The sequence below is a fragment of the Serratia proteamaculans genome, from assembly GCF_946227095.1.
GTDB classification, from domain to species: domain Bacteria; phylum Pseudomonadota; class Gammaproteobacteria; order Enterobacterales; family Enterobacteriaceae; genus Serratia; species Serratia proteamaculans_E.
Window position 1 is genome coordinate 56,585 of record NZ_CAMISV010000003.1, and the last position, 112,144, is coordinate 168,728.

120 protein-coding genes (2 of these 120 cut by a window edge) are annotated in these 112,144 nt (G+C 55.8%); 58 read left to right on the forward strand and 62 right to left on the reverse strand.

The window, feature by feature from the left end:
* The 5 genes in view from paaE to paaA are tightly spaced (at most 12 nt apart) and all read right to left on the reverse strand, a layout consistent with a single transcriptional unit that may run on beyond the window.
* A protein-coding gene (gene paaE, locus OC597_RS06825; protein WP_262208131.1) for a 1,2-phenylacetyl-CoA epoxidase subunit PaaE crosses the window boundary here: on the reverse strand, positions 1-124 show its start. Its footprint begins 935 nt before the window's first position; 124 of the gene's 1,059 nt are visible here — the first part of the coding sequence; its start codon is at positions 122-124; its stop codon lies beyond the left edge, outside the window.
* 8 nt (positions 125-132) lie between these two features.
* Entirely contained in the window at positions 133-630 is a 498-nt protein-coding gene (gene paaD / locus OC597_RS06830) for a 1,2-phenylacetyl-CoA epoxidase subunit PaaD (protein WP_261256173.1), read from the reverse strand.
* Between the two features lie 9 nt (positions 631-639).
* A complete protein-coding gene (paaC, locus tag OC597_RS06835; protein WP_261424303.1) occupies positions 640-1,398 on the reverse strand; it encodes a 1,2-phenylacetyl-CoA epoxidase subunit PaaC in 759 nt (252 codons plus the stop codon).
* A gap of 8 nt (positions 1,399-1,406) precedes the next feature.
* Positions 1,407-1,694, reverse strand: a complete 288-nt coding sequence (gene paaB / locus OC597_RS06840) for a 1,2-phenylacetyl-CoA epoxidase subunit PaaB (protein WP_017893307.1) — start codon at positions 1,692-1,694, stop codon at positions 1,407-1,409.
* A 12-nt stretch (positions 1,695-1,706) separates the two neighbouring features.
* The gene (gene paaA / locus OC597_RS06845) at positions 1,707-2,645 is read right to left on the reverse strand and encodes a 1,2-phenylacetyl-CoA epoxidase subunit PaaA (protein WP_314733045.1); all 939 of its coding nucleotides are present in this window, start codon (positions 2,643-2,645) and stop codon (positions 1,707-1,709) included.
* 317 nt (positions 2,646-2,962) lie between these two features.
* Here paaA and paaZ point away from each other — a divergent pair, with 317 nt between their 5' ends.
* The gene (gene paaZ / locus OC597_RS06850; protein WP_262208133.1) at positions 2,963-5,035 is read left to right on the forward strand and encodes a phenylacetic acid degradation bifunctional protein PaaZ; all 2,073 of its coding nucleotides are present in this window, start codon (positions 2,963-2,965) and stop codon (positions 5,033-5,035) included.
* A gap of 38 nt (positions 5,036-5,073) precedes the next feature.
* Here paaZ and kdoO read toward each other — a convergent pair whose 3' ends face one another.
* On the reverse strand, positions 5,074-5,976 hold the full coding sequence (kdoO, locus tag OC597_RS06855) for a Kdo hydroxylase KdoO (protein ID WP_261284897.1): 903 nt from the start codon (positions 5,974-5,976) through the stop codon (positions 5,074-5,076).
* A 335-nt stretch (positions 5,977-6,311) separates the two neighbouring features.
* A complete protein-coding gene (locus OC597_RS06860; protein WP_262208134.1) occupies positions 6,312-7,862 on the reverse strand; it encodes a sensor domain-containing diguanylate cyclase in 1,551 nt (516 codons plus the stop codon).
* A gap of 159 nt (positions 7,863-8,021) precedes the next feature.
* Here OC597_RS06860 and OC597_RS06865 point away from each other — a divergent pair, with 159 nt between their 5' ends.
* Positions 8,022-8,216, forward strand: a complete 195-nt coding sequence (locus OC597_RS06865; protein ID WP_261256178.1) for a hypothetical protein — start codon at positions 8,022-8,024, stop codon at positions 8,214-8,216.
* 53 nt (positions 8,217-8,269) lie between these two features.
* Here OC597_RS06865 and OC597_RS06870 read toward each other — a convergent pair whose 3' ends face one another.
* Complete coding sequence (locus tag OC597_RS06870; RefSeq protein WP_261462805.1) at positions 8,270-8,686, reverse strand: VOC family protein; 417 nt, start codon at positions 8,684-8,686, stop codon at positions 8,270-8,272.
* A gap of 269 nt (positions 8,687-8,955) precedes the next feature.
* Here OC597_RS06870 and OC597_RS06875 point away from each other — a divergent pair, with 269 nt between their 5' ends.
* From OC597_RS06875 to OC597_RS06890, 4 genes are all read left to right on the forward strand, one after another.
* Positions 8,956-9,729, forward strand: a complete 774-nt coding sequence (locus OC597_RS06875; protein ID WP_261284896.1) for an SDR family oxidoreductase — start codon at positions 8,956-8,958, stop codon at positions 9,727-9,729.
* Between the two features lie 53 nt (positions 9,730-9,782).
* The gene (locus tag OC597_RS06880) at positions 9,783-10,685 is read left to right on the forward strand and encodes a LysR family transcriptional regulator (RefSeq protein ID WP_261256180.1); all 903 of its coding nucleotides are present in this window, start codon (positions 9,783-9,785) and stop codon (positions 10,683-10,685) included.
* 519 nt (positions 10,686-11,204) lie between these two features.
* Positions 11,205-11,453 carry a GlsB/YeaQ/YmgE family stress response membrane protein gene (locus OC597_RS06885; RefSeq protein ID WP_017893301.1) on the forward strand — a complete coding sequence of 83 codons (249 nt, stop codon included), beginning with the start codon at positions 11,205-11,207 and terminating at the stop codon, positions 11,451-11,453.
* A gap of 94 nt (positions 11,454-11,547) precedes the next feature.
* Positions 11,548-11,934 carry a YidB family protein gene (locus OC597_RS06890; RefSeq protein ID WP_099064733.1) on the forward strand — a complete coding sequence of 129 codons (387 nt, stop codon included), beginning with the start codon at positions 11,548-11,550 and terminating at the stop codon, positions 11,932-11,934.
* Between the two features lie 3 nt (positions 11,935-11,937).
* On the opposite strand, the gene OC597_RS06895 is transcribed toward OC597_RS06890, so the two are convergent.
* Positions 11,938-12,870, reverse strand: coding sequence for a LysR family transcriptional regulator (locus tag OC597_RS06895; protein ID WP_262208137.1), 933 nt, complete (start codon positions 12,868-12,870; stop codon positions 11,938-11,940).
* Between the two features lie 115 nt (positions 12,871-12,985).
* On the opposite strand from OC597_RS06895, the gene OC597_RS06900 reads away from it, so the two are divergent.
* Both OC597_RS06900 and OC597_RS06905 read left to right on the forward strand, forming a co-directional pair.
* Positions 12,986-14,038: an SDR family oxidoreductase gene (locus tag OC597_RS06900; RefSeq protein ID WP_262208139.1), complete on the forward strand. Its 1,053-nt coding sequence runs from the start codon at positions 12,986-12,988 to the stop codon at positions 14,036-14,038.
* Positions 14,039-14,147: 109 nt separating this feature from the next.
* Positions 14,148-15,227 (forward strand): endonuclease/exonuclease/phosphatase family protein, encoded by a 1,080-nt coding sequence (locus tag OC597_RS06905; RefSeq protein WP_262208141.1) that lies wholly within the window; start codon positions 14,148-14,150, stop codon positions 15,225-15,227.
* Positions 15,228-15,265: 38 nt separating this feature from the next.
* Here OC597_RS06905 and OC597_RS06910 read toward each other — a convergent pair whose 3' ends face one another.
* The 3 genes from OC597_RS06910 to OC597_RS06920 form a co-directional block, all read right to left on the reverse strand.
* Positions 15,266-16,273, reverse strand: a complete 1,008-nt coding sequence (locus OC597_RS06910; RefSeq protein ID WP_262208143.1) for an NAD(P)H-quinone oxidoreductase — start codon at positions 16,271-16,273, stop codon at positions 15,266-15,268.
* Positions 16,274-16,434: 161 nt separating this feature from the next.
* Positions 16,435-16,644, reverse strand: coding sequence for a hypothetical protein (locus tag OC597_RS06915; protein WP_012145776.1), 210 nt, complete (start codon positions 16,642-16,644; stop codon positions 16,435-16,437).
* Positions 16,645-17,156: 512 nt separating this feature from the next.
* On the reverse strand, positions 17,157-17,540 hold the full coding sequence (locus OC597_RS06920; RefSeq protein WP_262208145.1) for a hypothetical protein: 384 nt from the start codon (positions 17,538-17,540) through the stop codon (positions 17,157-17,159).
* A 153-nt stretch (positions 17,541-17,693) separates the two neighbouring features.
* Here OC597_RS06920 and OC597_RS06925 point away from each other — a divergent pair, with 153 nt between their 5' ends.
* The 3 genes from OC597_RS06925 to dsrB all read left to right on the forward strand — a co-directional run bounded on the left by OC597_RS06925 (position 17,694) and on the right by dsrB (position 19,604).
* On the forward strand, positions 17,694-18,560 hold the full coding sequence (locus tag OC597_RS06925) for an ion transporter (protein ID WP_261462809.1): 867 nt from the start codon (positions 17,694-17,696) through the stop codon (positions 18,558-18,560).
* A 284-nt stretch (positions 18,561-18,844) separates the two neighbouring features.
* Positions 18,845-19,057 (forward strand): transcription antiterminator/RNA stability regulator CspE, encoded by a 213-nt coding sequence (cspE, locus tag OC597_RS06930; RefSeq protein ID WP_004946278.1) that lies wholly within the window; start codon positions 18,845-18,847, stop codon positions 19,055-19,057.
* A gap of 346 nt (positions 19,058-19,403) precedes the next feature.
* Complete coding sequence (gene dsrB, locus OC597_RS06935; protein ID WP_261256188.1) at positions 19,404-19,604, forward strand: protein DsrB; 201 nt, start codon at positions 19,404-19,406, stop codon at positions 19,602-19,604.
* Between the two features lie 237 nt (positions 19,605-19,841).
* Here dsrB and rcsA read toward each other — a convergent pair whose 3' ends face one another.
* Positions 19,842-20,471, reverse strand: a complete 630-nt coding sequence (rcsA, locus tag OC597_RS06940) for a transcriptional regulator RcsA (RefSeq protein ID WP_044552189.1) — start codon at positions 20,469-20,471, stop codon at positions 19,842-19,844.
* 753 nt (positions 20,472-21,224) lie between these two features.
* A complete protein-coding gene (locus OC597_RS06945) occupies positions 21,225-22,640 on the reverse strand; it encodes a pyridoxal phosphate-dependent decarboxylase family protein (protein WP_262208148.1) in 1,416 nt (471 codons plus the stop codon).
* A 101-nt stretch (positions 22,641-22,741) separates the two neighbouring features.
* On the opposite strand from OC597_RS06945, the gene OC597_RS06950 reads away from it, so the two are divergent.
* Positions 22,742-23,614 (forward strand): LysR substrate-binding domain-containing protein, encoded by an 873-nt coding sequence (locus tag OC597_RS06950; RefSeq protein ID WP_261424292.1) that lies wholly within the window; start codon positions 22,742-22,744, stop codon positions 23,612-23,614.
* 2 nt (positions 23,615-23,616) lie between these two features.
* On the opposite strand, the gene OC597_RS06955 is transcribed toward OC597_RS06950, so the two are convergent.
* Positions 23,617-25,002, reverse strand: a complete 1,386-nt coding sequence (locus tag OC597_RS06955; RefSeq protein ID WP_262208150.1) for a CoA transferase — start codon at positions 25,000-25,002, stop codon at positions 23,617-23,619.
* 62 nt (positions 25,003-25,064) lie between these two features.
* Entirely contained in the window at positions 25,065-27,248 is a 2,184-nt protein-coding gene (locus tag OC597_RS06960) for a glycoside hydrolase (RefSeq protein WP_262208152.1), read from the reverse strand.
* A gap of 515 nt (positions 27,249-27,763) precedes the next feature.
* Here OC597_RS06960 and OC597_RS06965 point away from each other — a divergent pair.
* Together OC597_RS06965 and mgtA are read left to right on the forward strand one after the other, a co-directional pair.
* A complete protein-coding gene (locus tag OC597_RS06965) occupies positions 27,764-28,462 on the forward strand; it encodes an MgtC family protein (protein WP_174353645.1) in 699 nt (232 codons plus the stop codon).
* Positions 28,463-28,660: 198 nt separating this feature from the next.
* The gene (mgtA, locus tag OC597_RS06970; protein WP_261256194.1) at positions 28,661-31,360 is read left to right on the forward strand and encodes a magnesium-translocating P-type ATPase; all 2,700 of its coding nucleotides are present in this window, start codon (positions 28,661-28,663) and stop codon (positions 31,358-31,360) included.
* A 44-nt stretch (positions 31,361-31,404) separates the two neighbouring features.
* Here mgtA and OC597_RS06975 read toward each other — a convergent pair whose 3' ends face one another.
* The 4 genes from OC597_RS06975 to OC597_RS06990 all read right to left on the reverse strand — a co-directional run bounded on the left by OC597_RS06975 (position 31,405) and on the right by OC597_RS06990 (position 33,817).
* Complete coding sequence (locus tag OC597_RS06975) at positions 31,405-32,178, reverse strand: DUF3307 domain-containing protein (protein WP_262208155.1); 774 nt, start codon at positions 32,176-32,178, stop codon at positions 31,405-31,407.
* Position 32,179: 1 nt separating this feature from the next.
* Positions 32,180-32,776, reverse strand: a complete 597-nt coding sequence (locus OC597_RS06980) for a SatD family protein (RefSeq protein ID WP_262208157.1) — start codon at positions 32,774-32,776, stop codon at positions 32,180-32,182.
* A 115-nt stretch (positions 32,777-32,891) separates the two neighbouring features.
* Entirely contained in the window at positions 32,892-33,356 is a 465-nt protein-coding gene (locus tag OC597_RS06985) for a DMT family transporter (RefSeq protein WP_262208159.1), read from the reverse strand.
* A gap of 5 nt (positions 33,357-33,361) precedes the next feature.
* The gene (locus OC597_RS06990; protein WP_261256200.1) at positions 33,362-33,817 is read right to left on the reverse strand and encodes a DMT family transporter; all 456 of its coding nucleotides are present in this window, start codon (positions 33,815-33,817) and stop codon (positions 33,362-33,364) included.
* 106 nt (positions 33,818-33,923) lie between these two features.
* On the opposite strand from OC597_RS06990, the gene OC597_RS06995 reads away from it, so the two are divergent.
* Complete coding sequence (locus OC597_RS06995) at positions 33,924-34,841, forward strand: LysR family transcriptional regulator (protein ID WP_262208161.1); 918 nt, start codon at positions 33,924-33,926, stop codon at positions 34,839-34,841.
* Positions 34,842-34,930: 89 nt separating this feature from the next.
* On the opposite strand, the gene OC597_RS07000 is transcribed toward OC597_RS06995, so the two are convergent.
* Positions 34,931-35,110 carry a hypothetical protein gene (locus OC597_RS07000; RefSeq protein ID WP_012145763.1) on the reverse strand — a complete coding sequence of 60 codons (180 nt, stop codon included), beginning with the start codon at positions 35,108-35,110 and terminating at the stop codon, positions 34,931-34,933.
* A 227-nt stretch (positions 35,111-35,337) separates the two neighbouring features.
* Between OC597_RS07000 and OC597_RS07005 the strand changes: the two genes are divergently transcribed.
* From OC597_RS07005 to arsC, 3 genes are all read left to right on the forward strand, one after another.
* Complete coding sequence (locus OC597_RS07005) at positions 35,338-35,673, forward strand: metalloregulator ArsR/SmtB family transcription factor (protein ID WP_261256202.1); 336 nt, start codon at positions 35,338-35,340, stop codon at positions 35,671-35,673.
* A 69-nt stretch (positions 35,674-35,742) separates the two neighbouring features.
* Positions 35,743-37,026, forward strand: coding sequence for an arsenic transporter (locus OC597_RS07010; RefSeq protein ID WP_262208163.1), 1,284 nt, complete (start codon positions 35,743-35,745; stop codon positions 37,024-37,026).
* Between the two features lie 23 nt (positions 37,027-37,049).
* Positions 37,050-37,481: a glutaredoxin-dependent arsenate reductase gene (gene arsC / locus OC597_RS07015; RefSeq protein WP_261256204.1), complete on the forward strand. Its 432-nt coding sequence runs from the start codon at positions 37,050-37,052 to the stop codon at positions 37,479-37,481.
* 22 nt (positions 37,482-37,503) lie between these two features.
* On the opposite strand, the gene benD is transcribed toward arsC, so the two are convergent.
* From benD to OC597_RS07070, 11 genes are all read right to left on the reverse strand, one after another.
* Positions 37,504-38,286, reverse strand: coding sequence for a benzoate diol dehydrogenase BenD (gene benD, locus OC597_RS07020; protein ID WP_262208166.1), 783 nt, complete (start codon positions 38,284-38,286; stop codon positions 37,504-37,506).
* Between the two features lie 11 nt (positions 38,287-38,297).
* The gene (benC, locus tag OC597_RS07025; protein ID WP_262208168.1) at positions 38,298-39,314 is read right to left on the reverse strand and encodes a benzoate 1,2-dioxygenase electron transfer component BenC; all 1,017 of its coding nucleotides are present in this window, start codon (positions 39,312-39,314) and stop codon (positions 38,298-38,300) included.
* Positions 39,315-39,332: 18 nt separating this feature from the next.
* Positions 39,333-39,821 carry a benzoate 1,2-dioxygenase small subunit gene (gene benB / locus OC597_RS07030; RefSeq protein WP_261256207.1) on the reverse strand — a complete coding sequence of 163 codons (489 nt, stop codon included), beginning with the start codon at positions 39,819-39,821 and terminating at the stop codon, positions 39,333-39,335.
* Positions 39,818-41,188: a Rieske 2Fe-2S domain-containing protein gene (locus OC597_RS07035; RefSeq protein ID WP_262208170.1), complete on the reverse strand. Its 1,371-nt coding sequence runs from the start codon at positions 41,186-41,188 to the stop codon at positions 39,818-39,820. The genes benB and OC597_RS07035 overlap by 4 nt, the downstream gene beginning before the upstream one ends.
* Positions 41,189-41,287: 99 nt before the next feature.
* Positions 41,288-42,217: a catechol 1,2-dioxygenase gene (catA, locus tag OC597_RS07040; RefSeq protein WP_262208172.1), complete on the reverse strand. Its 930-nt coding sequence runs from the start codon at positions 42,215-42,217 to the stop codon at positions 41,288-41,290.
* An 84-nt stretch (positions 42,218-42,301) separates the two neighbouring features.
* Positions 42,302-42,592: a muconolactone Delta-isomerase gene (gene catC, locus OC597_RS07045; RefSeq protein ID WP_262208174.1), complete on the reverse strand. Its 291-nt coding sequence runs from the start codon at positions 42,590-42,592 to the stop codon at positions 42,302-42,304.
* A gap of 15 nt (positions 42,593-42,607) precedes the next feature.
* Positions 42,608-43,723 (reverse strand): muconate cycloisomerase family protein, encoded by a 1,116-nt coding sequence (locus OC597_RS07050; RefSeq protein ID WP_262208176.1) that lies wholly within the window; start codon positions 43,721-43,723, stop codon positions 42,608-42,610.
* Positions 43,724-43,726: 3 nt separating this feature from the next.
* Positions 43,727-44,488 (reverse strand): 3-oxoadipate enol-lactonase, encoded by a 762-nt coding sequence (pcaD, locus tag OC597_RS07055; RefSeq protein WP_262208178.1) that lies wholly within the window; start codon positions 44,486-44,488, stop codon positions 43,727-43,729.
* 14 nt (positions 44,489-44,502) lie between these two features.
* Complete coding sequence (pcaF, locus tag OC597_RS07060) at positions 44,503-45,705, reverse strand: 3-oxoadipyl-CoA thiolase (protein WP_262208180.1); 1,203 nt, start codon at positions 45,703-45,705, stop codon at positions 44,503-44,505.
* Positions 45,683-46,363, reverse strand: a complete 681-nt coding sequence (locus OC597_RS07065; protein ID WP_085117387.1) for a 3-oxoacid CoA-transferase subunit B — start codon at positions 46,361-46,363, stop codon at positions 45,683-45,685. Before OC597_RS07065 ends, pcaF begins: the two co-directional genes overlap by 23 nt.
* A gap of 11 nt (positions 46,364-46,374) precedes the next feature.
* On the reverse strand, positions 46,375-47,061 hold the full coding sequence (locus OC597_RS07070; RefSeq protein ID WP_261256219.1) for a 3-oxoacid CoA-transferase subunit A: 687 nt from the start codon (positions 47,059-47,061) through the stop codon (positions 46,375-46,377).
* A 180-nt stretch (positions 47,062-47,241) separates the two neighbouring features.
* Between OC597_RS07070 and OC597_RS07075 the strand changes: the two genes are divergently transcribed.
* Positions 47,242-48,075, forward strand: a complete 834-nt coding sequence (locus OC597_RS07075) for an IclR family transcriptional regulator domain-containing protein (protein ID WP_085117385.1) — start codon at positions 47,242-47,244, stop codon at positions 48,073-48,075.
* A 28-nt stretch (positions 48,076-48,103) separates the two neighbouring features.
* Here the strand turns inward: OC597_RS07075 and OC597_RS07080 are convergent, their stop codons facing one another.
* The 3 genes from OC597_RS07080 to norV all read right to left on the reverse strand — a co-directional run bounded on the left by OC597_RS07080 (position 48,104) and on the right by norV (position 51,827).
* A complete protein-coding gene (locus tag OC597_RS07080) occupies positions 48,104-49,054 on the reverse strand; it encodes a Dyp-type peroxidase (RefSeq protein ID WP_262208183.1) in 951 nt (316 codons plus the stop codon).
* 122 nt (positions 49,055-49,176) lie between these two features.
* The gene (gene norW, locus OC597_RS07085) at positions 49,177-50,325 is read right to left on the reverse strand and encodes an NADH:flavorubredoxin reductase NorW (RefSeq protein ID WP_262208185.1); all 1,149 of its coding nucleotides are present in this window, start codon (positions 50,323-50,325) and stop codon (positions 49,177-49,179) included.
* Entirely contained in the window at positions 50,322-51,827 is a 1,506-nt protein-coding gene (norV, locus tag OC597_RS07090) for an anaerobic nitric oxide reductase flavorubredoxin (RefSeq protein ID WP_262208186.1), read from the reverse strand. The genes norW and norV overlap by 4 nt, the downstream gene beginning before the upstream one ends.
* A 162-nt stretch (positions 51,828-51,989) precedes the next feature.
* Here norV and norR point away from each other — a divergent pair, with 162 nt between their 5' ends.
* Positions 51,990-53,513: a nitric oxide reductase transcriptional regulator NorR gene (gene norR / locus OC597_RS07095; RefSeq protein WP_262208187.1), complete on the forward strand. Its 1,524-nt coding sequence runs from the start codon at positions 51,990-51,992 to the stop codon at positions 53,511-53,513.
* Positions 53,514-53,628: 115 nt separating this feature from the next.
* Here norR and OC597_RS07100 read toward each other — a convergent pair whose 3' ends face one another.
* From OC597_RS07100 to OC597_RS07110, 3 genes are all read right to left on the reverse strand, one after another.
* On the reverse strand, positions 53,629-53,835 hold the full coding sequence (locus OC597_RS07100) for a hypothetical protein (protein ID WP_261256228.1): 207 nt from the start codon (positions 53,833-53,835) through the stop codon (positions 53,629-53,631).
* Between the two features lie 62 nt (positions 53,836-53,897).
* The gene (locus OC597_RS07105; protein ID WP_261256229.1) at positions 53,898-54,260 is read right to left on the reverse strand and encodes a hypothetical protein; all 363 of its coding nucleotides are present in this window, start codon (positions 54,258-54,260) and stop codon (positions 53,898-53,900) included.
* Between the two features lie 226 nt (positions 54,261-54,486).
* Complete coding sequence (locus OC597_RS07110; protein ID WP_262208189.1) at positions 54,487-55,713, reverse strand: M24 family metallopeptidase; 1,227 nt, start codon at positions 55,711-55,713, stop codon at positions 54,487-54,489.
* A gap of 606 nt (positions 55,714-56,319) precedes the next feature.
* On the opposite strand from OC597_RS07110, the gene OC597_RS07115 reads away from it, so the two are divergent.
* The 9 genes from OC597_RS07115 (at position 56,320) to kynA (ending at position 64,901) form a co-directional block, all read left to right on the forward strand.
* On the forward strand, positions 56,320-57,546 hold the full coding sequence (locus OC597_RS07115; protein ID WP_262208191.1) for an MFS transporter: 1,227 nt from the start codon (positions 56,320-56,322) through the stop codon (positions 57,544-57,546).
* 44 nt (positions 57,547-57,590) lie between these two features.
* Positions 57,591-58,445 carry a cupin-like domain-containing protein gene (locus tag OC597_RS07120; RefSeq protein WP_262208192.1) on the forward strand — a complete coding sequence of 285 codons (855 nt, stop codon included), beginning with the start codon at positions 57,591-57,593 and terminating at the stop codon, positions 58,443-58,445.
* Complete coding sequence (locus tag OC597_RS07125; protein WP_261424261.1) at positions 58,445-59,668, forward strand: 8-amino-7-oxononanoate synthase family protein; 1,224 nt, start codon at positions 58,445-58,447, stop codon at positions 59,666-59,668. The genes OC597_RS07120 and OC597_RS07125 overlap by 1 nt, the downstream gene beginning before the upstream one ends.
* On the forward strand, positions 59,665-60,528 hold the full coding sequence (locus OC597_RS07130) for an HpcH/HpaI aldolase/citrate lyase family protein (protein ID WP_261256237.1): 864 nt from the start codon (positions 59,665-59,667) through the stop codon (positions 60,526-60,528). The genes OC597_RS07125 and OC597_RS07130 overlap by 4 nt, the downstream gene beginning before the upstream one ends.
* Complete coding sequence (locus OC597_RS07135; protein ID WP_261462832.1) at positions 60,525-61,412, forward strand: acetaldehyde dehydrogenase (acetylating); 888 nt, start codon at positions 60,525-60,527, stop codon at positions 61,410-61,412. Before OC597_RS07130 ends, OC597_RS07135 begins: the two co-directional genes overlap by 4 nt.
* Complete coding sequence (gene dmpG / locus OC597_RS07140; protein ID WP_261256240.1) at positions 61,396-62,397, forward strand: 4-hydroxy-2-oxovalerate aldolase; 1,002 nt, start codon at positions 61,396-61,398, stop codon at positions 62,395-62,397. The genes OC597_RS07135 and dmpG overlap by 17 nt, the downstream gene beginning before the upstream one ends.
* Complete coding sequence (locus tag OC597_RS07145; protein WP_262208194.1) at positions 62,394-63,350, forward strand: ornithine cyclodeaminase family protein; 957 nt, start codon at positions 62,394-62,396, stop codon at positions 63,348-63,350. Before dmpG ends, OC597_RS07145 begins: the two co-directional genes overlap by 4 nt.
* Complete coding sequence (locus OC597_RS07150; protein ID WP_261256243.1) at positions 63,344-63,859, forward strand: MaoC family dehydratase; 516 nt, start codon at positions 63,344-63,346, stop codon at positions 63,857-63,859. Before OC597_RS07145 ends, OC597_RS07150 begins: the two co-directional genes overlap by 7 nt.
* 199 nt (positions 63,860-64,058) lie before the next feature.
* Complete coding sequence (kynA, locus tag OC597_RS07155) at positions 64,059-64,901, forward strand: tryptophan 2,3-dioxygenase (protein ID WP_261256244.1); 843 nt, start codon at positions 64,059-64,061, stop codon at positions 64,899-64,901.
* A 23-nt stretch (positions 64,902-64,924) separates the two neighbouring features.
* Here kynA and OC597_RS07160 read toward each other — a convergent pair whose 3' ends face one another.
* Positions 64,925-65,857 carry a LysR family transcriptional regulator gene (locus tag OC597_RS07160; RefSeq protein WP_261284891.1) on the reverse strand — a complete coding sequence of 311 codons (933 nt, stop codon included), beginning with the start codon at positions 65,855-65,857 and terminating at the stop codon, positions 64,925-64,927.
* 98 nt (positions 65,858-65,955) lie between these two features.
* Between OC597_RS07160 and pcp the strand changes: the two genes are divergently transcribed.
* A complete protein-coding gene (pcp, locus tag OC597_RS07165) occupies positions 65,956-66,603 on the forward strand; it encodes a pyroglutamyl-peptidase I (protein ID WP_261256246.1) in 648 nt (215 codons plus the stop codon).
* A gap of 43 nt (positions 66,604-66,646) precedes the next feature.
* Here the strand turns inward: pcp and curA are convergent, their stop codons facing one another.
* From curA to ydgT, 3 genes are all read right to left on the reverse strand, one after another.
* Positions 66,647-67,681: an NADPH-dependent curcumin/dihydrocurcumin reductase gene (gene curA, locus OC597_RS07170; protein ID WP_261462834.1), complete on the reverse strand. Its 1,035-nt coding sequence runs from the start codon at positions 67,679-67,681 to the stop codon at positions 66,647-66,649.
* Positions 67,682-67,758: 77 nt separating this feature from the next.
* Positions 67,759-68,178, reverse strand: coding sequence for a universal stress protein UspC (uspC, locus tag OC597_RS07175; protein ID WP_099064662.1), 420 nt, complete (start codon positions 68,176-68,178; stop codon positions 67,759-67,761).
* Between the two features lie 148 nt (positions 68,179-68,326).
* The gene (ydgT, locus tag OC597_RS07180; RefSeq protein ID WP_012145712.1) at positions 68,327-68,542 is read right to left on the reverse strand and encodes a transcription modulator YdgT; all 216 of its coding nucleotides are present in this window, start codon (positions 68,540-68,542) and stop codon (positions 68,327-68,329) included.
* Positions 68,543-69,936: 1,394 nt separating this feature from the next.
* Between ydgT and flhD the strand changes: the two genes are divergently transcribed.
* The 15 genes from flhD to OC597_RS07255 all read left to right on the forward strand — a co-directional run bounded on the left by flhD (position 69,937) and on the right by OC597_RS07255 (position 85,920).
* Positions 69,937-70,287, forward strand: coding sequence for a flagellar transcriptional regulator FlhD (flhD, locus tag OC597_RS07185; RefSeq protein ID WP_017893242.1), 351 nt, complete (start codon positions 69,937-69,939; stop codon positions 70,285-70,287).
* Complete coding sequence (gene flhC, locus OC597_RS07190) at positions 70,287-70,871, forward strand: flagellar transcriptional regulator FlhC (protein WP_157765463.1); 585 nt, start codon at positions 70,287-70,289, stop codon at positions 70,869-70,871. The genes flhD and flhC overlap by 1 nt, the downstream gene beginning before the upstream one ends.
* A 158-nt stretch (positions 70,872-71,029) precedes the next feature.
* On the forward strand, positions 71,030-71,920 hold the full coding sequence (gene motA / locus OC597_RS07195; RefSeq protein WP_037418923.1) for a flagellar motor stator protein MotA: 891 nt from the start codon (positions 71,030-71,032) through the stop codon (positions 71,918-71,920).
* Positions 71,917-72,882, forward strand: a complete 966-nt coding sequence (gene motB, locus OC597_RS07200) for a flagellar motor protein MotB (protein WP_262208201.1) — start codon at positions 71,917-71,919, stop codon at positions 72,880-72,882. Before motA ends, motB begins: the two co-directional genes overlap by 4 nt.
* A gap of 4 nt (positions 72,883-72,886) precedes the next feature.
* Positions 72,887-74,860: a chemotaxis protein CheA gene (cheA, locus tag OC597_RS07205; protein WP_262208203.1), complete on the forward strand. Its 1,974-nt coding sequence runs from the start codon at positions 72,887-72,889 to the stop codon at positions 74,858-74,860.
* Positions 74,861-74,892: 32 nt separating this feature from the next.
* The gene (gene cheW, locus OC597_RS07210; RefSeq protein WP_262208205.1) at positions 74,893-75,393 is read left to right on the forward strand and encodes a chemotaxis protein CheW; all 501 of its coding nucleotides are present in this window, start codon (positions 74,893-74,895) and stop codon (positions 75,391-75,393) included.
* Between the two features lie 283 nt (positions 75,394-75,676).
* Positions 75,677-77,347 carry a methyl-accepting chemotaxis protein gene (locus tag OC597_RS07215; RefSeq protein ID WP_261256255.1) on the forward strand — a complete coding sequence of 557 codons (1,671 nt, stop codon included), beginning with the start codon at positions 75,677-75,679 and terminating at the stop codon, positions 77,345-77,347.
* A gap of 84 nt (positions 77,348-77,431) precedes the next feature.
* Positions 77,432-79,057, forward strand: a complete 1,626-nt coding sequence (locus tag OC597_RS07220; protein WP_262208206.1) for a methyl-accepting chemotaxis protein — start codon at positions 77,432-77,434, stop codon at positions 79,055-79,057.
* 28 nt (positions 79,058-79,085) lie between these two features.
* Positions 79,086-79,958, forward strand: a complete 873-nt coding sequence (cheR, locus tag OC597_RS07225; RefSeq protein WP_026142427.1) for a protein-glutamate O-methyltransferase CheR — start codon at positions 79,086-79,088, stop codon at positions 79,956-79,958.
* On the forward strand, positions 79,958-81,007 hold the full coding sequence (locus tag OC597_RS07230; protein ID WP_099064657.1) for a protein-glutamate methylesterase/protein-glutamine glutaminase: 1,050 nt from the start codon (positions 79,958-79,960) through the stop codon (positions 81,005-81,007). The genes cheR and OC597_RS07230 overlap by 1 nt, the downstream gene beginning before the upstream one ends.
* A gap of 65 nt (positions 81,008-81,072) precedes the next feature.
* Positions 81,073-81,462 (forward strand): chemotaxis response regulator CheY, encoded by a 390-nt coding sequence (gene cheY, locus OC597_RS07235; protein ID WP_012145701.1) that lies wholly within the window; start codon positions 81,073-81,075, stop codon positions 81,460-81,462.
* A gap of 10 nt (positions 81,463-81,472) precedes the next feature.
* Positions 81,473-82,117 carry a protein phosphatase CheZ gene (gene cheZ, locus OC597_RS07240; RefSeq protein WP_037418947.1) on the forward strand — a complete coding sequence of 215 codons (645 nt, stop codon included), beginning with the start codon at positions 81,473-81,475 and terminating at the stop codon, positions 82,115-82,117.
* 176 nt (positions 82,118-82,293) lie between these two features.
* Positions 82,294-83,445, forward strand: a complete 1,152-nt coding sequence (gene flhB, locus OC597_RS07245) for a flagellar biosynthesis protein FlhB (protein WP_261424253.1) — start codon at positions 82,294-82,296, stop codon at positions 83,443-83,445.
* Positions 83,438-85,516, forward strand: a complete 2,079-nt coding sequence (flhA, locus tag OC597_RS07250; RefSeq protein WP_261424252.1) for a flagellar biosynthesis protein FlhA — start codon at positions 83,438-83,440, stop codon at positions 85,514-85,516. The genes flhB and flhA overlap by 8 nt, the downstream gene beginning before the upstream one ends.
* Entirely contained in the window at positions 85,516-85,920 is a 405-nt protein-coding gene (locus OC597_RS07255) for a flagellar protein FlhE (protein WP_261256263.1), read from the forward strand. The genes flhA and OC597_RS07255 overlap by 1 nt, the downstream gene beginning before the upstream one ends.
* Positions 85,921-85,923: 3 nt before the next feature.
* On the opposite strand, the gene OC597_RS07260 is transcribed toward OC597_RS07255, so the two are convergent.
* The 5 genes from OC597_RS07260 to flgA all read right to left on the reverse strand — a co-directional run bounded on the left by OC597_RS07260 (position 85,924) and on the right by flgA (position 88,534).
* Entirely contained in the window at positions 85,924-86,226 is a 303-nt protein-coding gene (locus tag OC597_RS07260; protein WP_006321467.1) for a helix-turn-helix domain-containing protein, read from the reverse strand.
* The gene (locus OC597_RS07265) at positions 86,207-86,593 is read right to left on the reverse strand and encodes a type II toxin-antitoxin system RelE/ParE family toxin (RefSeq protein ID WP_261256266.1); all 387 of its coding nucleotides are present in this window, start codon (positions 86,591-86,593) and stop codon (positions 86,207-86,209) included. Before OC597_RS07265 ends, OC597_RS07260 begins: the two co-directional genes overlap by 20 nt.
* A 231-nt stretch (positions 86,594-86,824) precedes the next feature.
* Complete coding sequence (locus OC597_RS07270; protein WP_262208209.1) at positions 86,825-87,259, reverse strand: flagellar protein FlgN; 435 nt, start codon at positions 87,257-87,259, stop codon at positions 86,825-86,827.
* A 47-nt stretch (positions 87,260-87,306) separates the two neighbouring features.
* Positions 87,307-87,633 carry a flagellar biosynthesis anti-sigma factor FlgM gene (gene flgM, locus OC597_RS07275; protein ID WP_219016529.1) on the reverse strand — a complete coding sequence of 109 codons (327 nt, stop codon included), beginning with the start codon at positions 87,631-87,633 and terminating at the stop codon, positions 87,307-87,309.
* Positions 87,634-87,871: 238 nt separating this feature from the next.
* On the reverse strand, positions 87,872-88,534 hold the full coding sequence (gene flgA, locus OC597_RS07280) for a flagellar basal body P-ring formation chaperone FlgA (protein WP_261284889.1): 663 nt from the start codon (positions 88,532-88,534) through the stop codon (positions 87,872-87,874).
* A 160-nt stretch (positions 88,535-88,694) separates the two neighbouring features.
* On the opposite strand from flgA, the gene flgB reads away from it, so the two are divergent.
* The 11 genes from flgB to flgL all read left to right on the forward strand — a co-directional run bounded on the left by flgB (position 88,695) and on the right by flgL (position 98,726).
* Positions 88,695-89,108, forward strand: coding sequence for a flagellar basal body rod protein FlgB (gene flgB, locus OC597_RS07285; protein ID WP_012145692.1), 414 nt, complete (start codon positions 88,695-88,697; stop codon positions 89,106-89,108).
* A gap of 5 nt (positions 89,109-89,113) precedes the next feature.
* Positions 89,114-89,518: a flagellar basal body rod protein FlgC gene (gene flgC, locus OC597_RS07290; RefSeq protein WP_020827521.1), complete on the forward strand. Its 405-nt coding sequence runs from the start codon at positions 89,114-89,116 to the stop codon at positions 89,516-89,518.
* Positions 89,519-89,530: 12 nt separating this feature from the next.
* Positions 89,531-90,208, forward strand: coding sequence for a flagellar hook assembly protein FlgD (flgD, locus tag OC597_RS07295; protein ID WP_261256269.1), 678 nt, complete (start codon positions 89,531-89,533; stop codon positions 90,206-90,208).
* A 67-nt stretch (positions 90,209-90,275) separates the two neighbouring features.
* Positions 90,276-91,499 carry a flagellar hook protein FlgE gene (gene flgE / locus OC597_RS07300; protein WP_261256271.1) on the forward strand — a complete coding sequence of 408 codons (1,224 nt, stop codon included), beginning with the start codon at positions 90,276-90,278 and terminating at the stop codon, positions 91,497-91,499.
* 12 nt (positions 91,500-91,511) lie between these two features.
* Complete coding sequence (locus tag OC597_RS07305; protein ID WP_261256273.1) at positions 91,512-92,267, forward strand: flagellar basal-body rod protein FlgF; 756 nt, start codon at positions 91,512-91,514, stop codon at positions 92,265-92,267.
* A gap of 18 nt (positions 92,268-92,285) precedes the next feature.
* Complete coding sequence (gene flgG / locus OC597_RS07310) at positions 92,286-93,068, forward strand: flagellar basal-body rod protein FlgG (protein WP_020827517.1); 783 nt, start codon at positions 92,286-92,288, stop codon at positions 93,066-93,068.
* A gap of 72 nt (positions 93,069-93,140) precedes the next feature.
* A complete protein-coding gene (flgH, locus tag OC597_RS07315; protein ID WP_017893226.1) occupies positions 93,141-93,842 on the forward strand; it encodes a flagellar basal body L-ring protein FlgH in 702 nt (233 codons plus the stop codon).
* A gap of 10 nt (positions 93,843-93,852) precedes the next feature.
* On the forward strand, positions 93,853-94,953 hold the full coding sequence (locus tag OC597_RS07320; protein WP_262208213.1) for a flagellar basal body P-ring protein FlgI: 1,101 nt from the start codon (positions 93,853-93,855) through the stop codon (positions 94,951-94,953).
* Entirely contained in the window at positions 94,953-95,894 is a 942-nt protein-coding gene (gene flgJ / locus OC597_RS07325; RefSeq protein WP_261284888.1) for a flagellar assembly peptidoglycan hydrolase FlgJ, read from the forward strand. The genes OC597_RS07320 and flgJ overlap by 1 nt, the downstream gene beginning before the upstream one ends.
* A gap of 168 nt (positions 95,895-96,062) precedes the next feature.
* Positions 96,063-97,709 carry a flagellar hook-associated protein FlgK gene (flgK, locus tag OC597_RS07330; protein ID WP_261424245.1) on the forward strand — a complete coding sequence of 549 codons (1,647 nt, stop codon included), beginning with the start codon at positions 96,063-96,065 and terminating at the stop codon, positions 97,707-97,709.
* Positions 97,710-97,766: 57 nt separating this feature from the next.
* Positions 97,767-98,726 (forward strand): flagellar hook-associated protein FlgL, encoded by a 960-nt coding sequence (gene flgL / locus OC597_RS07335; protein WP_261256280.1) that lies wholly within the window; start codon positions 97,767-97,769, stop codon positions 98,724-98,726.
* A gap of 526 nt (positions 98,727-99,252) precedes the next feature.
* Here the strand turns inward: flgL and sra are convergent.
* The 14 genes from sra to fliF form a co-directional block, all read right to left on the reverse strand.
* On the reverse strand, positions 99,253-99,384 hold the full coding sequence (gene sra, locus OC597_RS07340; protein WP_099064638.1) for a stationary-phase-induced ribosome-associated protein: 132 nt from the start codon (positions 99,382-99,384) through the stop codon (positions 99,253-99,255).
* Between the two features lie 384 nt (positions 99,385-99,768).
* On the reverse strand, positions 99,769-100,551 hold the full coding sequence (gene fliR, locus OC597_RS07345) for a flagellar biosynthetic protein FliR (RefSeq protein ID WP_261256283.1): 783 nt from the start codon (positions 100,549-100,551) through the stop codon (positions 99,769-99,771).
* Positions 100,552-100,553: 2 nt separating this feature from the next.
* Positions 100,554-100,823, reverse strand: a complete 270-nt coding sequence (gene fliQ / locus OC597_RS07350) for a flagellar biosynthesis protein FliQ (RefSeq protein WP_037419012.1) — start codon at positions 100,821-100,823, stop codon at positions 100,554-100,556.
* Between the two features lie 48 nt (positions 100,824-100,871).
* Positions 100,872-101,708 (reverse strand): flagellar type III secretion system pore protein FliP, encoded by an 837-nt coding sequence (fliP, locus tag OC597_RS07355; RefSeq protein WP_261256284.1) that lies wholly within the window; start codon positions 101,706-101,708, stop codon positions 100,872-100,874.
* Positions 101,705-102,109: a flagellar biosynthetic protein FliO gene (gene fliO, locus OC597_RS07360; RefSeq protein ID WP_261284885.1), complete on the reverse strand. Its 405-nt coding sequence runs from the start codon at positions 102,107-102,109 to the stop codon at positions 101,705-101,707. The genes fliP and fliO overlap by 4 nt, the downstream gene beginning before the upstream one ends.
* Positions 102,109-102,522, reverse strand: a complete 414-nt coding sequence (gene fliN / locus OC597_RS07365; RefSeq protein ID WP_085117280.1) for a flagellar motor switch protein FliN — start codon at positions 102,520-102,522, stop codon at positions 102,109-102,111. Before fliN ends, fliO begins: the two co-directional genes overlap by 1 nt.
* The gene (gene fliM, locus OC597_RS07370; RefSeq protein ID WP_085117279.1) at positions 102,519-103,520 is read right to left on the reverse strand and encodes a flagellar motor switch protein FliM; all 1,002 of its coding nucleotides are present in this window, start codon (positions 103,518-103,520) and stop codon (positions 102,519-102,521) included. The genes fliN and fliM overlap by 4 nt, the downstream gene beginning before the upstream one ends.
* 5 nt (positions 103,521-103,525) lie before the next feature.
* Positions 103,526-104,008, reverse strand: coding sequence for a flagellar basal body-associated protein FliL (gene fliL / locus OC597_RS07375; RefSeq protein ID WP_261256288.1), 483 nt, complete (start codon positions 104,006-104,008; stop codon positions 103,526-103,528).
* Between the two features lie 180 nt (positions 104,009-104,188).
* Entirely contained in the window at positions 104,189-105,415 is a 1,227-nt protein-coding gene (locus tag OC597_RS07380; RefSeq protein WP_262208220.1) for a flagellar hook-length control protein FliK, read from the reverse strand.
* Positions 105,412-105,858 carry a flagellar export protein FliJ gene (gene fliJ, locus OC597_RS07385; RefSeq protein WP_261256293.1) on the reverse strand — a complete coding sequence of 149 codons (447 nt, stop codon included), beginning with the start codon at positions 105,856-105,858 and terminating at the stop codon, positions 105,412-105,414. Before fliJ ends, OC597_RS07380 begins: the two co-directional genes overlap by 4 nt.
* Before the next feature lie 22 nt (positions 105,859-105,880).
* A complete protein-coding gene (gene fliI, locus OC597_RS07390; protein ID WP_099064632.1) occupies positions 105,881-107,242 on the reverse strand; it encodes a flagellar protein export ATPase FliI in 1,362 nt (453 codons plus the stop codon).
* Positions 107,242-107,946, reverse strand: coding sequence for a flagellar assembly protein FliH (gene fliH / locus OC597_RS07395; protein WP_261284881.1), 705 nt, complete (start codon positions 107,944-107,946; stop codon positions 107,242-107,244). The genes fliI and fliH overlap by 1 nt, the downstream gene beginning before the upstream one ends.
* On the reverse strand, positions 107,939-108,931 hold the full coding sequence (gene fliG / locus OC597_RS07400; protein ID WP_262208223.1) for a flagellar motor switch protein FliG: 993 nt from the start codon (positions 108,929-108,931) through the stop codon (positions 107,939-107,941). Before fliG ends, fliH begins: the two co-directional genes overlap by 8 nt.
* On the reverse strand, positions 108,928-110,616 hold the full coding sequence (gene fliF / locus OC597_RS07405; RefSeq protein WP_261424240.1) for a flagellar basal-body MS-ring/collar protein FliF: 1,689 nt from the start codon (positions 110,614-110,616) through the stop codon (positions 108,928-108,930). Before fliF ends, fliG begins: the two co-directional genes overlap by 4 nt.
* 313 nt (positions 110,617-110,929) lie before the next feature.
* On the opposite strand from fliF, the gene fliE reads away from it, so the two are divergent.
* Entirely contained in the window at positions 110,930-111,244 is a 315-nt protein-coding gene (fliE, locus tag OC597_RS07410; RefSeq protein ID WP_099064628.1) for a flagellar hook-basal body complex protein FliE, read from the forward strand.
* Between the two features lie 35 nt (positions 111,245-111,279).
* Here the strand turns inward: fliE and OC597_RS07415 are convergent, their stop codons facing one another.
* Positions 111,280-111,879, reverse strand: a complete 600-nt coding sequence (locus OC597_RS07415; RefSeq protein ID WP_261256301.1) for an NAD(P)H-dependent oxidoreductase — start codon at positions 111,877-111,879, stop codon at positions 111,280-111,282.
* A 146-nt stretch (positions 111,880-112,025) separates the two neighbouring features.
* Between OC597_RS07415 and OC597_RS07420 the strand changes: the two genes are divergently transcribed.
* Positions 112,026-112,144, forward strand: the 5' end (the start) of a protein-coding gene (locus tag OC597_RS07420) for a LysR family transcriptional regulator (RefSeq protein ID WP_262208225.1). Its footprint extends 796 nt past the window's final position; the window shows 119 of its 915 coding nt (coding positions 1-119); it begins with the start codon at positions 112,026-112,028; its stop codon lies off the right edge, out of view.

Below are 112,144 nucleotides of genomic sequence, written 5' to 3' on the forward strand. Positions count from 1 at the left end.
GGTGCTGGCCGGGCGTATAGCAATAGTGACTTTTCAGTTCTTCGGGCACCTGCAGAGTGATGGCTACGGCGTCCGGCGTTTCGCGCTCGATGGCGGCGACGTTCAGGCGATGGAAGACCGTCATGGCGATTCCTAAATACATTTAAAGTAGTCGAAGGGTTCACGGCAATCGCAGCAGCGGTACAGTGCCTTGCAGGCGGTAGAGCCGAATTCGCTGATTTTCTCGCTGTGGGTGCTGCCGCAACGCGGGCAGGGTACCGGGCCGTGCGCCAGCGGTTTGTCACAGGTGTGGCCCTGTGGCGGCGCGACGCCGTATTCCCGCAGTCGCTCACGCGCAGCCGCGTTCATCCAGTCGGTGGTCCAGGCGGGGCTGAGTTGGATGGTCACTCTCACCGGACTGAAACCGGCTTCGGCCAGCCGCTGTTCGATCGCCTCCAGCAGAAACTCGGTGGCGGGGCAGCCGGAGTAGGTCGGCGTAAAGGTAATGCGCCAGCCGTGCCCCTCGGCTTCAACGTCGCGCACCATGCCCAGATCGGTAATCGACAGCACCGGCAGTTCCGGATCGCTGATCTGTTGCAGGCAGTGCCAGATTTGCGGGATTTCGGCGGCCTGCAGCCGGGTAATGTTCATCACGGCCTCCTACCAGTTAGCGTTGGGATAGGCGCGTTGCAGAAACTGCATCTCCGCCAGCAGTGGGCCGAGGTGCTCGCTGTGCTGCCCCTGTTTGCCACCGTGACGGAAGGCCTGTTCGGCCGGCAGTTGCAGGTTGGCCTGTTGCAAGGTGTCGCTCACCCGTGCCAGCCACGGCGCTTCAAGCTGGCGCGGATCGACGGCAATGCCCTGTTCTGCCAGTTGCAGCTCCAGCTCATCGGCGTGGAACAGCTCGGCGGTAAAGCGCCACAGGTTGTCCAGCGACTGCTGAATTTTTTGCTGGCTGAGCGGGCTGCCGTCACCCAGGCGGATCATCCAGCCACGGCTGAAGCGCAGGTGGTAATGGGCCTCTTTGAGGGACTTGGCGGCAATGGCGGCCAGTTGCGCATCGCGGCTGTGGCTCAGTGCCTGATGCAGTTGCACGTGGTAGGCATCCATCAGGAACTGGCGAACCAGCGTGTCGTTGAAACCACCGTTGGGCTGTTCAGCCAACAGCAGGTTGTGAAACTCACGCTCGTCACGGCCAAAGGCCAGGCGATCTTCGCTGTATTGCGGCCCGGCCAGTTCGGCGGCATAACCGAGAAAGTTGCGTGCCTGGCCGAGCAGATCCAGGCCAATATTCGCCAGCGCCAGGTCAATCTCCAGCTCCGGCGCGTGGCCGCACCAGGCACACAGCCGCTGAGCGAGGATCAGTGGCGTATCGCCCTGACGTAAAATATAAGTGATTCGCGGATCGGTAAGGGTCATGGCCGCCTCTACATGTTCTTGATGCCGTCGGGAATGGTGTAGAACGTCGGATGACGGTAGATCTTGTCATCGGACGGATCGAAGAAGGCTTCGCGATCTTCCGGCTGCGAGGCGATCAGATGGCTGGACTGCACCACCCAGATGGAGCAGCCTTCGTTGCGGCGGGTATAGGCGTCGCGGGCATTCTCCAGCGCCATCTGGTCATCGGCGGCGTGCAGGCTACCGACGTGACGGTGCGCCAGTCCTTGTTTGCTGCGGATAAACACTTCATACAGCGGCCATTCTACGTGTGTCATCATCGGTTCCTTTTAGGCGGCGGTTGAGGTGTTTTTCGACGCGTGAGCCAGGGCGCCTTCGCGTACCCAGGCACCTTCGTCCCAGGCACGACGTTTGGCCTGCAGCCGCTCGTGGTTGCATTGCCCGCGGCCTTTGATCACCTCGTGCAGTTCACTCCAGTCGATTTCGCCGAAGCGGTAGTGGCCGGCGGTTTCGTCCCATGCCAAATCGGCATCCGGGGCCGTCATGCCCAGGGCTTCCAGCTGTGGCACGGTGTTGTCGACAAACTTCTGCCGCAGCTCGTCGTTGCTGTGGCGTTTGATCTTCCACGCCATGCTTTGCGCGCTGTGCGGTGAATCGGTGTCGCTTGGGCCGAACATCATCAGCACCGGCCACCAGAAGCGGTTAATCGCGTCCTGCAGCATGGCTTGCTGTTGTTTACTGCCGTTGGCCATCGCCATCACGGCCTCGTAACCCTGACGCTGGTGGAAGCTCTCTTCCTTGCAAATTTTCACCATCGCCCGCGCATAGGGGCCGTAAGAAGCGCGGCACAGCGCGACCTGGTTGACGATCGCTGCGCCGTCTACCAGCCAGCCAATCACCCCGATATCCGCCCAGTTGAGCGTTGGGTAATTGAAGATCGAGGAGTATTTCATCTTGCCGTCGAGCATTTTCTGGTAGATGTCCTGGCGCGAGCAGCCCAGGGTTTCGGCGGCGCTGTACAGATACAGGCCGTGCCCGGCTTCGTCTTGCACCTTGGCCAGTAACACCGCTTTGCGGCGCAGGGTCGGCGCTCTCGTCAGCCAGTTGGCCTCCGGCAACATGCCAACCACTTCGGAATGGGCATGCTGGCCAATCTGGCGGATCAGGTTTTGGCGGTAGGCTTCCGGCATCCAGTCTTTGGCCTCGATGGAAGTATCCGCCGCAATCTTGTCGTCGAAGTGTTGCTGATATTGCGCGTCAGTTGTCATGCTTTCCTCTTGGTGATTCGTATTTTTCACATTAAACATAAAAATGTGAATCACGTTAACTAACCTTAAGGCTACAAACTGATAACAAAAAGATCAAACGACATTTATGTGGTTTTGCGATGACACTCACAGGATGTTTTGTTATTTGATTGTTATTTATGGTTATTTAAAATTGAGAGATAACGAGAAATGACCGGTTTAACCGGGTTTAATCGCTTGATGTTCTATTTTTGTTAAATTTGGACTGAGAGAAAACTGGACAATACCTGATACGTAATTAATCCTTGTGGTGTTAATTTATGAATTCCGGAGGAACCATGCAGCAGTTACACAGTTACCTTTCTGGCGGGTGGGTGTTCGGCCAGGGGCAGGCCCGTGAAATCCATCATGCCGTTACCGGCGAAGCGCTGTATCAGGTTTGTTCCGACGGGCTGCCGCTGGCTGCCAGTCTGGCGTATGCGCGCAGCAAGGGCGGCAGGGCGCTGGCACAGATGACCTTCCAGCAGCGCGCGCAAATGATGAAAGCGGTGGCCAAGCACCTGTTGGCGCATAAAGAAGCGCTGTATGAGATTTCGTACCAGACCGGAGCGACCCGCAGTGATGGCTGGGTGGATATTGAAGGCGGTATCGCCACGCTGTTTGCCTATGCCGGTCTGGCGGGACGTGAACTACCGGACGATACCCTGTGGCCGGAAGATGAACTGATCCCACTGTCCAAACAGGCACAGTTTGCTGCTCGTCATGTACTGACTTCACGCCCTGGCGTGGCGTTGCATATCAATGCCTTTAACTTCCCCTGCTGGGGGATGCTGGAAAAGTTGGCTCCGACCTGGCTGGCGGGCATGCCGGCGATCATCAAACCGGCAACCGCCACCGCGCAGTTAACGCAGGCGATGGTCAGGCTGATTATCGACAGTGGCCTGGTGCCGGAGGGTGCGTTGCAACTGGTGTGCGGTGGCATCGGTGATATGTTTGACCATCTCGACTATCAGGATGCGGTGACCTTTACCGGCTCGGCACAGACCGGTCAACGGCTGCGTGCCCATCCGCGCCTGCTGGAAAAGTCCATCGCCTTCACCATGGAAGCTGATTCGCTCAACTGCTGTGTGCTGGGGGAAGACGTCACACCGCAGATGCCGGAGTTTGCGCTGTTCATCAAAGAAGTGTGTCGCGAGATAACCGCCAAGGCCGGGCAAAAATGTACCGCTATCCGGCGGATTATCGTGCCGGCGAAGCGGGTAGCCGAAGTGCAGCAGGCGCTGTTGCAGCGGTTGGCCGGCGTCACGGTGGGTGACCCTAAATTGGAGCAGGTACGCATGGGGGCGCTGGTCAGCCACGAGCAGCGTGATGACGTACAGCAGAAGGTCGATTTCCTGCTGCATAACGGCTGTGAGCCGCTGTGTGGCGCAGGGGCGGATAAACTGACGTTGGTGGGTGCGGAGGCCGCCAAGGGGGCATTTTATCCGGTCACGCTGTTGTACTGCGCCGATCCCTTTACCCATCAGGCGGTGCATGGGACCGAGGCATTTGGACCGGTGGCGACACTGATGCCTTATCAGCATACCGAACAGGCGATTGAACTGGCGTTGCTGGGGCAGGGTAGCCTGGCAGGGTCTTTGGTGACCGCCGATGAAGCGCTGGCAACGCGGTTTATCCGCGCCACCGCTTGTGCCCATGGCCGCATACTGATCCTGGATCAACAGGCGGCGGCGGAATCTACCGGCCACGGTTCACCTCTGCCGATGCTGGTGCACGGTGGACCAGGGCGGGCCGGTGGCGGCGAGGAACTGGGTGGATTGCGGGCGGTAAAACACTATATGCAGCGTACGGCGATCCAGGGCAGTCCGGCGATGCTGGCGGCGATCGGCCGTGAGTGGGTGCGCGGAGCAACGGTGATTGAGGATCCGGTTCATCCGTTCCGCAAATACTTTGAACAACTGCGGCTGGGGGACAGCCTGCTCACCGCACGACGCACCGTGACCGAAGCCGACATTGTTAACTTTGCCTGCCTGAGCGGCGACCATTTCTATGCCCATATGGATAAGATCGGAGCCGCCGAGTCACTGTTTGGCGAGCGGGTGGCGCACGGCTACTTTGTGGTTTCTGCCGCCGCCGGGCTGTTTGTCGATCCGGGTGTGGGGCCGGTGATCGCCAACTACGGCATGGAAAATCTGCGTTTTATCGAACCGGTGAAAATTGGCGATACCATTCAGGTACGCTTGACCTGCAAGAAGAAAATCCGCAAGCCGCAAAAAACCGCTGAAGATCGCCCGCACGGCGTGGTGGTGTGGGACGTTCAGGTGCTCAATCAACATCAACAGGCGGTGGCGTTGTACAGCATTCTGACTTTGGTGGCGCGTCAGCAAGGGGATAGCGAGTCGGCAAGCTAACGGACAACAGCAGGGGAAACCCTGCTGTTGTGAGCAGTTTAAAGCAAGGGTTGCTGTAACAAGGTTTCCAGCATTTTCAGCGGTGATTGCTGTGGGTTTTTCATCGCGTCGACCGGCAGCAGGAAGGTCTGTTCCAGCATAAACTGCCCGGCCATCGCCGCATGCGGGGTTTGATCGGAAAAGCAAATCCAACTGCAGCCTGGTGGCAGGTCGAGCGCCAACTGCGGACTTTGCTGCTGGTAGTTTTGGTCGGCTTTCATCGCATCATGCAGTTGCAGCATCAGGTGGTCGTAATGGCTGCGGCGGCGCTTGGTGATACCGATTTTATGTTGCAGCCAGCTGTTCAATGGTGAATAGCGCGTTAGCCGCGGGATAAAACGTTGTGCCAATTGGGGAAAGGGTTCGCCGATGCGCCATTGGCGATGTTCACCGTGGGGATTGATGTTGGTGAAAATACGCAGGATCCTTTCACCCAGATTGGGGCGTGAAGGGAATGCGTCGACGTGCAGACGACTGTCGTCTTTACGCCATGAACTGGTTGCACGCCAGGCCGATACCGGGTGCAAGCGCAGGCTGTTGGCCGGTGAATGCAAGGTCTGCTGATAATGGGGCAGCAGTCCGGCGATAAGTTGTCGGCTGGCCTGATAATAACGTTCCAGCAGTGCCTGCACCTGTGGCCGTTGCTCGGCTATGGCTACGCCGGATAATTTGTGAGTTTCTGGCCAATAGCTGATGTTTTTACGTTTCATATCCACCAGTGCGGGATCCAATAACGTTATTTCATCGTCTAATAATGGAAAGTTTAACTCAGGCAAAAACAGGACTTTACCTTGCTCCAGCGCCTCGACGGCGGTGAGGGAAAGGGGAGTGGAAGCACTGTCCCACCGCTGCTGTGGCAACGTCATCAACGCCTGTTCTGGCGTAAGGTTATCCGCGCGCATAATATCTCCTTGCGAAGGGTTAATATTTTAATTGTTTTTATTTGAAAGGGATTTATACCAGCGGAAATGAATTTAGAATTAAAATAATTGCTATTAATAGGCTGGCTGGGCTGATGCTAGCATTATTAAAATGCGGCCAAAAGTAAACAGACATTAAACGGCGGAGTAATGGCACGAATGGGTAAAATAGAGGAGGGCGGGATCAGTTTATTTTCATAGGCAATTAATTAATAATGTAAATTATTTTTTATGTTTACAATCAGTTGGTTGTGTTTTTTTTAGCCGCTTGTCGGGTGTTTACCCGGGGCCATCCTTGTCAGAGATGGCCCCACCGGTTAAGCGGTATAAATGCAGTTTTTGCCCTGGGCTTTGGCTTGATACAGGGCGCTGTCCGCCTGATTGATAAAGCTCATTGGCGTGTCGTTATACATATGTGGCACCTTGGCGTAGATACCTATGCTGATGGTGACGATGCCAGGCGGGTTGCCCTGATGCGGGATTTTCAAATCGCGTACCGCTTCGATGACGCGCTCGGCGAAAATCAGTGCCCCCTGAACGTCGGTATCCGGCAGGATAATGGCCATTTCCTCTCCGCCGTAACGGGCCATAATATCATTGCTGCGGCTGGCCATTCCCTTGAGCATTTGCCCGATTTGTTGCAGACACTGGTCACCGGCGACGTGGCCGTAGATGTCGTTATACTGCTTGAAACAGTCGATATCCAGCATCAGCAGCGCCACGCTGCGGTAGTTGCGTGAAGCGCGCATCAGCTCATTCTTCAAGGCGATATCAAACTGGCGACGGTTGGCCAGGCCGGTCAGGCCGTCCAGTAATGCCAGCTCTTCCAGCGTCCGATTGATGCTGGTGAGCTGATCGCGGGTGCGCATCAGCTCGGCTTCGGTGCGCACGCTGTGGTTAATTTGGCGCATCAGCACCAGCCCCATTGCCAGCAGAATGGCCAGCAGGGTGGCACCGCCGAGGGCAAACACGCTGGAATCATTACGCCAGTCAGACAGCGCGTCCTTTTTCGACAACCCGGCAGCGATCACCAGCGGATAGCGGTTGACCCGCGAATAGCCATAAATCCGCTCTACCTTGTCGTAGCGCGAGACGATAGTGGCATTGCCAAATTCGGAGTGCGGCAGAATTTCACGGAACAGCACGCCCTCGGAGATATTCTTGCCGATGGCGTTAAGGGAGTAAGGGCGACGGTAGAGAATGGTGCCGTCCGCCAGTAATAGGTTGAGGGAGGCATCGCTGTTCAGTGCGAAGGTATCGTAGAACTGGCGGAAATAATCGACATACAGCGTGGCCAGTATCACCCCGGCAAAGCTGCCGTCCGGGCTGTTGATACGCCGCGACACCGGAATGATCAAATCACCGGTAGAGCGGCTGCGTACCACCTTGCCGATATAGATCGCGTTACTGTTGTGATCGAGGTGATATTTAAAATACTCGCGGTCGGCGTTATTGGCGTTTTGCACGAATCGGCCCGATGAGGTGACGATCCAGTTGCCACGGGCATCATAAACAAACAGGCCGTGCAGTTGGGGTTGGTTGCCCACCTGTGTTTGCATCACTTTCTGCAGCCGCAACAGAGGGCGCTGAGCCAGCCCGTCGATTTGAATACGCTCGTTCAGGTCAGACAGCGTGCTGTCTGTCTGCATAAAGGTATCGTCGGCATGCTGCGCCAACGCACGGGCCAGATTGGCGGATTCCAGTTCGGCGCTTTGCAAGTCGCGCTGATAGGCATTCCAAATCTGCCAGGCGTTAAACAGCACCAGCGTGATGGCAACGATGACGACGAACACGCCAGCCTGAAATAATAACGGGGAATTTTTACCGTTGCGTGGCCGTTCGGCATCCTGCGGTTGCTGCTGTGTCATGTCACCCTTGCTGTAAAATATTCAAATCGTGCTAAGAACAATCCTACATCTTATTCGTTAATCACCTGGACCACTACTCCTTAAACGGTGAAAATGATTAAGTTGTTGAGGGGATAGCCTTTGCGCTAAACCGGCGGAGAGAATACAGGGATCGCTTGCATGTCTGACTACATCATTATTACTTTGCTGACGCTGGTGGTTTATTACCCGCTGACCCTGGGGGTGCTGGCGTTAATGATCGGCTTTGCCTGGCGACAGCGTAAGTCGCCTTATTGGCGTTTGGGGTTGGTGTTGCTGACGGCGTTGTTTGTACTTTTCGCTATGGCGGCTTATGACTGGTATCGCTATAACTGAGGGTAACGCTGCGGTGTTCGCTTGGGTGGCGGACACCGCAGCAGGATGACGGGTTATTCGACGTTAACCATCCAGTTGACGCCAAACTGGTCGGTCAGCATGCCAAAACCTTTGGCCCAGAAAGTGGACTGGTAAGGCATGGTCACCTGGCCGCCCTGCGACAGTTTTTCAAACAGTTCGCGGCCTTGCTCCACGGTTGTCGGGTTGAGCGACAGGGCAAATCCTTTGTGTGAGGCGTCGGCGCCATCTTGCGGGCAGCCGTCCGAGGCCATCAGTGCCGTTTCACCGATCAGCAGCCGGGCATGCATGATGGACTCCGGATTGACATCCTGCGGGTTACCCTGCCTGGCTTCCTCGGGCATCTCTTTGTAACGCATCATCATTTCAAGCGTGGCACCTAACTGCTGCACGTAGAAGTTCACCGCCTGTTCACAGTTACCGCTAAAGAATAAATAGGGTTGAATCACCATGACCTTGACCTCTGTTATGGCCCGTCTGGGCGTTTAGCGGCCGGCGGGCAGGGAGCAATAGTTTCGACTTGCGACTATTGCCGTTGGAAACTTACAAGTGTAGTGCGAATTACGCTGAATGCCCGGCGGTCGATCACGCTGTAGATATTTACCGCCCCCCTCAGATCTATTGACCGAAAAAGCGGGATGGTTCATCCCGATTTGGGCAGATTATCTGAGCGGTCAGGGTTCTTATACTCATTGCAACCTTCACTAACGGAGTCACTGTAATGAGCAAGCAATCTTTGAATGGAAAAGTGGTGTTGATCGCTGGCGGTGCGAAGAATCTCGGTGGCCTGGTGGCACGCGATCTGGCAGCCAGCGGGGCTGCGGCGGTCGTTGTGCATTACAACAGTGATGCGACCCGGACTGCAGCGGAGGAAACGCTGAAGGCGGTTAACGCGGCGGGAGCAAAGGCAATTGTGGTGCAGGGCGATCTGACCCAGCCGGCTAACGTGGCACACCTGTTTGAGGAGGCTATCAAGGCGTTTGGCAAAGTCGATATTGCGGTGAATACCGCCGGTCTGGTGATCAAAAAACCGATTGCCGAGGTGACAGAGGCGGATTACGACAGCAGTTTTGACATCAATTCCAAAGCGGCCTTCTTCTTTATCCAGCAGGCGGGCAAGCATCTGGCCGATAACGGCCGTATTGTGTCCATCGTCAGCTCACTGCTGGCGGCTTATACACCGTTCTATGCGGTCTATCCAGGGAGCAAGGCACCGGTGGAGCACTTTACTCGTGCGGCATCCAAGGAGTTTGGTGAGCGCGGCATCAGCGTGAATGCCATCGGCCCCGGCCCAATGGATACTCCGTTCTTCTACGGCCAGGAAAGCAAAGAAGCGGTGGCGTATCACAGTACGGCCGCTGCGCTGAGCAAGTTCTCGAAAACCGGCCTGACCGACATTGAAGACATCGCGCCGATCGTCAAGTTTTTGGTCACCGACGGCTGGTGGATCACCGGGCAGACGCTGTTTGCCAACGGTGGCTATACTACCCGTTAATATCAATTCTGCTGCGGCCGGTGCCGCAGCCTGTTTAACAGGATGCACTGCCGGTGGATAAAATAGGGAGATTACGGGTGTTTATCCAGGTTGCCGAGGTGGGCAGTTTTGTCCGCGCTTCGCAAATCCTGATGATGCCAAAAACCACGGTTTCGGCGGCGATACAGCAACTGGAACATGAAATGGGTGCGCGTCTGTTTCATCGCACCACTCGACGGGTACAACTGACCAGCGATGGTGAGTTGTTGCTCGAAAAAGCGCGTGACCTGCTGTTCGACGTGCAAACCCTGGACAGCTTGTTTCATCGGCACGATGGCCCGATCGATGGCCGTTTGACGGTCGATGTTCCCAGCCGCATTGCCCGGCGAATGATTGTACCGGCGTTGCCGGACTTTTTTTTGCAGTACCCCGAAATTCACCTGTTTCTCAGCGCCAGCGACCGTTCGATCGATTTGATCCAGGAAGGGATCGACTGCGTGGTACGTGTCGGTAGCCTTAGCGACAGCAGCCTGGTCAGCCAGCCGTTGGGCCGCCTGAGCATGATTAACTGCGCCAGCCCGGATTATTTGCAGCGTTACGGAACGCCTGTGCACCCTGACCAGTTGGAAGATCATTGGGTCGTTGGCTACGCGCAGCCGTCTCTGACAGGGGCGGACAGCTGGCAGTGGCAGCAGGATGAACAGTGCGTTGAAAAAACGCTGCGCAGTCGGGTGACGGTGAACAATGCGGAAAACTATATCGGCAGTTGCCTGGCGGGGTTGGGAATGATGCAGATACCGCGTTTTGATGTTCAACATTATCTGGATAACGGCAGCCTGTGTGAGATCTTGCCGCTGGCCCGGCCGCCCTCGATGAGCATTGCACTACTTTACCCCCATCGTCGCCAGCGTTCGGCGCGTTTAACCGCTTTTGCCGAGTGGTTTAAACAATTAATCAAACCCTTTTGTGAAATCTAACCTCTGATGGTCAATGGGATTTTTATCCAAGCGCAGTGGCATTTCTTGTTGGCTTTCAGGCAATTAATGTTCTGTAAAAACAAGACACAATTAAAATCGTCAAAAAAGTGACAAAGGGTGTGTAACATTACATCAGCAGCAGGGCGGCAGAACCATCCCAGACGGCGGCCAGGGCGTAGAGCGTGGCCAGTATCAGCAGAAACGGTGTGTTGGTCATGGTCTGTCTCCTGCGGAAAGATTCATCCTTAGTTATAGCGTGCGGAGATGACAGCGGGATGAATTTGGTCGATTTCTGTACCCTAAAATTCAGACGGACGGAAATGGGTAAACTGCTGATATTTGACTATAGTAACAGTGTGAAGATGCGTGTTTATCAAGATTCACCCCTGTATCGCGCTGCCGGTAACGCTCGGCATAGGGCAATAGAGTTGTGAAAGTATCGTCAGGGTTGGAGCAGGTGCCATCATGGGCCTGGGTGATAGGGTTTCTTTTAGGCAAAAAGTAATAGGGAGAGTAAAAATGGGCATCATTTCCTGGATCATTTTTGGGTTAATCGCCGGTATCTTGGCTAAATGGATCATGCCGGGCAAAGACGGTGGTGGCTTTATCGTAACCGTCATCCTGGGGATCATCGGTGCGGTTGTCGGCGGCTATATCAGTACCTTCTTCGGTATGGGTCGTGTTGACGGCTTCAATCTGGGCAGCTTTGTTGTCGCAGTCATCGGTGCCCTGGTGGTGCTTTTTGTCTACAGAAAGATCAGAAACTAATCAGGTACCGATCAACAGGGTCGCTGCGGCGGCCCTTTTTTCGTTAAATCACAAGGGTCGAGCGGCCTGAGCCGACGACTGGAAGGGGAAGATCATGGGTCTGTTTGATAGCGTATTGGGCAATATTCTGGGCGGCGCCAACGGTAAAGGCATCGATTACGTCGCCATCATGCAATGGGTTGAGCAACAGGGCGGCCTGCAGGCAATCCTGGACAAATTCCGTCAGGGACAATTCGGCGATGTGGTCGGTTCATGGCTGGGTAACGGTGAAAACCAGCAGATCAGCGGCGATCACGTGCAGCAGGCGCTGGGCAGCGATGCCATTAACCAACTGGCCGAAAAGCTGGGTATCGATCCGGCTCAGGCATCCGCCACCATTGCGCAGTTCCTGCCAACGGTGGCTGACGCTGCTTCGCCAAATGGCGAAGTGCAGCAGAACAGTAACGAACTGGGCGATATGGTCGGTAAACTGTTCAAATAATATTTATGCCCCCGGCATTTTGTTGGGGGCATAGTTTAACGACACGCCTTCAATGTTCCCCAATCCCCCCAGCAAATAATCCACCCAGGCCCGCACTTTTCCGGGAATAAACCGCGCAGCGGGATAAACCGCATGCAGCGCCATCGGCGGATAACGCCAGGCCGGCAAGATGGGCACCAGTGCGCCGCTCGCCAATTGCCGACCGATCAACGGCCGCTGTGCGCCGCCAATACCCAGCCCTGATTCAATCGCCGCCAGCAGTGAAAACGTATTGTTAGCGCGGAATACCGGGCGCAAGTCCACCATCTCGGTGCCATGAGGGCCGATTAACGTCAGCGTGTCCCCGTCGCTCAGGCCGCTGTAGCGGATATGCGGATGGGCTGCCAGTTCCGCCAGGGTTTGCGGTTCACCCTGTGCCGCCAGATAGGCCGGTGAGGCTACCAGAATACGTTGTAACTCCCCCAGCCGACGCGCCACCGTGCCCGGTGAATTTAATTCGCCAAAGCGGATCGCCACATCGATGCCTTCAGCAATCACGTCCGCCCGACGATCGTCCAATAACAGTTCGATATTCAACTCTGGATGTTGTTGCTGAAAGGCAATCGCCAGTGGCGTCAGGTGCTGTTGGCCGAAGCCGGTTGGCGCATGGATGCGTAGCGACCCTTGCAGCTGCAGGTTTTGGCCGTGCAGCGTTTCCTCCGCTTCACTCACCGCTGCCAGAATCGGCTTGATCTGCCGGTAATAGCCCGCGCCGGCGTAGGTCAGCGTCACGGCACGGGTACTGCGAAAAAGCAGTTGTACACCCAGTTGCTGCTCCAGACCGGCAATCTGCTGGCTGACGGCAGGCTGGGTCAGGCCCAGATCGCGGGCGACGGCCGAGAGGCTGCCCAGTTCCGCGACCCGGACGAAGGTCTTCATCGCGCTCAGCTTGTCCATCGGTACTCCACCTATAGATTTATCTTATAAGTGTTAGTGGTAAACGCCCTCTATCGCAAGCTTTGCTAATCAATCAAAGTAAAAGTCTCAAGCGATACGGAATCGGAGACACAACATGCAAAACAATAAACTGGCGCTGGTCGTCGGTGCTAACGGCGTTATTGGCGGCAAGCTGATTGAAGAGCTGGAACAACAAGGTTGGCAGGTGGTGGGTTTGTCGCGGCGTGGAGGCGTTGACCGACCACAGGTGCGTTATCTGGCGGTTGATCTGCTCGATGCACAGGTCACACGCGATGCCTTGCGCTCGCTGACTCAGGTCAGCCACATTTTCTACGCTGCCTATCAGGACGCCCCGGACTGGGCGGGGCTGGTGGCGCCAAACCTGGCGATGCTGAGCCATGTGGTGGAAGCGCTGGAACCGGTCGCGCAAGGGTTGGAGCACATCAGCCTGATGCAGGGCTACAAAGTGTATGGCGCCCATTTGGGGCCGTTCAAAACCCCGGCGCGGGAGAGTGATGCCGGGCACATGCCGCCGGAGTTCAACCTGGCGCAGCAAAGTTATCTTGAACAGCGCCAGCAGGGGAAAAATTGGCACTGGAGCGCAATCCGTCCCAGCGTGGTCGGCGGCTTCTCGCTGGGCAACCCGATGAACCTGGCGCTGACCCTGGCGGTTTATGCCTCTATCAGCAAGGCGCTGGGATTGCCGCTGCGTTTTCCCGGCAAACCCGGGGCTTACCACAGCCTGCTGGAAATGACCGATGCCGGGCTGCTGGCGCGCGCTACGCTGTGGGCGGCGACGGAGCCGGCTGCCGCCAATCAGGCGTTTAATATCAATAACGGTGACCTGTTCCGCTGGAGCGAGCTGTGGCCGAAAATTGCCGACTATTTTGATCTGGCGGTCGCGCCGCCGTTGCCAATGCCGCTGGCGTCGGTGATGGAAGATAAAGGTGTGCTGTGGCAGGCCCTGGCGCAACAGCATGATTTGGTCGAAGCGGATTACCGCGCAGTGGCGAGCTGGCGCTTTGCCGACTTTGTTTTCTCATGGGATTACGACATGTTTGCCGATGGCAGCAAGGCGCGCCGCTTTGGCTTCCATCAATTTGTCGAAACCGAGGCGATGCTGTTCGCGCTGTTTGACGAATTCCGCCGGCGCAAGATTATTCCTTAAGTCGGCTGGCGGGACGGGCGTTTTTTATGGCAATCTTTGGCTGCCGCCAAACGCGGCAGTCAGGAGGCCGTCACCCCGACAGGCCCGGATCGATGATGAGGAATTAACCGTGACAGGGATTACCGCCATACTGACGCTTTTGCTGGCGCTGGTGACCATTGCGCCACTTTCAAAGCATGCAGCCTGGTGGATCCGGGTGTGGGATTTTCCTCGCCTGCAAATACTGGCGCTTTCGTTATTGGTGTTGTTGCTTAACCTGCTGTTTGTGCCGTCGTCACCCTGGGTGTGGGGCATGATGGCGGTAAATCTGGCCTGTGTGGTTTATCAGGCCGCGTGGATTTACCCCTATACCCGGCTGAGTAAGTCTCAGGTGCTGGATTTTACCGGCTATCAGAAGAAGCCGCGCATCCGCATTTTGGTGTCCAACGTGTTAACGCCCAATCGCCAGGCGAATAAACTGCTGGCGCTGGTGGCGACCGAACGACCTGACGTGTTGGTGGCGGTAGAAACCGACGGCTGGTGGCAGCAGCAACTGTCGGCGCTGGAGCCGGATTATCCTTATAGCTTGAAATGTCCGCTGGATAACCTGTACGGCATGCATGTCTATTCGCGGCTGGAACTCAGCGATGCGCAAATACAGTATCTGGTGGATGAGCAGATCCCGTCGATGCACATGATGGTGCATTTGCCGCAAGGGCCACAGGTACGTCTGCACTGTGTACATCCGATGCCGCCGAGCCCGACCGAGAATGAAGAATCGGAAGACCGCGACGCCGAACTGGTGATGGTGGGGAAAAGCGTGGCCAAATCGGAGGTTCCGGTGATTGTGACCGGCGATCTGAATGATGTGGCCTGGTCGACGACCACCCGGCTGTTTTTGAAAGTCAGCGGCCTGTTGGATCCGCGTCGCGGGCGCGGCATGTTCAGCACTTTTCATGCTGGCTATCCGTTCCTGCGTTGGCCACTGGATCACGTGTTTCACAGCGATGACTTTGTTCTCGGTTCGCTGCGTCGTTTGACCCATGTTGGCTCGGATCACTTCCCGATAATGGTGGAGTTGGTCTATTCGCCGAAGCAGGGGGCACAGCAGGAAAGTCTGGAGAAAGACAGCGAAGACGAAGCGTTGGCGCAGGAGAAGTTAGCCAATACCGACTCCTCTGCGGAAGACGTGCACACGCCAGGTGCCTGAAACAATGCCCCGCAGTGCAGGCTGCGGGGCATTCTGGTCTAGACAGTCAGCATGATTTTGCCAATATGCTGGCTGGACTCCATCAATGCATGGGCTTCGGCCGCCTGTTCCAGCGGGAAGGTCTTGAAGATCTGGGGTTTTAACGCCCCGCGTTCCAGCAGTGGCCATACCTTCTGCAGTAAGTCGGCGGCAATTTGCGCCTTATCTTCCACGCTACGTGCGCGCAGGGTGGAGCCGGTGTGGGTCAGGCGTTTGATCAGCAGCGGCATCAGGTTCAATTCCTTCACCACCCCGTTCTGGGTGCCGATTTGCACAATGCGGCCGTCCATCGCTGCAGCCTGATAGTTTTTCGCCACGTAGTCACCGGCAATCAGATCGACAATCACGTCGGCGCCCTTGCCGTTCGTGGCGCGTTGTGTTTGCTCAACAAAATCTTCGTTGCGGTAGTTAATCGACACATCGGCGCCCAATGCCAGGCTGGCCTGGCGTTTTTCTTCGGAACCGACGGTGGTGATCACCCGGGCACAGAAGGCTTTCGCCAGCAGGGTCGCCACGGTGCCAATGCCGGAAGTGCCGCCGTGGATCAGCACGGTTTCACCGGCTTTCAGATGGCCGCGTTGGAACACATTGACCCAAACGGTAAAGAAGGTTTCCGGGATCGCCGCCGCTTCAATCAGGCTAAAGCCTTCGGGGACCGGTAGCGCGTTGCTCTCATGGACCTTGCAGTATTCTGCATAACCGCCGCCGGCAATCAGGGCACACACCTTGTCGCCGATAGCATAATTTTGTACGCCCACGCCAATGGCGACTACCTCACCGGCGATCTCCAAACCAGGAATATCCGATGCGCCGGGCGGTGGCGCGTATTGACCGCGGCGTTGCAGCACGTCAGGACGGTTAATCCCGGCGGCGGCAACCTTCACCAGAATTTCTCCCTGTTGCAGGGTTGGCAGTGGCCTTTGGCTACTGACCAGAACCTCGGGTTCGCCAGGCTGGCTGATTTCGATGACTTTCATGGTGTTGGGCAGCGCTGGGTTGGCTGACATGGTGATTCTCCTCAGTTGGCGTTCAGGCGCAGTAACCAGTGTAGGTAACCGCCTGCTGTAATTCATAATTTATCTTACAGAAATGCTGAGGGGAGAATGTGGATCATAGGGCGGTTTCAACACGGGGGGAGGTGGGGTGCCGCCGCAGGGGCGGCATGGGATTAATCGTTGGGTGGGATGCGAAAACCTTTTAGCGAGACGATAAAATGTTCTTTCCCTTTGGATATTTTAGCGCCTCGATCACACCACAGGCTGGCAAGCTGAAAAAAGTCATCACTGTCGATGTCATAGGCCAGTTCGATTTTTTTTGCCGTGCCGTAACGGATCAGCTTTTCTGCTTCCTGGTGGTTTGTTGCTCTAATAGTGGTCATAACGAAATCCTTGGTATTGAGCCAGAGCGGATAATCGCCGACCATGATATGGCTATATTGTGACAATTTTGTGATAAAAAAATGACAGCGTGTGGATCTGTGGCCTGGGGCATAGCCTTGATGCCATGCCCCTGTAACGCTTGCGTTAACGATCGTGCGGCCGCAGCAGAGTGCTTTTCTTCTGTGATTTAAAGTGCTTATACAGTGCGAACCCTGCGATGCCGGCTAATACGACCAGCAAAGACAAATATTCAGTCGCCATCTGACAACCCTCCAATAAAGCATGGCCAAGGAACGGCTATTTGTGACAGTTATCACGTTATGCCGCAATGAGACCATTCTGTAAGACGTCAGGTGACTGATATTCAAAAATAAAAAAAAGCGCCTATAGGGAGGCGCATAAAATATTGCAACACAGCTTGTTGTGTTCAGCACCAGGAGGCGTGGTGAACAGAACGCCATTGTATGTATGGCTCGCCATGGCAGATATAGGGCTAACTCTTAAAGCGCGGCTACCACTGATAACCCATGCTCACCTTGTAATCAGGATCCTGATCGGTGGAGTAGGGATCTGACTGACGGCGGCGATCGGTTTTTTTCACCGGGCCAATATTCGGGCCGTAATTAAGGGACGAATACGGCTTGGCGCGCGGGCGGCTGCAGCCGGGGTGATCACATTCCATATCAACGCGAAAGCCGGTTTTGTCTTCGGTTTCTGACCACACCACCGGCGGCTTGGCGGCTTTTTTTTCTGGGCCAAGGGCGGTTTGCGGTGCGGGTACCGGTTTGATGCTGGGCTCCGGTGCGGTGTAGGACAAGTCCAGCGCCTGGGCTGGGGCGCTCAGTATCAACAGAGCGGTGCAGCAGGACGCTGCCAGCGTATGCCATCTCAGCATGGTCAATCTCCCTTTATAGTTACGCAGCGCAACTATAAAACAGCCAGACGAGAATTACTATCATTTGTGACCGTTTAACGCCGACTGGGGAGTTGGCGGCGCTAACGTTCAGGTCTACTCTATGAGTAACTTCTCTTTATAAGACATTGAACTATGACCCCTGACACTGCGGCGTTGAGCCTACGCCAACGAAGTTATCGACTGCTGTTCGACAACCACTCCCGCAGCGGCCGCAGGATGGAAGCTTTTTGGGTCGGCACTGCGTTGCTCAGCGTGGTGCTGCTGTTTCTCGAGCCAGGTGGCAGCGCCTTGTACGCTCCGGGCCAGCAAGCCATTTATCTCTTCTTTTGCGCCGAGATTATTTTTACCGTTATTTTTACCTGCGAATATTTGCTCCGACTGTGGAGCACCCCATCCGATCAGCATTATGCCAGCAGTTTTTTCGGCGTTGTCGACTTATTGACGGTGTTACCGATGTACATCATCTGGCTGTACCCGCATATGACGGTAGAGTTCGTGATGCTGCTGCGCGTCGTGCGGATACTGCGGGTGTTACGGGTGCTGAAGTTGCTGCGTTACATGAGTGAGATGGGCATGATCTGGCGCAGCATCAAGCTGGCTCGTCACAAGCTGGCGATGTTTTTTGGTTTTGTCGCCGTGGTGCTGTGCGTCTTTGGCGGCCTGATGTATGCGATTGAGGGGGGGAGTGGCGGCTTTACCAGCCTCGCGGCCTCCGTCTATTGGGCGGTAGTGACGCTGACCACCGTAGGATACGGTGATATCGTTCCCCATACCCCGTTGGGGCGCTTATTGACCTCGGTACTGATCCTGCTGGGCTACTCTATCATCGCGGTGCCGACCGGCATTCTGACGGCTTATATGTCACAGGAGTTGCAACGCAACCGCGAAAGGCGAAATTGTGAGCAATGTCAACGAGGTGGCCACGAGACGGATTCTGCATTTTGTAAATTTTGCGGCAACGCATTACCGCCACTATCGGGAAAACACAGCCAGAAATGACTAAAAATCGAGCTAATGGGTTTAAATCCTGCGCGTTTGGTCTCGTTTCCACGGAGGGGCTTATAAAAAGAGTTGCTATTAAAGTCCCATCATGAGTTAATGCTTCTCGGCCTGTGGTACAGACCTATTTATGCACGACATTTTGAGTAAAGTAGTTCAAATTTAAAGCGTTATCCTAGATAGCTCTTCACTGACGAATTTCCTTTCTAGTGCCTCCATAAGTAACTGATGACCGGCTATTTCTTGCCCATGGTGGCGTAAATTTAATATTGTAGGAATTAAACATGTCTAACATGATCAAAGGTCAAGTGAAGTGGTTCAACGAGTCTAAAGGTTTCGGTTTCATCACTCCAGCAGACGGCAGCAAAGATGTGTTCGTACACTTCTCTGCTATCCAGGATCAAGGCTTCAAGACCCTGGCTGAAGGCCAGAACGTACAGTTCTCTATCGAGAACGGTGCTAAAGGTCCGTCAGCGGCTAACGTTACCGCTATCTAATCGGCCTCTCGCTGATTAATAAAAACCCGCCAAGGCGGGTTTTTTTGTGTCTGTCATTCGCCACAGGCAAAAAAAAGCCCGCAAGTCTGCGGGCAAAAGTTCCTTGTTACTTCTTCATTTGCAGGTACTCCTCTGGGGGGAAGCACCAGGCAACAGACTACCCGCTGCGCGCTCAAGATTCTGCGGACAAAACGTTAAGAAAGTGAAAAAGCCGCAAGCCGGGCGGCCTGCTACGCTTGTAGGATAGCGCTATGCAGGTGAGCAGTGAATTAACCGGCGGTGCACGGTATTTTTCGCACCTCATTGTGTAATACACTGACATCAATGATAAATGATGGGGCAAGGTATGAAAGCTAACGATTTGGTAACGGTAAAAACTGACGGTGAGCAGCGACGCGAAGGGGTGATCCTGGCGGTTGAAGAGTTTAATGAAGGGATTATGTACCTGGTGTCCTTGCCGGATTATCCTGCCGGTGTCTGGTTCTTTAACGAGATAGACAGCCGTGACGGCACCTTTGTTGAGCTGCGACAGGCACTACCCAGGTAGCCTTGGGGTAAAAAGGCAATACCTCTCCAGTACATTAATTTAATTCGCAAGATTTACGGTAGGTAATTATTCCGTAGAGCTAGGAATAATCCATTTTTTACTGCGGGAATACCCGTCGCGGCCGAGAGTTTAGTCGCGAGCAGGTATTGAGGTTATTTAAATGCGTGATATCCAGTTCGATGCGCTGAACGACATTTAAAACCAACGTTTAGCAGAGTGCACGACAAAGCTTTTAACCTAGCGGCTATTGACAAATATCCCACTGGTCAGCGTGTCGGTTAAACGAACAACATGGTAAATAATCTGCTTGTTGTGCGTTTTAATTTTTCTTTTGATATTCCCCTTATGGGAAGAGACGGTTTTCGCTTTAATTTGCATCTGGTCAGATATCTGAATGGTGCCCTGACCCGACATCCACATACGCAACATGTTGGACTCAGTTTGGCTCAGCGTAACCGGAGTTTGATCAAAAGAGGTTTTTTCAGTGCGAGGGGCTTTTCTCTCCAGATAGTGACTAAGTAGTTGATTCATAGTCTCTGGTTTGATTGATTTTGACGAGATGATGACATTTTTACGAACATATAAATAATCGTCAAAATGTACGTTAGTGATAGCCATAAAGATGAAGAATAAGGTGTCAGGGTGCAGTGAAATCACCCCTTTTATACGTTCCGTCGCGTTCGCTTCGTGTATAAAGCAGTCTTCATTAATAAATACCAGGCTAGGTTTCAACTTACTGCATTTTTCATGCAGATCGTCGATATCATTAATAGCATTAATCTGGCGTTTTTTTACTCCATGTGTTGTCAGGTAGTCTGTTAAACCTAATCTGGTATAGCTGCATGAATCCATAATGATCGTTGGCATATCTCACCCCCACTTAAATCCGTTTTACCGCGGTAACAAAAAGAAAAAGCCTGAAGCCTAAAAGAAAGGCAAAAAAGGAACAAAAAAATCACGTATAGGCAGTGTTCTATCAATAAATACGGCGGCACTCAATGATATTTTCTTTCTAAACTAATTAACAATATGAACCTATAAGTTTAGCTTAAGTCAGAATAATCTGCTGGCGTACGGGCGGCGGGGCTGTAACGTCAATTTGTGCTTGAGCCGCGCGCCTGCTGGTATCTTTATCGTTGAATCTGCCCATCATGTCACGAAACAAAATTTTAGATTGCTAGGAAAATTCTTAAAAAAAATTCATGTGTTGTTTTTTTAACAATTTTTAGTCTGTTTACTCACCAGTATGAGTACCATGTAGTTTGAATGATTTTATTTTTAATAATATTATCATAAAGTTACGAGTTATTCTTTTGTTTTTGATAATGATAATTCTTTCATTCCTTATCACTTGTGATAATCAATAATCACATTGAGTTAACATTAATTCATTTTTTTGTTATTAAAACTGGCGATATAACAAAGAGTTGATGTAACTAATCGTGCGGTACCAACAAATGTGAAAAATGTCAGCGAGTGATTAATTGGTTTTTCTGAACTATTTGGTCGCCACTCAAGAGTTGTCAATTATTGGTGTGGTGAAAAGGTTTGCGGCTGCCGGACCCCGGCAGCAACCTAAATATAGAGAGTCGTGTCTAAAGGTGTCCTTAACTTTTCCGATCAGCGTGGTTCTGCAAGGCAGTGTTGCATCGAATCTAACGCCAGATGGATATCGCTTTCTTGCGTCATCCAGTTGACCAGTGCTGCGCGGATCCCCGGCTGCCCGTTATAACGGGTAGGAGTACAGCGCACCACGCCATGCCGATCGAGACGGGCGATAAAGCGATCGCGTGCAGCAACGGCATCCCCCTCGATGTTTTTGAGTGCAAAGCACACCACGTTCAGATTGACCGGTGCCAGCAGGCGGAAACCCTCGCTGGCGGTCAGCGCCGTGCCCAGTAGCTGTGCCAACTGCACATTGCGTTCAACCATCTCCCGCATACCACTACGGCCATAGGCTTTCAGCGCCATCCACAACGGCAGGGCACGGAAACGCCGTGAGTTTTCCGGCGTCAGGTGGAGATAGTTGTCTGGCCGCAGGGTCGGTGCTTCCAGATAAGCCGAATGGTTTTGAAAGACCTGCATCTGCAACGCCAGATGACGGCTGAATTGGATCGCGCTGTCGTAAGGCACATTCAGCCATTTATGCGCATCGACGGTAATCGAGTCCGCTTGCTGCCAGCCGGCTAACCGTGGAACATAGCGCGGTGAGCAGGCCGCCACGCCACCAAAGGCCGCATCAACGTGTAACCAGAACGGGTAGCGTTCGCGCAGCGCCAGCAGGCGCGGCAGGTCGTCGAAGGTCACGGTATTCACCGTTCCGGCGCTGGCCAGTACCAGGGTCGGTACGCCGACGTTGGCGGCTAGGTGTCGTTCCAACGCGACAGGGTCAATAGCTTCACAATTCGGCAGGCTGTCGATAACTTTCAAAGCGTCACGGCCAATGCCGAGCATGCTGAGCGCCTTTATGCTGCTGGAGTGCGCGTTCGCTGACAACACCTGTACCGGGCCCAATGCTGTCATTCCCTGTTCAGCGACATCAATACCGCGTTGCTGGCCCAACCACTGGCGGCCGATGGCCATGCCGACAAAGTTGGCCATGGTTGCCCCGCTGACAAAGCTGCCGTTGAACGCCTCCGGCAGCCCCAACAAATTTTTTAGCTGCGTAATGGTCGCCAGTTCGATTGCAGCGGCAACTGTGTCGTGACTCAACTGACTATTTTGGTCGATAGCGCTAACCAGCCAGTCTGCCGCCAATGCGGCCGGGGTCGAGCCGCCGGTGACAAAGCCAAAATAACGCGGTCCGGCGCTGGCAGAAAGGCCATCGGCATAGCGCAGCCAGAAATCGTCCAGTGCTGCCAGCGCACCGTCACCCCCGTCGGCCAATCGCTCGTCCCCCGGCTGTAACTGTTGTGCTGCCAGAGGAGGGCAAACCGGACGCTGTTGTAAATCGATAAGGAAACCTTCGGCCAACTGGCGGGTACGTTCGAGTATCTGTGGATACTGGGCAAGATCCTGCTGTAAACGTGGGTGCATTGAGGACTCCGGATATTAAGGGGCAAGAGTGACAGCCTAGATCATTTGCTTTGCAACGAAAATCGATGAAAAATACCCTTTTTGGATAGCAGGGCTAACCAATGTTCAATGAACGTATTCCACTGCACATCCTGCCGACCTTCGTAATTGCCGCCCGGTTGGAAAATCTGCGCGCTACTGCCCTGCAGGTGCATCTTACCCATGGCGCCGTCAGCCAGCAGATCCAGCAGTTGGAACAGGCGATCGGTTGTCCACTGTTTGAACGACAGGGCCGTGGATTGCGTCTGAATACTGCCGGCCGTGAGCTGTTGGCGGTTGCCGAACCTGCTCTGCAGGCGTTGCAGCAGGGGGTTAACCGAATAAGGCGGATTGCGCAAAGCCAGGCACTGCGTATCAGCGTGCTGCCCTCTTTCGCGCATCACTGGTTAATACCGCGCCTGCCGTCTTTTCATGCGACCTGCGCCGATATTGCGCTGGAGATTGATGCATCGCTGGCGGTGCAGGATCTGCTCCGTAAGGGGTTCGACGCGGCTATTCGCCTCGGCAATGGCCAATGGGCAGATATGCAGGCACAGCGTATTGCCTCCGGGGAGGTGGTGCCGGTGGCGACTCCGGCGTTGGCCCATCAGTGGCAGGCGGCATTTGACCGTGGGGCGTCAGATGTGCCGCTGCTGGAACACGATGTTACGCCGTGGCGCAGTTGGTTCTCGGCGCATCAGCAACGGGATAAGGCTCGACCACTAGCACTGTTCAATGATGCGGGATTGTTGATCCGCGCAGCAGAACAGGGGTTTGGCATCGCGTTGGTGAAAAAGCTGTTGGTGAGCGATGCGTTGGCAGATGGTCGATTGGTGGCACTGGCGCAGCCACGGCATCTGGATCAGGTGGATTTTTATCTGGTTTGGCCGCAGACCGCCGGGTTGACGCCGGCGGTCGAGGCGTTATTACACTGGTTGCAGCAGCAATTGACCTGAGATCAGCGGCGTAGCCATTCGGGCTGCGAGCTGCCAAGGCAGGTGGCGGGCAGTGCCCAGAGCAGTGCGGTGCCGTTTAACTGCAGCGGTGGCAGCAGGCGCTGCGCTGCGCCCCAGTGAGTCAGTTCGGTTTCCGGGTTTTCATCCGTGGCATTGACCGCTGCCAGCGGGGTCAACGGATATTGCGGTGGGTAAGGATGATCGGCCAACAGTTGCGCCGTTCGTGCCAGAGACAGCCGGGCGCTGTAGCCGGTACCCTGTTGCAGGCGTTGACGCATGCCGTGCAACACCGCAGTTGCCATCAGATAGCCGGTGGCATGATCCAATGCCTGTACCGGCAGGGGCACCGGAATGACGGCATTTCTCCATGCCATGCCCGACTCTGCCAGGCCGCAGCTCATTTGCACCAGACTGTCGAAACCGCGTCGTCCTCGCCATGGGCCGCTCCAGCCATAGGCGTTCAGACAAACGTCGATCAATCCCGGCGACAGGGCGCGTCGCTGCTCCGCACCATAACCCAACTTTTCCAGCGCTCCGGCGCGATAGCCGTGAACGATAACGTCGGCGTTTTTCAGCAAATGTTCAAAGGTATGCCGGTCGTGGGCATTCGTCAGATTCAACCGCGCGCAGCGCTTGCCGAGGATCACTTCATGTTCAACGCCGGGTTCATCCCAGCCGTAGGGATCGATACGTAATACGTCGGCACCCAGCCCGGCAAGAAAACGGGTGGCTACCGGGCCGGCGATAATTCGCGTCAGATCCAGCACGCGGACGCCGTGCAGCGGTCTGGCAGGGGGCAGGGTCCAGCCGGGAGGCGGAGCTTCCGCTTGCTGTCGCTGATGGATCAAAGGTTCCAGCGCAACGCTCTTGCCCTGAATATGTTGCCGCCATGCCTCGACTGAACGCATTTCTGCCGCACAGCCACCGGCCTCTATGACTGCCTGCTCCAGTTCATCTTTTTTCCACGTCTGCACCTTTTGCGCCAGTAGGTTTTTATCCTGATGCGGGCCCAGCACTCGCTCTACGGCTTTGCGATGATGGGGGGCATTGGTGTGCAGACGGATCCAGCCGTCACGGGTAGCATAGTCACCCGCCAGCGCGTCCCAGGCGGCCGGTAATGGCCATCCCAGTGGACGCAATGTCCAGCCAAACCACAGTGATGCCAATCGACGATCGACAAACACCTGCGGCGCACCGCCCTGATTTTGTTGCAGCAGTTGGGCACAAGCCAGCCCGGCGGCACCCCAGCAGGCGGTTGCCAGTTCGGTGACGGGGAATGCGCTGTTCAGAGCGCCTTCACCGTTGATGGTCAACGGGATCGCAGGTCGTGCGCTGTGGCCCAGACTTTGTCCGATCTCTGCCAGCAGCGTTTGAGTAAGGGTATCCATCATCAACTCCAGGTTGCCAGTCGGGGAACTGTGTCTAGCCTAGTTCACCCCGACTGGAGTTGCTATGGCGTGATGTTGAGGATGCGACCGTCCGCCAGGTTGGCGCGCAGGCTTTGGGCTGCTATACCGTCAAACGGTTGTTGGCCAAAGTTGGCCGTCAGGATTGAACCGTCGCTGAACGTGGTTTGCTGCACCCAACCTGCCTGATCGCGCCAACGAAAATCGGTCAGCGCCTTATCCCATAGCGCCTGATGCAAAGGACGGAAGGCGGCATCGGCCTGCTTAATGTGCGGCAAACGAGCTTGCAGGGTAGCGCGGCTGAGATGGAACATCGGCGCGGTGTTGTACAATTGGCTTAACAGGCTGCGGGTGGTTTCAACGTCGCTGAATTTCAGGTTATCGTAATTCCAGTGGTGGCTGCTGATCACCGCGTCGTGAAACACTGCCTGATACATGGGCAGACGATAACGCGGATCGAACTCCACGGTGCGATAGGGTTCTTTTACCTTGGCCGGGCTGAAGAAGAAAGCCGGCTGAGCATTGGGCCACCAGGCACCCAGATAATAAGGCGAGGATTTATCCTGATTCATCTGCTTATCACCCCAGCCAAAGCCCCAGGTTTCCATGCCGTGGGCAAACATGATGTGGCGAGCGGTCACCGCATTGCCGTCCTCAGAACCGAGTGGCAGCTTAAGCGTATTGCTGAACCAGGCCAGGCGTGCATTGCGGGCCTGTGCCATCTGCGCGGCACCGGTCGGGTGCCCGGGTTGATAGTCGTCGGAGACCATCCCGGTGCCATCAACGTCAAGAAACAGACTGTTTAGCCCGGCTAACTGCACCAGTTCGCGCATGCGTTGCTGAGAATAAGGCAGCACGCAACCCGGATTCAGGTAGTAACCCTGCTTGCCGAAACCGGGTTTTTTACTGCCGTCGGCGCGCACGATGGTGCATTCCTCACGCAGCGCCGTCGGCAGTTGGGCCGTCAGCCAGCTGTCATTGACCCCACGTGGAATAGCGGTGTCATAAGAGTCGTAGCTGGCGATCAGATACCCTGATTTTTTGGCACTTTCTACGGCCTGCGGGTGCAGGAACTCGGCGGTCCAGTTGTCGGTACCCAGCCACAGACGGGGCAGGCCGGCCTGGTGCAGTGCTTCGACCAGCGGTTTTGCCAAACCCTGACCCCAGCTATCCGCCGGTGCGAGATAGTCTCCAAGCTGTCGCTGTGCCCATTCCCGGATCTGAGTGGCTTGCTGGCGTTGTGCCTGCAGAAAACCGGCATCATCTGGCGTCGCCTTGAGCGGCGTCAGCGCGACCAATGCCTGATTAACCGCGTCAACGAGTGCTTGTCGCTGCCAGGCTTCTGGCGTTTTCCCTGCCAGCTTTTGCACGGTTTTCTGGCTATCGGCGTCCATTTTTTGCCACAGGACTTCACCGGTTGGCGATACCAGCCAGGCAAGCAGCCCCGGCCAATTCTTTACGTCAACCGCTGCCAACAGCTTGTCGCCCCATAGATAAATATGCGTGGCACCAATCAGTTTCTCGCCCTCTGGTGCGATACGGATTTTATCGCGCAGGCTGCTGAACTGACCGCTTTGCTGCAAATACTCGCGATAGCGGCGTGCCCCAGACAGCGGGGTATCCCCCACGTGCAGCAATACCTCGAAGGCCTGCTGTTGATTAAAACGGTTGAACTGATGGCTGCTGCGCATAGTGAGGCGATCTTTAGCACTGGCGAAGCTGACCTGATTATTGAATGGGCTGAGCAATAACCAGCTGTACACCTTGCCCTGTTGTTGTTGGCTCCACAGCGGCAGTTTCAGATCCCAGTTGGTGTCCAGCGGCGTCATCTCTTTTACCAGATAGTGCTGCCAGACGGCGTTATCCAGTGGAATGCGGCTGCCTTCGCCAATCGGTAACAGCAGAGTGGCCGTCTGTGACGGCAGGGTGAACCAGTCCAGCGTTTGCGCCCGGCGGCTGCTGAAACTCAGGCGTAGATCGCCGTCTTCCAGCCTCGCGGTGATCTGCATGTCACTCTTGGGCCATTGCCAACTGGTGTGGGGGGGCGTGCTTTGCAGGCCGGTCACGGCTTGCTGGTGCTGCGCCTGGTTGACCAGGATGTTATTTGCGGTGACCTGCAACGTGGCAGGATCGATGTCGAAACGGGCTTCACCCTGTTGTAAAAGCAGGGCCTGGGCGGGGGAAACGACAAGCAGGGCGAGACTGATGGAGAGGCGAATCGTGTTCATCGAATGGGTTGTCCTTAGGGATGATTGTCCTGCTGAGATTTCAGTTTATCGGTAATTAACGGACTGCCCAACGCCAAATAGCTATAATCGCGTGCCGCTTCAAATATACGGAATTACTGAGTTTAATTTCTGTTTAATAAATTCGCCTTTACATCATCACCCCACGTCACTATACTCAGCCAAAATTTCAGTGAGGAAACACAATTGGACAGTTTTAGTTGCAGTGATATAAACAAGGCAAGCTGACCAATCCTCTACTGATTTGTTGCTTGCCGAAAACGGCGGGCAGCACCCCTCTCAAGTTATTCCGAGCTGTGCAAACCCGAATCTTATTGTTGTCCCTGCTGCCTAATGGCATCGGGTGAATTGATTTGGACGCTATTATGGCCACTTTCAGCCACAGCCTTTTCCCTCCAGGCACTGATACGCTCAACCGCTGATCTATTATCGGCGTGATTTCGCGTGTGCTAAAAAGCACATGATTTTATCTCCTGCAGTTATTAAAGGGGAAAGTCATGGCTATGACTCCTTTTGTTTTAAATTTATTACTGGCGATGAGCCTGGGCGCGGTTATTGGCGCTGAGCGGCAGTGGCGTCAGCGTATGGCCGGCCTGCGCACCAATGCGTTGGTGGCCACCGGTGCGGCGGTGTTTATTCTCAGTTCCATGTCTACCGATCCTTCCAGCGCCGGGCGGGTTGCCGCACAGATTGTCTCCGGTATCGGCTTTTTGGGGGCCGGGGTCATCATGCGTGAAGGGCTGAATATCCGCGGTTTAAATACCGCCGCCACGTTGTGGTGTTCGGCGGCAATTGGTGTGCTGTGCGGCCTGGGGCAGTATTGGAACGCCGTGCTGGCGACGCTGGTGATCCTGTGTGCGAATATCCTGCTGCGTGAAGCGGCGCAGCGCATCAATCTGCAACCTCAGCAACAGGCAACCGATCTGGAGGTCTGCTACCGCATTCAGGTTACCTGTGGCGAACAGGATGAAATACTGGTGCGCACCCTGATATTGCAGGCGCTGAATGGCGTGGCATTAAGATTACAATCCCTGCGCAGTGCAGATATTTCCATTCCGGGCCAACTCGAGGTTTGTGCAGAAATAACGGCAAACCCCTCAGTCCAAAAGGAAATAGAGGGCATTGTCTGCCGTGTCAGTCTGGAAAAGAGCGTTAGCGCGGTACGCTGGCGTATCGCTTCTGAATTACCCGTTTAAGTATTGATTAATATTCACTGTATTCAGTGATAAGGAGGCGTCATGGACGGTGACCCCGAAAGCTTAATGACTCAGCGTATCTGGCGCGTAAATAAAGCGCGTTAATTACGCCAATAAAATAAATTCCACTCTGTGCTTATTCACCTGTTAATCGGGCGGGGTAACCCTGTGCGCAGAGTAAAATAAGAGAATAGCGTTATGACTTATATTAACGAAACCGTACGTCGTCGTGATAAAAAAGCGACGCCTTATGCCATCGCCCAAGAGGCGAAAAACAGCGTTGATCAGACGTTGGCCAATTTAAAATGTAACCGCAATGGTTTAACTCAGGACGATGCGGTCGAACGTCTGGAGCAGTTTGGTGTTAATCAGGTTGCCCACGAGAAAGCGCCACATGCGCTGGTGCAGTTAATCGCTGCTTTTAATAACCCGTTTATCTTTGTGCTGATGGTGCTGGCTGCGATCAGTTTCTTTACCGACTACTGGTTGCCTGCTCAGCGTGGTGAAGAAACTGAACTTACCGGCGTGATCATCATACTGGTGATGGTGTCACTCAGTGGATTACTGCGTTTTTGGCAGGAATACCGAACCAACAAGGCGGCAGAAACGCTGAAGTCGATGGTGCGCACTACCGCCACGGTTCTGCGTCGCAGCAGCTACAGCGCGCAGCCGTTGACGCTGGAAGTGCCGATCCGTGAGCTGGTGCCGGGCGATATTATTAAGCTTTCTGCCGGCGATATGATACCGGCGGACGTACGTTTGCTGGCCTCACGCGATTTGTTTATCAGCCAGGCAATCCTCACCGGGGAGGCGATCCCGATCGAGAAATATGACGCGATGGGTAACGTCAGCCAAAAATCGAGCGAGGATGAGGTCTCCAGTGAACATGCGCTGTTGGAACTGTCGAATATCTGCCTGATGGGTACCAACGTTGCCAGCGGGACCGCCACCGCGGTGGTGGTCGCGACTGGCGGGCGCACCTATTTTGGTTCGTTGGCGAAGTCGATTGTCGGTTCCCGTTCGCAAACTGCGTTTGATCGCGGGGTGAACAGCGTCAGTTGGCTGCTGATCCGCTTTATGTTGGTGATGGTACCCATTGTCTTGCTGATCAACGGGTTTACCAAAGGCGACTGGAGCGAAGCGGCGTTGTTCGCCCTGGCGGTAGCGGTCGGGCTGACGCCAGAGATGCTGCCGATGATCGTCAGTTCTAACCTGGCGAAGGGCGCTATTGCCATGTCACGGCGCAAAGTGGTGGTCAAACGCCTGAATGCCATTCAGAACTTTGGCGCAATGGACGTGTTGTGTACCGATAAAACCGGCACCTTGACCCAGGATCGCATCATCCTTGAACACCATCTGGACGTCAGCGGTGTCAGAGATAATGAGGTGTTGCATCTGGCCTGGCTGAACAGCTTCCACCAGAGCGGGATGAAAAACCTGATGGATCAGGCGGTGATCCGCTTTGGCCGCGGCAAACCGGGTATTGAAGCTTTGGGCCGCTTCAGTAAGGTTGATGAATTACCCTTCGATTTTGTACGTCGCCGTCTGTCAATCGTGGTGGCAGATGAAAACAACCAGCAGCGCCTGATTTGCAAAGGGGCGGTGGAGGAAATGCTGGAAATCGCTACCCATGTGCGTGAAGGGCAGCAGATTGTCCCGCTCGATCCGGCGCGGCGTGAGGCGCTGCAAGCGCTTGCTGGCCAGTACAATGAGGATGGTTTCCGCGTGTTGGTGCTAGCCACCCGTGAGCTGGGGGAACAGAAAAACGCTTTGCCGCTGAGCGTAGCCGATGAGCGCGATATGGTGATCCAGGGCGTACTGACGTTCCTGGATCCACCGAAAGAGAGCGCGCAAGAAGCGATTGCCGCTTTGCAGGAAAACGGCGTGGCAGTGAAGGTGTTGACCGGCGATAACCCGGTGATCACCTGCAAAATTTGCCGCGATGTTGGGCTGGAGCCCGGCGAGCCGCTTTCCGGTCCGCAAATTGCCGAGATGGACGACGTTACGCTGGCGCGCGAAGTGGAGCAGCGCACGGTGTTTACCAAACTGACGCCGTTGCAAAAGTCGCGCGTGTTGAAGATGTTGCAGGCAAATGGCCATACCGTTGGTTTCCTCGGCGACGGTATTAACGATGCGCCGGCGCTGCGCGATGCCGACGTGGGGATTTCAGTGGATACCGGTACCGATATCGCCAAGGAGTCGGCGGACATCATTTTGCTGGAAAAGAATCTGATGGTGCTGGAAGAGGGGGTGATCAAGGGCCGCGAGACCTTCGGCAATATCATCAAGTACCTGAACATGACTGCCAGCTCCAACTTCGGCAACGTGTTTTCGGTGTTGGTCGCCAGCGCATTTATTCCGTTCCTGCCGATGCTGGCGATCCACCTGTTGATCCAGAACCTGATGTACGATATTTCCCAGCTGTCGCTGCCATGGGACAAGATGGACAAAGAGTTCCTGCGTAAACCGCGCAAGTGGGATGCGAAAAACATTGGCCGCTTTATGCTGTGGATTGGGCCGACATCGTCCATCTTCGATATCACCACCTATGCGCTGATGTGGTTCGTGTTTGCCGCCAACAGCGTAGAGCATCAGGCCTTGTTCCAGTCCGGGTGGTTTATTGAAGGGTTACTGTCGCAAACGCTGGTAGTACATATGTTGCGTACCCAGAAGATCCCGTTCATTCAGAGCACCGCCGCATTGCCGGTTCTGCTGACCACAATATTGGTGATGGCGCTGGGTATCTATCTGCCGTTCTCACCGCTTGGTGCATTGGTTGGGCTGCAGCCGCTACCTTGGGAATACTTCCCATGGCTGGCCGGTACTTTGGTCAGCTACTGCGTAGTGGCTCAGTTGATGAAACGCTTCTATATCCGTCGTTTCGGCGAGTGGTTGTAATTAGTGGTTGTAATTATTGCAGAAAAGGGCGAATAACTTCGCCCCTAGAGTAATTTTTTCACCAGCAGACCGAGCATGATGGTCAGCGTAAATGAAAATAGCGTACCGAGCAGCACATACTCGGTACGCATTTTGTCATCACTCTGCCGCAAGTCGCCAAAGCGAAAGATCGACTTGGCGGCCAGCAAAAATCCCACTGCCGGTATCTGGCCTGTCAGTACGAAAGTCAGGATCAGCGTCCTTTCCAGATAGCCGATTTGCTTGCCCGCACGTAACAGTGAATCGTTATCCGCTTTGGCTGAGGGCGGCATCTGTGGCGTCCAGTGCGCCAGCAATTGACCAATCAGAATACCCATCGGCATATAAATCAATAAATAGGCTAACAGCACCAACCCAAATTGCCAGCCGCTGGCGGCGGAAGCCAGTGCGGCAAGCAGGCCGTGAGCGTTCGGCGTGATAGACAGCCATAGCAGAACAATCACCGTCAGATGCAGACCTTGATCGAGCAGGAAACCACTCGCCTGGCTGAGGCGCGTCAATAGGGTGACTTTTAGCAGGTCGATCAGCCAGTGACTGGTCGCGATAACCAGCAGGGCGGTTAACACCTGGGGCACGGACAGACCGCCATGCAGCAGAGCAAAACCGGCCACGGCGCAGGCAGCCAGTATGCCGTGCAGCAGGGCGTGTACGAACAGGAAGCGGGATCGTGCGCGGCGACAGATTTTATCCTCGACCCAACGAGGCGGCTGCAGCGGAAAGTCGGCAAGCAAGTGGGCGATCAGCAACCAGACCAGCAACGGTGTGTAGCTCAAATCCATATCAGGTAATCCTGTTAATCGCGTTAATAAATCGCATGATTTCCTCATAGGCCGCGCGTTTTAGCGTTGCGGAGACTGTGGAAGCGGCCTTCTGCAGTTTTTCCGCCACTTTCTGGCTGGTGGTGGCGAAGATGCGTGCCTGGACAATTTGCGCTTCGGTCTGCGAGAGACGACTAACCACATGATCTAACATTGGCAACAGATCGCTGACAATGGCATTTGTCTGGTCATTATCATTTTTCAGAGCCAGTCGGCAATTTTTCATCAGGCCGTCCAGCGCCTGACCCGAATTCACAAAGGCGCTGCCATAGCCGGCGGTATCTGCCTGCGCAGTGCCCAGGCCTACGGCGATGCGGGCATCCCAGTGTGGCGAGTCCATGGCTTTGAGCGCGATGCGGATATACACCGCCAGCAGCAAACCGGATTGCGGTTCCGCCACTGCCTGAAAGGCATCGCCGCGGAAAATCTCGAATTGCTGAATAAGCTTAGCCTGTTGCAGTTGGCCAAGCAGGGCATTTAACTCGCTGATGTAGTGAGTGGTGTCTAACCGGCGGGAATTAACCAAATCGCCGGTGATTACGCTGACTTGTGCTGGCATGCCTTTTTCTGCTCTGACGCGATGAGTTACCTATGAAGTTCGCATCTAAAGACGAATATGTCAATTATTCGCATCTAAATACGAATTTAATGACTATTCGTCTCTGGGTGCGAAATTAACCGGATAATTTAATGCGTTCATGTATCAGCGTCATCAGGGGTTTTTCCATCCGGGCCAAATAGACTCCCAACAGGATCAGGCCAATGCCGAGTATCTGCAACCCGGCTGAGCCATTGCTGTTGTGCAGGCGGTCGATAACGACCCCTGCCAGCATCTGGCCACTGATAATCAACAGTGCGGCGCGCAGGGTACCGAGACGCGGCAGCACATAGCTGTTCAAGGCGACAAACAACGCGCCGATGATCCCGCCTAGATAGGCTGTCCAGGGGGCGTGGCCAAGGGAGGCACCCTTGAGTCCACCGATTCCCGCCAGCAGCAGGCTGAGGAACAGAAAACCGACGATGTGATTGCAGAGTGAGGCCGAGAAAGCGCCGCGATCCAACGCCAGACGGCCGTTGACTGCGCGGCTGATGCTGATGCAAACGCCGTTGAACAATGCGAGGAGTACCAAAGTGATCATGGGGATTATCTCAGGAAGATGAGCAGGGCGCAGCCGGAGAGGATCAGCAGCGTAGCAATAATGTCGTTGGCATTCAGACGGCGTTTCATCACGCCAAACCAGCCGCAGCTGTCGGATAACATGCCAAATAAAACCTGGCCGGTGAGCATCAGTGCCAGGCTGCCGGAAAGCGCCAGTGGGCTGTTAACGGTGATCGCCGCCAACACCACCGTCAGGGCCCCGGGAATGCCGCCAAAATAGGCCCAACGGGGAACCGCGACCGATGACGGGGAAGACTTCGGAGGACGGCGGTTCAGCAACAGCAAGAGTAGCCAGGCGGTGATTGCGCCTATGCCATGGGCCACCCATGAAGCAAGCAGCGGGGAGTTATAGCTGGCCAGCACGCTGTTGATGCTGATCATCAGGGCCAGCAATGCGCCGGCGGCCAGTGCCAGCAGGGGATGGGAGAAATGTTCGCGCATCTTGGTGTCCGATTTATGCTTCGATGGGCGAACAGGCTATATTGTTTTTGTTTTAAACATAATCCACTAAAATAGAAACTCATTGTTGAGTAAAAGTTGACTATAGATGAATGATAACTTTGCAGCGATCCCAGTATTTGTGGCCGTAGTGGAATGCGAAAGTTTTTCAGCTGCCGCCCGACGCTTGGGCATTACAAAATCAGCGGTAAGCAAACGTATTTCCCAGTTGGAAAGCTCGCTTGGCGTGCAGTTGTTACAGCGTACGACCCGCAGCCTGAGCCTGACCGAAGCGGGTGAACAGTATTTCGGCTACGCCCGTAATGCCTGCCTGGTGGCGCAAGAGGGGGAGGATACGGTCACCCGTTTGCAGGGACAACCACAAGGCAGCCTGCGGATCAGCGTACCTATGGTGTTTGGTCGCTTGCATGTGGCCCCGTTGATCGCCCATTTCCTGGCGACTTATCCAGAAATAGAGATCAATATGATGATGGATGATCAATTGGTCGATCTGGTCGAGGGGGGCTATGATCTGGCGATCCGCATCGGGCGGCTTGCCGACTCAAGCTTGATCGCCCGGCGTATCGCGCCCTGCCACAGCCTATTGTGCGCGGCACCGTCTTATTTGGCACGCTGTGGAACACCGACAGATTTAGAACAACTGGCGCAGCATAACTGTTTGTTTTACAGCTATTTCCGTGGTGGCAGTGAATGGCAGTTTGAGGGGCCTGCGGGCGCGGTGCGTTTTCAGCCGCGGGGGAACTACCAGGTGAATAACAGTGAGGCTCTGCGCGAAGCACTGCTTGGCGGCCTGGGCATTTGCCAGATGCCGACTTTTATCGTCGGGGATGATATTGCGCAGGGGCGCCTGGTCGAGGTGTTGCCGGCTTATAAGCTGCCGGAGCATGCCATTTATGCGGTGTATCCACAGCGAAAATACCTGCCAGCTAAGGTATTGGCCTTTGTCGATTTCCTGCTGGCCCAGCTTGGTGGGGAGCGACCTTATTGGGATGCACCGCGTGGGTGATGAAACCCCCTCGCCGTTCAGCCGGGAATACGCGGGCCAGATGGCTCGCCACCGGCAAAGCGGGCGATATTACGGTTAACATCTTGCTTTCAGAAGCTTTGTACCAACACTTCGCGCGGCTGTTCGCTGCCGTGCTTCAACAAATAGTCGAACGATTTTTCGCTGCTTTTCAGCTGCTGCAGAAATTCCTGCGGCGACAGGTCGTGTTTTTTGCCGCTCATATAAGCCAGCGCCAGTTCTTTTGCCTGATAACGTGAGAAGTTGTACATAGTAGCCCTCGATACGGTGGATTTCAGTGCTAACGATTGTAACCAAAGAGCACATAATGAACAGACGCTTTGGCGTATGGAATCGATAGCTAAAACCTAACCTGGCGTTTTTTTTCGGGGAATATTCGGGATCTTTATTGCCCATTTATATCTGATTATGCATATGTATTGTTGACATCCGTTGCCTGCGGATTATGATGGCCGCAACGCACTGGAGAACGAAATTGATGACATCACTGACACCGTTACAACTGTTTAAAAACCTGTCGGAAGAGACTCGCCTGACGCTGGTGCTTTTGTTGCGCCAGGCGGGGGAGCTGTGTGTTTGTGAGTTGTCCGGGGCATTGGCCGAGTCACAGCCTAAAATTTCCCGCCATCTTGCCATGTTACGTGAAAGCGGTTTGCTGCTCGATCGCCGTGACGGCAAGTGGATCTACTACCGGTTGTCGCCACATATGCCGGCCTGGGCGGCGGCAATTATTGAGCAGGCTTACCTTAGCCAACAACAACAGGTGACCGAACTGGCGCAACGAGCTGCTGGTAATGGGATTATCTGTCGTTAACGATAAAAAATTTAATCTTATATATTCGAAATTTCATATATGTTTGGCGTAAGCCACTAAGGAGTTGTGATGGTGTTGGCCGGAGCGATTTTTATCCTGACGCTCATTTTAGTGATCTGGCAGCCTAAAGGCTTGGGCATTGGCTGGAGTGCATCCCTCGGGGCGGTGCTGGCGCTGCTGACTGGGGTCGTACACATCAGTGATATTCCACTGGTCTGGCAGATAGTCTGGAATGCCACAGCCACCTTTATTGCCGTTATTGTGATTAGCCTGCTGCTGGATGAATCCGGTTTCTTTGAGTGGGCGGCGTTGCATATTGCGCGCTGGGGCAAGGGCAAAGGGCGCTGGCTGTTCACTTACATCGTGCTGTTAGGGGCTACGGTGGCGGCGTTGTTTGCCAATGATGGCACGGCGCTGATCCTGACGCCGATTGTGATTGCGATGCTGTTGGCGCTGGGATTCAGCCCGGGGGCCACCCTGGCATTCGTGATGGCGGCGGGGTTTATTGCCGATACCGCCAGCCTGCCGCTGGTGGTGTCCAACCTGGTGAATATCGTCTCTGCGGATTTCTTCCAACTGGGGTTCACCGAGTATGCGGCGGTGATGGTGCCGGTGAACATGGTCGCCATCGTCGCCACGCTGGGGGTGCTGCACCTGTTCTTCCGTAAAGATATTCCGCAGAGTTATGACCTGACGTTGTTGCGGCCGCCGCGTGAGGCAATCCGTGACTTACCGACCTTTAAAGCCGGTTGGGGCGTGTTGATATTGCTGCTGGTGGGGTTCTTTGGCCTGGAGCCGCTCGGCGTACCGGTCAGCCTGGTCGCAGCCGTTGGCGCGTTGATCCTGTTGGTGGTGGCGAAAAGAGGCCAGGGCATCGACACCGGTAAAGTATTACGAGGTGCCCCCTGGCAGATCGTGATTTTCTCACTGGGGATGTATCTGGTGGTCTATGGTCTGCGTAACGCGGGGTTAACCGCTATGCTGGCCGGCATGCTCAATGCCCTGGCCGAGCGGGGAATATGGGCGGCCACGCTGGGCACCGGTTTCCTGAGTGCATTTCTGTCTTCTATTATGAACAACATGCCGACGGTGCTGGTAGGGGCCTTGTCAATTGACGGCAGCAACGCCGAGGGCGTGATCAAGCAGGCGATGATTTATGCCAATGTGATAGGCAGCGATCTGGGGCCGAAAATTACCCCAATCGGCAGTCTGGCCACATTGTTATGGCTGCACGTGCTGTCACAGAAAAACATTGTCATCACCTGGGGATATTATTTCCGCGTGGGCATCGTGATGACGATCCCGGTGCTGCTGGTCGCGTTGAGCGCCCTGGCGCTGCGCCTGTCGCTTTAGGCTTAACTCAAGAGAGAACCGTCATGAGCAACATCAAGATTTACCACAACCCGGCTTGCGGCACATCGCGCAATACGTTGGCGCTGATCCGCAATAGCGGGGTGGAGCCGGAGGTGATTTTATATCTGGAGACACCGCCCAGTCGCGAACAATTGGTCAGACTGATTGCCGACATGGGGATCTCTGTTCGTGCGTTGCTGCGCAAAAACGTCGAGCCTTACGAAACGCTGGGTCTGGCGGATACAGGCTGGAGCGACGATCGGCTGCTCGACTTTATGCTGCAGCAACCGATTTTGATTAACCGGCCGATCGTGGTGACACCGCTGGGAACCCGGCTGTGTCGCCCGTCAGAAGTGGTGCTGGATATGCTGCCGAATGCGCAGCAGGGCCCGTTCAGCAAAGAGGATGGCGAAGCGGTGATTGATGCGCAGGGGCGGCGGATTACGGCGGATTAATCTCCGCCGCTTCTGAAGAGACTTAACCCAAATCGCCACCTGCCACCGGCAGCACTGTGCCATTGATGTAACCGGCCTCGTCGCTGGCGAGGAACAAAATGGCGGCGGCCTGTTCGTTGACGCTGCCGTAGCGGTGCATCAGGCTGCTGTCGAGCGTCTGATCAACCACCTGTTGATACCAGGCTTTTTCCTGTGGTGTCGATGATTCATTGTTACGCGGCGTCAGGCGTGGTGGTGCTTCGGTGCCCCCTGGCGCGGTGGCGTTGATGCGGATGCCGGAGCCGGCATACTCAAACGCCAGCGATTGGGTCAAGGCGTTGACGCCACCCTTGGCCGCTGAATAAGGCACGCGATTAACGCCCCGGGTGGCGACAGAGGAAACGTTGACGATGACGCCGTACCCCTGTTCCAGCATATGCGGCAGGGCCGCGCGGCAACCCCACAGCGTCGGGAACAGCGAGCGCTGGATTTCCGCTTCAATCTGCTGTGGCTCATATTCGGCAAATGGCCGGGCCCAGATGGTACCGCCGACGTTATTCACCAGAATATCCACGCTGCCGAAGTGTTGTTTAACCCGATCCAGTGCGTCTCGGGTTTCTTCCCAGCGCTCCAGATCGGCCTGCAGAGCGATGACCTCGACGCCACGTTCGCTCAACGCCGCTGCGATCTCTGTAAGGTAGGGCGCACGATCGATCAGCGCCAGCCTGGCCCCTTCTTGCGCCGCTCGTTCGGCAACGGCCTTGCCAATGCCCTGGGCGGCCCCGGTGATCACCATCACCTGCCGGTGAAAACGAGATTGCTGCATATTCGGCTCCTTTAGCTGGCCTGGCTGGGGGCGAACTTCTCATAGTGGAAGCTGGCCGGGGTGAAGGCACGACGCTGGAAATCACTGAGTACGGCTTCCACCATGGGCGGTGGGCCGCACAGGTAAACGTCCAGATCGCCGCCATTGAGTTGGTTCTCATCAAGGTGCTGGGTGACATACCCCTTGTGCGGCCACTGCGAGGCCGCGCTGGCAACGCAGCTCAGAAAACTGAAGTTCGGCAAATGCTGACGGTAGCGCTCCAGCTGTTCCAGTTTCACCAGATCATGATCGTGAGTGACGCCATAAATCAGATGTACCGGCTGCGTGCTTCCCTCGGTCACTAATTGTTCCAGCATCGACAGGAAAGGGGCCAGCCCGGTGCCGCCGGCCAGAAACAGTATCGGCCGTGTCGGCGTCCGCAGATAAAAGCTGCCTTGCGGGCCACGCAGACGGATTGGATCGCCTGGCTGCGCCTGGTCGGTCAGATAACGGCTCATCATGCCGCCGGGAACGTTGCGCAGCAGGAACGAAATCTGCCGACTGCCAGGCCGCGAACTGAAAGAGTAAGCGCGGCTGGCATCGCTGCCGGGCACTTCGATATTGACGTATTGGCCGGGCAGGAAGGCGATCCCGCGATCGTCGTCCAGCGTCAGGCAAAATTCGATGGCGCTGTCGGACAATGCGTTGGCGGAGGTCAGCGTGGCGCTGAACGCTTCGCTGCCGGTTTTGCACAGCGTCGATGCCATGGGCACATCGATCACACAATCCGAGGTCGGCACCATCTGGCAGGTTAGCACCAGCCGCTGTGCGGCCTCCTGTTCGGATAGCGCTTCATCCAGATAGTCATCGCCCAGACTGTATTCCCCCTGTTCACAGTGGCATTTGCAGGTGCCGCACACGCCGTCCGAGCAGTCCATCGGCAGGTTGATTTTTTGCCGGTAGGCGGCGTCGAGCACCTTTTCATTGGGATTACATTGAATAAAGCGACTGACGCCGTCTTCAAAATTAAGGGCTAGGGTAAAAGACATACTCACCTCACAGTGCGGCTAAATATGGTAAATATCAATGACCTGACTGATATAGTCGTTGTTGAGCCGGATAGTTTTTCGCTGGATTTGCGGCTGTTCGCCGTCCAACGCGATCAGGCAGCGGCTGGTGCCAAAAAACAGATCGGTTTTCTGATAGCGGTGGCTGAAAGTCGCCCAGTTGTAGCGCACCTCGACACTCTGCGGCGTTTCGTCCAGCAGTTCGACGTTGCTGATCTGATGGGTGGTGCGGGGCTCCGGGGTACTGGCGGCCGAACGCTCGGTTTTTATTCGATATACCCGGTCTTCCAAACCTTCGCGGTTAGGGTAGTAAATCAGTGAGATCTCACTCTGCGGATCCTGTGTCAGGCGGTCGTCATCCCCCCAGGCTGGCATCCAGTACTCCACCGTTGGGCTGTAACAGTTCAGCCAGTCTTCCCATTGGCGATCGTCCAGCAGCCGCGCCTCGCGATACAGGAATTGCTCGATACGCTGTTGCAGGCTGTTCATGGCATAACCTCCGCCTGCTCACTGTCTTGCAGGGTGCGTAGCAGCGTTTGTTGCCAATGATGGTGATGGCTGATGTACAGCGCTTCGTCTTCGGAGCGTGGGCCGCTAAGCAGCGGATTGATCGACATCGCCTGGGCATTCTCATCGGCCCCCTCCAGCCAATGGGTCGCACCGCGGCTCATATCACTCCACGGCAGGTTGCCTGCGTTGTAGCCCTGCTGGCAGGCGCGGAACTCTTCCAGATCGTCCGGGGTGCCCATACCGCTGACGTTGAAGAAATCTTCATACTGACGGATGCGTAGCGCCCGGTCCTGGGCACTTTCCCCCTTGGGGGCGAAGCAAAAGATGGTGACCTCGGTTTTATCCACCGCAATAGGTCGTACCACGCGGATTTGGGTGGAGAACTGATCCATCAGATAGACGTTGGGGTACAGGCACAGGTTGCGGGTCTCATTAACCATCAGATCGGCGCGGACAGTGCCAAAACGCTCATTCAGACGGTTGAAGTGCTTAAACACCGGCCGCACTTCGGGGTTGAGTGCCCGGGTCCACAGCAGCATGTGCCCATTGTCGAAGCCGTACACGCCGCCGGTGCTTTTTGACCAACCGTTGGCGTCAACGGTTTGGGTGCAATTGGCCCCATAGTTACGGCGTGCCATGGTGGAGGCGTAGTTCCAGTGCACCACGCTGACGTGATAGCCGTCAGCGCCGTTTTCCATTTGCAGTTTCCAGTTGCCGTCGTAGGTATAGGATGACGCGCCTTTCAGCACTTCCAGGCCGTTTTCCGCCTGATCGACAATCAGGTCAATGACCTGACGGGTATCACCCAGGTAATCCGTCAGCGGCAGCACCTCATTGCTCAGGCTACCGAACAGAAAGCCACGATAGGACTCAAAGCGCGGCATCTGCTTGAGATCGTGTGAACCCGCCTGCTTGAAACAGGGCGGGTAAGCGCCGGTCTTTTCATCTTTGGCCTTCAGAAGATTGCCGGCATTGTTGAAGGTCCAGCCGTGAAAGGGGCAAGTAAAGGAGGTTTTGTTACCTGACTTGCGGCTGGCCAACATTGCACCGCGGTGTGAGCAACTGTTGATCATGGCGTGCAGTTGCTTGTCCTTATCACGGGTTATCATAATCGGCTGGCGGCCGACGGTCAGCGTGTAATAATCGCCCGGTTCCGCGATCTGGCTTTCATGGGCCAGATAAACCCAATTGCCTTCGAATATGGCTTTCATTTCCAGTTCAAACAGCGAGTCATCGGTAAAAATAGCGCGATTGCATTGATAGATACCTTTTTCTTTATCTATCACCAGTGCATTATTTATTTTCGTTTTCAGATCGGTAAATAATGGGGCGGTTGGTGAGTTCATAATAATGACCTCGTATCGGCTGAACAGGGTTAATGAGTGGGTGATGTCTATTTCATCACCCGCTATTGATATGTTTCATTATTTTACCCGGCGTATAACTTAATCCTGTAAAGCGCGGGCTCGCTTTATTCTTTGCTGTTCTTCATCATCGGTAGTGGGGTACAGGCTGAAGTTGAAACTCACTTCGGTATGCGCACCGGGCAGATCGCGTTGCGCCACAATAGCCGGATCGGTAATTTTCACCGGGTCGGCAATCAGCCCATCGCGGGTGGCGAAAGCAAAGTCGTCCCATAAATAACGATCGCCGTTAAGATTAATTTGGGTGGTCAGGTGTTTATGCCCTGGCGCAGAGATGAAAAAGTGAATATGCGCCGGGCGGTTACCGTGGCGCCCCAGGCGGTTGAGCAACGCCTGAGTTGGCCCGTCCGGCGGGCAGCCGTAGCCGGAAGGCACAATGCTGCGCACTCTGTAGCGCCCGTTGGCGTCGGTTTTTACCCGACGGCGCAGATTGAAGTCGCTCTGAGATTTGTCGAAGAATGAATAATTCCCCAGCGTATTGGCATGCCAGATATCCACTACCGCGCCCGCCAGTGGCCGACCGTCGGCGTCATTGACCTGCCCCTGTAGCCACATCAATTCACCGGCATCCTCACCGTCGTCCATGCGGGCAAAGCCTTCACTCAGCGGTGCATTGGCCACGTACAATGGCCCTTCGATAGTGCGCGGTGTACCGCCTGTCAGCCCCTGAGCCTGTTCGCGTTGATCATCACGCAGGTCGAGGAAGTGCTCTAATCCCAGGCCAGCGGCCAGCAGCGCCGCTTCCTGGCGGCCACCCAGCGTATGCAGATAATTAATTGCCTGCCAGAACTCTTCCGCGCTGATGTCGTATTGTTCAATCAACCGGCAAATATCTCCCAGCAATTGATGGATGATTTTCTTGAAACGCGGATCGCCATTTTCACTGGTAAAACCGCTGCTTATTTTCAGTAATTTAATTACGTCTTGATGCTGATCGAAGGAAATAGACATTGCGAATTCCTCATTGCTTATTTTGTAGGGTATGAGTTTAGCCGCCATTAACGGCTAATGGGTGCGGGTTGTTATCCCGGTTTTTTAATTATCGTTTTCGTGAACAGATGATGGATGCCTGCACAATGCATCAACACGAATTTCCATATAAGGGTAAAGCGGCAGGCCGGATAAAATATCATGCAGTTCGGTATTACTTTCTACATCGAAAATGCTGACATTGGCGTAACTGCCCACCACGCGCCAGATATGTCGCCATTTACCGGCTGATTGCAATGCCTGTGAATATTTTTTCTCACGCAGTTTAATTTCGTCTGCAACGTCTTTGGGCATATCGACAGGCAGTTTCACGATCATTTCTACTTTAAATAGCATGGCGGTGATCTCCGTTTATTTACGCAGATAAAATTGCAGTTTGTCTTCATCAATTTCTATCCCCAGCCCCGGGCCGGACGGTAGATTGACCTGACCGTTGGCGAAGGTCAGCGGCGTGGAAACGACGTCGTCTTTCAGCAGCAGCGGACCAAACATCTCAGTGCCCCAGTCCAGCTTCAACGTTGACCAGGCATGCAGTGAGGCCACCGTGCCCAGCGTACCTTCCAGCATGGTGCCGCCGTACAACGCCACGCCTGCGGCCTGTGCCACCTGTGCCAGTTTCAGCGCCTGCGCCGGTCCGCCCGCCTTGGCGATTTTCAGTGCGTAGGCACCGGTAAAGCCGCCCGCCGCCAGCGCATAGCCGTCGTGGGCATCGGCCACTGCCTCATCCGCCAGGATCGGCAAGGTAAAGCGTTGGCTGAGCTGGATCAGTGCAGACCGATCCCACAGCGCCACCGGCTGTTCCACCAGATCGATACCGATCTCTTGCAGCGCTGCCATTCCTCGTACGGCGGTGCCGGCGTCCCATGCCTGATTGACGTCAACGCGGATGCTGACTTCCGGTCCCAGCGCCTGTTTAATCGCCTGGGTGTGGCGTAAATCCTCTGCCAATGGCCGTGCGCCGATCTTCAGTTTGAAAGCACGGTGACGACCTTCCGCCAGCAGACGCTGCCCCTCGGCGATGTCTTTTTGCGTATCGCCGCTGGCCAGCGTCCATAACACCGGCAAACTGTCGCTCAGCGCGCCGCCGAGCAGGGTGCTGACCGGCAGGCCGAGGCGTTTGCCCTGAGCATCCAGGAACGCGGTTTCCAGCGCTGACTTGGCAAAGGTATTGCCTTTGACGTGAGCATTCATCAGCGCCACCAGCGGTGCCAGCCCATTAAAACTCTTGCCGCTCAGCAACGGTGTCAGGTAGTCATCAATCGCTGACCTGATCCCTTCCGGGCTTTCCGGCCCATAGCTCAGCCCGCCGATAGTGGTGGCTTCTCCCCAACCGGTCAGGCCGTCAGCGCAGGTGAGGCGCACCAGCGTCAGGGTCTGGCAGCCCATGGTGGCCATCGACAACTTGTGCGGACGGATGGTTGGGATATCCACCAGCCAACTGTCGATGCGCTCAATATGGAGTTCCATACGTTATTCCTTCTCAGTGAGGAACTCGACAACGCTGCGGTTGAAGAGCTCCGGGCAGGCAATATTGGAAATGTGCGAAGCCGGTAGCCGCTGCAGTTCGGCTCGCGGCGCGTTGGCGACAAGAAATTCGGCGTCCGCCACCGTCGTCACCGGATCTTGCTCTCCGGCAATCACTCGCATTGGCCGCGTCATGGACGCTACTTCGGCGCGGAGATCGGCCAATGCCAGCGCATCGCAGCAGGCGGCGTAACCCTCGGCGCTGCCCGCTACCAGCCCGGCGACCAGTGGGGCAACCTGTTCAGGGTATTGCCGCAAAAAGGCTTCGCTAAACCAGCGAGCGGGGGACGCTGCGGCGATCGGCGTCAGCCCTGAGTTGCGCACCTGTTGGGCGCGCTGTTGCCAGCCTTCGGCACTGCCGATGCGCGCGGCGGTATTGGCGACCACCAACCGCTTGATGCGCTGCGGATGGTAGCGGTTGAGCCACAACCCGGTCAGGCCGCCCATCGAAATACCGCAAAAATGAGCGCTTGGCGCGTCCAGATGGTCGAGCAGGGCAATCACATCCTGGCCCAGATCTTCAAGCCGCAGCGGGGTCGCTGGCAGCGGCGTAGCACCGTGTCCGCGCTGGTTATAGCGCAATAGGTGAAAGTGTTCGCTCAGCACCGGCAGCTGTGCCAGCCACATGTCGAAGGTGGTACCGAGCGAGTTGGATAGCACCAACAAGGGTGCCCCGGTGCGGCCATCAAGGCGATAGTCAATATCCATGTTCTTTCCCCGTTTCATACCCGTTCGATAATCAACGCAATACCCTGGCCGACGCCGATACACATGGTGCACAAGCCGTAGCGGCCACGCGTTTTCTGCAATTGCCAGGCGGCATTCATCACCAGCCTGCCACCGGATGCGCCCAGTGGATGACCGAGGGCAATGGCACCGCCATTGGGATTCACTTGAGCGGCGTCGTCACGTAACCCCAGTTCACGGGTCACCGCCAGCGCCTGTGCCGCAAAGGCTTCGTTAAGCTCGATAACGTCCATTTGGTCGAGGCTCAATCCGGCAATCTTCAACACCTTGCGTACCGCATCCGCCGGGGCAAAGCCCATAATTGAGGGTTCGATCCCGGTAACGGCGCTGGCGACAATGCGTGCCATCGGTTGCAACCCGTGGCGAGTCACCCCGAGTTCGCCAGCCAGCAGCAGTGCGCAGGCCCCGTCGTTCAACCCGGAGGCATTACCGGCCGTCACCGTGCCCTGCGGATCTACCACCGGTTTCAGCTTTGCCAGGGCTTCCAGCGTGGTGGCGCGCGGGTGCTCGTCCTGACAGAACCGCAGCGGATCGCCTTTCTTCTGGGCAATACTGACCTCAATTAACTGGTCGGCGAAAAAGCCGCTTTCTTGCGCGGCGGCGGTGCGCTGCTGGCTACGCAGGGCAAAGGCGTCCTGATCCTGACGGTTAATACCGAACTTTAGAGCGACGTTTTCGGCGGTTTGTGGCATCGACTCCACGCCATACAGCGCTTTCATCTGGGGGTTGATAAACCGCCAACCCATGGTGGTATCTTCCAGTTTCATCATTCGACTAAAGGCGCTTTCCGCCTTGCCCATCACGAAGGGGGCCCGGGACATACTCTCGACACCGCCGGCGATCATCAGCTCGCTTTCGCCGGTTTTGATTGCCCGGGCTGCCATCGCTACCGCATCCAGACTGGAGCCGCACAGGCGGTTGAGGGTGCAACCGGGGATCTGCACCGGCAGACCGGCCAGCAGCAGCGCCATGCGTGCCACGTTGCGGTTGTCTTCTCCGGCCTGGTTGGCGCAGCCGAACAGCACGTCATCCACCGCCGCCCAGTCAAGTCGCGGATGTCGCGCCTGCAGCGCTTTCAGCGGCAGGGCGGCCAGATCGTCGGCGCGGACACCGGCCAGGCTGCCGTTCAGTCGGCCAAAAGGCGTGCGGACGGCATCACAAAGGTAGGCGGGATTCATGCGGCTGTTCTCCGTGTTGAAGGACAAAGGTCAGTTCGACCGGGGTGACTTCCTGCAATTGCTGTGGGGTCAACCCGCCGAATATTTCGCGCACAACCAGGCCCTGTGGGGTGACGTCCATCACCGCCAAATCGCTGTAGATGCGATCAATACAGCCGACGCCGGTCAGGGGGTAAGTGCAGTGGCGGACAATTTTGCATTCGCCTTTTTTGGTCAGGTGTTCGGTCATCACAAACACCTGACGGGCACCGATCGCCAAATCCATCGCGCCACCAACCGCCGGGATCGCCCCCGGTGCGCCGGTGCTCCAGTTGGCAAGATCACCGCGTTCGGAGACCTGATAAGCGCCGAGCACGCAGATATCCAGGTGGCCGCCGCGCATCATGGCAAAGGAGTCGCCGTGGTGGAAAAAGCAGCCGCCTTTCAGCAGGGTCACCGGCTGTTTACCGGCGTTGATCAGTTCGGGGTCTTCCTGGCCGGCCGCCGGTGCCGGGCCCATGCCGAGAATGCCGTTCTCACTGTGCAGGAAGATCTCTTTATCCGCCGGCAGGTAGTTGGCAATTTGGGTGGGAATACCGATGCCCAGATTGACGTAGGCACCTTCCGGAATGTCGCGCGCAATACGCTCGGCCAACTGCTGATGAGTGAGTTTGGTCATGGGTGCGTTCCTTAAGCCGACAGTGGCGCAGAGTGATCGGGCGTGGTCACCAGGCGTTGCACGAAGATCCCCGGCGTAATGATATTTTCAGGATCCAGCTCCCCCAACGGCACCATCCGATTGACCTCGGCAATGGTGCAGGCGGCCGCCATGGCCATGATCGGCCCGAAGTTACGCCCGGTTTTGTTGTACAACAGGTTGCCCCAGCGATCGGCTTTGTCGGCCTTGATCAGCGCGAAGTCAGCTTTTAGCGGCAGCTCGAACACATAGTGTCTGCCGTCGATCTCGCGAGTCTCTTTGCCTTGCGCCAGTTCGGTGCCGTAGCCGGTCGGGGTGTAAAAACCGCCGAGGCCGGAACCGGCGGCCTGGATCCGTGCCGCCAGATTACCCTGCGGGATCAGCTCCAGTTCCAGTTCGCCACGGCGGTACAACTCATCAAATACCCAGGAGTCCGACTGGCGCGGGAATGAACAGACGACTTTGCTCACACAACCGGCCTTCAGCAGCGCCGCCAACCCAAAATCTCCGTTGCCCGCGTTGTTGCTGATCAGCGTAAGCCCGCGTGGCCGATGGCGGATCAGGGCGTCCAGCAGGGCATAAGGCTGACCGGCTGGGCCAAAACCCCCGACCATAATGGCCGCGCCGTCAGGGATATCCGCGACAGCGGCCTCTGCGGATGCCACACTTTTATCGATCATTTGCTCTCCTCGGTACGCTGCGAAGCTGCCAGCGTTGCATTAATGGGTCTCAAATCAATTTATGGGATGAAAAATTAAGCAGCAAGTGCGAATATCAGTTCATTGTGCGATTATCGAAACATTAATCATTTGGCAGTTAATTCTGTGATGCAGATAACTCTATGTGAGTTGGAGGTCAGGATGGGTGATGTATCTGAGTTTGGTGCTGGGGAGTTGCGTCGGCTGCAGGAGATCGGGGAGTTAAGCAACGATCAGTATAAAGGGGACCCTAATTTTATGGCGTCGTTGGCCAGGGGACTGGAGGTGCTACAGGCTTTTCAGCCCCAGTATTCACAAATGTCGGTTTCTGAAATCAGCCAAATTACCGGCATTCCGCGTGCGGCAGTGCGTCGCTGCCTGTACACCCTGCGTGCGCTGGGGTTTGTGCATTGCCCTGACGGCCGCCATTACCGGCTGCTGCCGCGAGTGCTGACTATTGGACACGCCTATCTTTCTTCTTCCGAGCTGGCGAAAGCGGCGCAGAACTCACTGGATTACCTCAGCAAGCTGCTGAACGAATCCTGCTCGGTGGCGACACTGGACGGTGACAACATCCTGTATATCGCCCGCGCCTCAGTGAAGCGCATCATGACGATTGATCTGGGGCGCGGCAGTCGGCTGCCGGCCTACGCCACCTCTATGGGGCTGGTATTGCTCAGTGCGCTGGATGAAGAACAGTTGGACGACTATCTGTCGCGGGTGAGTTTCGCACCGCTGACCGAGTTCACCGTGACCAGTGCCGATCAGTTACGTGAACAGCTGGCCAAAGTGCGGCGGCAAGGGTACGCCATCAACGATCAGCAGTTGGAAATTGGCCTGCGGTCGATCGCGGTGCCGATGCATTCACGCAAGGGCGGCGTAGTAGCGGCGATGAACGTGGGGGTCAATGCGTCGCAGATATCGTCAGCGGAGCTGCGTGAACGGGTGCTGCCACAGCTGCAGCGCACGGCGATGGAGTTGGCGCTGCTGCTGTAGTTATCGAGCAAGAGTTATCGTGCAAGCCTCAGGTATTACGATCGGCCAGCTCTTCCAGTAAGGTCGCCGAAGGGGCAAAGAACAGGCTACCGGTAACCGCACGGCTGAAATCCAGCAGGCGATCGTAATTGCCGGCCGGTCGACCAATGAACATGTTTTCCAGCATTTGTTCGATCGGCTGGGGAGTCCGCGCGTAGCCAATAAAGTAGGTGCCAAACTCGCCCATGCCGGGTTTACCAAACGGCATGTTGTCGCGCAGGATTTTGACTTCATCACCATGCTCATCCACCAGCGTCGTCAATGAACTGTGGGATGACGAAGGTTTGACGTCCTCATCCAGCTCAATATTGGATTGCTTGTGGCGGCCAATAATGCCCTCTTGCGTTTCAACGGGCAGCGAGTTCCAGCCTTTCATATCATGCAGATATTTCTGCACCAGCACGTAACTGCCGCCAGAAAACGAGGCATCTTCATCACCAATCACCGTGTAGTTGACCGCGTCATTTCCCTCCGGGTTTTCGGTGCCGTCGACAAAGCCAATCATCGCCCGCTGGTCGAAGTAACGGAAGCCGTGTACTTCCTCAATCACCGTCACGGCGTCGCCGAGTTTGTTCATTAACTGGGTAGCCAGCTCGAAGCACAGATCCATCTCGTCGGCGCGGATATGCAACAGGATATCACCAGGGGTTGATACCGCTACGCGGTCGCCGGAGCCTATTGCCCCAAAGGGATGAAGTTGTGATGGGCGGGGTTGGCCGAACAACCGATCCCAGGCCGCCGAGCCAAACGCACAGACGCAGGACAAGTTTCCTGCCGGGGCTCTTTTGCCGACGGAACGGATCACGCCGCTGATATCGGCGCACCAGCCACGCACCGTTGCGAGCTGCGCAGGGTCGGGCGACAAGGTAGCAACCAGGAAAATAGCGTGGCGCGTAACAGGGCTGGAAACAGCCTGAGGTTGGGGGGAATTGATAGTCATAGCATCCAGTGCCGGAGTGAGTCAGAGCTTAAAACTAATCTATTTTAGGGGTTACGCCAACTGATTAACCCCAGTTGGCGTAGGGCATCGTTAAATGCTCAGAGTGTACAGATGGGTCATCATTAACTTTCTGCTGTCAGGGCGTTTAATTCCTTCAGTAAACCGAAGGCCAGTTTCATATGGTCTTCGCTAACAATAAACGCGCGCAGCTGCTGTTGCTGATCAAAACCTTTGGCAACCATGCCCTGTTGTTCGGCGACAATGTTCCAGCTCAAATCCTGCCGATGGGTTTCCCCCGCCAGGTGCAGCGGCAGGCTGGGGGTTTTCACCTTGACCAGCATGGCAGGCAGTTGCACGCCTTCCTCAGCGCCCAGCAGGTTTTTCGCCAGGGCCATGGCGCTGAACTGTATCGGCTGGAGGAACGGCAGCAGTTGACCATCAATCTCTGCGCAATCGCCGAGGGCATACACATCGATCTGCGAGGTCTGTAGGCGGTTACTCACCTGGATGCCGCGATTAACCTGCAGATTGGCCTGACGCGCCAACCCAACGTTCGGACGCAGTCCGACCGACGCGATGGCGGCGTCAACGCACAGTTGACGTCCATTATCCAGCGTTGCCTGTATGGCGTCGTCTTGCTGTGTCAGTGCGCTCAGTTGCTGGTTGAGCAGCAACTCGACGCCCATCTGTTGCAGGCAATGCTGCAGGCGACTGCTGGCTTCAATCGGCATCAATGCCGACAGCAGGCTGCCGGATCTGTCCACCAGAGTGACCTGTTTACCGGCCCGGCACATGTCCATCGCCAGTTCACAACCGATCAGGCCGCCCCCCAGGATCAGTACCCGCTGTGCCTGAAGCAGTGTCAATTCGCCGTCGCGATATTCCTGTTGGCTGTTGAGCGTCAGCATCAGTTCATGACCGGTCACCGGCGGTACAATTGCTGAAGCGCCGACTGCCAGAACCAGTTTGTCGTACTGCCAGCTTTGCCCGCCGCTGCACACCCTTTTATGCTGGGTATCAATCTCTGTAATCCGCGTATTGGGGTGTAACGTCAGTTGGAACTGTTCGGCAAAGCTGCCGGAGGTTTGCCGCGTTAAGGCATCTGCGGTTTGATTCTGGCTGATCACATGGCTCAGCTCAGGTTTGTTATATTCGTCGCAGCTGTCGGCAGCAATCAGGCGGATCGGAACCTCGCTATTGAGCCTGCGCAGATTTTTTACCAGCTGTCGGGCGGCAAAGCCGGAGCCAATGATCAGAATGCCAGGGTTCATTTTGCCTCCGAAGCGAGAGGGTCGAACACATCTTTGCCCATGGAGCATTCCGGGCACAGGAAGTCATCCGGTACGTCCTGCCAGCGGGTTCCGGGAGCCACATCTTGCATAGGTTCGCCCAACTTTGGATCGTAGATCCACAGGCAGACGCTGCATTGCATACGCGGCCCGAGATCGGCATCGGCGTCAACATTGGTATCGACATTGGCGCAGGATACTTCAGCCTGTGGCTGTGGCTGTGGCTGTGGCTGTGTGACAACAGTTGCAACCGCAGGAGCAGGAGCTGACGTCGTCAAAGGCAAGGAGGTTAAGGCCCATTGACGAGCAATATCCCGGCCATGTTGACGACAGATTGCCAGCATATCGCTATCGGGACGCCATTTGGCTTTCAATGCCAGCGTGGTTTCAAAACCACAGTCCATCAAACGGGTTTGAATACGGTCTACCGCGCCGCCGTTCCAGCCGTAGCTGCCGAAGGCCGAGGCTTTCTTATTGCGAAAACGCAGCCCGGTGATCTCTTCCAACAGCCCGGCAACTTTTGGCATCATCACATTATTCATGGTCGACGAGCCCACCAATACGCCTTTGGAACGGAACACGTTAGTCAGGATTTCGTTCTTGTCATGACGCGCCACGTTAAAAATCTTCACCGCCACGCGGGGATCGACCTCGGTGATGCCCTGTGCAATAGCGTCCGCCATCATGCGGGTGTTGTTGGACATGGTGTCGTAAAAAATGGTGATGCGATCTTCCTGATAATCCGCCGCCCACTCTAAATAGCGCTGCACAATTTGCGTCGGATTATCGCGCCATACCACGCCGTGTGAGGTGGCGATCATGTCTACCGGCAGGTTGAAACCGAGGATCTCGTTGATTTTTGGTGTCACCAGTCGGCTAAATGGGGTCAGGATATTGGCGTAGTAACGCTGACATTGTTCAAACAACTCATTCTGATCAACCTCATCATTAAACAGATGCTCATCGCAGTAATGTTGGCCAAAGGCGTCATTACTGAACAGCACGGCATCGCCAGTCATGTAGGTCATCATGCTGTCCGGCCAGTGCAGCATCGGCGTTTCAACGAAGATCAGCTGTTTGCCATTGCCGATATCCAGGCTGTCACCGGTGTGAACAACGTGGAAGTTCCACTCTGGGTGATGATGGTGACCGTTGATTGAATCAATGCCATTTTCGGTACAGTAGATAGGCGTTCCCGGGATCTGCGCCATCAGTTCGGTCAGCGCCCCGGCGTGATCTTCTTCTGCGTGATTGATGATGATGTAGTCCAGCGTTTTAAGATCAATTTCCGCTGACAGATTTTGTACAAATTCACGGCTAAACTTATGGTCCACCGTGTCGATCAACACGGTTTTCTCTTCACGGATCAGATAGCTGTTATAGCTGCTGCCCTTTAAGGTTTTGTATTCTGTCCCATGAAAATTACGCACTTCCCAGTCACGTTGACCGACCCATTGGATATTGTTTTTTACCTGAATTGCCATGCTCATTACCTTATTGTCGTTTACTGGGTTTCGATACTTGTAATGAGCAAACGGCGTGCCAGTTTTTATATTATTGTTTTCTAAGTGATAATTATTTATTGATGTCATTCTGACATGGGCGTAACATTGTCCATATGACAATCAAGTGTCGGAATGACAACCATGACGCTCTCCATACAATCCCTCGCCGCCATCGCTATCGAGTTGCAAAGCGGCCTGACGCAAGGCGACCGTTTTCAACGCCTGATCAACAGCCTGCGCCGCTTGCTGCGCTGCGATGCTTCGGCTTTACTGCGCTTTGAAGGACAACAGTTTCGTCCCCTGGCCATTGACGGTTTGGCTCAGGACGTTCTGGGACGGCGCTTCGCGCTGGATGCCCATCCCCGTCTGGAGGCGATTGCCCGCGCCGGTGACGTGGTGCGTTTCCCCGCGGACAGCGATTTACCGGATCCCTACGATGGTCTGATCCCTGGCCATGACCAACTTAAGGTTCATGCCTGTATTGGACTGCCCCTGTTTGCCGAACAGGATTTAATCGGTGCGCTGACTTTTGACAGTCTGGACCCACTGCAATTTGATCGTTTCAGCGATGAAGAGCTGCGGCTAATCAGTGCTTTGGCGGCGGGAGCGTTAACCACGGCGTTACTGGTCGAGGCATTAGAGGGGCAGGCACTGTCGCCGTTGGTATCCCCGGGGGGCAGTTCCCCAAGAGAAAATGATGAGATCATCGGGCTTTCGCCGGTTATGCAGCAACTCAAGCAAGAAATCAGCATTGTGGCTGGCTCTGAGCTCAATGTATTGATCACCGGGGATACCGGCGTCGGTAAAGAGTTGGTGGTGCGGGCGATTCATCAGGGCTCGGCGCGTGCTGCCAACCCGCTGGTCTACCTTAACTGTGCCGCTCTGCCGGAGAGCGTGGCGGAAAGCGAGCTGTTCGGTCACGTCAAAGGCGCATTTACCGGAGCCATTCAGCATCGTGCCGGCAAATTTGAAATGGCGGACAATGGCACTCTGTTCCTCGATGAGATTGGCGAGCTGTCGCTATCGTTACAGGCCAAGCTGTTGCGGGTGATCCAATACGGCGATCTCCAGCGGGTGGGGGATGATCGGGTCAAGCGTGTTAATGTGCGTATTTTAGCGGCCACCAATCGCAACCTTAAACAGGCGGCGGTTGATGGGGTATTCCGACTGGATTTATACCATCGGTTGAGCGTGTTTCCGCTCTTTGTGCCGCCGTTGAGCGAGCGAGTCAGCGACATTGCCCTGCTGGCGGGCTACTTTTGCGAACGCTGCCGTATCAAACTGGGTTTGATGCAGTTAATGCTCTCCGCAGAGGCATTATTTGTGCTTGAGCACTATCCGTGGCCAGGGAATATTCGCGAACTGGAACACGCGATCTATCGCGCGGCGATTTTAGCCCGTGCGGAGCAAAACAGTAGCGAGCTGCAACTGTTACCGGCGCATTTCAGTATAAAATCAGGATCTTTGCCGATCGGGATCAGCGATGAGGCACTGCCAGAGACGGCTATTGAGGCGGACCTCGCGACGATGACGCAACATTTCCAACGCAGCGTGATTCAGAAAACCTTGGCGCAATGCGAGATGAACTGGGCGGCTACCGCGCGTAAATTGAACCTGGACAGCGGCAATCTTCACCGCTTGGCTAAACGGTTGAATATTAAGTAATCGTACGCAGGCCATGCGGCCAGAATAAAGCTAATCAACACCAGCATAGGCACCTGATGGAAAAGTGAAAATGCAGGCGTATCTATTAAAGTCGACACTGCCTGGCATATTATATTTATTGTTTATTTTTTTTGAAAAAATCAAATATTTTCAAAAAAAATGAAATAAAAAAATAGAAGGTAGCAATAGTGATAACCGGCTGTGATAAGCCTGTCGGTGCGGCGAAACCAGAGTCAGGATTAAGCACTCCAGCACCACTAAGAAAAGGCGAGCTGCAAATTATAGCTAAAAAAACAAGTGCCGGCCTAATTATTTTTTCCATGTATAACGCCACTCTAATATAATGAATGACGGTAGGGGTAAACTACCGTCTATGATTTTATGCTAAATGCGACACGAACCACCAATTGAACCATTACAGTTAGAGCTTTTATTTCCTGCACTGCTGTTGTTATCGCCATTAGAACCTTTGTTATTGAAGCACCCGCCAGCGATTGCGCCGCCAACAAGGCCCAGACCCAAACCGAGTAACCCGCCGGCGGAGCCAGCAAGCATGCCGCCGATAATACCATTATTGCAATTTTTCACATCCTGACTTTGTTTGTTGTAATAATTTCCGCCATCACGTCGCCCACCGGATGTGTTGTTGCTGTTTCTATTCCTTCCGCCATTATCTACACGGTCGCCGCCATTATTACCACGGCCGCCGGCGATTGAGTCTAACAAAGCTATATCAATTGTTTTCATCATCAACTCCATTTGAATGTATAATTTATTGTTATATTCATCTTTGAATGGGACGGTTAATTTTTAACTCACAACTATTTTTATATCAAGAGTTATTTCACTCGGATGACGAGAAAATTAAATTAATTAGTGATTGCATTAAATTGTATAATTAAATGGTTTTATTAAACATGGTCGATATTAATATTATATTTAAATCCGAGCGGCATCGCCGCCCGGGGGATGATCAGCCAGCTAAATCAAATGGATCATCAATGGATTTTGCTGGCGGGGTAAACCAGCGCGCGCCGTTTTCAGTGACATAAAAATGGTCTTCAAGGCGGATACCAAACTCGCCCGGCAGACACAACATAGGTTCGATGCTGGCGCACATACCAACATCGAGCTGTTGCTGCTGTTTGCGGATCAGATACGGCGCTTCATGAATATCCAGCCCGATACCGTGCCCGGTGCGATGTGGCAGGCCCGGTAACTGATAGTCCGGCCCGAAGCCATGAGCAACCAGCACATCGCGCGCCGCGTCATCCACTTTATGGCAGGGCACACCCGGTGCGATAACGGCAAAGGCAGCCGCCTGTGCGTCATGTTCCGCCTGCCAGGCGAAGCGTTGCCGTTGGTTGGGTTCGCCATACACATAGGTACGGGTGATATCGGACAGATAACCCTTGTAGCGGCAACCGGTATCCAGCAGCACGATATCGTTGTTTTGCAGCGGCTTGGGCTGCTTCACACCATGCGGAAACGCGCTGTCGGAGCCGAATAGTGCAATACAAAAATAAGAGCCGCTGGTGCCCATTTTGCGGTGGGCTTTATCGACGAAGTCAATCAATTGGTCGGCGGTGATCCCAGGGTGCAAGATGCTGGCCGCAGCCTGTTGTACCCGCAAGGTGATGTTATTGGCGGTTTGCATCAGCGCGATTTCCGTCGCCGATTTTCGGCTGCGGCAGCCGCCGGTGATGGGCAGGGCACTGACCAGTGTATTGTCCCCGGCATATTGCTGCAGACCGAGGAACAGCGTAACCGAAGCGGTTTCGCAAATCGCCACTTTGTGCTGGCGGTCTGCGCCTGTCAGCCCGCGAGAAGCCAGCACGCTGAAGAACAGTCGATAGGGATCTTCTTCCTCATGCCAGCTAAAGATTTCGGCCTCAATCACCTGTGAATCTTTGAAGGTGCCGATCTCGAACCAGGGGGCGATATAGGCAATTTCACCTTCGGCCGGGATCACTGCGCCGACCATACGTTCGCTCGGTGACCACTGTGTGCCGGTAAAATACAGCAGGTTGCTGCCGGCATTGACATAGCAGGCGTCAATGCCGTTTTCGCGCATCAGGCGCTGTGCGTGTTGAATACGTTGCCGGTACTCTCCGGCGGCGATTGCAGGCGGATTATCCGTTAACGGTCGCAGTTGTTCCAGGGCCTGTTGCGCCGTGCAACCGCCAATGCCTGTAGCCATGTTTTTCTCCTCGCGTAATATTCAATGCAGGGTCAATGTCCCAGCGCGCTAAACCTTCATCATAAATAAACCGCAGCAACAATACTTGGCTCCAATAGATAACAAACATGTCGATTACAGCACAGTTTTGCCTGCGGCAATGTTCGGCCCTCGTTTTACCCGGCGGATTCTGCTGCAAAAGGCGCTACGGACGAACCAAAAATTACATTTACCCCTTAATCTATCCGTAACTGATTCTATTTACTTGATAATGCAATAACGCATTGATGTGATGCAAAAACGCTCTTGTAAATAGTGATTAGCGTTGCTAATCGTTAATGCCCATCGTATTAGATAAATTTATAGGAATTTCTTAATTTTACAAAGTGGTGAATGAATCATTGTTTATTACGATAATTTCAATGCTAACAATGCAGGGGTATCTAAATTTTAAACGGAGGGTTTGAATTTATGGGCGTGTCATTACACCCTCGCGTAGTCACGCATAAATAAAATTTGAGATTATTTTATCTATTGCGAAAACCTAACCTGATAAGTGAATGGATATATTGTTGTTGATATATTCAGTTGCTTGGGTATAAGCGATTTTATTATTGAGAGTACTTTATGGAAACAAATGCCGTTGAGTCTAAATTCAGTTTTGGTTCCTATACCCGATTACTGTCTGGTCCTGGGCATACCGCGCTTTCGCTGTTTGGTCTATTAGTTCGCTTTCCGGTGGCGATGCGTTCTATTAGTTGCATTATGTTGTTATCTGCTACCACCAATTCATTGTGGATCGCAGGGACCGTGGCCGGAACATTAATGATTACCCAGGCTTTGGCCAGCCCGATACTCGGGGGATTTGCCGACCGATTCAGCCAACGAAAAGTGCTTATTGTTACCTGTTGCTGTCACGTTATGGCCATAGCGTTACTGATTGTCTTAGTGTTTCTTAATGCCCACTTATGGGTAATCATGGCCGCCGCTATAGGTATCGGCTGCTCGTCGGTGCCGGTAGATGGCTTTATTCGCACTCGTTGGGCGGCAATGGTCACCGATGAGGCTCTGCGAACCGCTTATGCTTTAGAAACCGTACTCGATGAGATTATTTTCTTATTAGGGCCGCTGGTGGCCATTGTTCTGGCCACGGTATTACACCCCGCAGCGGGGTTGGTTTTATGCGCCGTATTCACCTTCAGCGGTTCGATGGCGCTGGTGCTGCATCGACGTTCAGAGCCGGTTATTGTGCAAAGGGTCGATGAAAAAAACCGCAGAGCCATTAGCATGGCCTGGGTTCGTAGCCTGATGATCTCCTATGCGGCGGTAGGGATATTTCTTGGCTCGATCGATGTGATGATGATCGCCTTTGCCAAAGAGTCAGGCAATCCCACTCTGGCTGGCGTGTTGTTGTCTATTTGTGCCGCGGGCAGCCTGGTGGGTGGGCTCTGCTATGGCGCCATGAACTGGTCTATACCGCAGCCACGACTGCTGTTGCTCACCTCCGCCACGCTGTGCGCCGGCACTGTTCCCCTGGTGTTCACCAGTTCCCCAATCGTCATGGGTTTCTCCGCTTTTATTGCCGGTTTATCGGTGGCGCCGTTATTAATCACCTGCAGTAACCTGCTGGAATCGTTAACGCCCAAAGGCTGCCTATCAGAGGGCTTCTCCTGGCTTTCCAGTGCGGGTTGGTTGGGGTTTTCCCTGGGGGTATCGGTCGGCGGGCAACTTTCAGATCAAACCGGGGCTGCTCAGGTCGCCTGGATCACTTTGGCCGCTGGCATGCTCGCCTTATTAGCCAGTTTGTTCAGCCAGTCACTACTCAGTAAGAAATCAATACCCAGCCCGATTTAAGCGGGTTCTCTCACTATTATTACCGAGACAGGAAAACGGCCATCGTGAATCAGTTAACCACGGGTATTCCCGTTCCACGTATTACCTTTAATGAATTTGTTGCACTGGGGGTTGAAGCTATTTTCCGGGCCGACGTTCCTGTGATTATTACCGATCTACCGCTTGATACCAGCCGTAGCGCTAATGACCTTATTGCTCAACGGTTAGGTGATGACAATGTCACCTTGTTCCGGGAAGCCAGTAATAAGGAGAATGCCGAACGATGGCAGACGATGAAAATTCAACTGCGTGGCTTTCTGGAAAATAAAGAATACCAGCAAGACAACAGCACCTGGTATCGCGTGGTTTCCAATATCATGCACCGACCCGAGGATATCAATACTGTTCTCGGCTTCGATGCGTTTTCTCTGTTGGCCTCTCGCCGTGGCTTGAACGCGGCCAATTTATGGATCAGTTACCACGGCGTATTTACCCAAAGCCACTTCGATGAACTTGAGAACTTTAATATCGCTCTGCAGGGCAGAAAACGATTCATTCTTTTCCCGCCCGGCCGACGAGATTACTACCCGCGCTCAATCCTGAAGGGGTTTGGCGACAAATCGCAGGCCTTCGATTTTAACAATATTGACCCGCAGCGTTTTCCACGGCTGGCAGCAAAAATTCCGCAGCGTCGTGACTTTATTTTAGAACCCGGTGAAATGCTGTATCTGCCGCTGGGCTGGTGGCACCAGGCCGAGTCGTTAGACGACCTGAATATCAACGTTAATTTTTGGCTGTGGGATCTGAAAATCCTGCGCAGGCCTTATGTTTTGTATTCCGCGCTCTACACGGCCGCCTACCGTAAGTTTAAAGGTATTTATAACTATCAACCCGAACCTGCCAAGAAGGAAGGAATTTGATGACCAGCCGTAAGAAGATCACGCCAACCAACCAATATCGCAACAACGACAAAGCTATCGGCATTGGTAATCCGTTTTGGGATATGTCAGAGCAGAACGGACTCGCAGGGCTCGTCGCCGGACTTGAAAACGATCTCCTGTCCACCCCGAGTGGTCATCAATTTGTCAATTTTAGCTGCTGCTCTTACCTGAACCTGGACTCCCATCCCAAGGTAGTAGAAGGGGCTATCGACGCGGTACGCCGCTATGGCGTGCTGGATCACTGTATTGCCCGCAGCCGGGTTCAACTGCCGGTACTGAAGGAGTTGGAGGAGTCGCTTGGCGAACTGTTCCAGGCCGATGTTCTCAGTGGCGTGTCGGCGAGCAGCATTAGCGGCGGGCTGCTGCCGCTGATCGCCTCCGGGCATTTGGGGAACGGTGTTCGCCCGTTAATGATCTTCGATAAGCATGCACATGTGTCGTTGGCCGCAGCAAAACCCGCTTGTGCCGATGAAACCGAGGTCGTCACCTGCAATTACCACGATCTGGAGTTCATCAAGGACTGCTGTAAGAAATATGAACGGGTCTGCTACGTGGTTGACGGCAGCGATAGCCTGGGCGGCTATGCGCCGGTCAAAGAGTTGGCCGAACTGCAGGACAAGTACGGCCTGATGGTGTTTTACGATGATTCACATTCTATTTCCGCCTATGGCGAACGCGGGATCGGCTATGTTCGCTCGCACAGCCCGGCACTGAATGAGAACACCGTTATGGTGGTCACCCTTAACAAGGCTTTCGGCACCAGCGGTGCGGCCATACTGCTCAATGGTTATTCGCAGCCCATGCTGCGTCTGGTAGAACGCTTCGGGGGTGGGCTCAACTATTCACAAAATTTGAATACGGCGGCTATCGGTGCCAGCCTGGCCTCAGCCGATATTCACCGCACGGCCGAATTGCCGATGTTGCAGAAAAAGCTGTACGACAACATTGCCCTGTTCGACTCACTGGTTCCGACAGAGCAGAGCGGCAACAGTTACCCGATCCGCCTGGTGCCGATGAGCGATGAAACGGTGATCAGCGAAGGTCGCAAGGTGATAGAGGCTGGTTTTTATGTCTCGCCGGTATTCTTCCCGATCGTTGCAAAAGGCACCGCAGGCCTGCGGGTGATGATGCGTGCCGGGCAAACAGAAGATCAAATTCGCCGTTTGTGCAAGATACTCGCTGAAGTAAGGGCACCTCAATGACGGATATCACACGCGCTATTCCACGCAGCATTCTGTATACCCCGGCCTTATCACTCAACCGGGTAGTCAAGGCGCTGTCTTATGACGCCGATGTCCATCTGATCGATTTGGAAGACTCGGTCCCCGGTCCATTGAAAGCGGAAGGGCGGATCATCTGCCGCACCGCCCTTGATAGTGCCCCTCCGTCGGCGAATATTGCTGTGCGAATTAACGCGCTGGGTACGATTGATGCTTTGCATGATTTGGTGATGCTTTGCACCGGCGTCGCCACGCCCGGTTTTATCGTTATGTCGATGGTCAGGTCGCCTGCCGAGGTGATTTTTCTGCGTGAGACTTTTGCCTCAGCGGGCAAGTATCCGGAAATTTACCTGACGATAGAGACGGTTGAAGCCATTACCGATCTGGATGACGTCGCAGCCGTAGCTGATGGCCTGGTTTTTGGCTCTGCGGATTTAGCAGCCACGCTCGGCGTGCCAATCACCTGGTCCGGGATGCTGGCGGCGCGGCAGACGATGGTTTTGGCCAGTGCCAGACACGGTATTGGCTGTATTGATACCGCCAATTACCGGCTTTCCGAGCCGGAGGTGCTGGCCAGCGAAATTCAGAACATCAGGGATCTGGGTTTCCACGGTAAAGCTACCGTCCATCCCAGCGAGCTGGAGCCGATCAATTCAGCATTGCGACCCAATGAGGGTGCGCTATTGGCCGCTTCCCGCATCACCGACGCGGTCAAGGCCGCCGCCGGAGGCATTGCCTTACTGGACGGGCATATGGTGGGGCCACCTTTTGCACGTATGGCCCACACCACGTTGCAACTTGGCAAAGCCTGGGCTGAACGTTTCAACCGGGGGAACTCATGACTCTCTCTGTTGCCGTCATCGGGACCGGAGCCATCGGCATGGATTTGGTCAATAAAATTCATCGTTCACCCTGGCTGCATTGTGGGCTGCTGGCGGGGCGTAACAAGGATTCCGCCGGTCTTGAAATCGCGGCCAGGCTGGGCTGCCCGACCAGTGCCGGAGGGATTGACGCTATTCTGGCCGCATCCAAGCCGTTCGATGTGGTGTTCGACGCCACTAATGCGATGTCGCACGTCAGGCACTGGGCGCTGTTACGCCCGCTGGGTAGCTTGCTGATCGACTTGACCCCCAGCCACCTGGGCAAAATGATAGTCCCTACGGTGACCGGCACTGAAGCCCTGACCGATCGCAATGTCAGTTTAATCAGTTGCGGTGGGCAGGCGTCGATCCCCATCCTGCATGCCCTGAGTCGGCATTTTCAAATTAACGACATCGAGGTGGTGGCGACCGTAGCCAGCAATATTTTGGGGCGAGCTACGCGTATCAACATCGATGAATACGTAGAAACTACGCAGATTGCACTCAGCGCTTTCACTGGTGTGGCAAGTACCAAGGCGATCCTCAATATCAGCCCGGCAGCGCCTCCCGCCATGTTCAGGGTGACTATTTTTGCCGATATCCCAGGGGCGACGATCGAACAGATAACTCCGGTGGTCAGCGCGGCGGCGGCGGCGGTGCGGGAATTTTCGGCGGGTTACAGGTTGACGGCGCTCAAGGTCACCGAAGGGCGAGTGTCTGTCTCTCTGGAGGTGACGGCCAGCAGCAAGGTGATGCCTGAATACGCGGGTAATCTGGACCTGATTAATTCCGCTGCCATTCTGGTTGCCGAACAGTATGCGCACTCTCGAAATAAAGCGGAGGCGGCCAATGACTATTCTCATTAACGACTCAACCCTGCGCGATGGTCAGCATGCAGTAAAACACCAACTCACGGCCGCACAACTGCGAGACTACGCCACCGCGGCAGACAAAACCGGCGTGGCGATTGTTGAAGTCGGCCACGGTAACGGGCTGGGGGCTTCCTCGTATCAGGTGGGCCGCGCGGCATTGAGTGACGAAGCCATGCTGACTACGGTGCGAGAGTCTTTGCAAAACAGCAAGATGGGGGTGTTTATGTTGCCCGGCTGGGGCACCATCGCTGACTTGTCCAAAGCTCTGGCCTGTGGCACCGATGTCGTGCGCATTGGTACCCATTGCACCGAGGCTACGCTGGCTGAACGCCATTTGGGCTGGCTGCGTGAACAGGGCGCGGAGGCTCATGCGGTGCTGATGATGAGCCATATGGCCACCCCGGCCGAGTTAGCCGAACAGGCTGAGTTATTGGTGGGCTATGGGGCCCAGGCGGTCGGCATCATGGATTCGGCCGGCAGTCTTTTGCCGCAGGATGTCACTGCACGTATTGCTGCGATGCGCATGCAGGTAGAGGTGCCGCTGATTTTCCACGCGCATAACAATTTGGGTATGGCGGTGGCGAACTCGGTGGCGGCCGCTCAGGCAGGAGCCAGCATTATTGATGGCTGTGCTCGTGGGTTTGGTGCGGGGGCGGGCAATACCCAACTGGAAGTGCTGATCCCGGTATTGGAGCGCCTGGGGTATAACACCGGCATCGATCTCTATCATTTTCTGGATGCCGCCGATCTTGCCGCTCGGGAGTTAATGGTGGTTCCGCCGATGATTGACTCTCTGGGCATCGTCAGTGGGCTGGCCGGCGTATTTTCCGGTTTCAAAAACCCGGTATTGAACCATGCAGGCAGTGCCGGGGTGGATGCGCGCGACGTGTTCTTCGAACTGGGAAGACGACAAATTATTGCCGGGCAAGAAGACCTGATCGTTGAGGTTGTTGCCGAGTTGAAGAGGGCGGCCTCATGACAATGCAAATCATTGACGCCGCCGAAATGGTGGGTGAGGACCGACTTCGGCAGGTGATGGCAACCCTGAGTGAAGTATTCCAGGACTTACGCAGCGGTAAAGAACAATCCCCGCCGCGGACCTTACTGGATCATGGCCATTCAGATATGCTGGTCAGCCCGGCCAGTTGGCTGAAACGCGGTATCGCCAGTGTCAAAATTACCACCCTTACGCCGGGGAACGCCGAACACGGCCTTCCGCTGATCCACGGGGTGGTGGTGCTAACCGACATCAATACCGGTCAGATGCTGGCATTACTTGATGGCGCAAGTTTAACCGCCGTACGAACCGGTGCGGTTGCCGGCTTGGCGACCCAGCGGTGTGCCAATGCAAATGCCGGGGATCTGGCTATTTTGGGCGCAGGAGTGCAGGCCCGGGCCGTGCTGTTGGCGATGCTTGCCGTCCGCCCGATCCGCAGGGTGCGGATCTTTTCCCGCACGCCGACCAGAACCGAAGAATTTGCACGCTGGGCACGCTCGGTGACGCAGGCCAGAGTCACTCTGTGTAATAGCGCATTCGAGGCGGTGCAGGGGGCTGAAATTATTTGTACTACCACATCCACCAGCGCTTGTGAGCCGCTGATCGAGGCCGATTGGGTTGCGCCGGGGGCGCATCTGAACATTATTGGCGGGACCCACGAAGAGGCTATAGAGGTTGAGCCCACCCTGCTGAAAACGGCGTTTGTGGTGGTGGAAACCGCCGCTGTCGCTCAGGAAGAGGCAGGAGAAGTGCGCACCGCTCTCACGCAGGGCTATATTCAGCCGGAAGATCTTAATGAACTCGGCGCTGTCATTCTTGGTGAGTCTGCGGCCGATGAAGGGCAAACAACGTTGTTTCGCAGCGTGGGACTGGCGATTGAAGACACGGCCGCGGCGATTGCACTGTATCCATCCAGGGAGAAAAGGTCATGCTAAGACGAGTTGGCGAAAACGAGTATGTTGAAGAACACGGTGGGGATTACGAGGACTTCGAGCCGGGAATGACTATCAAACACTGGCCGGGGCGCACGCTATCCGAGGCTGACAACACCTGGCTAACCTTGCTGACGATGAACCAACATCCCTTGCATTTCGATCAGGCCTATGGCGCCCAGGTTGAATATGGCCGCGTATTGGTGAACAGCAGCATTACCCTGGCGCTGGTCAGTGGAATGACCGTACAAGCCCTGTCGGCCAGGGCCGTCGCTAATCTGGGGTGGGAAAAAGTGCGTTTGAAAGATCCGCTTTTTGTCGGTGACACGCTCTATGCCACCAGTAAAATTCTGGCAAAACGCCCTTCAAAATCCCAACCGAATAAAGGCATTATCACGGTAGAAACCCTGGGCATCAAATCCACGGGCGAAACGGTGATCACCTTTGAAAGATCCTTTATGGTTCTGCGCCGGGAGTCTATTGCCGCCCAATCTTCATCTGCGCGGGATTAGACAGGGCGACCCATCCCCGTTGAGCACCGCAGCGGGGATGAGCAGAAAAAACCATTGAAATGAAGGTGCTGCCACCCAGCCTGAGATCTGCGTGGCAACTCTGATTGATAGTCCCTCAGGCTTGGGGGTTCTGTACTATGTTTTCTGTTTGCAGCACGCTACACACCGCTTCCGGTCGTGGGCGCAGCGGAGAGAACAGATGAACAAACGGGAATTAGAAAGCGCGATTGTCACCGATTTTTCCAAACGCATGAGCTACGGTGACTACCTGTGCCTGGATCAACTGCTGGACTGCCAACATCCGTTGTCGAATCCACAGCATCATGATGAGATGCTGTTTGTGGTGCAGCACCAGACCTCTGAACTGTGGATGAAATTAATGCTGCACGAGCTGCAGGCGGCGCGGACGCTGGTACAGCAGGACAAACTCAGCCACTGCTTCAAAATCCTGGCCCGGGTCAAACAGATCCAGCGGTTGCTGTTTGAGCAGTGGGCCGTATTGGAAACCCTGACACCGTCGGAGTACGTTGAATTCCGCGATGTGCTGGGCAATTCATCGGGTTTCCAATCCCATCAGTACCGCTCAATCGAATTTTTGCTGGGCAACAAGAATGCCGCCATGCTGGCGGTGTTCAGCAACGATGCGGAAAAACACGCTGCGCTGAAGGCGATCCTTGAAGCACCCAGCCTGTACGATGAATATTTGCTCTACCTGTCACGCCATGGTCTGCCTATTCCGCAAGAGTGTATCGAACGTGACTGGACGCAGCCTTACCAGCGTAACCCGAACCTGTTGCCGGCGTTTAAAGAGATCTACGACCACCCGCAAAAGTATTGGGAAGCCTATGAAATGGCCGAGAAGCTGGTGGATATAGAAGAGAGTTTCCATCTGTGGCGTTTCCGCCATATGAAGACGGTGGAGCGGATTATCGGTTTTAAAACCGGTACTGGCGGCTCCAGCGGCGTCAGTTTTCTGAAAAAAGCGCTCGAGTTGACCTTCTTCCCGGAACTGCTGGATGTGCGCACCGAGATTGGTGCCTAAACGATAACCCCGGTGCGCCGGGGTTAAGCCATTTTTTCGCCAAAGCTCAGACGGGCGATGGTGTCACACAACCAGGCCAGCGCCGGGTCTCGTCTGGCCTGTCGTCCGGCGACCAGATCGATAGAAAACTCAGTTACCGCCAGCTCTGTCGGCAGCGGCAGGAAGCGAATCTTTGCCGGGTCGGCAAATTGCTGGGCGACGCTGGTGGCCAGGGTGGCGATCAGATCGCTGTCGGCCACGACCGCAGGCAGCGCGATAATATGTGAGAAGGTTGCCGCAACCCGCCGTTCCAGCCCCATTTCAGTTAACCGCCGATCTATGATCCCCCGTGCCGAACCGTCGTCCGACGGTGCATAAAGCGCGTGTGGTAGGCTAATGTATTGCTGTAAACCCCAGCTTTCGGCCGCCACCTGCGGGTGGTGTCGGCTGGCGATACAGGTAAAACTCTCGTTAAACAACGGCTGCACCAGCATGCCGTCTGAGACCTCAAGGTGTCCACCCAGTGCTACGTCGATCTCTCCTCGCTCAAGTTGTTGCGCCAGCGTGCGCCGATCCAGCCGGGAGACGCGGATATCCATACCGGGCGCATCCCGACGCAACCGACTGATGATGGAAGGTAACAACGTAATATCGACATAGTCACCGGCCGCCAGCCGAAAGCGGCGCTGACTGGCGGTCGCCGGATCGAAGCGGGTTGGCGGCGTTAGCGTCTGATGGATCTGTTCCAGCACCGGTTGTATCTGCAGCATCAGTTGGTGAGCGCGTGCCGTCGGCATCATGCTGCCGCCGCTGCGAACGAACAGCGGATCGTCAAACAGCGTGCGCAGTCGGGCCAGAGCATTGCTGACCGAGGGTTGAGCACGATTCAGACGCTGACCTGCGACGGTGACATTACGCGTTTGGTATAACGCCTCAAACACCACCAGGAGATTGAGATCGACACTGGATAAATTCATTTTATGAATACTCTATATACAGATAATCCATTTCCAGAATCATACCGCGTTGTTTAGGCTGGGAGCACGCTGATTCAATAACAACATAAGGTGTGACGATGGACAGGGTATTGGTGACCGGCATTGAGCCGTTTGACGGCGACGCGATCAACCCCTCATGGCAGATTGCGCAGGCGCTGGCCGGGGAACAGATAGCCGGTGCGGAAGTTGTGGTGCGCGAATTGGCCTGTGTACTGGGTTTATCCAACCAGCAACTTATCGCGGCGATCGAAGAGTTGCGGCCGCGGGCAGTGATCTGTTTGGGGTTAGCTGGCGGGCGCGTGGAAATCTCTATTGAGCGTGTGGCCGTCAACCTGATCGACGCCCGTATTCCGGATAATGCCGGTAAACAACCTATAGACGTACCTGTGGTGGCGGGAGGGCCGGTGGGTTACTTCTCCACGCTGCCGGTGAAGGCGATCGTGCATCATTTGCGTCAGTCAGGCATTCCGGCCGCGGTATCGCATACGGCGGGCACCTATAACTGCAACCAGCTGTTTTATGGGCTGAGTCATCATATCGCCAGCCATAATCTGGCAATCAAAGGCGGGTTTATCCACATTCCGTACAGCCATGAGCTGGCGGTCAATCATCCGGGCAAACCGAGCATGGCGTTAGCGACGATGATTGAGGCGGTGCGCAGTATTGTGCATACCACTTTGACGGTCGGGGAGGACTTAACGATTTCCGGCGGGGCGCTGCATTGAGTCAATAACAGGGCGCAGTTCACAATGACTGCGCCCTTAAACATTACTCGTCGCTAACGCGGATCACCAGCTTGCCGAAGTTCTTGCCTTGCAGCAGGCCGATAAACGCCTGTGGCGCATTTTCCAGTCCGTCGACCAGATCTTCGCGGAATTTGATTTTTCCCTGCTCAATCCATTCGCCCATCTGCTGCAGGAATTCGCCAAAACCTTCTGCATAGTCATCGAAAATAATAAAGCCCTGCATGCGGATGCGCTTGCGCAAGATCAGCCCTTGCAGCATCGGCAGGCGATCCGGACCGGCAGGCAAGTCGGTGGCGTTATAGTGGGCGATAATGCCGCACACTGGAATACGCGCCTGGGTATTGAGCAGCGGGATCACAGCATCAAATACCGCACCGCCGACGTTTTCATAATAAATGTCGATACCCTGGGGGCAGGCGGCGGCCAGTTGTTCGGCAAAATCAGGCGCCCGGTGATCGACACAGGCATCGAAGCCCAGCTCTTCTACCACATAGCGGCATTTCTCTTTACCGCCGGCTACGCCGACCACGCGGCAACCTTTAAGCTTGGCGACTTGTCCGACAACGGAACCGACAGCACCACTGGCAGCAGCCACCACCAGGGTTTCACCGGGTTTCGGCTGACCGATATCCAGCAGGCCCATATAAGCGGTGAAGCCCGGCATGCCCAAGACTCCGAGCAGACGGGAAGGGTGTTTTTGATCCGGACCGAGGTTACGCAAGCCGCTGCCGTCAGACAGCGCATAATCTTGCCAGCCGTCGTAACCCAACACCCAGTCACCGGGTTTGAAGTCAGGATGCTGTGATGTAACCACGCGAGATACCGTGCCGCCAACCATCACTTCACCGATCTCTACCGGTGGGGCATAAGAAGGAGCATCGCTCATTCGGCCGCGCATGTAAGGATCAAGTGACAGGTAAACGGTGCGTAACAGCAGTTGGCCGGCAGTGGGTTGCGGTATCGTCGTTGTTTCCAGACGGAAATTGTCTGCGGTAGGTTCACCGTGCGGACGTGAGGCTAACAGAAAACGGCGGTTTTGTTGCGTAGACTGGGACATCGTAGACTCCTTAAGCGGACACGGGCCCTAAGTCTAGACAATCCTTGGCAAGGGGAAATGGCCTAATGTGCTCAGCCTCAAAGAGGAATGATCAGCACGTCGATATGGCTGGTATTGATAAAGCGCGCCGCAGAGCAGGAAACCTTGTTCATCATGCTGTCACTGTGATTGCCACAGATCACCAAATCAAAGGTTTGCTGATGGCTGGCGTAGTTGAGGCTGTCGCCCAGTTCGCCGTGGACGATCAGCGTATCGGCTATCGGGTAGTCGGCCCGCAGGCGCAGCTCTTCCATAAACAGCAGCGTTTCCTCTTCCATCAACGCGCGCAGATCGCCCAACATCGGCCCGGCGAAGTTATTGTACATTTCGGGATTGGCGATCATGCTCAGCAGGGTGATTTTGCCGTTGTAGGGACGCACGATGGAAACGGCTTTTTCAACCAGGCGGTGGCTGTCGGCCGCCACGGCGACGGTAACCAGAACGTTTTGATATCCCATCTTCCACTCCTGTTTCCTGTTCTTTGGGGAAAGGGTAGAGCCTGGCGACGCTAATAAATGTGTTTTGTATCACGCGCGTCAATAAATCCCAGGCTATTGCCGTTATTTAGCAATAAAAGATAAACCGATACGCGCGTGTAATAAAAAATTATAGCACCTGTGCCCACAGCGTTTTTGGCACCTTGCCCAAATCGAACAATTTACCGGCAACCAGTTCGGCGCGACGATGATCGGCAGCACGGTACATGTTGCTGATTTCAATATCATTATCAATGGAGTAGTTAAGCTTGTCGTACACTTTTTCCACGCTGTCCAAACTGGTGCATTTACGGAATGTCATCAGGTAATCCAGGGTATCAGTCATGATTAAAATATAGCCTGTTAAGAGTTGTAGCCGGACGAAGAAACATCACCCTGTCATCATGACAGCAGCAAAAGTGTGATGTGTGACCTGAAAAATTAATTTCAAATAAATAAATTTCGATACGGTAATAAATGGCTGCGAGCAAGTTGATTCTGCGTCGAGAATAATAATATGCCCGTGCGTTGTCGGCAATGCCAACCTGCTGATTGGCTCGCAAAATAGGGAAAGCCTCAGGCTGCAAAAGTCCAGAAGAGCAGATCGGCAGGGCATTTCTTGCGATGAATGTACAGGCAACATGCCCTGCCAGGTGTTCCGCGAGGATGAAGTTGCCACGGGTGAATGAGTGCAAAGCGGGGATGTGATGCCCCTATTCGTTCACAGGATGCGTGAGCCGGCTGTCAGGGGGTAACTTGAATTTGATTGGGGAGATATGAAACCAGCGTATAAAATAAAATAAAACTACGTTTTATTTTATAAGAGTGACAGGAAATGACACCGGTTTTTATTGGCTAATAAACATCAGGTGCGATTTAAAAGGTTTTCTGCCAGCCGATAAAAAATTATTAAAGTTTTAACTAATATTGCCGATAAATCGTCTTGGGGTAATTCACCTAAAAAAATCCGAAACCTGCCGCTTTCATTCCCTTTATCGTGAAACATATGGTTACGACTACTGTCTTGTTCACAACCTAAGCGAGACTTTGTTAACCAAATGCGATCATTAGCTGAAAAATAAAACAACCGAACACTCGAATTTTAAGTCAAATCCGAAACCCAATAGCCTTATAGTTTACATGCGTTATTTTTCAATGCGGATAGTTTATGAGTTATTAAACGGTTATTTATACTGTCTTTATCAGCTACGAGCAGATTTTTGTTCTGTTATTTTAGTTTGGTAATGCTTTTGTTCGAATTGATCTAAAAAAGATATTTTTTTGGCTTATATACATTGTTTTTAAGACGTTTTTTTACTTATGGTCATTTTTTGTCCCAAAACAAGGTTAAAAAACACACCGCAAAGCGAATATTTGGCTTAAATATTTTTTATTTTTGTGATGCAGATCACATTGTATTTAAAATTGCCTCTCACTTACATTGTGTGTGCTAATGGTTCGGGGGTAGAGTTGCGCTGCATTAGGAATAATCTTATTAATTTTGTAAAAATAGTTTCACGGTGATTAAACACTGCTGGAGCAAAATGCTGTACATCCATACACGTTGGTTTGCGCACGTATCAAATACTGAATGACGGTCCGAATTTAGTGATGTTGAAAATTTATAACGGTCGTTATTCAGGGATTCATTTGCCAACTTAGGGAACAAACCCAGGTCACGGGCGATAAAAATTATCACCCAGCGTATGTTTTTAAACATAGTCTGTCGGGATGGGGAATATGGGTACGTCTGAATTACTTAAGCATATTTATGACATTAATTTGTCATATTTACTTTTAGCACAGCGTCTGATTAATGATGAAAAAGCATCGGCAATGTTCCGTCTGGGTATCGACGAAACCATGGCTGATGCGCTCGCTCAACTCACGTTACCGCAAATGGTTAAACTGGCTGAGACCAACCAGCTGGTGTGTCAATTCCGTTTTAACGATCACCATACGATTGAGCGCCTGACGAAAGAGTCGCGCGTGGACGATCTGCAGCAAATTCATACCGGCATTTTGCTATCAAGCCATTTACTGCAAGAGCTGTCGGCTAAAGACGGTAGTGCGACGAAGAAAAGAGCTTGATGATGGCAGAGAAAAGTATTGTTCAGGAAGCCAAGGATATTCAGCTGGCCATGGAGCTGATCACGTTGGGTGCCCGTTTGCAGATGCTGGAAAGTGAAACTCAGCTCAGTCGTGGGCGTTTGATCAAGTTGTATAAGGAGTTGCGCGGCAGCCCGCCGCCCAAAGGGATGTTACCGTTCTCGACCGACTGGTTTATGACCTGGGAACAGAACATTCATTCATCGATGTTTTATAACGCCTATAGCTTCCTGATGAAAAGTGGGCACTGTACTGGCGTTGAAGCGGTAATTAAAGCCTATCGCCTGTATCTGGAACAGTGTCCTCACGCGCCGGGAGAACCGCCGTTGCTGGCGTTAACCCGAGCCTGGACGCTGGTGCGTTTCGTCGATAGCGGTATGCTGCAGCTTTCTGCCTGCAACTGCTGCGGCGGGACTTTTATCACCCACGCGCACCAGCCGTTGAACAGTTTTGTTTGCAGTTTATGCCAACCCCCATCCCGCGCAGTAAAAAGACGTAAACTTTCGCCGCAACTGGCCGATATTATTCCTCAACTGCTGGACGAGCAGGTTAAACGCGCGATTTGAGCCGGCGACAGCGCCGGTTTATCCAGACCTAAACCGATTTGTGAAATGCAGGGTTCGGCATACCGAACCCATCGGCGCAGCCCAGCCTGCTGCGTCGGTGCGTCTCAAACGCGCGCTTAGCCCACCTTCCATCCACATTGTTAATTTAAGGAATGCGTGTGTTAGTTATTTTGGGTTATCTCGTGGTATTGGGTGCGGTCTTTGGGGGCTACCTGATTGTGGGGGGCCATCTGGGCGCACTTTATCAGCCGGCCGAATTTTTAATTATCGGCGGCGCAGGTATCGGCGCTTTTATCGTGGGCAACAACGGTAAGGCGATAAAATCCACCCTGCGCGCCATTCCCAAGCTGATGCGCCGTTCAAAATACAGCAAAGATTTATACATGGATTTGATGGCGCTGCTGTACCGGCTGCTGGCCAAGTCGCGCCAGCAGGGCATGCTGTCTCTAGAGTTCGATATTGATAATCCGCAGGAAAGTGAAATTTTCTCTAATTATCCGCGCATTCTTGCCGATAACACCCTCGTAGAGTTTATTACCGATTACTTACGGCTGATGGTGAGCGGCAACATGAATGCGTTTGAGATCGAAGCGTTGATGGACGAAGAGATCGAAACCTTTGAACAGGAAAGCGAGGTGCCGGCAGGCAGCCTGGCGATGGTCGGTGATTCGTTGCCGGCCTTCGGTATTGTTGCGGCGGTAATGGGGGTGGTGCATGCGCTGGCCTCAGCCGATCGCCCGGCGGCCGAACTGGGGGCGCTGATCGCCAACGCGATGGTCGGTACCTTCCTTGGTATTTTGCTGGCCTACGGTTTTATCTCGCCGCTGGCGACCCTGTTACGGCAGAAAAGCGCCGAAAACGTCAAAATGATGCAGTGCATCAAGGTCACTTTGCTCTCCAGTCTGAACGGCTATGCGCCGCAGATTGCGGTCGAATTCGGCCGTAAAACGCTGTACACCACCGAGCGTCCGTCCTTCGTCGAGCTGGAAGAACATGTGCGTCGGGTGAAAGCGCCGGCACAGCAGGCGACGGAAGAAGAACAGGCATGAAGCAGAATCATCCGGTTATTCTGGTCAGAAAACGCAAGTCGCATCAGGCCAGTCACCACGGCGGCTCTTGGAAGATTGCCTATGCCGACTTTATGACGGCGATGATGGCATTCTTCCTGGTGATGTGGCTGCTGGCGATCGCCAGTCCGCAGGAACTGACACAAATCGCCGAATACTTCCGTACGCCGCTGAAAGTGGCGCTGACGACCGGCGACAAAAGCAGTTCGGAAAGCAGCCCGATCCCTGGAGGTGGGGATGATCCTACCCAGCAGGACGGACTGGTGAAAAGGCAGATCGATACGCTGGAGAAGCGTGACGAGGAGCTGCGGCTAAACAAGCTGCGAGAGAAACTGGATGAGCTGATTGAGTCCGATCCGCGTCTGAAAGCGCTGCGTCCGCACCTGCTGATCAACATGATGGATGAAGGTTTACGCATCCAGATCATCGACAGTCAAAACCGCCCGATGTTTAAAACCGGCAGCGCGCAGGTTGAAAGCTATATGCGAGATATCCTGCGGGCGATTGCTCCGATCCTCAATGACCTGCCGAATAAAATCAGCCTGTCTGGTCATACCGACGATATTCCTTACGCCAGCGGTGAGCGCGGTTACAGCAACTGGGAACTTTCGGCCGATCGTGCCAATGCTTCACGGCGCGAACTGATCGCCGGTGGGTTGTCGGAAGGCAAAGTGCTGCGGGTGGTGGGCATGGCCGCTACCATGAGTCTGAAACAGCACGGCGCCGACGATGCCATCAACCGCCGCATCACGGTTCTGGTGCTGAACAAACAAACCCAGCAGGGCATTGAACACGAAAATGGCGAAAGCAACGCGATGGATGTCGCCCAGCCGGTCGAATTGAAGTCGCTGGCCCCTGCAGCGACGGCACCGGCCACCCTCATTGCACCGGAGCAGCCGGCGGCTGTCCCTACACCGATTAACAGCGACTCACAGCAGAGGTGATCCCGTGAGCATGGATATTAGTGCGTTTTATCAGACCTTTTTTGATGAAGCAGACGAGTTGCTGGCCGACATGGAGCAACACCTGCTGGAGCTGGATCCGTTGGCTCCGGACATTGAGCCGCTGAACGCCATTTTCCGCGCAGCACACTCAATCAAGGGCGGGGCGGGCACCTTTGGCTTTTCGGTGCTGCAGGAAACTACCCACCTGTTGGAGAACTTGCTGGACGGTGCACGGCGTCAGGAAATGAGCCTCAGCACCGAGATTATCAACCTGTTTCTGGAAACCAAAGACATTATGCAGGAGCAACTGGACGCCTATAAAACGTCGCAAAAGCCTGACGCCGACAGCTTTGAATACATCTGTCAGGCGCTGCGGCAGCTTGCGTTGGACGCACAGCAGCAGGATGCCTCTGTAGCGCATTCGGTCACGGAACATGCCGCCGCCACGCCCGCGGCGATTGAAGGCGGGATGCGGGTTTGCCTGTGCGGCCTGAAGCCGAACGAAGTGCCGCTGATGCTGGAAGAACTGGGGAATTTGGGCGAGGTGAAAAACCCGCATCAGACCGAAAGCAGCCTGGAAGTGACGCTGCTGACCTCCGCCAGTGAAGATGACATCAGTGCGGTACTCTGTTTTGTGCTGGAGCCGGAGCAAATCAGCTTTGCCACGCCGCCGCAGGCCGAGACGTCAGTGGTTGCCCCTGAGCCGGCCACGCCGGTTGTTGCAGCATTGCCGGTCGCCAAAGCGGACCCTGCGGTGGCCGAAGCGCCAAAGGCGCGGGCCAAGGCCAGTGAATCCACCAGCATCCGCGTAGCGGTAGAGAAAGTGGACCAATTGATCAACCTGGTCGGCGAACTGGTGATCACCCAGTCGATGCTGGCGCAGCGTTCGGGCGACCTGGATCCGGTCAATCACGGCGACCTGCTGAACAGCATGAGCCAGTTGGAGCGCAACGCGCGCGATCTGCAAGAGTCGGTGATGTCGATCCGTATGATGCCGATGGAGTACGTGTTCAGCCGCTTCCCGCGGTTGGTGCGCGATCTGGCCGGCAAGCTGAATAAACAGGTAGAGCTGCAGTTGCAGGGCAGTTCAACCGAACTGGACAAGAGCCTGATCGAACGCATTATCGATCCCTTGACCCACCTGGTGCGCAACAGCCTGGACCACGGTATTGAAGATCCCGACACGCGCATCGCCGCCGGTAAATCGGCGGTGGGTAATCTGATCCTGTCGGCGGAGCATCAGGGCGGCAATATCTGTATCGAAGTGACCGACGACGGTGCCGGCCTGAACCGCGAGAAAATTCTCGCCAAGGCGGCCTCACAGGGACTGGCAGTCAGTGACAGCATGAGCGATGAAGACGTTGGGATGCTGATCTTCGCTCCGGGTTTTTCCACCGCCGAGCAGGTGACCGACGTATCCGGCCGCGGTGTTGGCATGGACGTGGTGAAGCGAAATATTCAGGAGATGGGGGGGCACGTAGAAATCCACTCTCAGGCAGGTAAGGGCACCGCGATCCGCATCCTGCTGCCGTTGACGCTGGCGATCCTCGACGGCATGTCGGTCAAGGTAAACGACGAAGTGTTTATTCTGCCGCTCAACGCCGTGATGGAATCCCTGCAGCCGCAGGCCGAAGACCTGCATCCGTTAGCCGGTGGCGAGCGGGTGTTGCAGGTGCGTGGCGAATATCTGCCGCTGGTGGAACTGTTCCGGGTGTTTGAAGTTGCAGGTGCCAAAACCGACGCTACCCAGGGCATTGTGGTGATCCTGCAAAGCGCCGGTCGTCGCTATGCGTTGCTGGTGGATCAGCTGATCGGCCAGCATCAGGTGGTGGTGAAGAATCTGGAAAGCAACTATCGCAAAGTGCCGGGCATTTCCGCGGCCACTATTCTCGGTGACGGCAGCGTGGCGCTGATTGTCGATGTCTCGGCGCTGCAAACGCTGAACCGTGAACAGCGTCAGACCGACGCAGCCGCATAATAATTAATCTATTGATTTGAAGGGTGAATGACATGGCAGGACTGGCAACCGTCAGCAAACTGGCTGGCGAAACGGTAGGGCAAGAATTCCTGATTTTTACCTTGGGCAATGAGGAATATGGCATTGATATCCTCAAGGTGCAGGAGATCCGCGGCTACGATCAGGTTACGCGTATCGCCAATACTCCGGCCTTTATCAAGGGCGTCACCAACCTGCGCGGCGTGATTGTGCCGATTATCGATCTGCGGGTGAAGTTCGCTCAGCAGGACGTATCCTACGATGAAAACACCGTGGTGATCGTGCTGAACTTTGGCCAACGGGTGGTGGGTATCGTGGTTGACGGCGTGTCCGACGTGCTGTCGCTGACCACCAAGCAGATCCGTCCTGCGCCGGAATTTGCCGTGACGCTGGCGACCGAATACCTGACCGGCCTGGGTTCACTGGGTGACCGCATGTTGATCCTGGTGGATATCGAAAAGCTGCTGAGCAGCGAAGAAATGTCACTGGTCGACAGCGTGGCCAAAAGCGCCTGATCTGTCTGAATGGTTACCCAGAGGCTCGATATATGGTGCCTCTCAGGCGGCTAACAATGTCCGTTATTAGGGAGAGCGTGCCGAAGGGGTCGTAGCGGCTTGTCCGCCGGAGTGCCCCTCGGTGCGCTAGGCCCGGGTATCTCAGTCTCAAAGGCAACCTTTGCATCAAAATCCTACATAAAAATAGTTACCTCCCCGCATAAAGTTCTTCCCCGCCGCGCCGATAACTCTGTCAATCAACGTAATCAGGGCCTGTCCGCGCGGGCGTTTAACAAGGGAAAACATGTTTAATCGTATGAAGGTGGTCACCAGCCTGTTACTGGTGCTGGTGTTATTTGGCGCCTTGCAGTTGGTATCAGGCGGGCTGTTCTTCTCCTCACTGAAGAATGACAAAGAAAACTTCACCGTATTGCAGACCATTCGCCAGCAACAGTCCGAGCTGAACGAAAGCTGGGTCAACCTGCTGCAGGCCCGCAACACGCTCAACCGTGCCGGTATTCGTCACATGATGGACACCAATAACATTGGCAGCGGTGCCACTGTGGCCGAGCTGCTGGCGCGAGCCAAAAGCAACCTGGTGGTGGCGGAGCAACACTACGCCGCCTATGACAAAATCCCTCTCAATGCCCGCCAGGACGCGCAGTCGGCCGAAAAGCTCAAGCAGCAATACGGCATTCTGCACGGCGCGTTAACCGAACTGACCGTATTGCTGGGTGAGGGCAAGATCAACGCCTTCTTTGACCAGCCGACGCAAAGCTATCAGGACGCGTTCGAAGATATCTACAACACCTACCTGGCGCAAAACGACAAGCTTTATCAGAGCGCAGTAGAAGACAGCAACAACTCCTTCAACTTCGCACTCTGGACGCTGGCGGTAGTGTTACTGGTGGTCCTGGCAGTGATCGTCCTGGTGTGGAGCGGCATTCACCACATTCTGGTGCGTCCGCTGAACCGCATGATCGAGCACATCAAAATGATTGCCGCCGGCGATCTGACCCAGCAGATTGCAGTGAACAGCCGCAATGAAATGGGCGTATTGGCCGCCAGCCTCAAACATATGCAGAACGAACTGATCGACACCGTCAGTGGGGTCCGTCAGGGTGCCGATGCTATCTATAGCGGTGCCTCTGAAATTGCCGCCGGCAACAACGATCTCTCTTCTCGTACCGAACAGCAGGCCGCCTCACTGGAGGAAACCGCTGCCAGCATGGAGCAGTTGACCGCCACGGTGAAACAGAACGCCGAAAATGCACGTCAGGCCAGCCAGTTAGCGTTGAGCGCCTCCGAAACCGCGCAGAAAGGCGGCAAGGTGGTGGCCAATGTGGTGCAAACCATGCACGACATTGCCGGTAGTTCACAGAAAATTGCCGACATTACCGGCGTGATCGATGGCATTGCTTTCCAGACCAACATCCTGGCATTGAACGCAGCGGTAGAAGCGGCTCGCGCCGGTGAACAGGGCCGTGGCTTTGCGGTAGTGGCCGGTGAAGTGCGTAATCTGGCCCAGCGCAGTGCGCAGGCGGCGAAGGAAATCAAAGGGCTGATCGAAGATTCCGTCAACCGCGTTGATATGGGCTCGGTGCTGGTGGAAAGCGCCGGGGAAACCATGGGCGATATCGTCAATGCGGTTACCCGTGTCACCGACATCATGGGGGAGATCGCCTCGGCGTCCGACGAACAGAGCCGTGGCATCGACCAGGTTGGTCAGGCGGTAGCAGAAATGGACCGCGTTACCCAGCAGAACGCCTCACTGGTGGAAGAGTCCGCTTCTGCGGCGGCGGCGCTGGAAGAGCAGGCCAGCATGCTGACCCAGTCGGTGGCGGTATTCCGTTTAAAAGCGGCAGGCCAGGATGAGTTCAAAATGCCTGCCAGCAGCAAGGCAACAGTAACACCGGTACTCAATCATAAAAAAATGAACGCCAGCGATCCGCAGGATAACTGGGAAACGTTCTAACCGGCATTAGGCCTCCTTCCTGTTCGGGGGGAGGCCAATTCCCCGTCGTGAGCTGGCCATCGGCCGGCTGCAAGGAGGTTCACAGTGTTTAACCGAATCCGCGTCTCTACCAGTCTGTTTCTGTTGTTGATGACTTTTTGTGTTATGCAGTTGGCCACCAGCGGCTTGTCGTACACCGCTTTCCGTTCTGATAACCACAATCTGAATCTGATCACCCTCGGCAGCCAGCAGCGCGATGCCCTCAGCCTGAGCTGGGTATCGCTGCTACAGGCGCGTAATACGCTCAATCGTGCCGGTACCCGTGCAGCGCTCAAACTGCCGCAGGATCAGGTCAATGCGCTGATGGGCAATGCGCGCAGTTCACTGCAAAAAGCCGACCTCTATTTCAACCAGTTCCTGGCGGTACCGCGTAACAGCGAACAAGAACAACAGCTGACCGCAACCACCAAGGCCAGCTATGACCGGCTGCGAAATACCCTGAGAGAGTTGATTGGTTTCCTGGAAAACGACAACCTGCAGGCGTTTATGGACCAGCCGACGCAGAAAACCCAGGACCTGTTTGAAGCCGATTTTGTCCAGTACCTGCAACTGGTGAGCGCCAACGTCAGCGAAGCCAATGCGGCGAATCAGCGCTCCTTCACCCTGTCCGGCTGGTTGGTGGCCGGTGCGGTACTGATGCTGATCGTGGTCACCGGCAGTGCCATGTGGTGGTTACGTAACATGTTGGTACGGCCGCTGAATATCATGCGCAGCCACTTTGACCGCATTGCCGCCGGCGATCTGGCCACACCGATCCAGGTGTATGGCCGTAATGAAATCAGCCTATTGTTCGCCAGCCTGCAGCGCATGCAGCAATCGCTGATCGGCACCGTGGGTGCCGTGCGCGATGGCGCGGAATCGATCCTGATCGGCCTGCAGGAAATATCCGAAGGCAACAACGATCTCTCTTCCCGTACCGAACAGCAGGCGGCCTCGCTGGAAGAAACCGCCGCCAGCATGGAGCAACTGACTGCCACGGTGAAACAGAATGCCGATAACGCACGTCAGGCTTCACAACTGGCGCGTGACGCCTCGACCACCGCAGCCAAGGGCGGCGAGCTGGCGGGGGGCGTGGTGACTACCATGCACGACATTGCCAACAGTTCGCAGAAGATTGGTGCCATTACCAGCGTGATCGACGGCATTGCCTTCCAGACCAATATCCTGGCGTTGAACGCAGCGGTTGAAGCGGCGCGTGCCGGTGAACAGGGCAGAGGCTTTGCGGTGGTGGCCGGAGAAGTACGCAACCTGGCGCAACGCAGCGCGCAGGCGGCGAAAGAAATCAAAGGGTTGATCGACGAGTCGGTCAGTCGCGTCAAGCAAGGCTCGGTGCTGGTAGAAAACTCCGGTGCCACCATGCAGGACATCGTGCGTTCGGTCACCCGGGTGACTGACATCATGGGCGAAATCGCCTCGGCGTCGGATGAACAGAGCCGCGGCATCGAACAGGTGACGCAGGCCGTGACCCAGATGGATCAGGTCACCCAACAGAACGCCGCACTGGTGGAGGAAGCCGCCTCGGCGGCCACCGCACTGGAGGAACAGGCGATCACCCTGGCCGATGCGGTGTCGGTATTCCGCCTGGCGGACGATAACTTCACCGCACCGACTCATTCTCAAGACGCAGTTTCACCCGTGGTAAAGGAAGCCCCAGATTGTCAAACCGCATAAGCAGCCCGTTTTTTCTGAGTGACATGGTATGAAGCCGGCACCCTCGACCCCTAACCGAGATCCTGCGACATTGCTGACGCAGATGGTGCAACGCCTGCCGTTGCTGGACGTGCATTTTCGCCGTATCAGCCAACTGATTTACCAGCGCGCCGGCATCGTGCTGGCGGAGCACAAGCGTGAGATGGTTTACAACCGCCTGGTACGACGCCTGCGACTGCTGGGCCTGAACGACTTTGGCGATTATCTGGCGCTGTTGGAAAGCGATCCAAACAGCGCCGAATGGCAGGCGTTTATTAACGCATTGACCACCAACCTGACGGCCTTTTTCCGTGAGGCGCATCACTTTCCGATCCTGGCGGAGCATGCACGCTCACGACCAAACGGCTATTGCGTGTGGAGCACGGCAGCATCGACCGGGGAAGAACCTTACTCGATCGCTATCACCCTGAGTGAAGTGTTGGGGCAACGCGCCACTGGCTGTCAGGTGTGGGCCAGCGACATCGATACCCAGGTGCTGGAAAAAGCCGAAGCGGGGGTGTATCGCCAGGAAGATCTGCGCACCCTGACGCCGACGCAGATGCAACGCTATTTCCTGCGCGGCACCGGGCCGCATCAGGGATTGGTGCGGGTGCGGCCGGAACTGGCGGGGCGGGTGAATTTTCAGTCGCTTAACCTGCTGGCGCCGGAATGGGCGCTGCCGGGGCAATTTGACGCCATTTTCTGTCGCAACGTGATGATCTATTTCGATAAGGCGACACAGGAGCGCATCCTGCGGCGCTTCGTGCCCTTGCTTAAACCGGGGGGGCTGATGTTTGCCGGTCACTCCGAGAACTTCAGCCAGATCAGCCGGGATTTCTACTTGCGTGGGCAGACCGTGTATGGCCTGACCAAGGAGAGGTAATGAATAAAATCAGAGTATTGTGCGTCGACGATTCGGCCCTGATGCGCCAGTTGATGACCGAAATTGTGAACAGCCACCCTGATATGGAGATGGTGGCGAGCGCACCGGATCCGCTGGTGGCACGCGATCTGATCAAAAAGTTTAACCCGCAGGTGCTGACGTTGGACGTCGAAATGCCGCGTATGGACGGCCTCGACTTCCTGGAAAAACTGATGCGTCTGCGGCCAATGCCGGTGGTGATGGTGTCGTCGCTAACTGGTAAGGGTTCGGAAATTACGCTGCGGGCGCTGGAACTGGGGGCGGTGGATTTTGTCACCAAACCGCAGTTGGGCATTCGCGAAGGCATGCTGGCCTACAGCGAACTGATCGCCGAGAAAATCCGTACGGCGGCCAAGGCGCGGTTACCCCAACGCTCCAACAGCCCGGCCCCGGCGATCCTCAGCCATACGCCGCTGCTGAGCAGTGAAAAGTTGATTGCCATTGGTGCCTCTACCGGCGGTACCGAAGCGATCCGTCAGGTGTTGCAACCGTTGCCGGCCACCAGCCCGGCGCTGTTGATTACCCAACATATGCCACCGGGCTTTACCCGCTCGTTTGCCGAACGGCTGAACAAGCTGTGCCAGATCACGGTGAAAGAGGCCGAAGACGGCGAACGCGTGCTGCCGGGTCATGCCTATATCGCACCGGGCGATCGTCACCTGGAACTGTCACGCAGCGGGGCTAACTATCAGGTGAAACTGCACGACGGTCCGCCGGTTAACCGCCATCGGCCGTCGGTGGACGTGCTGTTCCGCTCGGTCGCGCAATACGCCGGGCGCAATGCCGTGGGGGTGATCCTGACCGGCATGGGCAATGACGGTGCCGCGGGCATGCTGGAAATGCACCGCGCCGGTGCCTATACCCTGGCGCAGAACGAAGCCAGCTGTGTGGTGTTCGGTATGCCGCGCGAAGCGATCGCCACCGGTGGTGTCAATGAAGTGGTGGAGCTGGAACGCATGAGCCAACGCATGCTGGCGCAAATTGCCGGCGGCCAGGCATTACGTATTTAATTTTATGTTGCCGCCGACGGCGGCAGTTGTTTTGCATCTTTAACGGTTAAACCTTGGGAGTAAAAATGGCAGACAAGAGCCTTAAGTTTCTGGTGGTGGATGATTTTTCCACTATGCGTCGCATCGTCAGAAACTTGCTGAAAGAGTTGGGATTTAACAACGTAGAAGAAGCCGAAGACGGCGCGGATGCGTTGAACAAACTGCGTGCTGGTGACTTCGATTTCGTGGTCTCCGACTGGAACATGCCGAACATGGACGGTCTGGAGCTGTTGCAAACCATCCGCGCCGATGGCGCTCTGGCGAGCATGCCGGTGCTGATGGTGACGGCGGAAGCCAAGAAAGAAAACATTATCGCGGCGGCGCAGGCCGGTGCTAGCGGTTACGTGGTGAAACCTTTTACGGCGGCAACGCTGGAAGAAAAGCTCAATAAGATCTTTGAAAAACTGGGCATGTAAGGAGAGGGCGATGAGAGACATTCCAATGCCTGCCAGCGATGCGGCAACCGCGGGGGAGATTATCTCTCGCATTGGCCAACTGACGCGCATGTTGCGTGACAGCATGCGTGAACTGGGGCTTGATCAGGCGATCGCCCAGGCGGCAGAGGCAATCCCGGATGCACGCGATCGTCTGGATTACGTGGTCACCATGACGGCGCAGGCGGCGGAACGGGCGTTGAACTGTGTGGAAGCCGCGCAACCGCGCCAGGCGGAGCTGGAGTCAGAAGCCAAGGCGTTAAAAGGCCGCTGGGACGACTGGTTCGCTGATCCGATCGAACTGGACGACGCGCGTGAACTGGTGACCGATACCCGTCAGTACCTGGAGCAGGTGCCGGAACATACGGCATTTACCAACGCCCAGTTGCTGGAAATCATGATGGCGCAGGATTTCCAGGATCTGACCGGTCAGGTGATCAAACGCATGATGGACGTGGTGCAGGAGATTGAAAAGCAGCTGCTGATGGTGCTGATGGAAAATATTCCTGAACAGCCGGCAAAAGAGAAAAAGCCGAACGACAGCCTGCTCAACGGCCCGCAGCTCGACCAGAACGGTGCCGGTGTGATCGCCAATCAGGCGCAGGTCGACGACCTGCTCGACAGTCTGGGTTTCTGATGTCCTCTGGGGCGTAGCCTTGCTGCGTCCCAGCTGTTCGATACCGTCATGGCGACTTAACATTTCTTCATCCCGCAAATAACCCGCCTTTTCCCCCGCTGTTCCATCAATGAAATCAGCATTTTTTTGGCATGCTGACGGCAATTTTATTCCCTCCCGGCACAGGAAACTCGTCCGTGGCTGAAGACAGCGATCTGGAAAAAAGCGAGGCCCCCACACCCCATCGGGTGGAAAAGGCGCGTGAAGATGGCCAGATCCCGCGTTCGCGCGAGTTGACGTCGGTGTTGATGCTGGTGGCCGGGCTGTCGATCATCTGGCTGGCCGGCGACAATATGGCGCAACGCTTGGCCATGATGCTAACGCAGGGCCTGAACTTCGATCACAGCATGGTCAGCAACGACAAACAGATGCTGCGCCAACTGGCGACCTTATTGCAGCAGGCGGTATGGGCGCTGTTGCCGGTGATGGCGGGGTTGACGCTGGTGGCGATCACCGCGCCGATGCTGCTCGGTGGCCTGCTGTTGAGCGGCAAATCGCTCAAGTTTGATTTAAAGCGTATGAATCCGCTGTCCGGGTTGAAACGGATATTTTCCAGTCAGGTGCTGGCGGAACTGCTGAAGGGCGTCCTGAAGGCGACGCTGGTGGGCTGGGTTACTGGTTTATACCTGTGGCACAACTGGGCGGCGATGCTGCACCTGGTGACGCAACAGCCGCTCGATGCGCTCGGCAATGCACTGCAGATGATCATCTTCTGTGGCTTGCTGGTGGTACTGGCACTGACGCCGATGGTGGCGTTTGACGTGTTTTATCAACTGTGGAGCCACTTCAAAAAACTGAAGATGACCAAGCAGGACATCCGTGACGAGTTTAAGGATCAGGAGGGCGACCCGCACGTCAAAGGGCGCATCCGTCAGCAGCAGCGCGCCATGTCCCGACGGCGGATGATGGCCGACGTGCCGAAGGCCGACGTTATCGTGACCAACCCGACGCACTACGCCGTCGCACTGCAGTACAACGACAAAAAAATGAGCGCACCTAAGGTCCTGGCCAAGGGGGCCGGTGAAATTGCGCTGCGTATCCGTGAGCTGGGTATGGAACACCGCATTCCGATGCTGGAAGCGCCGCCACTGGCGCGTGCGCTGTACCGACACAGCGAGATTGGACAACATATTCCTGCCACCCTGTATGCCGCCGTGGCCGAAGTTCTGGCCTGGGTTTACCAGCTAAGACGCTGGCGGCGCGAAGGGGGGCTGATCCCGAAAAAACCTGAACGTTTACCGGTGCCGGAAGCACTGGATTTTGCTGGAGAAAGTGACACTAATGGCTAATTTGGCCGCCTTGCTTCGTTTGCCGGGCAGTTTTAAAGATACGCAGTGGCAGGTATTGGCCGGGCCGATACTGATCCTGATGATCCTGTCGATGATGGTGTTGCCCTTGCCGGCATTTATCCTCGATCTGTTGTTCACCTTCAATATTGCCTTGTCGATCATGGTGCTGCTGGTAGCCATGTTTACCCAGCGCACGCTGGAATTCGCGGCATTCCCTACCATCTTGCTGTTCTCGACCTTGTTGCGCCTGTCGCTCAACGTAGCTTCGACGCGCATCATCCTGATGGAAGGACACACTGGCTCCGCCGCTGCCGGTCGCGTGGTGGAGGCCTTTGGTCACTTCCTGGTGGGCGGTAACTTCGCCATCGGTATTGTGGTGTTTATCATTCTGGTGCTGATCAACTTTATGGTTATCACCAAGGGGGCCGGGCGTATCGCGGAAGTGGGCGCACGCTTTGTACTCGACGGCATGCCGGGCAAGCAGATGGCGATCGACGCCGATCTCAACGCCGGTCTGATCGGTGAAGAAGAGGCGAAAAAACGCCGTTCCGAAGTGACGCAGGAAGCGGACTTCTACGGTTCGATGGACGGTGCCAGCAAGTTCGTCCGTGGTGACGCGGTGGCCGGCCTGATGATCATGATGCTGAACGTGGTCGGTGGCCTGTTGGTTGGGGTGATCCAGCACGGCATGGAACTGGGCGCAGCGGCGGAAACCTATACCTTGCTGACTATCGGTGATGGCCTGGTGGCGCAGATCCCGGCGCTGGTCATTTCGACCGCCGCCGGTGTTATTGTGACCCGCGTGGCGACCGATCAGGACGTTGGCGAGCAGATGGTTAGCCAACTGTTCAAGAATCCGCGAGTCATGCTGCTCAGTGCCGCGGTCCTCGGCCTGCTGGGCATGGTACCGGGGATGCCGAACCTGGTCTTCCTGCTGTTTACCGCCGGTCTGCTGGCCCTGGCCTGGTGGCTGCGCGGGCGGGAACAGCAAGCGCCAAAAGAACAGGAAGCGCCAATAGTGCAGGATAATCCGCAGGCGGTGGAAGCCAGTTGGTCTGACGTGCAGTTGGAAGATCCGCTGGGGATGGAGGTCGGTTACCGGCTGATCCCGATGGTGGATTTCCAGCAGAACGGTGAACTGCTCGGCCGTATTCGCGGCATTCGTAAAAAGTTTGCGCAGGAGATGGGTTACCTGCCGCCGGTGGTGCATATCCGCGACAACCTGGAACTGCCGCCGGCCAGCTACCGTATCCTGATGAAAGGGGTAGAGATCGGCAGTGGTGAAGCGCAACCGGGACGTTGGCTGGCGATCAATCCGGGCAACGCAGTGGGTGAATTGGCAGGGGATAAAACCACCGATCCGGCCTTTGGGCTGGAAGCGGTATGGATCGACAGCGCACTGCGTGAGCAGGCGCAGATCCAGGGCTTTACCGTGGTAGAAGCCAGCACCGTAGTGGCGACCCACCTTAATCACCTGATTGGCCAGTTTGCCAGCGAGCTGTTTGGCCGACAGGAAACACAGCAGTTATTGGATCGTGTCGCACAAGACATACCAAAACTGACCGAAGATTTCGTGCCGGGTGTGGTGACGCTGACCACGCTGCATAAGGTATTGCAGAACCTGTTGACGGAGCGGGTTTCGATCCGCGATATGCGCACCATTATCGAGACATTGGCGGAGCATGCGCCGTCCCAGACCGATCCCTATGAGTTGACCACCGTAGTGCGGGTGGCGCTGGGGCGGGCCATCACCCAGCAGTGGTTCCCGGGCAACGGCGAGATCCAGGTGATAGGTCTGGATACCCCGCTGGAACGTTTGCTGTTGCAAGCCCTGCAGGGCGGTGGGGGTCTGGAGCCGGGGTTGGCGGATCGCTTGCTGGATCAGGCCAAGCAGGCGTTGCAGCGACAGGAAATGCTCAGTGCGCCACCGGTATTGCTGGTGAACCACGCGCTACGGGCGTTATTGGCGCGTTTCTTGCGCCGCAGCCTGCCGCAGCTGGTGGTGTTGTCGAATCTGGAAATCAACGACGACCGTCAAATCCGCATGACCTCAACCATTGGGGCCGCATAATGAAATACCGCATGGCGTTAATCTGCCTGTTGGCGCCGCTGAGCTTGCAGGCGGCATCGGGTTCCTGGGTGGCCGACAGCGTCGGTGCTACGCTGGAATACGGTGGTGAACGGGGTGAGTCACCCAGGCTGCGTGCGCCAAATGAATTACCGGATGTGAATGCGCGTATCACCAGCGTAAGTTGGCGTTACCGATTACTGGCCGCCGAACCGGCCGGCATGCAGGTGCAACTCTGTACCCTGAGCCGCTGTATTGTTCTGGGGGGCGGCAGTGGCAGCAGCACCGGGCTGCAGGGTGAACCGGCAAATGCCGAACTGCGTTTTGTTTATTACGTGCAGGCGCGCGGCAGTTTGAATCCGCCGCTGCGGGTGATCAGCAATCAGGTGATTGTGAATTACCAGTAATGGTTAAGCCAGGATCGCCAGACCGTTGCGGTCGACCAGCGACAGTAGCTTCATCGCGGCGGAGTTGGGAACGGCTTCGCCGCGTTCCCATTTTTGCACCGCCTTTTTGCTGACGTTCAGATGCAAGGCAAACACTGGCTGGCTGACGTTCTCGCGCTCGCGCAGGGCGCGGATGTCCGCTGGGGTATATTGTTTGACCGGGCGTAAACACAGCATATCGAAGGTGCGCATGGTGCCGGCATCAACAAATCCGGCCTGATACAGCTCCTGCACTTCCTGGTGGATCTCAGCAAGGATCTTGCTCATAGGTCAGTCTCCTCAACCTTTTGTCATTAACCAACTGATAAAGCCTGAAAGGGGAATAGTCCAGATAGAGCGCAGCAAGGCGCTTTAACCCGACCAATTCATCACTGGAAATGTTGTCCATTTCATTTTTGGCAAATCCCCGCATGAAAAAAAATCGGTCCTCATCTCGAAAGGCAATAAGTACCCGGTAGCCACCGCGTTTACCGCCACCCGCCCGGGCGACTCGTTTCTTATAAACGCAACTGCCCAAATTGGCATCGTACAGTTGGTTTTGTATTTCTCGCGCAGCTTTGATTACCGTGGTATCGCTAATGCGTTCGTGGGCAGCGAATGCCTGAAATGTTTTGGTGAGGTAAATATCGGTCATTCACACTCCCTGTGAAACTATCCCCTTTACGGGTATAGATCAAGTGGTTTAAAAAACAACACAGGGTGGGGGAATGGGATGGAACATAACAGATGGAAATACCAGGTATGTATAGTGTTACGAAAATAAAATCAGAGGGTTAGATAGAATGGCAACGGAAGTGCGAGTTATCTCGCATTGGGAAGCAATGCACCCGGTTGAACGCAGAGCTGACCGGGTGAGTGCCATTAATTAAACGCCGATTTTTCGCCCGAGCACACTGGCGTTGCGCGACTGGCCATCGGGGCCGTACAGCGATTTGTTTTGCTTGCTCAGAATCGCCAACGCCTGGGCGTTGTGATCGATCTGCTGATTGAGCAGCATGCCGTTATGCTGGTTTTTTTCCCGCAGCCGTTGGCTGAGCGACTGCACCCGTTGCCAGGCTTCTGCCAGACGCGGATGTGCAGAATAGGGCGCCTGTAGTCCTTGCGCACTTTCCTGCTTCAGCCGCTGCTGCTCCAGATAGTTTACCGTGGCCAGCAGCTGGCTTTTGGCGTCGGTGGCACGTTGCAGCGCCACGCCCGGTAATTGACCGGAGCACAGCAAATGATGTTCTTCCGCCAGCACCGTATCCAGCGCTTGCAGCGTTTCCAGCAGCTTATTGATCAGTTGCGCCAGATTTTCCATTACGATAAATCACCTTTCAAAGAGTTCCCTGGTGTTTAACCCGGCGGTTAAACCTTTGGCGTCGGGTTGTCGTTTGACATCCACTGGGCGTCGCTTTGCGCGTCCTGCAGCAGGGCATCGGCAATTTTACCGGCATCCATTTTCAGTTCGCCGTTGCGGATCGCCTGCTTGATGGCGTCCACCCGGTTCATATCAATATCCTGCGTCCCTGGCTGCATCAGGCGTGCTTGCGCATCGCTCAACTTTACCTGGGTACCGCTGACGGTGCTTTCCGTCTGGGCGGCCTTGCGTGGCTGAAGTTGATTTTCAGCCGGCGTCTCACGCGGTTGCACCGTTGGAACGGGTTGCAGCCGCTGGGTGCGATCGATACTCATGGTCAATCTCCATCGATGCCGTCGCCGCGGGGGCAATGGCGGATACTTTTTGTGGCCCTGGCGGCCAATAAAATACTGCTTATGACTTTATTATCGGCAAGGTTTGATAAACCTTTACCTTTTTATACCCGTCATCTTTCAAGCCGCAGCGTTGTTACCTGCACTCGCTCACCCCAGTTACTTACTCGAGTAAGCGCCTGGGGATGAGCGAGCTGGTTGCCTAACTGCAACTTGAAAGCTATAGGGTATGTAGCATGATGCGAATTGCACCGTCGTCACCGACAATGCCGCTAACAATTTGCCCGGAGGCCATGCGTACTCTGACGCTATCTTCGGTAGCGGCGTTGTTCATCGCCTTGCCTGAACCGCTGATGTTAAATCCGTCCCCCTGCGCGCTGACCTGTACCGCCTGACCGGCCTTGATCACCCAGGCACGGCGCAGCATGGCGAAGGTCAGCGGCTGGCCGGGGCTGATATTGCGCAGACTGACGGCCCCCAGCGCCTTGCCGGTTTCGGTCAGTGTGCGGGGGGCCAGGGTGTCGAGTCGACCGGTTTTCAGCCTGATGTCCGCCTCTGTCAACTTACTGCCTGCGCTGATACCGCGTGCTGACACCAGGTATTTGCCGATCACCTGAACCTGCGTCTGGATAAAACGCCGCTCCTGACCGCAGCGTGCCGAGACGCTGATATTGCCCCAACGGCGGGCATTCGGTGCGAGTGACAGCTGCGGAAATTCGCACTGTGGCCACTGGGCCGCGGGCGTGCGCACCAGCACTTTAACCTGTACCGGGCTGCCACTGAATTGGCTGCTGATGAAGCGATCGATCTGCGCCGTCAGATCCTCGGCCCGTGCGTTCAGGCTGCACAGCAGGGTGACCAACAGCAGTATTTTACCTTTCATCTTCGCTTCCTCAGGAACCATCAGGGTGCGCGTAAGTGTACCCGGACTGCGCTCAGGCTAAGCAGATAAATAGCGACGCATTTTGCCCTTATTCCCGCGATCGGCTGGCGGAAGGGGCGTTTATGCTGTCGGCTCCAAATTCTAACCTCGCGGAGGGAGCATGATCGACAAACTGGACGCTGCTCTGCGCTTTGGTCAAGAGGCGCTGAACCTGCGCGCCCAGCGGCAGGAAATTTTGGCCGCCAACATCGCCAACGCAGACACCCCGGGCTATCAGGCACGGGACATCGATTTCGCCGGCCAACTGAATAAGGTGCTGGAACAGGGCCGCGTTAGCGGCAGTGGCATTGCGCTGAACATGACGTCGGCGCGCCACATTCCGGCGCAGAACATGCAGCCGCCACAGCTCGACTTGCTGTTCCGCGTACCGGATCAACCCTCAATGGACGGCAACACGGTGGACATGGATCGCGAACGTACCAACTTCGCCGATAACAGCCTGAAGTATCAGACCGATCTGACGCTGATCAACGGTCAGATCAAAGGAATGATGTCAGTGTTACAACAAGGATAAGGCGCATGTCGCTACTGAATATTTTTGATATTTCCGGCTCGGCGCTGTCTGCCCAGTCGCAACGTATGAACGTCAGCGCCAGTAACATGGCCAACGCCGACAGCGTCACCGGCCCGGATGGTCAGCCTTATCGGGCCAAACAGGTGGTGTTTGAAGTTGCCGCCGCCGCCGGGCAACCCACCGGGGGTGTTCGTGTGGCGCAGGTGGTAGACGATCCGGCACCGGAGCGTCTGGTTTACCAACCGGGCAACCCGCTGGCGGACGGCAAAGGCTATGTGCGCATGCCGAACGTGGATGTGGTGGGTGAAATGGTCAATACCATTTCCGCTTCCCGCAGCTATCAGGCCAACGTTGAGGTGCTCAACACCACCAAGTCGATGATGATGAAAACCCTGACGCTGGGTCAATAACCGGAGTTTGCCATGGCCATTGCCGCAACCACCAATGAATCGCCGAATAACACCGTCATCGGTGCCAACAACAAAACCACCAACAGTCAGGATCTGAACAACAGCTTCCTGACGCTGCTGGTGGCGCAGTTGAAGAATCAGGATCCGACCAACCCGATGCAGAACAATGAACTGACCTCTCAGTTAGCGCAAATCAACACCGTTCAGGGCATCGAAAAACTCAATACCACGCTGGGCTCGATTTCCGGCCAGATCAACAGCAATCAGTCACTGCAAGCCAGTGCGCTGATCGGCCACGGTGTGATGGTACCTGGCAGCAACATTCTGGCCGGCAGCAAAGACGGCAAGGTCAGCACCACGCCGTTTGGTCTGGAACTGGAGCGTGCGGCCGACTCGGTGACCGTCACCATTACTGACGAGACCGGCAAAGCGGTGCGCACTATCGAACTCGACGGCCTGACCGCCGGTGTGCATTCGTTTAGCTGGGACGGCACGATGACGGATGGTACCGCTGCACCCGACGGTGCCTACAGCTTTACCATCAGCGCCAAGGGCAACGGTGAGCAACTGGTGGCGCGCAGCCTGCATTTTGGCATGGTCAACGGCGTTATCCGCGAAGCGAATGGCGCGAAGCTGGATCTGGGTCTGGCGGGCAGCACCACGCTGGATGAAGTCCGGCAGATACTTTAATTCGATTTTTTTCACTCATTCATTGGGCGTTATCGGACGATAGCCTAAACAATATTCGGAGAATGACATGGCCTTTTCTCAGGCAGTAAGCGGCTTGAACGCGGCAGCAACCAACCTGGACGTGATCGGTAACAACATCGCCAACTCCGCCACTTCCGGTTTTAAATCTGGCAGCGTTTCTTTTGCTGACATGTTTGCCGGCTCGCAGGTGGGGTTGGGTGTCAAGGTGGCCGGCATCACCCAGAACTTTAAGGGCGGTACCACCACCGGTACCAGCCGTGCGTTGGACGTGGCGATTTCTGGCAACGGTTTCTTCCGTATGCAGGATCAGGACGGCGGCATTTTCTACAGCCGTAACGGCCAGTTCAAACTGGATGAGAACCGCAACCTGACCAACATGCAGGGTCTGCAGCTGACCGGCTACCCGGCGGCCGGTACGCCACCGACCATTCAGCAGGGCGCTAACCCGGTGCCGCTGAGCATTCCTGAAGGCATGATGAACGCCAAGGCGTCGACCTCCGGTACCATGGTCGCTAACCTGAAATCCACCCATAAGGTGCCGGACAACAAGACCTTCGATCCGGCCAAGCAGGATTCCTATAACTACGTCAACACCATCACCGCATACGACTCGTTAGGCAATTCGCACAACATCAATGCCTATTTTGTGAAGACCGACGACAACAAGTGGCAGGTCTATACCCAGGATAATCCTGCTGCGCCGGTCGATGCGGGCACCATGACCTTCGATACCAGCGGCAACCTGACCAGCACCACCAGTAAACAAGGTGCCACCGCTGAGTTCAGCATGCTGATCCCGATGTCCGCCAAAGATGGGGCTCCGGCGCAAAACCTGACTCTGAGCTTTGCCAAGAGCATGCAGCAGAGCGTCAGTGCCGACTCGGTTAGCAAGGTATCCCAGGATGGCTATGGCGCCGGTGAGTACACCAATTTCCAGATTAACAACGACGGTACGGTGGTGGGCATCTACTCCAACCAACAGACTCAGGTGCTGGGCCAGATCGTCATGGCTAACTTCTCCAACCCTGAAGGTTTGTCCTCGCAGGGCGATAACGTCTGGCAGGAAACCGGTGCATCGGGTCAGCCACGTGTGGGTATTGCGGGCGGCGGCGGCCTGGGCAAGTTGAACAGCGGCGCGCTGGAAGCGTCCAACGTCGATCTGAGCCAGGAACTGGTGAATATGATCGTCGCCCAGCGTAACTACCAGTCAAACGCCCAGACCATCAAAACCCAGGACTCCATTCTGCAGACGCTGGTCAGCCTGCGCTAATAGGATTGATTTATGGATCACGCGATTTATACCGCGATGGGCGCGGCGAGACAGACGCTGGAACAGCAGTCGGTCACCGCCAACAATCTGGCTAACGCCTCGACGCCGGGCTTTCGCGCCCAGCTGTCGGCGTTGCGTGCCGTGCCGGTAGACGGACCAAGCCTGCCGACGCGCACGCTGGTTACCGCCTCAACGCCGGGGGCTGACATGAGCCAGGGGGCGTTGAACTACACCGCGCGTCCGCTGGACGTGGCGCTGCAACAGGACGGTTTTCTGGCGCTCAGCCTGCCGGACGGCAGCGAAGGTTACACCCGCAACGGCAACATTCAGATCTCACCCAACGGGCAACTGACGGTGCAGGGCAGGCCGTTGATGGGCGACGGTGGTCCGATTGAAGTCCCGCCGTCGGCGGAGATCACTATCGCTGCCGACGGCACCATCTCGGCGCTGAATGCGGGCGATCCGCCAAACAGCATCGCGCAGATCGGTCGGTTGAAACTGGTGAAGGCTGACGCGCGCGAAGTAATGCGCGGTGACGATGGCCTGTTCCGTTTGACGCCGGAAACCCAACAACAGCGCGGCAATCAGTTGCCCAACGATCCGCTGGTACGGGTGATGCCGGGGGTGCTGGAAGGCAGCAACGTCAAGCCGATGGAAACCATGGTCGACATGATCGCCAACGCCCGTCGTTTTGAAATGCAGATGAAGGTCATCCACAGCGTGGATGAAAATGAACAACGCGCCAACTCGTTGTTATCAATGAGTTAAGCCGCAAGGAAATAACCCATGATCCCATCTTTATGGATTGCTAAAACCGGTCTGGATGCGCAGCAGACCAACATGGACGTGATTGCCAACAACCTGGCCAACGTCAGCACCAACGGTTTCAAACGTCAGCGCGCGGTGTTTGAAGACCTGCTGTACCAGACCATGCGTCAGCCGGGGGCACAGTCCTCTGAACAGACCACGTTACCCTCCGGTCTGCAGATCGGTACCGGTGTTCGTCCGGTGGCGACCGAGCGCCTGCACAGCCAGGGCAATCTGTCGCAGACCAACAACAGCAAAGACATTGCCATCAAGGGGCAGGGTTTTTTCCAGGTGATGATGCCGGACGGCACCCTGGCTTATACCCGCGACGGCTCGTTCCAGCGAGATCAGAACGGCCAACTGGTGACCGCCAGCGGCTTCCAGGTGCAACCGGCGATCACCATTCCGGCCAATGCCCTGAGCATCACCGTAGGGCGTGACGGTATCGTCAGCGCCACCTTACAGGGGCAAACCGCCGCCCAACAGGTGGGGCAACTGACGCTGACCACCTTTATCAATGACAGCGGCCTGGAAAGCATGGGCGAGAATCTGTATCAGGAAACCGAGAGTTCGGGCGCGCCGAACGAGAGTACGCCGGGCTTAAACGGCGCTGGCCTGCTGTATCAGGGCTACGTGGAAACCTCTAACGTCAACGTGGCGGAAGAGCTGGTGAATATGATCCAGACCCAACGGGCTTATGAGATCAACAGCAAAGCGGTATCGACTTCCGATCAGATGCTGCAAAAACTGACGCAACTGTAATTGACGGGCGCGCCTGCGCCCGTAACCCTATTTTGTGCAACAAAGGCGATACCCGTGGTAACCACAACTCTGATGGCAAACGTGCCGCCGCAAGGCAAACGCTGGTTGACGGCGATGGTGATGCTGACGCTGGGCGGCTGTGCATATATTCCGCATAAACCTCTGGTGGACGGCACGACCACGGCGCAACCGGCTCCGGCGGGCGCACCGGTGCCGAACGGCTCGATTTTCCAGACGGTACAGCCGATGAACTACGGCTATCAGCCTCTGTTTGAAGACCGTCGTCCACGCAATGTCGGCGATACCCTGACCATCGCGTTGCAGGAAAACGTCAGCGCCAGCAAAAGCTCCTCGGCCAATGCCAGCCGCAACGGTGCCAGCAAGTTTGGCGTTGCCACCGCGCCGCGCTATCTCGATGGCCTGTTAGGCAATGCGCGTGCGGATATGGAGATGTCCGGCGACAGCACCTTCGGCGGCAAAGGCGGGGCCAACGCCAACAATACCTTCAACGGGACTATTACCGTCACGGTCAATCAGGTGCTGGTTAACGGCAACCTGCACGTGGTGGGCGAAAAACAGATTGCCATCAATCAGGGCACCGAATTCATTCGTTTCTCTGGGGTGGTCAACCCGCGCACCATCAGCGGCAGTAACTCGGTCACTTCCACCCAGGTGGCGGACGCGCGTATTGAATATGTCGGCAACGGCTATATCAACGAGGCGCAGACCATGGGTTGGCTGCAACGCTTCTTCTTAAATGTTTCACCGTTCTAAGGATTGACCGATGCTGAAAAAATTACTGCTTGCGCTGTGGATTGGGCTGGTGTGTTTACCGGCAACGGCGGAGCGCATTCGCGATCTGGTCACGATACAGGGCGTGCGTGATAACGCGTTGATCGGTTACGGGCTGGTGGTGGGGCTGGATGGTTCCGGTGACCAGACCATGCAGACGCCGTTCACCACTCAAAGCCTGAGCAATATGCTGTCACAACTGGGTATCACCGTACCGCCAGGCACCAATATGCAGTTGAAAAACGTGGCTGCGGTCATGGTCACCGCCAAGTTGCCGCCGTTTTCGCGCACCGGGCAAAATATTGACGTGGTGGTGTCCTCAATGGGGAACGCGAAAAGTCTGCGTGGCGGCACCTTGCTGATGACGCCGCTGAAAGGGGTGGATAACCAGGTTTACGCGCTGGCACAGGGCAACGTGCTGGTGGGCGGTGCGGGGGCGTCGGCCGGTGGCAGTAGCGTGCAGGTCAACCAACTGGCGGGGGGGCGCATCAGTAACGGGGCCACCATTGAACGCGAATTGCCAACCATCTTCGGTGCCGGTGGGGTGATTAACCTGCAGTTGAACGATGAAGACTTCACGCTGGCGCAGCAGATCAGCGACGCCATCAACCGCCAGCGCGGTGGTGGCACTGCTTCACCGCTGGACGCCCGTACCATTCAGGTATTGGTGCCGCAGGGCAACAGTTCGCAGGTGCGCTTCCTGGCGGAGATCCAGAACATTAACGTCAGCGTCGGGGCGATTGACGCCAAGGTGATCATCAACTCCCGTACCGGCTCGGTGGTGATGAACCGTGACGTGATCCTGGATTCTTGTGCGGTGGCACAAGGCAACCTGTCGGTGGTGGTCGATCGGCAAAATACCGTCAGCCAGCCGACGACGCCCTTTGGCGGCGGGCAGACCGTGGTGACGCCGAATACCCAGATTTCGGTGCAGCAGCAGGGCGGTTCGTTGCAGAAGGTTAATGCCAGCGCCAATCTGAACAATGTGATCCGCGCGCTTAACGCGTTGGGGGCTACGCCGATTGATCTGATGTCGATCCTGCAGGCGATGCAAAGCGCCGGCTGTCTGCGTGCCAAGCTGGAAATCATCTGATGGCTGGCGATCTGATGGCGATGTCGGGTGCGGCATATGATGCGCAGGCGCTAAACGGGCTGAAGCGTGACGCGGCGAGCGATCCGCAGGGTAACCTGAAACAGGTGGCCCAGCAGGTTGAAGGCATGTTCGTGCAGATGATGCTGAAAAGCATGCGTGCTGCGTTACCGAAGGACGGGGTGTTGAGCAGCGATCAGTCGCGGCTTTATACCTCGATGTATGACCAGCAGATCGCCCAGCAAATGTCGCAGAAGGGGTTGGGGCTGGCCGATATGATGGTCAAGCAGATGAGCAACGCCAACGCGGTGCCGAGTGAGACCGCGGGCATGTCGCCGATGGCGCTGGACAACGAGGTGCTGCAAACGCTGCCGAATCAGGCGCTGGAGCAGATGATCCGCCGCGCGGTGCCGAAAGCACCGGCCACGCCGCCGCTGTCGCTCAATAACGGCAACTTTGTCGCCCGTTTGTCTATCCCGGCAAGGGTTGCCAGCCAACAGAGCGGTATTCCCCATCAGTTGATTGTGGCGCAGGCGGCGCTGGAATCCGGTTGGGGTCAGCGCGAGATCCCGACCGCCGACGGCTCACCGAGCTACAACCTGTTCGGTATCAAGGCCGGCGGCAGTTGGAAGGGCCCGGTCACCGAGATCACCACCACCGAGTTTGAGCAGGGGGCGGCGAAGAAGATCAAGGCACAGTTCCGGGTGTATGGCTCTTACGTCGAGGCGATGGCCGACTACGTCAAGCTGTTGACCAATAATCCGCGCTATGCCGAGGTGGCCAATGCCCGTAGTCCGGAGCAGGCGGCGCATGCACTGCAGCAGGCCGGTTACGCCACCGATCCGCAATATGCCAATAAACTGGTGAATGTGATCCAGCAGATGAAAAACGCCGGCGAGCAGGTGGTTAAAGCCTATACCCATGACCTCAAGGATCTGTTCTAACCGTTGGTCGCAATAGGCTGCCTTAAATGTAAGGGTTCAGCATGCTGAACCCGTTTTTTTCCTCAAGTTTCCCCGCTTTTTGCCGATAACCAAGACAGGCTGAGTGAACCCTCTCAGCAGATTAATTGACTTCTGTGGGCCAGCGGCGCCGCAGCAAAAGGAACTTTTATGTCCAATAGCTTAATCAATACCGCGATGAGCGGGCTGAATGCGGCTCAGGTGGCGCTCAGCACTGTCAGTAACAACATCTCTAACTACAACGTGACCGGCTATAACCGCCAGACGGCGATCCTGGCGCAAAACGGTGGCTTGAGTACCATGAACGGCTTTATCGGTAACGGTGTCACCGTCACCAGCGTCAACCGCGAGTATAACCAGTTCATTACCAACCAATTGCGTAGTGCACAGGGCAACGCCGAAGCGCAGGGTGCCTATTACGAGAAAATCTCTCAGATCGATAATCTGTTGGCGAGCAAAACCAATACCTTGTCGACCAACATGCAAGACTTCTTCACCAACCTGCAGAATCTGGTAAGTAACTCTGGCGACGACTCTGCGCGTCAGACTGTGTTAGGCAAGGCCAACGGCTTGGTTAACCAGTTCAACAACACTGACAAATATCTGCGTGATATGGACAGTGGTGTTAACCAGCAGATCGGTGACAGCGCGCAGCAGATCAACAGCTACAGCCAGCAAATTGCTCGTCTGAATGACGAGATCACCCGTCTGCGCGGCAGCGGCGGCGAGCCGAATGCTTTGTTGGATCAGCGCGATCAACTGGTGACTGACCTGAATAAAGTGGTGGGTGTGCAGGTGACCCAGCAGGATGGTGACGCCTATACGGTCTCATTCGCCAACGGCCTGACCTTGGTGCAGGGCAGTACGACCTACCAGGTGTCGGCGGTACCTTCCAGCAGCGATCCTTCCCGCTCGACCCTGGGTTACGATCGCGGCAACGGTGCCAACGAAGTCCCTGAGAGCCAGATCAACAGCGGCAGCCTGAGTGGTGTGTTCAAGTTCCGCAGTGAGACGCTGGACGGCGCTCGTAACCAACTGGGACAAATTGCGCTGGCGTTGGCGGACAACTTTAACCAGCAGCACCGCGCAGGTTTCGATCTGAACGGTGACGCAGGGACAGACTTCTTCGGTTTCGGCGGCGGTCGCGTGGTGGATAACACCCGTAATACCGGTGATGCCTCGCTGTCGGTCTCTTACACCGATACCAGCAAGGTGAAGGCCAACGACTACCGCGTCGAGTTTGACGGCAGCAACTGGCAGGTGAGCCGCCTGCCGGACAACGTTAAGGTTAACGCCACTGCGGGTACCGATGCTGACGGTAAGCAGACGTTGAGCTTCGACGGTCTGCAGGTCAGCATCGACGGTAACGCCAAGGCCAAAGACAGCTTTACCGTGAAACCGCTCAGCGATGTGGCGGGCAGCCTGAAGGTGGCTATCACCGACACGTCACATATCGCCGCAGCCGGCAAAGATGACAGCGGCCGTGGTGATAACGAAAATGCCAAAAAGTTGATCGATCTGCAAACCCAGAAGCTGGTGGACGGCAAAGCCACCTTCAGCGGTGCCTACGCCGGTATGGTCAGTAGCATCGGCAATCAGACCGCTGCTGCCAAAGTGGCCACCACTTCGCAGAGCAATATCGTCACACAGCTGACCAACCAGCAGCAGTCGATCTCTGGCGTCAACCTGGACGAAGAGTACGGTGAGCTGTTGCGTTTCCAGCAATATTACATGGCTAACGCGAAGGTGGTTGAAACCGCCAGCTCGCTGTTTGATACCTTGTTGAATATCCGTTGATTTAATTGCTGACCGGCCCCTGTGGGCATCGGTCGCTCACCGTAAGGAACCTACAGCATGCGTATGAGCACCAGCATGATGTACCAACAAAACATGTCCGGCATCACCGGCAATCAGTCACTGTTTATGAAGGCCGCTGAGCAGTTGTCGACGGGCAAGCGAGTGATCAATCCTTCCGACGATCCGCTGGCGGCGTCGCAGGCGGTGATGCTGTCGCAGTCGCAGGCTGAGAACAATCAGTATACGCTCGCGCGTACCTTTGCCCGGCAGAGCGTCTCGATGGAGGAAACCGTGTTGAACGGGGCCACATCGACCATCTCCGATATTAAGGCGCTGATCGTCAACGCGGGTGGCACCAAAAGCGATAATGACCGCGACTCGCTGGCGACCCAACTGCAGGGACTGAAAGATCAGCTGCTCAATCTGGCTAACAGCACTGACGGTAACGGCCGCTACATGTTCGGCGGCTATGTGAACGACAAGCCACCGTTTGTCGATGAAGGTGGAACCGTGAGCTATAAAGGCGGTGACAAGGTCGTCGAACAGAAGGTGGACGCCAACCGGACCATGACCATCGGTCATACCGGCAAAGGGGTATTCATGTCGTTGACCAGCAACCCGAAACCCGAGCCGGACGGCAGTGCGCCGGTTGCTAACGTGTTTGAGAGCATCGACATTGCATTGAAAGCGCTGAAAACCCCGCAGCAGGATGCGGACGACGCCACCAAGCAACAGGTGACAGATGCATTGGCCAAGGCTAACCGCGGCATGGACAACTCCTACAACAAGGTGCTCAGTGTGCGTGCTGAATTGGGCAGCCAATTGCAGGAAATGGACCAGCTGGACAGCATCGGCAAAGAGCGCGACATGACCAATCAAGTGCAGATGAGCGCGCTGACAGATGCGGATTTGGCCGAGTCGATCTCTGCTTACTTTATGCAACAGGCCGCGCTGCAGGCGTCATATAAAACCTTCGGTGATATGCAGGGTATGTCGCTGTTCCAAATGAACCGCTGATACCCGTCGTCTTTCAAGCTGCAGCGTTGTTACCTGCACTTGCTGATCCCCAGTCACTTACTTAAGTAAGCTCCTGGGGATCAGCAAGCTTGGCGCCTAGCTGCAACTTAAAATCCATAGGGTATGGCAATGATCAATCTCCGTTGGTCAGGGCCTACTCCACCAAATGTCAGATTATTATCCAATATCTGGGCTGTAGTTCACATGCAGCGCCCCTACAGTGCAGGGTGGGAATGGCAATAACCCATATCCGCTGTGAAGTTATGGCGGGTCGCTCTTTGGGTGTGCTTAGAGGACTTTATCGCTGTAAACAGGGGTAGGGAATTCTTGAAACCGGGCGCACTTGTTTGGCACGTCACTCTTTCCCCCACGAAGGTTTGAGTGACGTGCCTTTTTTTTCGGCTGAGGCAAAGTGAAACCTGCCGATATCCGCCTGATTCAACGTAGGGAAACGTCTGAATATTCAGGGGTGACGGGGTGAATAATTCCGGAAATTATATTTCGGGATTTATTTATAACATCGTCGTTATTTCTTCTTTTTCACCATGGCCCATTTCTCACCGTTCGGCGAAGGGGATAATGCAATTTGAATTCGGTTGGTTGCCCAGTGTGCCATACCTAAGGCTCTGCGTGCTCTGCGGTTGGTTTTGGCTTTCATTTCTGTGCTCCTGAGAGTAGAGGTAAAAACACTGCAAATAATAACTGTGTCTGCGCCGCCGGCTGACCCCGGTGAGCAAATACGTTTATCCTTGCAGATGACAAATGGATAGAATCTAAATTTCACTTCCCTGTGTATTATTTTATATTTAAATATTCTCCTTTATTTAATTTTGCGACGACTCAATGTTGGCAGTTATTTACTGATGGCTTTTTATTTAACAAGGTCATTCTAAGGGGGGTATTTTATTATTCAAGTCGATAAAATTAATCGAAGCCAAATAGTGTTAATAAGCTTTTTTCAACTTTTTATAGCGAGAAAGGAATTTTACTGCCCGTTTGTCCGGCGAGGTGCGGCCGCTAAGCCGCACGAATGAGGGTAAGGCTAGGGGGTCATGCTGCCAATCACATCGGCCAGCCTGTCGAAGAACTCGCCGAACAGGTGCTCACAAAACGGCGCCAGCATTGGCATCATCATGCCGATGGTCATAATGCCGATGGTCATGGTGACCGGGAAGCCGATGACGAATACCGACAGTTGCGGCGTCATGCGGTTGAGCAGACCGAGCGCCATGTTCAGCGTCAGTAACAGGCAAATCAGCGGCAGCGCCAGCATCATGCCGTTGATAAAGATCAGCGAGCCAGCCTGGGTCAATGCCAGAAAACCGTTACCGTTCAGCGGTTCGGCCTGGATAGGCAGGGTATGAAAGCTGTCTACCAGCAGCGAAATCAGCCACAGGTGGCCGTTAAAGCTGAGGAACAGCAGCATCGCCAGCAGGTTGAGCAACCGTGCCAGCACCGGGGTGTTTGGCCCACCGCTGGGGTCAAAGAAGGTGGCGAACGACAGGCCCATCTGCATGCCAATCACTTCGCCGGCCAGCCGGATTGCCGCGAAGGCAAACTGCATGGTCAGGCCCAGTGCCACGCCGATCAGGATTTGCTGAGCCGCCAGCCACAGGCCGGCGGCGGAGAAAATAGGCACAGTGCTGATGGGCAGACCGGGGGCCACCAGGACAACGATCAGTCCGCCCAGGCCAATCTTCACCTTCTTGCTGATCTGCTTTTCGCTGAATACCGGCGCGGTGCTGATCAACGCCAGAATGCGCAACAGCGGCCAGAAATATTGGCTGAGCCAGACGCCGAACTGGGCGCTGTCAAATGTGAGCATGGTTAACCAATCAGATTTGGCAGGTTAGTGAACAGCGTGCGCATATAGTCCAGCAGCAGGTTCAGCATCCACGGCCCGGCAATCACGATGGTGGCCACCACCGCCAGAATTTTGGGGATGAACGACAGGGTCATTTCGTTGATCTGGGTGGCGGCCTGCAGCAGGCTGACCACCAGACCGCTGACCAGTGCGGCGAGCAACATCGGGGCCGCCAGCGCCAGCGCCACTTTCATCGCTTCGGTGCCCAGCGCCATGACCGATTCGGGTGTCATCGTGAATCCCTCAGTGGCGGGGGGCCCGCCGCGAATTACCAATAAAAACTAGGAATAGAAACTCTGTGCCAGCGAGCCGAGCAGTAACTGCCAGCCATCCACCAACACAAACAGCATCAGTTTGAACGGCAGTGAGATGGTCGCCGGTGGCACCATCATCATCCCCAGCGCCATCAGGACGCTGGCCACCACCAGATCGATAATCAGGAACGGAATAAACACCGTGAAGCCGATTTGGAATGCGGTTTTCAGCTCGCTGGTGACGTAAGCCGGCAGCAGAATGCGCATCGGCACCGCCTCCGGTCCTTCCAGCGGCGGCAGGTTGGCGAGCTTGGCATACAGGGCCAGATCGGTTTCCCGCGTTTGGCGCAGCATAAACTCGCGCAGCGGCTGCGAACCTTTATCCATTGCCACCTCCAGGCTGATTTTATCCTGGCTGAACGGCAGATAGGCGTCCTGATAAACCTTGTCGAACACCGGCGACATGATGAAAAAGGTCAGGAACAGCGCCAGCCCCAGCATCACCTGATTCGGCGGCGCGGACGGGGTGCCGAGTGCATTGCGCAGCAGCCCGAGCACGATGATGATGCGGGTGAAACTGGTCATCATCAGCAGCATGGCAGGCAGGAAGCTGAGCGAGGTCAGCAGCACCAGCGTTTGTACCGGCAGCGTCCAGCTTTGGCCGCCGTTGGCTAACGGCTGGCTGATCAGGCCGGGCAGTTGCGCGAAAGCCGCCGGGCTGATCAGCAGCAGCGCAGCGGCCAAAAGTTGTTTTCCTCTCACCCCGGCCCACTCCCAACAGGATAGGGGGAAGACGGCGGTTTTCTGCCAATCCGAGCCGAGGGGAGTCATCGTTGGGGATGCCGATTGTTGAGTGTGAGTCATGCCGATTTTTCCGGACGTTTCAGAACTTTTTGCATCAGTTGGCGAAAATCCGCCGGCGCGGTGTTCTCGGCTGCAGTGCTGTCCGACGCAGGGGCGGGCAGGGTATGCAGTGGAGTGATTTGCTGGGCGGTGACACCCAGCACCAGCAAGGTGTTATCCACCTCGATCACCACCACGCGCTCGCGTTGCCCGACCTGGCAGCTGGCACGCAGGTTTAACAGTTTGTTGTTGCGCGCCTGAGGAGCAAACCCCAGTCGGCGGAACAGCCAGCCGGCCAGCAGGATCAGCAGCAGGATGCCACCGAGCGCAGTGCTAACCTGCGTCAGAACCGAACCGGCCGGCAGTGCCGGCGCGGCAGGTTGTAAGGTGCCCTGGCTGGGCGCGGCGGTGCTTGGGTTCATCAGCGGCTCAGGCGACGCATGCGTTCGGAAGGGGTAATGATGTCGGTAATGCGCACGCCGAACTTGTCGGCTACCACCACCACTTCGCCCTGGGCAATCAGATAACCGTTGATCATGATATCCAGGGGTTCACCCGCCAGCCCGTCCAGTGCCACGACAGATCCCTGCGACAGGCGCAGCAGCTCCTTGATGGTCATTTTGGTGCGGCCCAGTTCGACGGTCAGTTTGACCGGGATGTCCAGGATCAGATCGATGTCCTGCAGGCTGCCGCTGGCATCCTGCGGTTCCAGCGATTTGAACACCGCGTCGCTGGCAGATGTTTTTTCGGTAGATTGCTGCTCGTTAAACGCATCAGCCCACAGGTCGTCCACGGATTCCTTTCCTTCGCCAGACGGTTGCTTAGGATCACTCATTTGGGCTGTTCCTCACTCAGAGCATTCAAAATAGGGTTAATCAAATGTTCAACACGCAGGGCGTACTGCCCGTTTAACGTGCCGTATTGGCTGGTCAGAACCGGTACGCCGTCCACGTGGGCGATCAGGCGATCCGGTTTATCAATTGGTAATACATCACCCGGCTGCAGCTTCAGGATTTTTGACAGTCGCATCGGGATATCGACGAAGTTGGCAATCAGCTCCAGTTCGGAATGCTGCACCTGCTTCACCAGCGTTTCGCGCCAGTGGCTGTCCTCCTGCCGTGAGTTTTCCAGCGGCGGGTTGGTCAGCAGTTCACGCAGCGGTTCGATCATGGCGAACGGGATACAGATGTTGAATTCACCGCTCAACGCGCCGATCTCTACCTGGAACGGGGTGGTGACCACAATGTCGTTCGGCGAGGTGGTGATATTGGTGAACTTCACCTGCATTTCGGCGCGCACGTATTCCACGTTGATCTTGTAAATCGCGCTCCAGGCGTCGCCATAGGCGTCCAGCGCCAGGCGCAGCATGCGCTTGATCACCCGTTGCTCAGTAGGCGTGAATTCGCGGCCTTCCACTTTGGTCGGAAAGCGGCCGTCGCCGCCAAACAGGTTATCGACGGCGATAAACACCAGGCTCGGTGCGAACACGAACAGCGCGGTACCGCGCAGCGGGTTCAGGTGCACCAGGTTGAGGTTGGTGGGCACTGGCAGGTTGCGCGCAAATTCGTGATACGGCTGGATCTTGATCGGGCCAACGGTAATGTCCGGACTGCGGCGCAACAGGTTGAACAACCCCATGCGGAACTGCCGGGCAAAACGCTCATTGATGATTTCCAGCGCGTGCAGTCGTTCGCGCACCACGCGGCGCTGGGTGGTCGGATCGTACGGCTTGACCTCGCTCTCGTTACTGGCGACCGCTACGGGTTCATCCCCCGCGCTGTCGCCGTTGAGCAAGGCGTCGATCTCTGCCTGTGAAAGAATGCTGTCGCCCATAGTGATTACCGCAATATGAAGGCGGTGAACAGCACGTCGCTGACCACCTGCTTCGGTTGTCCCTTAACCAGCGGCGGGCTAAGCACGTCCTTAATCTGCGCCACCAGTTGCTGTTTCCCTTGTTCACTGCTCAACTGACCCGCTTCCTGACGGGACAGCAGCATCAGCAAACGGCTGCGCACTTCCGGCAGGAAATCGTTCAGTTGGCGGCGGGTATTTTCGTCCGGCAAGCGTAACGTCAGGCCGATATACAATACGCGATCGGGGTTGTTATCCGGCGTCATCAGATTGACGGTAAAGGTGTCCAGCGGCATAAACACCGGCGCGGCCGGTGGCTGAGGTTTTTCTGCGGGTTGCGCGCCGCTCTGATGTTGCTTGAGCTGCCACCAGCTGTAGCCGGCGACGCCGCAGGCGAGCACGGCTATCAACACCAGCAGGATGACCAGAAGGGAGCGTTTTGGTGCTGCCGGTAGGGTATTTTGAGACATAGCTAAATCAAATTCCTGTTGTTATACCCGACGTCTTTCAAGCCAGCCCGAAACCCGGTGGGTATATAGCGCGCGCAAAAGCCACACGCATGACATGTAACGGTATTATCGCGTCTATTCCGGCTCACAATAGCCAGAATAGACGGGGAAAAACGTGCCAGCTTGGGCGTTTGCGGCCACTCAGGCGAAAATATCAACGCCGCTGACGCCGCGAGCCATGGCCTGCAATGCCTGTGGGGCACTGAGCGCCTCGGCGGCGGGTTCGCTGCCACCGTGGCTCTCGCGATAATTCGACCGGCCCTGTTGCTCGCCACTCTGCTGTTGTGCCTGTTGCCCCTGCGGCATCGACTCACTGCCCACGCTGCTGTGCCCCAGATTGATACCGCTCTCCGCCAACGCATGGCGCAGCTGCGGCATGGCGGCTTCCACGGCGGAGCGCACCTGGCCGTGGGCCGAGGCAATGTGCAGCTGTGCCTGGTTGTCATCCAACTTGAGGGTGATCTGCAACGCCCCCAGTTCCTGCGGATGCAAACGCAGCTCGGCACTTTGCTGGCCATTGCGATGGAACATCAATACCTGCTGATTCAGCGCCTGCTGCCACTCGGGACTGCCAAGCTGGGCATTCAACTGCGGCGTGGGTGGGGCGGTGACCAGCGAAGCGGTCGGGGCCGCAGCCAGGGTCGGGCTGGACACCGGCGGGGCCACCAGGTGATTGACCGGCGTTTGCGGTTGCGTATCGGTGCCGAATTTCAATGCAGCGGCATCCGGCTTGTCATGGGTTGCTATGGTCTGTTGTAGCGTGTCGGCGCGGCTTTCCATGTTGAGCGGATCTTTGCTCACCGTTGTCGGGTTTTTCTGCGTGTCTGCCAGCGGGCTGCCGGAGGCATCTGAAGATCGGCCCAGAGCGGCACTCAGCACCGCTTCCGGTTGCATGGCATCCTGCTCGCCTTCAACGGTCAGTTCAGTGGCTCCTGAAGAGCCCGTCATCACCGGTGTGACGGCAATGGGCAGCATGGCGAACAGCGCCTGCAACGTGGCGGCGTCGATCTCACCGGCAGGGCGCAGAGCCGTCTCCTCTGGCGGTTGATTTTTCTGCGGTTCTTCGCCGGGAACGACGGCGGCGGGCTGACCGTTACTTAACAGCGACGGCGCTAAAAGCCCATCGCGTTCGCCGAAGGCGGCCAGTAGCTGAGTTAACTGGTTGCGGCTCAGCGGCGCTGACTCCTGGTCTGCGCTCAAGGTCATCGGTGACAGCTTGCCCGCAGCCTTATCGGCAGGCAGCACGCGGGCACCGAGCAGTTGAGCAAAGGCGGACGAAAGGGACGACTCATCCAGCGGCAATGATGCATCCGGCAGTAATCCGCTATCGCCCGCGGGCGACATAGCGGGCAAAACGTTGAGGTTCATTGGTGGCTATTCCTTTGTGCACTGCGTTGAGCGAACTCATCCATCAGCTTTTGATCCCGTTTATTCTCCAACTGCAGCTCCGCGCTCTGGGCCCGGGTATGCAGGGTTTCGAAGGCGTTCAACCGTTGCTGTTTGTCCTGCCAGTGCTTCATCGCGTGGTCGACCTTTTGTCCCCACTGCGTCAGTTGTTGGCGGTGCTGGGTGATGGCCTGCTCCAGCGTGCCGATAAACTGCTGGTAGTTCTGCCAGTTGGATGACTCCATACCGCCACTCAGTTGATTATTCAGCTTCTGGCGGTACTCATCCTGATAATTGAGCAGCATGGAAAGCTGCTGCTCAGCCGCCTGCTGCGCTTTGCGCACCTGGCCCAACTGCTGCGTCGCCTGTTCCACCGCATCCTGAGCCAAATCGCGCAGGGTAATCAGGGGTGACTGTGGTTTCATCGGATTTGCGCCTTTGGTGACGTTAAACGATCAATTGCTGTAACTGTTGGCAGGCGTCGTCATAACCGCTGCGCTCGAAGATGCCCTGTTGCAGATAGGCTTCCATCTGCGGGTACAGCGCCATCGCCTTGTCCAGCAGCGGATCGCTGCCTGAGACGTAGGCACCGACGCTGATCAAATCGCGGTTGCGTTGATAGCTGGCCAGCATCTGTTTGAAATTGCGTACCCGGCGGTAGTGCTCTTCGTCGATCAACGACGTCATGGCGCGGCTGATCGAAGCTTCAATATCGATGGCCGGGTAGTGACCGGCTTCCGCCAATCGCCGCGACAGCACCACATGGCCGTCGAGAATGGCGCGCGCCGAATCGGCGATCGGATCCTGCTGGTCATCACCCTCGGTCAGCACGGTATAAAAGGCGGTAATCGAACCGCCACCGCTGATACCGTTGCCCGCGCGTTCCACCAGCGCCGGCAATTTGGCGAACACCGACGGCGGGTAGCCTTTGGTGGCCGGTGGCTCGCCGATGGCCAGCGCGATCTCACGCTGGGCCATCGCGTAACGGGTCAGTGAATCCATAATCAACAGCACATGCTGGCCGCGATCGCGGAAGTCCTCGGCGATACGGGTGGCATAGGCCGCTCCCTGCATCCGCAGCAGCGGTGAGACGTCCGCCGGTGCGGCGATCACCACCGAGCGTGCCCGGCCTTCAGGACCGAGGATGTTTTCGATAAAGTCTTTAACCTCGCGGCCGCGTTCACCGATCAGCCCGACGACGATCACGTCGGCCTGGGTGTAACGTGCCATCATGCCCAACAGCACGCTTTTACCGACGCCGGAACCGGCGAACAGCCCCATGCGCTGGCCACGACCGACGGTCAGCAGGCCATTGATGGTGCGTACACCGACGTCCAATACCTGTTCGATCGGCGTACGTTGCAGTGGGTTGAACGGGGCGGTGATCAGCGGCGCACGGTAGCCGGTCTCTGGTGCAGGCAGGCCGTCGAGTGGTTTGGCGCTGCCGTCCAGTACACGGCCCAGTAGTGCCGGGCCAAGCGGCAGCTGTTTGCTGGCGCTTTGTCCTTCCGGCGAGACGCGGGCATAAACCCGGGCGCCGGGCACAATGCCTTCCACTTCTTCCAGCGGCATCAGGAACAGCCGCTGGCCGTTAAAACCGACCACTTCGCTCTCGACTTCCTGCACTTCACCGCCGTCGTGGCGCTCGATCAGGCAGGTGGCACCGATGGGCAGTTGCAGCCCGGTGGCTTCCAGCACCAGCCCGGTTGCGCGCGTCAGGCGGCCGTAGCGACGAACCGTCGGGGCCAGAGTAATACGTTTTTCCAGCGTATCCAGTGAGGTCAGCCAGCGGCCGAGGCGCTGAGTCATTACACCTCTCCCGGCGCTGCCAGACGGCAGAGTTCGTGCCAGCGGGTCGCCAGACTGGCGTCGAGATCGCCCTCATCGGCACTGACCTTACAGCCGCCAGGGTGCAACTGACCGTCCGCCAGCAGCCGCCAGCCGTGCAGGCTTAGCGTGGCACCCAACTGCTGCTCTATCCGATGATAATCATCCGGGTGCACGCGCAACTGCGGCTTGCCGCTGAACATCGGTTCCTGTTGGATCAACTGTTGGATCTGCGCCAGCAGCGCGGTGCCATCACATACCGGCGGTTGACCGAGCACCTGTTTGGCGGCGGTCAACGCCAACTGCATCAGGCGCGAGGCGATCACGCTGTCGAGAGCGTCCAGCGTGTGCTGGAATTCAGTCACCAGTTGCTGCCAGTGGGCGGTCAGCGGTTGCTGCTGTTGCTGCGCCTCCAGCAAACCCTGTTGGCGGCCTTCCTCCATTCCGGCCTGGAACCCGGCGTCGTAGCCTTTTTGCTGGCCGTCGGCGTAGCCCAACTGCTGGCCTTGCTGCTCTGCCTGCAGGCGTAACTGGGCCAGTTGCTGTTCCTGAACGACGCTGTCGTCCAGGGGAACGCCGTAAGTTTCCACTACCGGTAACGGCAGGGGGGCGAGATCCGGTTTGGGCTCGTTCAGGTCATTGAGCGACCAGGGCTGCCAGGGCAGGGTGTTAATGCGATCAGACATAGGTGTCCTCGCCACCGCCGATAATCATTTCGCCGCTCTCTGCCAAACGACGCACCACCAGCAGGATGGCTTTCTGCTCGTTCTCTACCTGAGACATACGCACCGGGCCACGGTTGGCCAGATCGTCGCGCAGAATATCGGCGGCGCGTTGCGACATGTTCTTGAGGAACTTCTCGCGCAGCGGCTGTTCCGCGCCTTTGAGCGCCACCAGCAAGGATTCGCCTTCCACTTCCTGCAACAGGCGCTGGATGCTGCGGTCGTCGACTTCCACCAGGTTTTCGAACAGGAACATTTCGTCGATGATCTTCTGCGCCAGCTCGCCGTCGTATTCGCGCATGGCGTCGATAACCGCCTCTTCCTGCTGAGTTTTCATCAGGTTGATGATCTCGGCCGCGGTGCGTACTCCGCCCATTTTGCTGCGCTTGAGGTTCTGGCCGTCGAGCAGGTTGTTCAGCACTTCGGTCAGTTCCGCCAATGCCGCCGGTTGCACGCCACCGAAGGTGGCAATACGCAGCATGACGTCGTTGCGCAGGCGTTCGTCGAACAGCGCCAGAATATCTGCCGCCTGGCCACGCTTCAGGTGGACCAGAATGGTGGCGATGATCTGCGGATGTTCGTCGCGGATCAGATCCGCGGCGCTCATCGGCTCCATAAAGTTGAGCGTTTCCATGCCGGTGGTGGTCTCGCAAGATTCGAGAATGTCCTCCAGCAGGCTGGCGGCACGCTCTTCGCCCAACGCTTTAACCAACACCGAACGCAGGTAGTCGCTGGCGTTGACGCTCAGTGCCGCATACTGTTCGGCGTCGTCTTCAAACTCGCGCAGTATTTCTTGCAGCTGCTTGTGCGAGACCTGGCTCATGCTGGCCATGGTGCCGCTCAACTGCTGAACCTCGCGCGAGGATAGGTGTTTGAACACCTCGGCGGCGCGATCTTCACCCAGCGTCATCAGCAGGATGGCGCTTTTTTCGGTACCGGTCAGACTCATAATTCGTTACTCATCCATTGGCGGATTACCAGAGCGACCACGCGTGGGTCTTTTTCAGCCAGTTCGCGGATCCGCTGGCTCTGGACTTCTGCACTGACGCGTTGCTGCGATTTGCGGTGCTGCGCCAGCTCCTCATTACTCTGTTTATTGCTGTCTGCCGGTTTGGCCATTGGCGTATTGGCGGCGGCGAGGGCGGCTTTCTGTACCGCCTGACGGTTTTGCAACTGCGGCCGCACCAGTTTGCGCCACAGCAACCAGGCCACCAGCAGTACCAGCAGATAGCGACCGGCATCCAACAGGCGATCGATAAAGCTTTGGCTTTGCCAGAACGGCAGTTCACCGCCGGTGATTTCGTTATCGGTAAACGGCGTGTTGACCACGTTTAAGGTATCGCCACGGCTGCTGGAGAAGCCCATTGACTCACGCACCAGCGATTCGATCTGCGCCAACTGCTCTTTGCTCATCGGCAGCGGTTTGCCTTCTTTATCGGTGCCGCGATAGTTGACCACCACCGCCACCGACAGCCGCTGTACCGTCCCGGCCTTCTGCTGGGTATGGCGAATGGTGCGATCGACCTCATAGTTGGTGGTTTCATCGCTGCGCGTATTCTGTGGCCCTGACGCCGCACTGCGGGTTGCCGCGGCATTCGGTTTGGTGGCATCGGCGTTGGTGCCGGCAGCCGGTTTGGCGGTTTCAATCGGCGCGGCAGCCGGTGCGCTAGGCTGGTTGGACAGTGCACCCGGCACGCCGCCGACCAGCGGCCCGCCAATTTGATCGCTTTGGCTCAGCTGTCTGGAGCGTACGGCGGCTTTATTGGGCTGTTGGTTCGGCTGGTATTCTTCGTCAGTTTGCTCGCGGGTGGCGAAGTCGATCTGTGCGGTGACCTGAGCACGGACGTTGCCGTTACCGACCATCGGCGCCAGGATCGCTTCGATGCGACGCTGATAACGGTTTTCCACTTCACCGGCGTACTTTAACTGTGCCGCGTTCAGGTCGCGGCCGGTGCCGTCAGACTGGGTCAGCAGGCGGCCGGACTGATCGACCACCGTGACGTTGCCCGGCGGTAAACCGGCAACGCTGCTCGAAACCATATAAACGATGGCGTTGATCTGACCGTCATCCAGTGCGCGGCCGGCTTGCAGCGTCAGGGTCACGGAGGCGGAAGGGGATTTTTGTTCGCGGACAAACAGCGAGGGTTTTGGCAGCGCCAGATGCACGCGGGCGTTTTGTACCGGCCCCAGGGATTCGATGGTGCGTGACAGTTCGCCTTCCAGCGCGCGCTGATAGTTGATTTGCTCACTGAACTGGCTGATGCCGAATTTTTCCTGATCCAGCAGTTCGAAACCCACGGCGCCGCCTTTCGGCAGACCTAGCTGCGCCAGTCGCAGGCGGGTTTCATGTACTTTATCGGCCGGGATCAGCAGCGCCGCGCCGTTTTCGGCAAAGCGGTAGGGGATGTTCATCTGCGTCAGTTGGGTGACGATGGCACCCCCGTCGCGATCGTTAATGTTGCTGTACAGTACGCGGTAATCTGGGCTCTTTGCCCATAACAGCAGCGCAACCACAATGGCGATGGCGGCGGAAGCGGCGATCAGCAGTGGGATTTTCGGGTTGGCGCGCAGACGGTCCCACAGGGCTTGCAGACCATTATCGCGGTTTTCGGTGGCGGAGATTGAAGCACTCATTTTAGCCAGTGTCCTTCAATGACGCTCAGGATCCGGTGCGGGCCACGGCGTAGCTCCCTGCCAGGCTGATGAACGATGTGGTTAGCGTTGTGTGACAAAACAGACTCCCTGATACACATTTCTTCTAAATAGCGGCGCTCCCATTACTGGGCAGGTTATTATTTGCTTTTATGGTGATTTCGATGGCCCGAAAAGCCGGGTTTTTTGCAGTTAATTAGCCGCTTTAGGATAAAAATGCTGTGTTAGGGTGTGCAGCATCAAAGTAGTGCCTGATGCAACAACGTCCGGCCGCAGCATTTTTATTGGGGTTACCATGGCAATTCAGGGTATTGAAGGGGTATTGCAGCAACTGCAAGCCACGGCGATTCAGGCAGGGCAGATCGGGCAAGGCGCGGGTGCGCCAGGCGTCAGTTTTGCCAGCGAACTGAAAGCGGCGATTGGCAAGATCAGCGATACCCAGCAGACCGCACGCAAGCAGGCGCAGGATTTTGAGGTCGGCGTTCCTGGCATTAGCCTGAATGACGTGATGGTCGATCTGCAAAAATCATCTATCTCGCTGCAGATGGGCGTGCAGGTGCGCAACAAGCTGGTTTCCGCTTACCAGGAAGTGATGAATATGGCGGTGTGATAAAGCTGGCCTCAGGAGTGAGGCCATGACGGAGTTCAGGAGAGCAGTTCAACCAGTTGATGACGGGCCGCTGCCAGGCCGCTGTCCCGGCCATGCGGTTTCATATCCAGGCCTTCGGCATAGACGAATTGCACCTCGCGGATGCCCATCAAACCCAAAACAGACTTCAGGTAGGGAGTGACTGCATCGGTTTCGTGACCGACATGCACCCCACCGCGAGAACTGATCACCAGGGCTTGCACAGCTTCCACCAGTCCGACCGGATAAGTCGCGGTGTAGTTGAATGTCACCCGCGCACGCGCCACCAAATCAAACCAGTTCTTCAAATGGGTCGGCACGTTGTGGTTGTACATCGGTGCACCTATGACCACCAGATCGCTGGCTTTGAGTTCGGCGATTAATTGGTCAGAAAGCGCCACCCCCTCTTTGAGCCGTTGGCTTGAGATTTCACCGCCGCGTAGTGCGCTGAACAGCTCGGCGTCCAGCACCGGCAGGTTGAGCTCAACCAAATCACGCACCACGATATTGTCCTTCATCCCTCTGACGCTACGCTCGTTCAGGAAGCTGTCGATCAGCATATTGGTGTGGGATTGGTCACCCTTGAAGCTGGATTTGAGTACCAGAATATTGCTCATAATATTTTCCTGATAGAGGACAAGGTTAAATCCCATGGCGTTAACTTTGCTGCCGGGGTATTCGAGATAACGCATGTTAGCATTGCTGAATATTCACCAGTGGTGATAGTGTTTCACATCATTGATGTCTAGATGGACGCAATAAGGTGAGAACTGAACTGAGTGGGATCCCGGTATTTGTCGCCGTGGCGGAGGCCGGTAGCTTTGCCAACGCTGCAGAGAAACTGCATCTGACGCGTTCCGCTATCAGTAAAATCATTTCCCG

Bases quoted from the DNA above. Each gene is read 5' to 3' on its own strand.
- paaD (WP_261256173.1), bottom strand. From the start codon at position 630: ATGAACATTACCCGGCTGCAGGCCGCCGAAATCCCGCAAATCTGGCAC.
- paaC (WP_261424303.1), bottom strand. From the start codon at position 1,398: ATGACCCTTACCGATCCGCGAATCACTTATATTTTACGTCAGGGCGAT.
- paaB (WP_017893307.1), bottom strand. From the start codon at position 1,694: ATGACACACGTAGAATGGCCGCTGTATGAAGTGTTTATCCGCAGCAAA.
- paaA (WP_314733045.1), bottom strand. From the start codon at position 2,645: ATGACAACTGACGCGCAATATCAGCAACACTTCGACGACAAGATTGCG.
- paaZ (WP_262208133.1), top strand. From the start codon at position 2,963: ATGCAGCAGTTACACAGTTACCTTTCTGGCGGGTGGGTGTTCGGCCAG.
- kdoO (WP_261284897.1), bottom strand. From the start codon at position 5,976: ATGCGCGCGGATAACCTTACGCCAGAACAGGCGTTGATGACGTTGCCA.
- OC597_RS06860 (WP_262208134.1), bottom strand. From the start codon at position 7,862: ATGACACAGCAGCAACCGCAGGATGCCGAACGGCCACGCAACGGTAAA.
- OC597_RS06865 (WP_261256178.1), top strand. From the start codon at position 8,022: ATGTCTGACTACATCATTATTACTTTGCTGACGCTGGTGGTTTATTAC.
- OC597_RS06870 (WP_261462805.1), bottom strand. From the start codon at position 8,686: ATGGTGATTCAACCCTATTTATTCTTTAGCGGTAACTGTGAACAGGCG.
- OC597_RS06875 (WP_261284896.1), top strand. From the start codon at position 8,956: ATGAGCAAGCAATCTTTGAATGGAAAAGTGGTGTTGATCGCTGGCGGT.
- OC597_RS06885 (WP_017893301.1), top strand. From the start codon at position 11,205: ATGGGCATCATTTCCTGGATCATTTTTGGGTTAATCGCCGGTATCTTG.
- OC597_RS06890 (WP_099064733.1), top strand. From the start codon at position 11,548: ATGGGTCTGTTTGATAGCGTATTGGGCAATATTCTGGGCGGCGCCAAC.
- OC597_RS06895 (WP_262208137.1), bottom strand. From the start codon at position 12,870: ATGGACAAGCTGAGCGCGATGAAGACCTTCGTCCGGGTCGCGGAACTG.
- OC597_RS06900 (WP_262208139.1), top strand. From the start codon at position 12,986: ATGCAAAACAATAAACTGGCGCTGGTCGTCGGTGCTAACGGCGTTATT.
- OC597_RS06910 (WP_262208143.1), bottom strand. From the start codon at position 16,273: ATGTCAGCCAACCCAGCGCTGCCCAACACCATGAAAGTCATCGAAATC.
- OC597_RS06915 (WP_012145776.1), bottom strand. From the start codon at position 16,644: ATGACCACTATTAGAGCAACAAACCACCAGGAAGCAGAAAAGCTGATC.
- OC597_RS06920 (WP_262208145.1), bottom strand. From the start codon at position 17,540: ATGCTGAGATGGCATACGCTGGCAGCGTCCTGCTGCACCGCTCTGTTG.
- OC597_RS06925 (WP_261462809.1), top strand. From the start codon at position 17,694: ATGACCCCTGACACTGCGGCGTTGAGCCTACGCCAACGAAGTTATCGA.
- cspE (WP_004946278.1), top strand. From the start codon at position 18,845: ATGTCTAACATGATCAAAGGTCAAGTGAAGTGGTTCAACGAGTCTAAA.
- dsrB (WP_261256188.1), top strand. From the start codon at position 19,404: ATGAAAGCTAACGATTTGGTAACGGTAAAAACTGACGGTGAGCAGCGA.
- rcsA (WP_044552189.1), bottom strand. From the start codon at position 20,471: ATGCCAACGATCATTATGGATTCATGCAGCTATACCAGATTAGGTTTA.
- OC597_RS06945 (WP_262208148.1), bottom strand. From the start codon at position 22,640: ATGCACCCACGTTTACAGCAGGATCTTGCCCAGTATCCACAGATACTC.
- OC597_RS06950 (WP_261424292.1), top strand. From the start codon at position 22,742: ATGTTCAATGAACGTATTCCACTGCACATCCTGCCGACCTTCGTAATT.
- OC597_RS06955 (WP_262208150.1), bottom strand. From the start codon at position 25,002: ATGGATACCCTTACTCAAACGCTGCTGGCAGAGATCGGACAAAGTCTG.
- OC597_RS06960 (WP_262208152.1), bottom strand. From the start codon at position 27,248: ATGAACACGATTCGCCTCTCCATCAGTCTCGCCCTGCTTGTCGTTTCC.
- OC597_RS06965 (WP_174353645.1), top strand. From the start codon at position 27,764: ATGGCTATGACTCCTTTTGTTTTAAATTTATTACTGGCGATGAGCCTG.
- mgtA (WP_261256194.1), top strand. From the start codon at position 28,661: ATGACTTATATTAACGAAACCGTACGTCGTCGTGATAAAAAAGCGACG.
- OC597_RS06975 (WP_262208155.1), bottom strand. From the start codon at position 32,178: ATGGATTTGAGCTACACACCGTTGCTGGTCTGGTTGCTGATCGCCCAC.
- OC597_RS06980 (WP_262208157.1), bottom strand. From the start codon at position 32,776: ATGCCAGCACAAGTCAGCGTAATCACCGGCGATTTGGTTAATTCCCGC.
- OC597_RS06985 (WP_262208159.1), bottom strand. From the start codon at position 33,356: ATGATCACTTTGGTACTCCTCGCATTGTTCAACGGCGTTTGCATCAGC.
- OC597_RS06990 (WP_261256200.1), bottom strand. From the start codon at position 33,817: ATGCGCGAACATTTCTCCCATCCCCTGCTGGCACTGGCCGCCGGCGCA.
- OC597_RS06995 (WP_262208161.1), top strand. From the start codon at position 33,924: ATGAATGATAACTTTGCAGCGATCCCAGTATTTGTGGCCGTAGTGGAA.
- OC597_RS07000 (WP_012145763.1), bottom strand. From the start codon at position 35,110: ATGTACAACTTCTCACGTTATCAGGCAAAAGAACTGGCGCTGGCTTAT.
- OC597_RS07005 (WP_261256202.1), top strand. From the start codon at position 35,338: ATGACATCACTGACACCGTTACAACTGTTTAAAAACCTGTCGGAAGAG.
- OC597_RS07010 (WP_262208163.1), top strand. From the start codon at position 35,743: ATGGTGTTGGCCGGAGCGATTTTTATCCTGACGCTCATTTTAGTGATC.
- arsC (WP_261256204.1), top strand. From the start codon at position 37,050: ATGAGCAACATCAAGATTTACCACAACCCGGCTTGCGGCACATCGCGC.
- benD (WP_262208166.1), bottom strand. From the start codon at position 38,286: ATGCAGCAATCTCGTTTTCACCGGCAGGTGATGGTGATCACCGGGGCC.
- benC (WP_262208168.1), bottom strand. From the start codon at position 39,314: ATGTCTTTTACCCTAGCCCTTAATTTTGAAGACGGCGTCAGTCGCTTT.
- benB (WP_261256207.1), bottom strand. From the start codon at position 39,821: ATGAACAGCCTGCAACAGCGTATCGAGCAATTCCTGTATCGCGAGGCG.
- OC597_RS07035 (WP_262208170.1), bottom strand. From the start codon at position 41,188: ATGAACTCACCAACCGCCCCATTATTTACCGATCTGAAAACGAAAATA.
- catA (WP_262208172.1), bottom strand. From the start codon at position 42,217: ATGTCTATTTCCTTCGATCAGCATCAAGACGTAATTAAATTACTGAAA.
- catC (WP_262208174.1), bottom strand. From the start codon at position 42,592: ATGCTATTTAAAGTAGAAATGATCGTGAAACTGCCTGTCGATATGCCC.
- OC597_RS07050 (WP_262208176.1), bottom strand. From the start codon at position 43,723: ATGGAACTCCATATTGAGCGCATCGACAGTTGGCTGGTGGATATCCCA.
- pcaD (WP_262208178.1), bottom strand. From the start codon at position 44,488: ATGGATATTGACTATCGCCTTGATGGCCGCACCGGGGCACCCTTGTTG.
- pcaF (WP_262208180.1), bottom strand. From the start codon at position 45,705: ATGAATCCCGCCTACCTTTGTGATGCCGTCCGCACGCCTTTTGGCCGA.
- OC597_RS07065 (WP_085117387.1), bottom strand. From the start codon at position 46,363: ATGACCAAACTCACTCATCAGCAGTTGGCCGAGCGTATTGCGCGCGAC.
- OC597_RS07070 (WP_261256219.1), bottom strand. From the start codon at position 47,061: ATGATCGATAAAAGTGTGGCATCCGCAGAGGCCGCTGTCGCGGATATC.
- OC597_RS07075 (WP_085117385.1), top strand. From the start codon at position 47,242: ATGGGTGATGTATCTGAGTTTGGTGCTGGGGAGTTGCGTCGGCTGCAG.
- OC597_RS07080 (WP_262208183.1), bottom strand. From the start codon at position 49,054: ATGACTATCAATTCCCCCCAACCTCAGGCTGTTTCCAGCCCTGTTACG.
- norW (WP_262208185.1), bottom strand. From the start codon at position 50,325: ATGAACCCTGGCATTCTGATCATTGGCTCCGGCTTTGCCGCCCGACAG.
- norV (WP_262208186.1), bottom strand. From the start codon at position 51,827: ATGGCAATTCAGGTAAAAAACAATATCCAATGGGTCGGTCAACGTGAC.
- norR (WP_262208187.1), top strand. From the start codon at position 51,990: ATGACGCTCTCCATACAATCCCTCGCCGCCATCGCTATCGAGTTGCAA.
- OC597_RS07100 (WP_261256228.1), bottom strand. From the start codon at position 53,835: ATGGAAAAAATAATTAGGCCGGCACTTGTTTTTTTAGCTATAATTTGC.
- OC597_RS07105 (WP_261256229.1), bottom strand. From the start codon at position 54,260: ATGAAAACAATTGATATAGCTTTGTTAGACTCAATCGCCGGCGGCCGT.
- OC597_RS07110 (WP_262208189.1), bottom strand. From the start codon at position 55,713: ATGGCTACAGGCATTGGCGGTTGCACGGCGCAACAGGCCCTGGAACAA.
- OC597_RS07115 (WP_262208191.1), top strand. From the start codon at position 56,320: ATGGAAACAAATGCCGTTGAGTCTAAATTCAGTTTTGGTTCCTATACC.
- OC597_RS07125 (WP_261424261.1), top strand. From the start codon at position 58,445: ATGACCAGCCGTAAGAAGATCACGCCAACCAACCAATATCGCAACAAC.
- OC597_RS07130 (WP_261256237.1), top strand. From the start codon at position 59,665: ATGACGGATATCACACGCGCTATTCCACGCAGCATTCTGTATACCCCG.
- OC597_RS07135 (WP_261462832.1), top strand. From the start codon at position 60,525: ATGACTCTCTCTGTTGCCGTCATCGGGACCGGAGCCATCGGCATGGAT.
- dmpG (WP_261256240.1), top strand. From the start codon at position 61,396: ATGACTATTCTCATTAACGACTCAACCCTGCGCGATGGTCAGCATGCA.
- OC597_RS07145 (WP_262208194.1), top strand. From the start codon at position 62,394: ATGACAATGCAAATCATTGACGCCGCCGAAATGGTGGGTGAGGACCGA.
- OC597_RS07150 (WP_261256243.1), top strand. From the start codon at position 63,344: ATGCTAAGACGAGTTGGCGAAAACGAGTATGTTGAAGAACACGGTGGG.
- kynA (WP_261256244.1), top strand. From the start codon at position 64,059: ATGAACAAACGGGAATTAGAAAGCGCGATTGTCACCGATTTTTCCAAA.
- OC597_RS07160 (WP_261284891.1), bottom strand. From the start codon at position 65,857: ATGAATTTATCCAGTGTCGATCTCAATCTCCTGGTGGTGTTTGAGGCG.
- pcp (WP_261256246.1), top strand. From the start codon at position 65,956: ATGGACAGGGTATTGGTGACCGGCATTGAGCCGTTTGACGGCGACGCG.
- curA (WP_261462834.1), bottom strand. From the start codon at position 67,681: ATGTCCCAGTCTACGCAACAAAACCGCCGTTTTCTGTTAGCCTCACGT.
- uspC (WP_099064662.1), bottom strand. From the start codon at position 68,178: ATGGGATATCAAAACGTTCTGGTTACCGTCGCCGTGGCGGCCGACAGC.
- ydgT (WP_012145712.1), bottom strand. From the start codon at position 68,542: ATGACTGATACCCTGGATTACCTGATGACATTCCGTAAATGCACCAGT.
- flhD (WP_017893242.1), top strand. From the start codon at position 69,937: ATGGGTACGTCTGAATTACTTAAGCATATTTATGACATTAATTTGTCA.
- flhC (WP_157765463.1), top strand. From the start codon at position 70,287: ATGATGGCAGAGAAAAGTATTGTTCAGGAAGCCAAGGATATTCAGCTG.
- motB (WP_262208201.1), top strand. From the start codon at position 71,917: ATGAAGCAGAATCATCCGGTTATTCTGGTCAGAAAACGCAAGTCGCAT.
- cheW (WP_262208205.1), top strand. From the start codon at position 74,893: ATGGCAGGACTGGCAACCGTCAGCAAACTGGCTGGCGAAACGGTAGGG.
- OC597_RS07215 (WP_261256255.1), top strand. From the start codon at position 75,677: ATGTTTAATCGTATGAAGGTGGTCACCAGCCTGTTACTGGTGCTGGTG.
- cheR (WP_026142427.1), top strand. From the start codon at position 79,086: ATGAAGCCGGCACCCTCGACCCCTAACCGAGATCCTGCGACATTGCTG.
- OC597_RS07230 (WP_099064657.1), top strand. From the start codon at position 79,958: ATGAATAAAATCAGAGTATTGTGCGTCGACGATTCGGCCCTGATGCGC.
- cheY (WP_012145701.1), top strand. From the start codon at position 81,073: ATGGCAGACAAGAGCCTTAAGTTTCTGGTGGTGGATGATTTTTCCACT.
- cheZ (WP_037418947.1), top strand. From the start codon at position 81,473: ATGAGAGACATTCCAATGCCTGCCAGCGATGCGGCAACCGCGGGGGAG.
- flhA (WP_261424252.1), top strand. From the start codon at position 83,438: ATGGCTAATTTGGCCGCCTTGCTTCGTTTGCCGGGCAGTTTTAAAGAT.
- OC597_RS07255 (WP_261256263.1), top strand. From the start codon at position 85,516: ATGAAATACCGCATGGCGTTAATCTGCCTGTTGGCGCCGCTGAGCTTG.
- OC597_RS07260 (WP_006321467.1), bottom strand. From the start codon at position 86,226: ATGAGCAAGATCCTTGCTGAGATCCACCAGGAAGTGCAGGAGCTGTAT.
- OC597_RS07265 (WP_261256266.1), bottom strand. From the start codon at position 86,593: ATGACCGATATTTACCTCACCAAAACATTTCAGGCATTCGCTGCCCAC.
- OC597_RS07270 (WP_262208209.1), bottom strand. From the start codon at position 87,259: ATGGAAAATCTGGCGCAACTGATCAATAAGCTGCTGGAAACGCTGCAA.
- flgM (WP_219016529.1), bottom strand. From the start codon at position 87,633: ATGAGTATCGATCGCACCCAGCGGCTGCAACCCGTTCCAACGGTGCAA.
- flgA (WP_261284889.1), bottom strand. From the start codon at position 88,534: ATGAAAGGTAAAATACTGCTGTTGGTCACCCTGCTGTGCAGCCTGAAC.
- flgB (WP_012145692.1), top strand. From the start codon at position 88,695: ATGATCGACAAACTGGACGCTGCTCTGCGCTTTGGTCAAGAGGCGCTG.
- flgC (WP_020827521.1), top strand. From the start codon at position 89,114: ATGTCGCTACTGAATATTTTTGATATTTCCGGCTCGGCGCTGTCTGCC.
- flgD (WP_261256269.1), top strand. From the start codon at position 89,531: ATGGCCATTGCCGCAACCACCAATGAATCGCCGAATAACACCGTCATC.
- flgE (WP_261256271.1), top strand. From the start codon at position 90,276: ATGGCCTTTTCTCAGGCAGTAAGCGGCTTGAACGCGGCAGCAACCAAC.
- OC597_RS07305 (WP_261256273.1), top strand. From the start codon at position 91,512: ATGGATCACGCGATTTATACCGCGATGGGCGCGGCGAGACAGACGCTG.
- flgG (WP_020827517.1), top strand. From the start codon at position 92,286: ATGATCCCATCTTTATGGATTGCTAAAACCGGTCTGGATGCGCAGCAG.
- flgH (WP_017893226.1), top strand. From the start codon at position 93,141: ATGGCAAACGTGCCGCCGCAAGGCAAACGCTGGTTGACGGCGATGGTG.
- OC597_RS07320 (WP_262208213.1), top strand. From the start codon at position 93,853: ATGCTGAAAAAATTACTGCTTGCGCTGTGGATTGGGCTGGTGTGTTTA.
- flgJ (WP_261284888.1), top strand. From the start codon at position 94,953: ATGGCTGGCGATCTGATGGCGATGTCGGGTGCGGCATATGATGCGCAG.
- flgK (WP_261424245.1), top strand. From the start codon at position 96,063: ATGTCCAATAGCTTAATCAATACCGCGATGAGCGGGCTGAATGCGGCT.
- flgL (WP_261256280.1), top strand. From the start codon at position 97,767: ATGCGTATGAGCACCAGCATGATGTACCAACAAAACATGTCCGGCATC.
- sra (WP_099064638.1), bottom strand. From the start codon at position 99,384: ATGAAAGCCAAAACCAACCGCAGAGCACGCAGAGCCTTAGGTATGGCA.
- fliR (WP_261256283.1), bottom strand. From the start codon at position 100,551: ATGCTCACATTTGACAGCGCCCAGTTCGGCGTCTGGCTCAGCCAATAT.
- fliQ (WP_037419012.1), bottom strand. From the start codon at position 100,823: ATGACACCCGAATCGGTCATGGCGCTGGGCACCGAAGCGATGAAAGTG.
- fliP (WP_261256284.1), bottom strand. From the start codon at position 101,708: ATGACTCACACTCAACAATCGGCATCCCCAACGATGACTCCCCTCGGC.
- fliO (WP_261284885.1), bottom strand. From the start codon at position 102,109: ATGAACCCAAGCACCGCCGCGCCCAGCCAGGGCACCTTACAACCTGCC.
- fliN (WP_085117280.1), bottom strand. From the start codon at position 102,522: ATGAGTGATCCTAAGCAACCGTCTGGCGAAGGAAAGGAATCCGTGGAC.
- fliM (WP_085117279.1), bottom strand. From the start codon at position 103,520: ATGGGCGACAGCATTCTTTCACAGGCAGAGATCGACGCCTTGCTCAAC.
- fliL (WP_261256288.1), bottom strand. From the start codon at position 104,008: ATGTCTCAAAATACCCTACCGGCAGCACCAAAACGCTCCCTTCTGGTC.
- OC597_RS07380 (WP_262208220.1), bottom strand. From the start codon at position 105,415: ATGAACCTCAACGTTTTGCCCGCTATGTCGCCCGCGGGCGATAGCGGA.
- fliJ (WP_261256293.1), bottom strand. From the start codon at position 105,858: ATGAAACCACAGTCACCCCTGATTACCCTGCGCGATTTGGCTCAGGAT.
- fliI (WP_099064632.1), bottom strand. From the start codon at position 107,242: ATGACTCAGCGCCTCGGCCGCTGGCTGACCTCACTGGATACGCTGGAA.
- fliH (WP_261284881.1), bottom strand. From the start codon at position 107,946: ATGTCTGATCGCATTAACACCCTGCCCTGGCAGCCCTGGTCGCTCAAT.
- fliG (WP_262208223.1), bottom strand. From the start codon at position 108,931: ATGAGTCTGACCGGTACCGAAAAAAGCGCCATCCTGCTGATGACGCTG.
- fliF (WP_261424240.1), bottom strand. From the start codon at position 110,616: ATGAGTGCTTCAATCTCCGCCACCGAAAACCGCGATAATGGTCTGCAA.
- fliE (WP_099064628.1), top strand. From the start codon at position 110,930: ATGGCAATTCAGGGTATTGAAGGGGTATTGCAGCAACTGCAAGCCACG.
- OC597_RS07415 (WP_261256301.1), bottom strand. From the start codon at position 111,879: ATGAGCAATATTCTGGTACTCAAATCCAGCTTCAAGGGTGACCAATCC.